The 114,840-nt window shown below is 63.2% G+C and carries 99 protein-coding genes and 1 riboswitch (1 of these 100 only partly in view); of the genes, 55 read left to right on the top strand and 44 right to left on the bottom strand.

Annotation, left to right across the window (positions count from 1 at the left end; all coding sequences use genetic code 11):
• Positions 1–6 carry the 3' portion of an RloB family protein gene (locus AC097O_RS15445; RefSeq protein ID WP_479593744.1) on the top strand. It extends 669 nt beyond the left edge of the window, so only the last 6 of its 675 coding nucleotides appear in the window; its start codon lies off the left edge, out of view; it ends in the stop codon at positions 4–6.
• Between the two features lie 227 nt (positions 7–233).
• Complete coding sequence (locus AC097O_RS15440; protein ID WP_479593741.1) at positions 234–2,141, top strand: alpha-amylase family glycosyl hydrolase; 1,908 nt, start codon at positions 234–236, stop codon at positions 2,139–2,141.
• A 3-nt stretch (positions 2,142–2,144) separates the two neighbouring features.
• Here the strand turns inward: AC097O_RS15440 and AC097O_RS15435 are convergent, their stop codons facing one another.
• Positions 2,145–3,140 (bottom strand): glycosyltransferase family A protein, encoded by a 996-nt coding sequence (locus tag AC097O_RS15435; RefSeq protein WP_479593737.1) that lies wholly within the window; start codon positions 3,138–3,140, stop codon positions 2,145–2,147.
• Between the two features lie 265 nt (positions 3,141–3,405).
• Between AC097O_RS15435 and AC097O_RS15430 the strand changes: the two genes are divergently transcribed.
• Both AC097O_RS15430 and AC097O_RS15425 read left to right on the top strand, forming a co-directional pair.
• On the top strand, positions 3,406–4,845 hold the full coding sequence (locus AC097O_RS15430; RefSeq protein ID WP_479593735.1) for a lipopolysaccharide biosynthesis protein: 1,440 nt from the start codon (positions 3,406–3,408) through the stop codon (positions 4,843–4,845).
• Positions 4,846–4,877: 32 nt separating this feature from the next.
• Positions 4,878–5,837 (top strand): glycosyltransferase family 10 domain-containing protein, encoded by a 960-nt coding sequence (locus tag AC097O_RS15425; protein WP_479593732.1) that lies wholly within the window; start codon positions 4,878–4,880, stop codon positions 5,835–5,837.
• Here AC097O_RS15425 and AC097O_RS15420 read toward each other — a convergent pair.
• Together AC097O_RS15420 and alr are read right to left on the bottom strand one after the other, a co-directional pair.
• Positions 5,834–6,991, bottom strand: coding sequence for an acyltransferase family protein (locus AC097O_RS15420; RefSeq protein WP_479593730.1), 1,158 nt, complete (start codon positions 6,989–6,991; stop codon positions 5,834–5,836). The two genes, AC097O_RS15425 and AC097O_RS15420, sit on opposite strands and share 4 nt — an antisense overlap.
• A 121-nt stretch (positions 6,992–7,112) precedes the next feature.
• Entirely contained in the window at positions 7,113–8,234 is a 1,122-nt protein-coding gene (gene alr / locus AC097O_RS15415) for an alanine racemase (RefSeq protein ID WP_479593729.1), read from the bottom strand.
• Between the two features lie 155 nt (positions 8,235–8,389).
• On the opposite strand from alr, the gene lplT reads away from it, so the two are divergent.
• From lplT to AC097O_RS15395, 4 genes are all read left to right on the top strand, one after another.
• Positions 8,390–9,670 (top strand): lysophospholipid transporter LplT, encoded by a 1,281-nt coding sequence (lplT, locus tag AC097O_RS15410; RefSeq protein WP_479593727.1) that lies wholly within the window; start codon positions 8,390–8,392, stop codon positions 9,668–9,670.
• A 4-nt stretch (positions 9,671–9,674) separates the two neighbouring features.
• The gene (locus AC097O_RS15405) at positions 9,675–10,547 is read left to right on the top strand and encodes a DMT family transporter (protein ID WP_479593725.1); all 873 of its coding nucleotides are present in this window, start codon (positions 9,675–9,677) and stop codon (positions 10,545–10,547) included.
• Between the two features lie 26 nt (positions 10,548–10,573).
• Complete coding sequence (locus tag AC097O_RS15400; RefSeq protein WP_479593723.1) at positions 10,574–11,062, top strand: glutathione peroxidase; 489 nt, start codon at positions 10,574–10,576, stop codon at positions 11,060–11,062.
• A 104-nt stretch (positions 11,063–11,166) separates the two neighbouring features.
• A complete protein-coding gene (locus AC097O_RS15395; RefSeq protein WP_479593721.1) occupies positions 11,167–12,090 on the top strand; it encodes a glutaminase in 924 nt (307 codons plus the stop codon).
• 115 nt (positions 12,091–12,205) lie between these two features.
• On the opposite strand, the gene AC097O_RS15390 is transcribed toward AC097O_RS15395, so the two are convergent.
• The gene (locus AC097O_RS15390) at positions 12,206–14,467 is read right to left on the bottom strand and encodes a PKD domain-containing protein (protein WP_479593720.1); all 2,262 of its coding nucleotides are present in this window, start codon (positions 14,465–14,467) and stop codon (positions 12,206–12,208) included.
• A 574-nt stretch (positions 14,468–15,041) separates the two neighbouring features.
• On the opposite strand from AC097O_RS15390, the gene AC097O_RS15385 reads away from it, so the two are divergent.
• The 5 genes from AC097O_RS15385 to AC097O_RS15365 all read left to right on the top strand — a co-directional run bounded on the left by AC097O_RS15385 (position 15,042) and on the right by AC097O_RS15365 (position 23,404).
• A complete protein-coding gene (locus AC097O_RS15385; RefSeq protein ID WP_479593869.1) occupies positions 15,042–16,337 on the top strand; it encodes an MFS transporter in 1,296 nt (431 codons plus the stop codon).
• Positions 16,338–16,351: 14 nt separating this feature from the next.
• Positions 16,352–17,581 (top strand): lytic murein transglycosylase, encoded by a 1,230-nt coding sequence (locus AC097O_RS15380; protein ID WP_479593718.1) that lies wholly within the window; start codon positions 16,352–16,354, stop codon positions 17,579–17,581.
• A gap of 99 nt (positions 17,582–17,680) precedes the next feature.
• Complete coding sequence (hsdR, locus tag AC097O_RS15375) at positions 17,681–20,140, top strand: EcoAI/FtnUII family type I restriction enzme subunit R (RefSeq protein WP_479593716.1); 2,460 nt, start codon at positions 17,681–17,683, stop codon at positions 20,138–20,140.
• Positions 20,141–20,207: 67 nt separating this feature from the next.
• A complete protein-coding gene (locus tag AC097O_RS15370) occupies positions 20,208–21,677 on the top strand; it encodes a type I restriction-modification system subunit M (protein WP_479593714.1) in 1,470 nt (489 codons plus the stop codon).
• Positions 21,678–21,685: 8 nt separating this feature from the next.
• Positions 21,686–23,404 (top strand): restriction endonuclease subunit S, encoded by a 1,719-nt coding sequence (locus AC097O_RS15365; RefSeq protein WP_479593712.1) that lies wholly within the window; start codon positions 21,686–21,688, stop codon positions 23,402–23,404.
• On the opposite strand, the gene AC097O_RS15360 is transcribed toward AC097O_RS15365, so the two are convergent.
• The 5 genes from AC097O_RS15360 to dnaA all read right to left on the bottom strand — a co-directional run bounded on the left by AC097O_RS15360 (position 23,384) and on the right by dnaA (position 30,351).
• On the bottom strand, positions 23,384–23,875 hold the full coding sequence (locus AC097O_RS15360) for a PIN domain-containing protein (RefSeq protein WP_479593710.1): 492 nt from the start codon (positions 23,873–23,875) through the stop codon (positions 23,384–23,386). The genes AC097O_RS15365 and AC097O_RS15360 overlap by 21 nt on opposite strands.
• Positions 23,872–24,930, bottom strand: coding sequence for a helix-turn-helix domain-containing protein (locus tag AC097O_RS15355; protein WP_479593708.1), 1,059 nt, complete (start codon positions 24,928–24,930; stop codon positions 23,872–23,874). Before AC097O_RS15355 ends, AC097O_RS15360 begins: the two co-directional genes overlap by 4 nt.
• 92 nt (positions 24,931–25,022) lie before the next feature.
• Positions 25,023–27,635 (bottom strand): DNA topoisomerase (ATP-hydrolyzing) subunit B, encoded by a 2,613-nt coding sequence (gene gyrB / locus AC097O_RS15350; RefSeq protein WP_479593705.1) that lies wholly within the window; start codon positions 27,633–27,635, stop codon positions 25,023–25,025.
• A 117-nt stretch (positions 27,636–27,752) separates the two neighbouring features.
• Positions 27,753–28,871: a DNA polymerase III subunit beta gene (gene dnaN, locus AC097O_RS15345; RefSeq protein ID WP_315208035.1), complete on the bottom strand. Its 1,119-nt coding sequence runs from the start codon at positions 28,869–28,871 to the stop codon at positions 27,753–27,755.
• Positions 28,872–28,953: 82 nt separating this feature from the next.
• Positions 28,954–30,351, bottom strand: coding sequence for a chromosomal replication initiator protein DnaA (gene dnaA / locus AC097O_RS15340; RefSeq protein ID WP_367848196.1), 1,398 nt, complete (start codon positions 30,349–30,351; stop codon positions 28,954–28,956).
• A gap of 384 nt (positions 30,352–30,735) precedes the next feature.
• On the opposite strand from dnaA, the gene rpmH reads away from it, so the two are divergent.
• The 7 genes from rpmH (at position 30,736) to AC097O_RS15305 (ending at position 35,825) form a co-directional block, all read left to right on the top strand.
• Positions 30,736–30,870 carry a 50S ribosomal protein L34 gene (gene rpmH / locus AC097O_RS15335; RefSeq protein ID WP_092757190.1) on the top strand — a complete coding sequence of 45 codons (135 nt, stop codon included), beginning with the start codon at positions 30,736–30,738 and terminating at the stop codon, positions 30,868–30,870.
• A 32-nt stretch (positions 30,871–30,902) separates the two neighbouring features.
• Positions 30,903–31,364 carry a ribonuclease P protein component gene (locus tag AC097O_RS15330; protein WP_479593701.1) on the top strand — a complete coding sequence of 154 codons (462 nt, stop codon included), beginning with the start codon at positions 30,903–30,905 and terminating at the stop codon, positions 31,362–31,364.
• The gene (gene yidD, locus AC097O_RS15325) at positions 31,361–31,633 is read left to right on the top strand and encodes a membrane protein insertion efficiency factor YidD (RefSeq protein WP_315243905.1); all 273 of its coding nucleotides are present in this window, start codon (positions 31,361–31,363) and stop codon (positions 31,631–31,633) included. The genes AC097O_RS15330 and yidD overlap by 4 nt, the downstream gene beginning before the upstream one ends.
• The gene (gene yidC / locus AC097O_RS15320) at positions 31,630–33,327 is read left to right on the top strand and encodes a membrane protein insertase YidC (RefSeq protein ID WP_479593698.1); all 1,698 of its coding nucleotides are present in this window, start codon (positions 31,630–31,632) and stop codon (positions 33,325–33,327) included. The genes yidD and yidC overlap by 4 nt, the downstream gene beginning before the upstream one ends.
• 73 nt (positions 33,328–33,400) lie before the next feature.
• On the top strand, positions 33,401–34,771 hold the full coding sequence (gene mnmE / locus AC097O_RS15315; protein ID WP_479593695.1) for a tRNA uridine-5-carboxymethylaminomethyl(34) synthesis GTPase MnmE: 1,371 nt from the start codon (positions 33,401–33,403) through the stop codon (positions 34,769–34,771).
• 18 nt (positions 34,772–34,789) lie between these two features.
• Positions 34,790–35,266: a cyclic nucleotide-binding domain-containing protein gene (locus tag AC097O_RS15310; protein WP_315189432.1), complete on the top strand. Its 477-nt coding sequence runs from the start codon at positions 34,790–34,792 to the stop codon at positions 35,264–35,266.
• Between the two features lie 28 nt (positions 35,267–35,294).
• Positions 35,295–35,825 (top strand): hypothetical protein, encoded by a 531-nt coding sequence (locus tag AC097O_RS15305; protein WP_479593693.1) that lies wholly within the window; start codon positions 35,295–35,297, stop codon positions 35,823–35,825.
• Here AC097O_RS15305 and AC097O_RS15300 read toward each other — a convergent pair.
• On the bottom strand, positions 35,802–36,356 hold the full coding sequence (locus AC097O_RS15300; protein ID WP_479593689.1) for an adenine phosphoribosyltransferase: 555 nt from the start codon (positions 36,354–36,356) through the stop codon (positions 35,802–35,804). The genes AC097O_RS15305 and AC097O_RS15300 overlap by 24 nt on opposite strands.
• Before the next feature lie 51 nt (positions 36,357–36,407).
• Complete coding sequence (locus AC097O_RS15295; RefSeq protein WP_479593686.1) at positions 36,408–38,393, bottom strand: monovalent cation:proton antiporter family protein; 1,986 nt, start codon at positions 38,391–38,393, stop codon at positions 36,408–36,410.
• 40 nt (positions 38,394–38,433) lie between these two features.
• Between AC097O_RS15295 and AC097O_RS15290 the strand changes: the two genes are divergently transcribed.
• From AC097O_RS15290 to AC097O_RS15275, 4 genes are read left to right on the top strand one after another with little or no spacing between them, the layout of a single operon-like run.
• Positions 38,434–39,420 carry a KpsF/GutQ family sugar-phosphate isomerase gene (locus tag AC097O_RS15290; protein ID WP_479593683.1) on the top strand — a complete coding sequence of 329 codons (987 nt, stop codon included), beginning with the start codon at positions 38,434–38,436 and terminating at the stop codon, positions 39,418–39,420.
• Positions 39,420–39,968: a KdsC family phosphatase gene (locus AC097O_RS15285; RefSeq protein WP_479593680.1), complete on the top strand. Its 549-nt coding sequence runs from the start codon at positions 39,420–39,422 to the stop codon at positions 39,966–39,968. Before AC097O_RS15290 ends, AC097O_RS15285 begins: the two co-directional genes overlap by 1 nt.
• The gene (lptC, locus tag AC097O_RS15280) at positions 39,965–40,582 is read left to right on the top strand and encodes an LPS export ABC transporter periplasmic protein LptC (protein WP_479593678.1); all 618 of its coding nucleotides are present in this window, start codon (positions 39,965–39,967) and stop codon (positions 40,580–40,582) included. Before AC097O_RS15285 ends, lptC begins: the two co-directional genes overlap by 4 nt.
• 9 nt (positions 40,583–40,591) lie before the next feature.
• Positions 40,592–41,380, top strand: coding sequence for an SDR family oxidoreductase (locus tag AC097O_RS15275; RefSeq protein WP_479593675.1), 789 nt, complete (start codon positions 40,592–40,594; stop codon positions 41,378–41,380).
• A gap of 68 nt (positions 41,381–41,448) precedes the next feature.
• Here AC097O_RS15275 and AC097O_RS15270 read toward each other — a convergent pair whose 3' ends face one another.
• From AC097O_RS15270 to AC097O_RS15230, 9 genes are all read right to left on the bottom strand, one after another.
• Positions 41,449–42,021: an RNA recognition motif domain-containing protein gene (locus AC097O_RS15270; RefSeq protein WP_479593672.1), complete on the bottom strand. Its 573-nt coding sequence runs from the start codon at positions 42,019–42,021 to the stop codon at positions 41,449–41,451.
• Between the two features lie 257 nt (positions 42,022–42,278).
• Entirely contained in the window at positions 42,279–42,644 is a 366-nt protein-coding gene (locus AC097O_RS15265) for an RNA-binding protein (RefSeq protein ID WP_315224823.1), read from the bottom strand.
• 187 nt (positions 42,645–42,831) lie between these two features.
• Positions 42,832–43,047 (bottom strand): anti-sigma factor family protein, encoded by a 216-nt coding sequence (locus AC097O_RS15260; RefSeq protein ID WP_479593669.1) that lies wholly within the window; start codon positions 43,045–43,047, stop codon positions 42,832–42,834.
• Positions 43,044–43,607 (bottom strand): sigma-70 family RNA polymerase sigma factor, encoded by a 564-nt coding sequence (locus tag AC097O_RS15255; RefSeq protein WP_479593667.1) that lies wholly within the window; start codon positions 43,605–43,607, stop codon positions 43,044–43,046. Before AC097O_RS15255 ends, AC097O_RS15260 begins: the two co-directional genes overlap by 4 nt.
• A gap of 10 nt (positions 43,608–43,617) precedes the next feature.
• Complete coding sequence (locus tag AC097O_RS15250) at positions 43,618–46,425, bottom strand: ATP-binding protein (RefSeq protein ID WP_479593665.1); 2,808 nt, start codon at positions 46,423–46,425, stop codon at positions 43,618–43,620.
• Between the two features lie 69 nt (positions 46,426–46,494).
• Positions 46,495–47,151 (bottom strand): hypothetical protein, encoded by a 657-nt coding sequence (locus tag AC097O_RS15245; protein ID WP_479593663.1) that lies wholly within the window; start codon positions 47,149–47,151, stop codon positions 46,495–46,497.
• Positions 47,152–47,154: 3 nt separating this feature from the next.
• A complete protein-coding gene (locus AC097O_RS15240; RefSeq protein ID WP_479593661.1) occupies positions 47,155–48,459 on the bottom strand; it encodes a hypothetical protein in 1,305 nt (434 codons plus the stop codon).
• A gap of 2 nt (positions 48,460–48,461) precedes the next feature.
• The gene (locus AC097O_RS15235; protein WP_479593659.1) at positions 48,462–49,163 is read right to left on the bottom strand and encodes a 16S rRNA (uracil(1498)-N(3))-methyltransferase; all 702 of its coding nucleotides are present in this window, start codon (positions 49,161–49,163) and stop codon (positions 48,462–48,464) included.
• Between the two features lie 65 nt (positions 49,164–49,228).
• On the bottom strand, positions 49,229–50,317 hold the full coding sequence (locus AC097O_RS15230; protein WP_479593657.1) for an aminoglycoside phosphotransferase family protein: 1,089 nt from the start codon (positions 50,315–50,317) through the stop codon (positions 49,229–49,231).
• A 77-nt stretch (positions 50,318–50,394) separates the two neighbouring features.
• Here AC097O_RS15230 and AC097O_RS15225 point away from each other — a divergent pair, with 77 nt between their 5' ends.
• Genes AC097O_RS15225 through rsmA form a run of 3 tightly spaced genes read left to right on the top strand, consistent with a single transcriptional unit; the run spans position 50,395 to position 54,997 of the window.
• Complete coding sequence (locus AC097O_RS15225) at positions 50,395–52,791, top strand: LPS-assembly protein LptD (RefSeq protein WP_479593655.1); 2,397 nt, start codon at positions 50,395–50,397, stop codon at positions 52,789–52,791.
• A 35-nt stretch (positions 52,792–52,826) separates the two neighbouring features.
• On the top strand, positions 52,827–54,209 hold the full coding sequence (locus AC097O_RS15220) for a peptidylprolyl isomerase (protein WP_479593653.1): 1,383 nt from the start codon (positions 52,827–52,829) through the stop codon (positions 54,207–54,209).
• Positions 54,206–54,997 (top strand): 16S rRNA (adenine(1518)-N(6)/adenine(1519)-N(6))-dimethyltransferase RsmA, encoded by a 792-nt coding sequence (gene rsmA, locus AC097O_RS15215; RefSeq protein ID WP_479593651.1) that lies wholly within the window; start codon positions 54,206–54,208, stop codon positions 54,995–54,997. The genes AC097O_RS15220 and rsmA overlap by 4 nt, the downstream gene beginning before the upstream one ends.
• A gap of 134 nt (positions 54,998–55,131) precedes the next feature.
• Here rsmA and AC097O_RS15210 read toward each other — a convergent pair whose 3' ends face one another.
• The 8 genes from AC097O_RS15210 to murU form a co-directional block, all read right to left on the bottom strand.
• Entirely contained in the window at positions 55,132–55,335 is a 204-nt protein-coding gene (locus tag AC097O_RS15210) for a hypothetical protein (RefSeq protein ID WP_315190412.1), read from the bottom strand.
• The gene (locus AC097O_RS15205; protein WP_479593649.1) at positions 55,314–55,709 is read right to left on the bottom strand and encodes a barstar family protein; all 396 of its coding nucleotides are present in this window, start codon (positions 55,707–55,709) and stop codon (positions 55,314–55,316) included. The genes AC097O_RS15210 and AC097O_RS15205 overlap by 22 nt, the downstream gene beginning before the upstream one ends.
• A 75-nt stretch (positions 55,710–55,784) precedes the next feature.
• On the bottom strand, positions 55,785–56,189 hold the full coding sequence (locus tag AC097O_RS15200) for a guanyl-specific ribonuclease (protein WP_479593647.1): 405 nt from the start codon (positions 56,187–56,189) through the stop codon (positions 55,785–55,787).
• 156 nt (positions 56,190–56,345) lie between these two features.
• Positions 56,346–58,679 carry an NADP-dependent malic enzyme gene (locus AC097O_RS15195; protein ID WP_479593645.1) on the bottom strand — a complete coding sequence of 778 codons (2,334 nt, stop codon included), beginning with the start codon at positions 58,677–58,679 and terminating at the stop codon, positions 56,346–56,348.
• 120 nt (positions 58,680–58,799) lie between these two features.
• Complete coding sequence (gene infA, locus AC097O_RS15190) at positions 58,800–59,051, bottom strand: translation initiation factor IF-1 (protein ID WP_092757223.1); 252 nt, start codon at positions 59,049–59,051, stop codon at positions 58,800–58,802.
• 43 nt (positions 59,052–59,094) lie between these two features.
• Positions 59,095–59,331 carry a hypothetical protein gene (locus AC097O_RS15185; protein WP_295952514.1) on the bottom strand — a complete coding sequence of 79 codons (237 nt, stop codon included), beginning with the start codon at positions 59,329–59,331 and terminating at the stop codon, positions 59,095–59,097.
• 301 nt (positions 59,332–59,632) lie between these two features.
• Entirely contained in the window at positions 59,633–61,018 is a 1,386-nt protein-coding gene (locus AC097O_RS15180) for an aminopeptidase P N-terminal domain-containing protein (RefSeq protein WP_479593642.1), read from the bottom strand.
• The gene (gene murU / locus AC097O_RS15175; RefSeq protein WP_479593639.1) at positions 61,015–61,725 is read right to left on the bottom strand and encodes an N-acetylmuramate alpha-1-phosphate uridylyltransferase MurU; all 711 of its coding nucleotides are present in this window, start codon (positions 61,723–61,725) and stop codon (positions 61,015–61,017) included. Before murU ends, AC097O_RS15180 begins: the two co-directional genes overlap by 4 nt.
• A gap of 185 nt (positions 61,726–61,910) precedes the next feature.
• On the opposite strand from murU, the gene AC097O_RS15170 reads away from it, so the two are divergent.
• The gene (locus AC097O_RS15170) at positions 61,911–63,233 is read left to right on the top strand and encodes a D-amino acid dehydrogenase (protein WP_479593868.1); all 1,323 of its coding nucleotides are present in this window, start codon (positions 61,911–61,913) and stop codon (positions 63,231–63,233) included.
• Between the two features lie 9 nt (positions 63,234–63,242).
• Positions 63,243–64,154 carry a LysR family transcriptional regulator ArgP gene (locus AC097O_RS15165; RefSeq protein ID WP_479593637.1) on the top strand — a complete coding sequence of 304 codons (912 nt, stop codon included), beginning with the start codon at positions 63,243–63,245 and terminating at the stop codon, positions 64,152–64,154.
• 6 nt (positions 64,155–64,160) lie between these two features.
• On the opposite strand, the gene AC097O_RS15160 is transcribed toward AC097O_RS15165, so the two are convergent.
• The 3 genes from AC097O_RS15160 to AC097O_RS15150 form a co-directional block, all read right to left on the bottom strand.
• Positions 64,161–64,853 carry a flagellar basal body L-ring protein FlgH gene (locus AC097O_RS15160; RefSeq protein ID WP_479593635.1) on the bottom strand — a complete coding sequence of 231 codons (693 nt, stop codon included), beginning with the start codon at positions 64,851–64,853 and terminating at the stop codon, positions 64,161–64,163.
• 14 nt (positions 64,854–64,867) lie between these two features.
• Positions 64,868–65,170, bottom strand: a complete 303-nt coding sequence (locus AC097O_RS15155; RefSeq protein ID WP_479593633.1) for a hypothetical protein — start codon at positions 65,168–65,170, stop codon at positions 64,868–64,870.
• Positions 65,171–65,412: 242 nt separating this feature from the next.
• A complete protein-coding gene (locus tag AC097O_RS15150; RefSeq protein WP_479593630.1) occupies positions 65,413–65,727 on the bottom strand; it encodes a hypothetical protein in 315 nt (104 codons plus the stop codon).
• A gap of 308 nt (positions 65,728–66,035) precedes the next feature.
• On the opposite strand from AC097O_RS15150, the gene AC097O_RS15145 reads away from it, so the two are divergent.
• On the top strand, positions 66,036–66,662 hold the full coding sequence (locus AC097O_RS15145) for a TetR/AcrR family transcriptional regulator (RefSeq protein ID WP_479593627.1): 627 nt from the start codon (positions 66,036–66,038) through the stop codon (positions 66,660–66,662).
• A 40-nt stretch (positions 66,663–66,702) separates the two neighbouring features.
• Here the strand turns inward: AC097O_RS15145 and AC097O_RS15140 are convergent, their stop codons facing one another.
• Positions 66,703–68,358 carry a glycoside hydrolase family 13 protein gene (locus tag AC097O_RS15140; protein WP_479593625.1) on the bottom strand — a complete coding sequence of 552 codons (1,656 nt, stop codon included), beginning with the start codon at positions 68,356–68,358 and terminating at the stop codon, positions 66,703–66,705.
• A 152-nt stretch (positions 68,359–68,510) separates the two neighbouring features.
• Positions 68,511–69,377: a metallophosphoesterase gene (locus tag AC097O_RS15135; RefSeq protein WP_479593623.1), complete on the bottom strand. Its 867-nt coding sequence runs from the start codon at positions 69,375–69,377 to the stop codon at positions 68,511–68,513.
• 140 nt (positions 69,378–69,517) lie between these two features.
• On the opposite strand from AC097O_RS15135, the gene AC097O_RS15130 reads away from it, so the two are divergent.
• The gene (locus AC097O_RS15130) at positions 69,518–69,700 is read left to right on the top strand and encodes a hypothetical protein (protein WP_479593621.1); all 183 of its coding nucleotides are present in this window, start codon (positions 69,518–69,520) and stop codon (positions 69,698–69,700) included.
• Here AC097O_RS15130 and AC097O_RS15125 read toward each other — a convergent pair.
• Positions 69,697–70,659, bottom strand: coding sequence for a LysR family transcriptional regulator (locus tag AC097O_RS15125; RefSeq protein WP_479593619.1), 963 nt, complete (start codon positions 70,657–70,659; stop codon positions 69,697–69,699). The genes AC097O_RS15130 and AC097O_RS15125 overlap by 4 nt on opposite strands.
• 407 nt (positions 70,660–71,066) lie before the next feature.
• Here AC097O_RS15125 and AC097O_RS15120 point away from each other — a divergent pair, with 407 nt between their 5' ends.
• Entirely contained in the window at positions 71,067–71,618 is a 552-nt protein-coding gene (locus AC097O_RS15120; RefSeq protein WP_479593617.1) for a hypothetical protein, read from the top strand.
• A 93-nt stretch (positions 71,619–71,711) separates the two neighbouring features.
• Here the strand turns inward: AC097O_RS15120 and AC097O_RS15115 are convergent, their stop codons facing one another.
• Both AC097O_RS15115 and AC097O_RS15110 read right to left on the bottom strand, forming a co-directional pair.
• Positions 71,712–73,574: a phosphoenolpyruvate carboxykinase (GTP) gene (locus AC097O_RS15115; RefSeq protein WP_479593615.1), complete on the bottom strand. Its 1,863-nt coding sequence runs from the start codon at positions 73,572–73,574 to the stop codon at positions 71,712–71,714.
• A 404-nt stretch (positions 73,575–73,978) separates the two neighbouring features.
• Complete coding sequence (locus AC097O_RS15110) at positions 73,979–74,128, bottom strand: hypothetical protein (RefSeq protein ID WP_479593613.1); 150 nt, start codon at positions 74,126–74,128, stop codon at positions 73,979–73,981.
• A gap of 179 nt (positions 74,129–74,307) precedes the next feature.
• Between AC097O_RS15110 and AC097O_RS15105 the strand changes: the two genes are divergently transcribed.
• Together AC097O_RS15105 and AC097O_RS15100 are read left to right on the top strand one after the other, a co-directional pair.
• On the top strand, positions 74,308–76,611 hold the full coding sequence (locus AC097O_RS15105) for an ATP-binding protein (RefSeq protein ID WP_479593610.1): 2,304 nt from the start codon (positions 74,308–74,310) through the stop codon (positions 76,609–76,611).
• Between the two features lie 9 nt (positions 76,612–76,620).
• The gene (locus tag AC097O_RS15100; protein ID WP_479593608.1) at positions 76,621–77,994 is read left to right on the top strand and encodes a putative bifunctional diguanylate cyclase/phosphodiesterase; all 1,374 of its coding nucleotides are present in this window, start codon (positions 76,621–76,623) and stop codon (positions 77,992–77,994) included.
• On the opposite strand, the gene recQ is transcribed toward AC097O_RS15100, so the two are convergent.
• Both recQ and AC097O_RS15090 read right to left on the bottom strand, forming a co-directional pair.
• Complete coding sequence (recQ, locus tag AC097O_RS15095) at positions 77,955–79,826, bottom strand: DNA helicase RecQ (protein ID WP_479593606.1); 1,872 nt, start codon at positions 79,824–79,826, stop codon at positions 77,955–77,957. The two genes, AC097O_RS15100 and recQ, sit on opposite strands and share 40 nt — an antisense overlap.
• Before the next feature lie 228 nt (positions 79,827–80,054).
• Positions 80,055–80,900 carry an SDR family NAD(P)-dependent oxidoreductase gene (locus AC097O_RS15090; RefSeq protein ID WP_479593604.1) on the bottom strand — a complete coding sequence of 282 codons (846 nt, stop codon included), beginning with the start codon at positions 80,898–80,900 and terminating at the stop codon, positions 80,055–80,057.
• A gap of 135 nt (positions 80,901–81,035) precedes the next feature.
• Here AC097O_RS15090 and AC097O_RS15085 point away from each other — a divergent pair, with 135 nt between their 5' ends.
• The 6 genes from AC097O_RS15085 (at position 81,036) to AC097O_RS15060 (ending at position 85,105) form a co-directional block, all read left to right on the top strand.
• Positions 81,036–81,899, top strand: coding sequence for an AraC family transcriptional regulator (locus AC097O_RS15085; RefSeq protein ID WP_479593602.1), 864 nt, complete (start codon positions 81,036–81,038; stop codon positions 81,897–81,899).
• A 72-nt stretch (positions 81,900–81,971) separates the two neighbouring features.
• Positions 81,972–82,271, top strand: a complete 300-nt coding sequence (locus tag AC097O_RS15080) for a BrnT family toxin (RefSeq protein WP_479593600.1) — start codon at positions 81,972–81,974, stop codon at positions 82,269–82,271.
• Positions 82,261–82,551 (top strand): BrnA antitoxin family protein, encoded by a 291-nt coding sequence (locus AC097O_RS15075; RefSeq protein WP_479593599.1) that lies wholly within the window; start codon positions 82,261–82,263, stop codon positions 82,549–82,551. The genes AC097O_RS15080 and AC097O_RS15075 overlap by 11 nt, the downstream gene beginning before the upstream one ends.
• Positions 82,552–82,623: 72 nt before the next feature.
• On the top strand, positions 82,624–83,667 hold the full coding sequence (locus AC097O_RS15070; protein ID WP_479593598.1) for a homocysteine S-methyltransferase family protein: 1,044 nt from the start codon (positions 82,624–82,626) through the stop codon (positions 83,665–83,667).
• Between the two features lies 1 nt (position 83,668).
• Positions 83,669–84,676 carry a Gfo/Idh/MocA family protein gene (locus tag AC097O_RS15065; protein ID WP_479593596.1) on the top strand — a complete coding sequence of 336 codons (1,008 nt, stop codon included), beginning with the start codon at positions 83,669–83,671 and terminating at the stop codon, positions 84,674–84,676.
• A 207-nt stretch (positions 84,677–84,883) separates the two neighbouring features.
• The gene (locus tag AC097O_RS15060; RefSeq protein WP_479593595.1) at positions 84,884–85,105 is read left to right on the top strand and encodes a BrnA antitoxin family protein; all 222 of its coding nucleotides are present in this window, start codon (positions 84,884–84,886) and stop codon (positions 85,103–85,105) included.
• Positions 85,106–85,127: 22 nt separating this feature from the next.
• On the opposite strand, the gene AC097O_RS15055 is transcribed toward AC097O_RS15060, so the two are convergent.
• Together AC097O_RS15055 and AC097O_RS15050 are read right to left on the bottom strand one after the other, a co-directional pair.
• Entirely contained in the window at positions 85,128–85,280 is a 153-nt protein-coding gene (locus AC097O_RS15055) for a hypothetical protein (protein ID WP_479593594.1), read from the bottom strand.
• 42 nt (positions 85,281–85,322) lie between these two features.
• Positions 85,323–86,255, bottom strand: a complete 933-nt coding sequence (locus tag AC097O_RS15050; protein ID WP_479593593.1) for a LysR family transcriptional regulator — start codon at positions 86,253–86,255, stop codon at positions 85,323–85,325.
• 88 nt (positions 86,256–86,343) lie between these two features.
• On the opposite strand from AC097O_RS15050, the gene AC097O_RS15045 reads away from it, so the two are divergent.
• The gene (locus AC097O_RS15045) at positions 86,344–86,775 is read left to right on the top strand and encodes a PACE efflux transporter (RefSeq protein WP_479593592.1); all 432 of its coding nucleotides are present in this window, start codon (positions 86,344–86,346) and stop codon (positions 86,773–86,775) included.
• 9 nt (positions 86,776–86,784) lie between these two features.
• Here the strand turns inward: AC097O_RS15045 and AC097O_RS15040 are convergent, their stop codons facing one another.
• Positions 86,785–87,393 (bottom strand): cyclic nucleotide-binding domain-containing protein, encoded by a 609-nt coding sequence (locus AC097O_RS15040; protein ID WP_479593591.1) that lies wholly within the window; start codon positions 87,391–87,393, stop codon positions 86,785–86,787.
• A gap of 165 nt (positions 87,394–87,558) precedes the next feature.
• Positions 87,559–87,630, top strand: a riboswitch (S-adenosyl-L-homocysteine riboswitch).
• A 25-nt stretch (positions 87,631–87,655) separates the two neighbouring features.
• Between AC097O_RS15040 and metH the strand changes: the two genes are divergently transcribed.
• From metH to AC097O_RS14980, 12 genes are all read left to right on the top strand, one after another.
• A complete protein-coding gene (gene metH / locus AC097O_RS15035) occupies positions 87,656–90,403 on the top strand; it encodes a methionine synthase (protein ID WP_479593590.1) in 2,748 nt (915 codons plus the stop codon).
• 125 nt (positions 90,404–90,528) lie between these two features.
• Positions 90,529–92,754, top strand: coding sequence for a putative bifunctional diguanylate cyclase/phosphodiesterase (locus AC097O_RS15030; RefSeq protein WP_479593588.1), 2,226 nt, complete (start codon positions 90,529–90,531; stop codon positions 92,752–92,754).
• Positions 92,751–93,854: an ABC transporter substrate-binding protein gene (locus AC097O_RS15025; RefSeq protein ID WP_479593587.1), complete on the top strand. Its 1,104-nt coding sequence runs from the start codon at positions 92,751–92,753 to the stop codon at positions 93,852–93,854. The genes AC097O_RS15030 and AC097O_RS15025 overlap by 4 nt, the downstream gene beginning before the upstream one ends.
• A complete protein-coding gene (locus tag AC097O_RS15020; RefSeq protein WP_479593586.1) occupies positions 93,851–96,160 on the top strand; it encodes an ATP-binding protein in 2,310 nt (769 codons plus the stop codon). The genes AC097O_RS15025 and AC097O_RS15020 overlap by 4 nt, the downstream gene beginning before the upstream one ends.
• Before the next feature lie 454 nt (positions 96,161–96,614).
• Positions 96,615–98,006: a glycosyltransferase family 2 protein gene (locus AC097O_RS15015; RefSeq protein ID WP_479593585.1), complete on the top strand. Its 1,392-nt coding sequence runs from the start codon at positions 96,615–96,617 to the stop codon at positions 98,004–98,006.
• On the top strand, positions 98,003–99,124 hold the full coding sequence (locus AC097O_RS15010) for a bactofilin family protein (protein ID WP_479593584.1): 1,122 nt from the start codon (positions 98,003–98,005) through the stop codon (positions 99,122–99,124). The genes AC097O_RS15015 and AC097O_RS15010 overlap by 4 nt, the downstream gene beginning before the upstream one ends.
• Before the next feature lie 5 nt (positions 99,125–99,129).
• Positions 99,130–101,037 (top strand): polysaccharide deacetylase family protein, encoded by a 1,908-nt coding sequence (locus tag AC097O_RS15005; protein ID WP_479593583.1) that lies wholly within the window; start codon positions 99,130–99,132, stop codon positions 101,035–101,037.
• Positions 101,034–102,209 (top strand): non-hydrolyzing UDP-N-acetylglucosamine 2-epimerase, encoded by a 1,176-nt coding sequence (gene wecB / locus AC097O_RS15000; protein WP_479593582.1) that lies wholly within the window; start codon positions 101,034–101,036, stop codon positions 102,207–102,209. Before AC097O_RS15005 ends, wecB begins: the two co-directional genes overlap by 4 nt.
• A complete protein-coding gene (locus AC097O_RS14995; RefSeq protein ID WP_479589191.1) occupies positions 102,200–102,991 on the top strand; it encodes a YaiO family outer membrane beta-barrel protein in 792 nt (263 codons plus the stop codon). The genes wecB and AC097O_RS14995 overlap by 10 nt, the downstream gene beginning before the upstream one ends.
• Before the next feature lie 9 nt (positions 102,992–103,000).
• Positions 103,001–103,816 carry a hypothetical protein gene (locus AC097O_RS14990; RefSeq protein WP_479593581.1) on the top strand — a complete coding sequence of 272 codons (816 nt, stop codon included), beginning with the start codon at positions 103,001–103,003 and terminating at the stop codon, positions 103,814–103,816.
• On the top strand, positions 103,803–105,044 hold the full coding sequence (locus tag AC097O_RS14985; RefSeq protein WP_479593580.1) for a hypothetical protein: 1,242 nt from the start codon (positions 103,803–103,805) through the stop codon (positions 105,042–105,044). The genes AC097O_RS14990 and AC097O_RS14985 overlap by 14 nt, the downstream gene beginning before the upstream one ends.
• Positions 105,045–105,092: 48 nt before the next feature.
• Positions 105,093–107,261 (top strand): polysaccharide deacetylase family protein, encoded by a 2,169-nt coding sequence (locus AC097O_RS14980; RefSeq protein WP_479593579.1) that lies wholly within the window; start codon positions 105,093–105,095, stop codon positions 107,259–107,261.
• Between the two features lie 107 nt (positions 107,262–107,368).
• Here the strand turns inward: AC097O_RS14980 and rtcR are convergent, their stop codons facing one another.
• Positions 107,369–108,952 carry an RNA repair transcriptional activator RtcR gene (gene rtcR / locus AC097O_RS14975; RefSeq protein ID WP_479593578.1) on the bottom strand — a complete coding sequence of 528 codons (1,584 nt, stop codon included), beginning with the start codon at positions 108,950–108,952 and terminating at the stop codon, positions 107,369–107,371.
• Between the two features lie 153 nt (positions 108,953–109,105).
• Here rtcR and AC097O_RS14970 point away from each other — a divergent pair, with 153 nt between their 5' ends.
• Entirely contained in the window at positions 109,106–110,323 is a 1,218-nt protein-coding gene (locus AC097O_RS14970) for an RtcB family protein (RefSeq protein WP_479593577.1), read from the top strand.
• 73 nt (positions 110,324–110,396) lie between these two features.
• Positions 110,397–111,437, top strand: coding sequence for an RNA 3'-terminal phosphate cyclase (gene rtcA, locus AC097O_RS14965; RefSeq protein WP_479593576.1), 1,041 nt, complete (start codon positions 110,397–110,399; stop codon positions 111,435–111,437).
• Here rtcA and AC097O_RS14960 read toward each other — a convergent pair.
• Both AC097O_RS14960 and AC097O_RS14955 read right to left on the bottom strand, forming a co-directional pair.
• Positions 111,411–112,958 carry a metallophosphoesterase gene (locus tag AC097O_RS14960; RefSeq protein ID WP_479593575.1) on the bottom strand — a complete coding sequence of 516 codons (1,548 nt, stop codon included), beginning with the start codon at positions 112,956–112,958 and terminating at the stop codon, positions 111,411–111,413. The genes rtcA and AC097O_RS14960 overlap by 27 nt on opposite strands.
• The coding region (locus tag AC097O_RS14955) for a hypothetical protein (RefSeq protein ID WP_479593574.1) at positions 112,955–114,840 on the bottom strand (1,886 nt) is incomplete at its 5' end. The genes AC097O_RS14960 and AC097O_RS14955, both read right to left, overlap by 4 nt.

Raw genomic sequence — 114,840 nt, 5'->3', positions numbered from 1 at the left:
GCCTGAACGGTAGGTGGCAGCAGACACAGAATTGCTATATTTACAGTAGCTTTCCACGCTTATGCAATAAGCGCCAGAGGCCGATTTGACTTGTAATTTAGGCCATGGCACTGGTGTTTTCCCTGTGCCGCAGGCAGGCCATTCCAGCTTCAAATCCCTCTGCTTCAAAGCGCTTTGAACGGCGGGTTCCCGTACACTCGCCGCTGCCCATTTACCCACCCACTGGCCGCACCATGCTTTCCGTCGCACACCAAACCCAACTCGCCCACCAGCACGTCGTCGTCGCCCTCAAAGCCCGCCCCGAGGCCAAGGCGGCGCGCAAGGCGTGGAACGCATTTGCAGCCAGGCTGGACACGCACTTCCCACAGTTGGTGAAAGAGCTGGCCCCGCTGTACGGCGCGCGGCCCGATTTTCTGGACTTTTTGGTGGACCTGCTGTCCAAGGCCTTTGATGCCTGGAACGCCCGCCCGGCGGATTTGCAGGCGCTGGACGTGCAGCGCGAGAAGAATCCGCGCTGGTTCCAGTCGCAAAAAATGCTGGGCGGCGTGTGCTACGTGGACCTGTACGCGGGCAACCTCAAGGGCTTGCAAAAGCAGATTCCCTACTTCAAGGAGCTGGGGCTGACCTATCTGCACCTGATGCCGCTGTTCAAGTGCCCCGACGGCAACAGCGACGGCGGCTACGCGGTCAGCAGCTACCGCGAGGTAAACCCAGCCCTGGGCAAGATGGAAGACCTGCAAAACCTGGCCGCCGCGCTGCGCGCCGAGGGCATCAGCCTGGTGCTGGACTTCATCTTCAACCACACCTCGGACGAGCACGCCTGGGCCACGGGTGCAGTGGCGGGCGACCCGCAGTACGCCGACTTCTACTACCTGTTCCCCGACCGCACGCTGCCCGACGCGTACGACAAAACCGTGCGCGAAATCTTCCCCGACCAGCACCCCGGCGCGTTCTCGCAGCTGCCCGATGGCCGCTGGGTCTGGACCACCTTCAACAGCTTCCAGTGGGACCTGAACTACAGCAACCCCGCCGTGTTTACCGCCATGGCGGGCGAGATGCTGGCGATTGCCAACCTGGGCACCGAGATCTTGCGCATGGACGCGGTGGCTTTTGTGTGGAAGCGCATGGGTACGGTGTGCGAGAACCTGCCCGAGGCGCACACGGTGATCCGCGCCTTCAGCGCGCTGGTGCGCATTGCCGCGCCCAGCATGCTGTTCAAGAGCGAGGCCATCGTGCACCCGGACGATGTGGTCAAGTACATCTCGCCCGAGGAGTGCCAGCTCTCGTACAACCCGCTGCAGATGGCTCTACTGTGGAACAGCCTGGCCACGCGCGAGGTGAACCTGTTGCAGCAGGCCCTGGAGCAGCGCCACAACCTCGACCCCGACACCAGCTGGGTGAACTACGTGCGCAGCCACGACGACATTGGCTGGACCTTTGCCGACGAAGATGCCATCCAGCTGGGCATCCACGGCTTTCCGCACCGGCAGTTTTTGAACCGCTTTTACGTGAACCGTTTCGAGGGCAGCTTTGCGCGCGGCGTGCCGTTCCAGGACAACCCCGCCACCGGCGACTGCCGCATCAGCGGCACCTGCGCGTCGCTGACGGGCATCGAGCAAGGCGACCCGCTGGCCCCCGCCCGCATCTTGCTGCTGCACAGCGTGGCCCTGAGCACCGGCGGCATGCCGCTGATCTACCTGGGTGACGAGGTGGGCACACCCAACGATGCCAGCTACCTGAACGACCCCGCCAAGGCCGGAGACAGCCGCTGGGTGCACCGCCCGGCCCGCGTGCCCGCCCTGTACAGCCAGCGGAACAAAAAGAACAGCGTGCCCGGCCAGATCTACCAGGGCCTGCGCCGCATGGTGGAGGTGCGTGCGTCGCTGGAAGAGTTTGCCGGGGGCCAGCTCACCGGTTTCCGCGCCGGGTCGGCCAGTGTGCTGGGCTATCTGCGCGGCACGCCGGGCACACATGTGCTGGCGCTGGCCAACTTCAGCGAGCAGCCGCAAACCTGCCCGGCGATTGTGTTCAGCGCCCAGCCCGAGAGCGCGGTGGACCTGCTGACCGGCGAGACGCGCGAGTTGCGCGCGGGGCTGACGCTGGCACCGTATGAGGTGCTGTGGCTGGACTGCCGGGCCTGACGATCAGGGTCCGCGCGATACCAGGCTGCGGGCGATGTGCTTGGGGTTGAGCGCCCCCAGCACCTTGGCTAGCCCAAACTGGGTATAGATGAAGGCCAGGCCCGACCGGTATTCCGACCAGCCCCGCTGGCAGCAAATATACAAATACTCTTTGGCGGAAGCGCGCACCTGGGCGTGGCAGGCGGCCCTGTCGCGGCCACCCAGGCCCAGGGTGGGGTTATTGAAGATCACCTTCAAGGCCCGCATCCCGTTCTCCATGTTGCGCTTGGAGTTTTTGCCTTGCGAGATGTTGTCGTCGTGCCAACGGTATTGGGTGATCGGGGTCGGGTCGTAGACAAACTCGCCCAAAAATACCATGCGCACCAAAAACTCGCGGTCTTCGGCGGTGCGCAGGTTTTCGTCAAACAGCATGGTCTTGCCGGATACCTTTTTCGCAAACATCAGGCTGGACGGTTTGATGAAATTGCCTTTGATCAGACGGGGGAAAATATCTGAATTGATCAGCAAACAAGAAGACCCATCGATTTTTTGGCCGTATTTTTTCGAGGGGTTGTCCCAGAAATCATCGTAGGCCTGCGGATTAATGGAGTCGCCCACCAGCAGGCGACCGGCACCGTAGGCCGCCACCGCCGAAGGGCGCAGCGCCACGGCGGCCAGCAACTGCTGCAAATGCACGGGCTCCCAGATGTCGTCGGCATCCAGCAAGGCAATCCATTGGCCCGTGGCCTGCAAAATACCGACATTGCGGGTGGCAGGAAGCCCTTTGTTGGCCTGCTTTTGCAAAAGCACAGTGAATGGCAAATCTTCCTTGTGCGTCCAGTCCTGCACCACCTGGTAGGTGGCATCCGACGAGCCATCGTCGATCACGATCACTTCCTGGGGAAACAGCGTTTGCCGGGCAATACTTTGCAAAGCATCGATGATGAAACCGGCAGCGTTGTATGCGGGTATCACGACAGAAACATCCGCCAATTGAACGGGCAACGAATTTTCAGACATATCTCTATTGTTCAAAGAATGGGTGACCATCTGTAACTGTAACCAGGCCCTGTAACGGAGCCATAACAAACCATTTCGCGCATGATAGCCATGTGCGCGCACCAGGAGCTACGGTGGTTGGCAGACACATTTTGGGCCCGGCATACGGCCCAGATGCCCATTTTTACCGTAATCCCGCCGTATTCCCGGTCGGTATGCAATCCAACTCGGCAGCGGCGGCGCGATACCCTAAACTCGTCGGCTGTCTCCTTTTCCGGTAGCCGCCTTGTCCATTCGCAAATCACTTATTTATTCATATTTGGACCGCTATGCCAGCCTGGTGGTCAGCATTGTGTCCTCCATGGTGATTGCCCGCGTGCTGACGCCAGAGGACATTGGCGTGTTCTCCGTCACCATGGTGCTGATTTCCTTCGTGGCCACGGTGCGCGACCTGGGCGCAGGGCAGTACCTGATCCAGGAAAAAGAGCTCACTACCGACCGCATCCGTGCCGTGTGGGCCGTGCAACTGGGGCTGGGGGTGATTTTGGCCTTGGTGGTGCTGGCCGCCAGCGTGCCGGTCGCCCGCTTCTACCAGGAGCCCCGCATGCTGCACATCATGCTGGTGGTGGCGGCCAACTACGTGATCAACCCTTTTGGCTCGCTCACCTACGCCTGGCAAATGCGCGAAATGCGCTTTGACACCCTGGCCATCGTGCGCTTTACCGCCACGCTGGTAGGCGCCGTGGTGGGGGTGGCCATGGCCTGGTGGGGCCACGGCCCGATCAGCCTGGCCTATGGTGCGCTGGGCTCCACGGTGGTCAACGCGGGCATGGCGATTTTCTTCCGGCCCAAAGATTTTCCGTGGCTGCCAGGTACCAAGGAAATCCGCCGCGTACTGGCGTTTGGTTCGCGCCTCACAGGATCCAGCATCTTGCAGACGGTGGCCGGTAGCGCCCCCGAACTGCTGCTGGGCAAGCTGCAAAGCATGACAGCGGTGGGCCTGTTTTCGCGCGCCACCGGGCTGGTGTCGATGTTCAACCGCATCGTGCTCGAAGGCATGAACGTGGTGGCGATTTCCTGGTTTGCCAAGCAGACCCGGCAAAACGAAAGCATCACGCCCGCCTTCCTCACCGCAAGCTCTTACGCCATGGCGCTGGGTTGGGCCTTTTGCCTGGGCCTGGTGTTCCTGGCCCACCCCACCATCCACATGATGTACGGTGACCAGTGGGGGGGTGCGGTGGACCTGACCCGCGTGATTGCGGTGTCACTGGCGGTTAGCCTGCCGGCGGCGCTGTGCCATCCCGCTCTGATGGCGCTGGGCTCGGTAGACCGCATGCTGCGCATCACTACGTACACCACTTTGCTCACCGTGGCGTTGGTCGCCATTGGCTCCTACTTCGGGCTGATGGTGATGGGCTGGTGTGTGGTGCTGGCGGCAGCCTTGCGCAGCTGGATCTGGCTGGTGGCCGCCCGCAAGGAGGTGGACTTCAGCTGGTCGGCCTTGCTGTCCTTGTCGCTGGGCAGCGCCGCAGTGGCCGGGGCTTCGGCCATCGGGCCGTTCTGTGCGTTTGTGGTGTACGGCCCCTATCCCACAGAAATATGGCAACCTCTGGCGATGGGCGTACCCACCGCCATGGCCGGGTTTCTGGTGGCGGTGATTGGACTCAAGCACCCCTTGCTGGACGAGATCAAGCCATTGTGGGCCAAGCTGCGCACCCGACAGTAGTGCCGTACCCCATCCCTTAGTTGAAAGCACACATGCTCATCCGAATTGACAAAGACTGGGAATTTCCCGATGTGAAGCAACAAAGCCCCGGCTCCAGTGGCCGGTGGGGCGGGCATGATTTCACGTTTGAACCGGTCAAGCAGTGCGACCTCTTCATTGCCTTGAATCCACCCAACAAAGACATCAAAGTCCAATGCCCACCGGGGAATAAATGGCTGTTTACGCTCGAATCCCCCATCGCGCAGTACCAGTGGCATATCGATTCATTTGAGTACTTCGACAAGGTTTTTACATTTTGGGACGACTCGGTTGCCCGCAATATCTTGCATGACCAAACCTCGTTGCCCTGGCACGTTGGCAAAAGCTACGACCAATTGACCGCACTGACCTGCGCGCAAAGCCTGCTGGCCAAAAAGGACGGGGTTTCCTGGATCACCAGCAATGCCAGCCACAAGGAAGGCCACAAGCTGCGGATGGGGTTCAAAGACTATTTGGTGGAGCAAAATTTCAGCTTCGATCTTTTCGGCAGAGGATTCACGCCGATCGACGATAAATTTGACGGCATACAGCCCTACAAATACAGCATCGCCATCGAGAACTTTTCGTGTGACGACTATTGGACCGAGAAAATCGCCGATTGCTTTTTGTCGTGGACCATCCCCATTTACTGGGGTGCCAAAAACATACTCTCGTACTTTCCAGAAAAGTCCATCCTCCTGATCGACCCGACCAATCCTGCGCAGGCCTTGAAAACCATCCGGGAGGCCATCGACAACGACTATTTCCACCGAAATCTGGACGCGCTGGCCGAGGCCCGGAACCTGGTACTTAACAAATACCAGCTCTTTCCCCATGTGGCAGACCTCATTCAAAAGCACGGGGTCCAGGAAGGGGCCGCCCGCAAGTCTTTTTACATTCCCAAGAACAAGGTGCATGGCGGCCCTACCGGGCCCGCTGCATTGGTCAGTAAGATCTTGAAAAGAATCTTCTAAGGCGTTTCAAGTTGGGGGTGGGTGCGGTTGGCCGAGAACTTCTTGGCCAGGCTGTACCTGCGGGCATCCAGTGGCTGGAAAACATAGATGTACAGCACCAGGGCCAACAGCACCGACAACACGCCCGCCACCGGCCCGACCGCGGCCGGGGGCCAGGCCAGCTTGGACTGCAGCGCCACGGCCACCGACACCACGACCAGGTGGCTGAGATAGACCGGGTACGACAGCTCGCCGATAAACCGGTCATGCTTGTAGTGGCCAAAAATACAGAACAAGGCCGGAATGGCCAGCGCCCAAAAGCCGTAAGACACCAGCACGGCATAGTGGTAGCCGATCGACGCACCCAGCCACTCCACGCCTTTGCTGGACGCTACCAAACCGCCCACCAGCACAACGCCGACCAGCAGGTACGACCCCACGCCTTGCAGCCGGAAGGCCCGGGCTTGCGGTGGCAACCGCTGGTACAGGCGCTGGCTCAGCATGCCCAGCACAAACAAGGCCAGTTCAAAGGGGAAGAACCGGTACTCCCAGGGGTCGTGCTTCCAGCCCAGCATTTCGTACGCATACACCCGCGCCAGCAAAGCGGCTATGGCGATGGCCACCAGGGTGCGGCTGCGCAAGCCGCTGAGCAAGGGCACCAACAGATAGAACGTGAGCTCGACGCTGACCGTCCAGGCCTGGGGAATCAGCAAATAGTGGTACAGCGGGTAGCCGCTGGTGCGAAAGTCGCCGGTCCATGCCAGCCCACGGCCGACATCGTCGGACAGGAACATCACCCAATCCTGAAAAAACAGCGTGATATTGGCCAACCCGGCCAAAACCACCCCCAGAACGCCATTGCGCTCAAAGGGAGCATCGAAATACGGGTGCACCGAAGTCCAGATCCATTGCCAGTGGAACACCACCGAGACCAGACTGAGCACCAGGGTCAGCGCCAGAATAATCCAGTAGGGGATGAAGATGCGGATAAAGCGGCTGGCATAGAACTCAGCAGGTGTCGCATAGTTGGCGCCGTACACCATCTGCATATAAAAGCCCGATATCAGATAAAAAATCTGTACCGCCTGGTGCCCATCGTGCACCGACCAAGGGAATATGGGGCCGCTGTGCACGCCCACCACGCACAGTGCCAGATACAGCCGCAAGATTCCCATATGGATTTTGAATTTTGGATTGAACGAACAGCAAAGCCCAGATTACAGGGCGAGTGCGCGACGCCCAAGACAGTTGGTTACATTTTAAGCAGTCTAATTTTCGCCCGGAAGTTCGAGGTGTTCAGTCCACCAGCACCGGCACCCGCTGCGCCAGCGCGCACATCAACTCATAGCCCACCGTACCCGCCATCTGCGCCACTTCGTCGATGGGCAGCACCACCCCATTCGCAGCCCGGCCCCACAGGGTGGCGACGCTGCCGGTGTGCGCCTGGGGCACGGGGGTCAGGTCGACGGCCAGCATGTCCATGCTGACGCGGCCCAGGGTACGGGTGCGCACGCCGTCGACCAGCACCGGGGTGCCGGTGGGGCAGATGCGCGGGTAGCCGTCGGCATAACCACAGGCCACTACGCCGATGCGCATCGGCTGGTCGGCCACAAAGCTGGAGCCATAACCTACGCTTGCGCCCGTCTGCAGGTCTTGGGTAGCTATTATTTTCGCAGCAAGCGTCATGGCCGGTTGCAAACCCCAGTCGGCGGCGCTGTGGGCCGGGAAGTCGGGCGCGCTGCCGTAGATGGCGATGCCGGGGCGCACCCAGTCGCCCGCCACCTGGGCGGCCAGCGCGGGCTGCTGCAGCGGGCCACCAGGGGTGTGGCGCAGGGTGGCGGCGCTGTTGGCTACGCTGCGCTCGCCGGGCAGGTCGGCCGTCACCGCGTTGAACACCGCCATAGCCTCGGCGATGCCGCGCGGGCCGTCGGCATCGCTGAAATGGGTGATCAGCGAGATTTCGTCCACCTGGGGCAGCAGGTTCAGCCGGGTCCAGGCGGAGCGGTAGCGCTCGGGCGCAAAGCCCAGGCGGTTCATGCCGGTGTTCATCTTCAGGAAGATGCGGTGCGGCACATTGGTCTTGTGGATGGCCAGCATGTCGATCTGCGCGTCGCAGTGCACCGTGTGCCACAGGTCCAGGCGCGAGCACAGCTCCAGGTCGCGCTGCTCGAACACGCCTTCCAACAGCAGCACCGGGCCGCGCCAGCCCAGGGCACGCACGCGCTCGGCCTCGTTCAGGTCCAGCAGGGCAAAGCCATCGGCCCCGCGCAGGCCCTCAAACGCCCGCTCGATGCCATGGCCGTAGGCATTGGCCTTGACCACCGCCCAGACCCGCGCATCGCCTGCGGCGGCGCGGGCACGGGCCAGGTTGTGGCGCAGGGCATCGGTATGGATGGTGGCTTGGATGGGACGGGGCATGGGTGGGGTCCATTCAGGTCGGAGGTGCAGGCTGGCGGAAGGAATCCGGGGGTATTGGGGATTTTGGCATTCCGCCACGTGATATAACCCGCACTTCTTGAGACATGGCTTAAATCAACCCGCATCAGCCCCACTGATGCCGTTACCCCTATTTAATGAAGCGCGGTTTCTTTACCCTCATGTCGGCCCAGTTCTTCTCGTCACTGGCCGACCAAGCGCTTTTTGTCGCGTCGGTGGCCATGATCCGGGGCAGCGGCGGTGCGCAATGGCAACAGGCGGCACTGGTGCCGATGTTTGCGTTGTTCTACGTGATTCTGGCGCCCTGGCTGGGGGCCCTGGCCGATGCCTACCCCAAGGGCCGGGTGATGCTGGTGAGCAACGCCATCAAGATGGTGGGCTGCGCCATGATGCTATTCGGCGCGCACCCGCTGGTGGCCACGGCCATCGTCGGCCTGGGTGCCGCGGCCTACTCCCCCGCCAAGTACGGCATCCTTACCGAGATGCTGCCGGCCTCGCAGTTGGTCAAGGCCAATGGCTGGATCGAGGGGCTGACGATTGCCTCCATCATCCTGGGCGTGCTGTTTGGCGGGCAACTGGTGGGGCCCATGGTGTCGGCCAAGCTGCTGGCGCTAGACTTTCCGCTCATCAACACCGGCGTGGACACCCCGCCCCAGGCGGCCATCACCGTGCTGATTGCGGTGTACGCCCTGGCCGCCTGGTTCAACACCCGCATTCCCGACACCGGCGTTGAGATGCGCCCCATGCCGCACAACTTCCTGGCCCTGCTGCCCGACTTCTGGCGCTGCAACTCCCGGCTGTGGAACGACAAGCTGGGCCAGATCACCCTGGCCACCACCACCCTGTTCTGGGGTGTCAGCGGCAACCTGAAATACATCGTGCTGGCCTGGAGCGCCGCCGCCCTGGGCTACAACATCACACAGTCCACCAGCCTGCTGGGTGTGGTGGCCATTGGCACCGCCGTGGGCGCAGTAGTGGCCTCGCTGCGCATGCGGCTGGATACGGCCACCAAGGTGATCCCCCTGGGCCTGGCCATGGGCCTGCTGGTGGTGCTGATGAACTTTATCGACAACGTCTGGCTGGCCGTGCCGTTCCTGGTGGTGCTGGGCGGGTTGGGCGGCTTCATGGTGGTGCCGATGAACGCCTTGCTGCAACACCGGGGCCACAACCTGATGGGCGCGGGCCGCTCGATTGCCGTGCAAAACTTCAATGAACAGCTCTGCATCCTGGCGCTGGGCGCTTTCTACACCGTGTCCACCGGCATGGGCCTGTCGTCGTTTGGGGCCATCACCGCCTTTGGCCTGGTGGTCGCCGGGTTCATGTGGCTGATCCAGCGCTGGCACGCCAGCAACTGCATCAAACACAAGGACGAAGTCGAGCACCTGCTGATGCTGGCCCGCACCGACAACACGCACTAGCCGCGTGCGGTCCTCGCCCCTGCTGCCATTTTTGGCGTTGCTGCTGAACGCCTTCATCTGGGGCGTGTCGTGGTGGCCGTTTCGGCAACTGCAGCAGGTAGGGCTGCATCCGCTGTGGGCCACCTCCCTGCTGTTTGCCGTCGCCCTGGCGGGCCTGCTGGCCCTGCGCCCCGGTGCGTGGAAGGGCCTGCGCCAGCCGGGGCTGTGGTGGCTGCTGGTCGCCACCGGCCTGACCAATGTGTGTTTCAACTGGGCCGTAGCCATTGGCGACGTGGTGCGGGTGGTACTGCTGTTCTACCTGATGCCCGGCTGGGCGGTATTGCTGGCCTGGGGTCTACTGGGCGAACGGCCCACCCGGGCGGCGCTGCTGCGGCTGGCGCTGGCCGTGGCGGGGGTGCTGGTGGTGCTGTGGCCTGCGGGCGGCGTGGTGGACTCGGCCCTGTCGGTGGCCGACCTGCTGGCGGTGCTGGGCGGGCTGGGCTTTGCGCTGACCAATGTGCTGCTCAAGCGCCTGCACGCCGTGCCCGGCACCGAGCGCATGGCCGCCATGTTTACCGGTGGCGTGCTGGTGGCCGGGCTGGCCGCCGCCCTGGGCACGCATTTTGGCGTGGTGCAGGCCCTGCCCCCGCTGTGGGAGCACAGCGGCGCGCTGCTGGTGGTGGCGGGCCTGGGCGTGGCGTTTTTCCTGGGCAACATGGGCTTGCAGTACGGTGCATCGCGCCTGCCCACCAGCACTACGTCGATCGTCATGCTGACCGAGGTGGTGTTTGCCAGCGTCTCGTCCATCGCCCTGGGTGCGGCCACGCTGTCGCTGCGTACCTTGATAGGGGCGGGCTTGATCTTGCTGGCCTCCATCCTGGCGGCGCGCAGCGACTAAAGGCCATTTCTGCTTAAATCGCAGGCATGACCACCTCCATTTTTGACTTCACCGCCACCGACATCCAAGGCCAGCCCGTGGCCTTGTCGCAGTACAAGGGCCAGGCCCTGCTGATCGTCAACACCGCCAGCGCCTGTGGCTTCACGCCGCAGTTTGCCGGGCTGGAAGAGCTGCACAAAAGCTACGCCACCAAAGGGCTGGTGGTGTTGGGCTTTCCGTGCAACCAGTTTGGCGCACAAGACAAAGGCAGCAACGGCGAGATCGCCAGCTTTTGCCAGCTCAACTACGGCGTGAGCTTCCCCATGATGGCCAAGATCGAAGTCAACGGAGCCGGTGCCGACCCGCTGTACCAGTGGCTGTGCGCCGAAGCCCCCGGCCTGCTGGGCACCAAGGCCATCAAGTGGAACTTCACCAAGTTCCTGGTCGGCAAAGACGGCCAGGTGCGCAAGCGCTACGCGCCCACCGATACACCCAAGAGCCTGGCCAAAGACATCGAAGCCGCTTTGGAAATTTAAGCCAAATTGGCCTCTAGCGCTTATTCCATGAGCGTGAGAAGCTCCTTATTTCATAGCAAGCAGAATACCGGACAATCCGGGCTCCTTTCTGTGCGGAGCTGCGTGTGAACTTCCAAGCCATCCTCGACGACATCCATGCCACCGTGCGGCCCCTGCTGGGCGCGCAGGGCCAGGTGGCCAGCTACATCCCGGCGCTGGCCCGGGTGTCGCCGCTGCAGTTCGGCATCGCCCTGCGCACCCGCGACGGGCTGGAGGCGGCCAGTGGCGACTTTGCCACGCCGTTTTCCATCCAGAGCATGTCCAAGCTGTTTTCGCTGACCATGGCCATGCAGCACCTGGGCGACGCGCTGTGGCAGCGCATTGGCCGCGAGCCCTCGGGCAACCCGTTCAACTCGCTGGTGCAGCTGGAAAACGAACAGGGCAAGCCGCGCAACCCCTTCATCAATGCCGGTGCCATCGCCGTGGCCGACCGCCTGCTGTCGCACGGCAACGCCGTGGGCTCGCTGCTGGCCATGCTGTCAGACCTGTGCAATGAACCCGTGCACCTCGACCCCGAAGTGGCCCGCTCCGAAGCCGACACCGGCTTTCGTAACCACGCGCTGGCCAACTTCATGAAAAGCTTCGGCAAGCTCGACAACCCCGTGGCCGCCGTGCTGGACCTGTACTTCCACCAGTGCGCCATCCGCATGAGCTGCCAGCAAGTGGCCCGCGCCGCCGGTTACCTGTGCCGCGACGGCCACCACCCCTACCGCCCCCACCACGACGGCGCGCCCGTCGTCACCGAAAGCCAGGCACGCCGCCTCAACGCCCTGATGCTGACCTGCGGCACCTACGACGCCGCAGGCGAATTCGCCTACCGCATCGGCCTACCCTGCAAAAGCGGCGTAGGCGGCGGCATCGTCGCCGTGGTCCCCGACCAGCTCACCCTGTGCGTCTGGTCCCCCGCGCTGGACGCCAGCGGCAATTCGTTGCTGGGGATGCATGCGCTGGAGCTGTTTGCGGGGCGGACGGGGTTGTCGATTTTTTAGGGGTGCAACGCACGAGATTGCCCGCCGCATAGAGCATCGCCGTGGGCACAGAAATAGCTATACAAAAAAACGCCGCGTGATTTCACGCGGCGTTTTTTTCTGAGGGTTACGGTAATTACTGCAAGCCGGTCATTTGAAACGCCGTGCCACGGCTGAGTATCGTCAAATTACCGTCCGCGCTGAACACTGCAGCGCCTATGGTGGTACGGTCGAACGTGATACCAGGGCCATTGGCATCTACCTTGGTCTTGAAGCGTTTAAACGCGGTGGTGCTGGTGGGTTCTCCTGCTGTGTCCAAGTGTTGAAGCACTACCGATTGGCCCGTGGAGTACATGACCCAGACATCACCTTGGGGGTCTACGGCAAGACTGCCTGAAGATGCGAGCGGAAATGTGCCACTGGCCGCGAAGAACAGGCTGGCCTGCCCGGCTGCGGTGATTTTGTAAACCTTGGGGGCGGCGGCGTTGGTCGTTGCAACGACATACACGTTGCCAGCACGGTCGGCCACGATGTCGCTGATCGTGCAAGCGGTAGGGCCACTAAGGCCGGTGCACGCCAAGGTGACAGGAATCGTTCTGACCTCGCCTGCTGGGGTGATCTGGCGGATGGCTTCTTCATCGGTTACCCAGAGGTTGTTAGCGCTGTCGAACGCCAAACTCCCAGGGTTGCGGAACAGGGCGCTGGTGCGTGGGCCGTCGCTGGTACCGTATGTCCCCGCGACACCTGCATAGGTGCTGACCGTGCCGTTGGGTGCTATCTGGCGAATCGTTTTCGTCCCCCCGTCTGCGACGAAGACATTGCCTTGACCGTCCACCGCGATGCCATTCAACCCGAAAAAGCGGGCGCTGCTGGCGCTGCCATTGGTGGAGCCGCCGTTGATGCAGTCCCCGGCAAACGTAGACGGTGCACTCCCCAATCGCAGTGCCTGGACGCAGGAATGGCTGGCCATCAGGATGGTGCCGTCAGAGAGTTTGGCCAGGCGTCCCGAACCGATATTTCCAAGACTTGAAGTATCCCCATCGTCCGGGGTGCCAGTGACCGTGGAGACACCTCTGTTGGGCGTGATCTTGCGAATTGTGTTGGTCTGGTCTGTGACCACTACGTCACCGGTGGGGGTGGCGGCAATGCCACGCAAGTACACAAAGACGGAGGTGCCGTTCAATGTGGGCGCGATCTGGCCAGGGTTGCCAAAACGATCCAGGGTCAAGATGTCATAGTCGCGTGTGAAAAATAGATTGCGGTTGGCATCCACTGCTACACCGCCCGTGGTGCAAGGCTCACTGACGGAGTAGGGAGCATCGGCACGCAGGGTAGTGGCCGTGCCATCGGGGGTGACTTTGCGCACACCACTGCAGCCCTCGGCCACATAGATGTTGTTGTCGCGGTCCACGGCGATGCCGTTGAGGTATTTGAATCTGGCCACGGTTGCGTTGCCATCTATCGACTGGATATCACCTGCCCGGCCCACCAAGGTAGAGACCTCTCCGTTGGCAATTTTCAGAATCGAGGTAGCGCTGTTAGCAAAAATAGTGCCGTTGCCGTCAATGGCGATGGCAACGCTTCCGGGCCCTCCGTTAGCGCTCGTATCGACAACGGTGGTGACTTGCCCTGCTGGTGTGATCTTCCGGATCAGATTGTTGTCCAACACGAAAACATTGCCGCTGGCATCTACTGCAACGCTGGTCAAACGGGCAAAGCGTGCATTGGCTCCCATGCCATCCACCCGTCCGCTAAGGGTGTTGGAGCCAGCCAAAGTGGAGGTTGTGCCGTCTGGCGCGACTTTGCGAACCGCGTAACTATTACCTTCAATGAGGTAGATGCTCCCATCGCTGGCTACTGCCACACTTCTGGGATTGGCAAACCTCGCTTCGGTCGTGCTGCCGTTGGCGTAGCTTGGCCCGCTAATGGCTCCTGCCAGATAGCGGATGCTGGCGTTAGCCACTTTCCAGGAAACGGCTTGGGAACCTGTGGCACCGCCCGTGTCGGTAGCAGTCAAGCTGACCTGGTAAGTGCCGCCCTGTGGAAATTGGTGCTCCGCACCGCTGTCGGGTGCCGTGCTGCCGTCGCCAAAGTCCCAGCGGTAGCTCTGGGGAGTCTTGGTAGTGTCTGCGATGGCTCCGTCGAATGTCACCAAAGCATTGGCAACCTGACTTTGTGGGACGGCGGTGCCGAAATCTCTGATGACCACACCCAGGGGCGCAGCGCTTGGGCCTGGTAACGGGGTAACCGGGTTGGCGCTACCGCCGCTGCCCGTTTCGCCACTGCTTTGACCTGCACTGCTTGATCCGCCTCCACCGCCGCCGCATCCAGCAAGCACTGCAGCGGCTGACAGCAGAACAAGGAATCTTTTTCTGTTGCAATTGAGTATGTTCTTCATAATTAAGTATATTTATGTATGCAAAAATTAATATTTTATCTATTGCACGCATAGCGTTTGTACTCAATGCATCCAGCACGACATCACCCGCCAAAATTCCTTAAGCCTTGAGAGCGATCCAAACAGGGCAGTGGTTGAGTCCACACCGTCGATGTGGCGGTAAAACATGTCTTGCACATCGCGTTATGGCGGCCTTGGCCTGCAGGCCTGCTGCGCCAAACGGGACCGGGTTGGGTTGAGTAGTGTCGGAACCAGTGGGCCGCGCACCACAGCACAAAGACAATGGCCTGGAAAACCCCATCTGCCGGGTTTGATTTGCGAGGGGAGTGCGGCCCAAGCCACGCCGGCCAGGTTCTATCGAACGCTCTATTTTTAAGAGCACTTCGTGCTTATTCCAGTGGCGCCAGCGATCGATATTGCATATGGATATGTGCGCTGCCTTAACCCCGCCGCAGCGCCCGCCCTCCAGAGCGGCTACATTTTTTGCATGCCCGATACGACCTCTGCACTACCGCACACTACCCCCACCGACACCCGCTTCCACACCCGCGAATGGCTGGCCCTGGCGGCCATCATGCTGGGCGTGTCGCTGGGCGCGCTGGACACGGCTATTGCCAACACCGCACTGCCCGCCATTGCCGCCGATCTGCAGGCCCCGGCGGCGGCATCGATCTGGATCATCAACGCCTACCAGCTCGCCGTGGTGGCCAGCATGCTGCCGTTTGCGGCGCTGGGCGATGCACTGGGCGCGCGACGCATCTACATCTGGGGGCTGGCGGGCTTTACGCTGGCATCGCTGCTGTGCAGCTTTGCCACCACCCTGCCCGAGCTGGCGGCGGCCCGGGCGCTGCAAGGCATCGGTGCGGGCGCGCTGATGAGCGTCAACATCGCGCTGATCCGCCAGCTCTACCCGGCCGAGCGCCTGGGCCGGGGTGTGGGGCTGAACGCGTTGGTGGTGGGCCTGGGTTTTACGCTGGGCCCGGCGGTGGCCTCGCTGGTGCTGTCGGTGGCCACCTGGCCCTGGCTGTTTGCCATCAACGTGCCGCTGGGCCTGGTGGCGCTGGCCTTTGCCGTGCCCACGCTGCCCCACAGTGCCCGGCGCGGCCACGGCTTTGACCGGGTGGCCGCCGTGCTCACGGCCACCACCTTTGCTGCGTTGATTCTGGCCCTGGGCAACGCCGCGCAACGCGAGCCCTGGCCCTGGATTGCCGCCCCGTTGGCCGTGACCGGGGTGGCGGGCGTGCTGCTGTTGCGCCGCCAGGCCGGTCACCCGGCACCCATGCTGCCGCTGGACCTGCTGGGCCGCCCGATGTTTGCGTTGTCTACCGTCACCGCCATGGCCGCCTTTGCGGCGCAGGGCCTGGCCTTTGTGTCGCTGCCGTTTTACTTCGAGCAGGTGCTGCACCTGGATCCCATCCGCACCGGCTTTTTGATGATGGCCTGGGCCATCGTGGTGGCCCTGGCCGCCCCCATCGCCGGGCGCATGTCCGACCACCATCCGCCCGGCCTGTTGGGCGGTGTGGGGCTGGCCTTGCTGTGCCTGGGCATGGTGTCGCTGGCCCTGCTGCCCGCCGAGCCGCACACGCTGGACATCGTGCTGCGCATGGCCCTGTGCGGCGCGGGCTTCGGCTTTTTCCAGTCGCCGAATTTGAAGGCCCTGATGTCCAGCGCCCCGCCCGAGCGCAGCGGCGGTGCCAGTGGCGTGATCGGCATGGCCCGCCTGATCGGCCAGACCACCGGTGCGGCCCTGGTCGCCCTGTGTTTTGGCCTGGCGGGCAGCCTGCAAGGCCCCACCTGGGCGCTGGGGCTGGGGGCCATGTTCGCAGGCCTGGCCTCCATGGCCAGCTTTGCACGGCTGTGGGCGCGGTGATGACAATACGCCTTATGCATTCCATCCGCTTACTCCCCCTGGCAATCGCGCTGGCCACCCTGGCGGGGTGCGCCACCGCACCCACCGCCGTCCCTGTGACTGCGCCCACCGCAAGCACCCCACCCGTGGCCGCCCCCAGCTTTGCCCGCTGGGTGGCCGACTTCCGGGCCACGGCGCGGGCCGCAGGCATCACCGAGGCCACCTTGCAAGCCGCCCTGGACCCGGCGCAAGAGCTGCCCCAGGTGGTGCAACTCGACCGCGCCCAGCCCGAGTTCACCCGCACCGTGTGGGACTACCTGGACACCGCCGTGTCGCCCCAGCGCATCGCACGCGGCCAAGACAAGCTGCTGCAGGTCCGCGCAGAAGCCGATGCCGCCGCCCGCTATGGCGTGCCCGCCACCATCCTGGCCGCCATCTGGGGCATGGAGAGCAACTACGGCAGCAACTACGGCAACACCCCCACCATCGACGCACTGGCCACGCTGGGCTTCGAAGGACGGCGCGCCGACTGGGCACGCGGCCAACTGCTGGCGGCGTTAAAGATTGTGCAAAACGGCGACATCGACCGCACCCACATGGTCGGCTCCTGGGCCGGTGCCATGGGCCAGACGCAGTTCTTGCCGTCCAACTTTCTGGCCTACGCGGTAGATGCCGACGGCGACGGCAAACGCGACATCTGGGGCAGCATGGCCGACGTGATGGCCTCCACCGCCCACTTCCTGGCCCGCTCGGGCTGGCAGGCCGACCAGCCCTGGGGCACCGAGGTGCAGCTCCCATCCGGCTTCGACGTGGCCCGCGCTGACACCACGGCGCGCCAGCCGTCGCAGCAATGGGCGGCCGAAGGCGTTCAGACCATGGACGGCACTCCGCTGCCCCTGCTGCCCGATGCCGAGCTGCTGCTCCCCGCCGGAGCCCGTGGCCCCGCCTTCCTGGTAGGCCCCAACTTCCGCGCCATCCTGCGCTACAACAACTCCACCAGCTATGCCCTCGCCGTCAGCCTGCTCTCGCAGCGCATCGGCAACGGCCCCGCCGTACAAGCCCCCTGGCCTCGCGACCTGCAGGCCTTGACCCGCAGCCAGTTGCAGGCGTTGCAGACTGCTTTGAACACGCGCGGTTTTGCGAGTGGTACGCCGGACGGGATGATGGGGCCCGCGACGCGGGAAGGGATTCGGCGCTTTCAGCGCAGTGTGGGCTTGCCTGCGGATGGGTATCCGGATGGAGGGTTGTTGGGGCGTTTGCAGTAGCCATAAAACCACCGGCTGCCCAATGGCAAAATCATGGCTCATTCATCCAAGGTGTGTTCAACAGGGTGACGGCAACGCACCCAGGAAACACCCACCGGCATGGATAAAAAAGCACTTTCCGAAAGCGACCTCTGCGACAAGTGCATCCGCCCCGCCATGGAGCACGCAGGCTGGCACCCCATAGACCAGATTTACCGCGAATTTCCCCTGCGCGCTGGCCGTGTGGTGGTGCGCGGCAAAACCGCCCAGCGCGACAAAAGCACGGTGCTGCGCGCCGACTACGCCCTGTTTTACAAGGCCAATATCCCCCTGGCCGTGGTGGAAGCCAAAGACAACCACCACGCCATGGGCGCGGGCATGGCCCAGGCCATCAACTACGCCACGCTGCTCGACGTGCCCTTCAGCTTCACCAGCAACGGCGATGGCTTTGTGTTCCGCGATGCCACCCTTGCCACCGGTGTACTGGAACAAACTTTGACCTTGGACGAATTCCCCTCGCCACAAGCGCTGTGGAGTCGCTACTGCGCCTGGAAAGGCTGGAGCGACGACGTTCGCCGCGTGGCCGAATGCGACTACGCCCCCAGCAAAGTCCCCCGCTACTACCAGCTCAACGCCATCAACCGCACTGTAGAGGCCATTGCCAATGGCCAAAACCGTGTGCTGCTCGTTATGGCCACCGGCACGGGCAAGACCTACACCGCGTTCCAGATCATCCACCGCCTATGGAAGTCGCCCTGGCGTGCCCACAAGCCCGGCGGCCAAAAGCGCATCCTGTTCTTGGCCGATCGCAACATCCTCATCGACCAGACCATGGTCAACGACTTCCGCCCCTTCAAGGGCGCGATGGCCAAACTCAGCCCCAATGCCAAAGGCGTGGAGCGGGTGGACGCACAAGGCCAGGTGACGGTGGAACAGGTGGAGCTGGCTGTCAATAAGACCACCAAGCGGGTGGACAAAAGCTACGAGATATATCTCTCGCTCTACCAGGCTGTCAGTGGCACCGAGGAAGAACAAAACATCTACAAGCAGTTCAGCCCCGACTTCTTCGACCTGATCGTGGTGGACGAATGCCACCGGGGCAGTGCGGACGAAGACTCCGCCTGGCGTGAAATCCTCACCTACTTCGCCAGCGCCACCCAGGTGGGCCTGACCGCCACGCCCAAGGAAACCAGAGACATCTCCAACAGCGACTACTTTGGCGCGCCGCTGTACACCTACAGCCTGCGCCAAGGCATTGAAGACGGCTACCTTGCCCCCTACAAGGTCATCCGGGTCGATCTGGACCGCGATGCCTTTGGCTGGCGGCCCACCGCAGGCATGGCGGACAAACACGGCCATGTGATCCCGGACCGCATCTACACCGGCACCGACATGAACCGCAAGCTGGTGCTAGAGCGCCGCGACGTTGCCGTGGCCGTCCGCATCACCGAATACCTCAAGGCCACCGACCGCTACGCCAAAACCATCGTGTTTTGCGACGACATCGACCACGCCGCCCGCATGCGCCAGGCCCTGAGCAACGCCAACGCCGATATTTGCGCCACCCAGCCCAAATACGTGGTGCAGATCACCGGCGACAACGTGGATGGCAAGCGCGAGCTCGACAACTTCATCGACCCCGAAAAGACCTACCCGGTGATCGCCACCACCTCCAAGCTCATGAGCACCGGGGTCGATGCGCAAACCTGCAAGCTCATCGTGCTGGACCAAAACATCCAGTCCATGACGCTGTTTAAGCAAATCATTGGCCGGGGCACCCGCCTGCGCGAAGACCTGGGCAAAACCTGGTTCACCATCCTCGACTTCAAGCGCGCCACCGAGCTCTTTGCGGATGCCACTTTTGACGGCGACCCGGTGCAGATTTACGAGCCCCGGCCAGAAGACCCCATCGATCCTCCCGAGCCTGAAGAGCCCACCGGCATACCACCGGATATGCCACCCGACGACACTACCTCGCCGCCCGTAGGCCCCCCGCCACCCCCGCCCCCGCCCGGCGAGCCCAAAAAATACGTCGTCGGCACCGTCACGGTCGCTGTGGCCCGCGAACGCGTGCAGTACCTCAACGCCCAGGGCCAGCTCATCACCGAGAGCCTGCGTGACTACACCCGCATCCACCTCACCAGGCAGTACGACTCGCTCGACAAGTTCTTGCAAGCCTGGAACAGCGCCGACCGCAAAGCCGCCCTGTTGCAAGCGCTGGAAGGCCAGGGCGTGCTGATCGAGGCGCTGGCCGAGGAGGTCGGCAAAGACCTGGACCCGTTCGACCTGCTGCTGCACGTGGCCTACAACCAGCCCACGCTGACCCGCCGTGAGCGCGCCAGCCGGGTAAAAAAGCGCAACGTGTTTACCCAGTACGGCCCGGTGGCCCGCAAAGTCATCGACGCGCTGCTCGACAAATATGCCGACGAAGGCATTGCCACCATCGAAGCCGACACGGTTTTTAACGTGCAGCCCTTCACCCAGATGGGTAGCGCCAGCGAACTGGTCAAAAGTTTTGGGGGCCGCCCCCAGTACCTGGGTGCCCTGCTCACCCTGGAGCGCGAGCTGTACGCTATTTAAAATATAGCTGCTCACGCTAGTGCCATAAGCACAGGCACCCGATTTCATCCATAAAAACAGAGTTTCCATGTCCAATTTATCCAGCGTCATCAAGTCCATCCAGGACGTGATGCGCCAAGACAGCGGTGTCGATGGCGATGCCCAGCGCATCTCCCAACTCACCTGGCTGCTGTTCCTCAAAGTATTCGACGCGCTGGAAGAAGAGCTGGAGCTCACCCGCGACCACTACACCAGCCCCATCCCCGAGCCCCTGCGCTGGCGCAACTGGGCCGCAGACGCGGAAGGCATCACCGGCGACACGCTGCTGGCCTTTGTAAACAACGAGCTGTTTGGCGCACTCAAAACCCTCAGCGGCGATGCCCAGCGCAACCCGCGCGGCTTTGTGGTGCGCGGCGTGTTTGAAGATGCCTACAACTACATGAAAAGCGGCCAACTGCTGCGCCAGGTCATCAACAAGCTCAACGCCATCCACTTCAACCGCCAAAGCGAACGCCACCAGTTCAACGACCTGTACGAAAAAATCCTCAAAGACCTGCAAAGCGCGGGCAACGCGGGCGAGTTCTACACCCCCCGCGCCGTCACCCAGTTCATGGTGGACATGGTCAACCCCCAGCTCGGCGAAAAAATCCTCGACCCCGCCACCGGCACCGGCGGCTTCCTCGTCTGCGCCATCGAGCACCTGCGCAAACAGGTGCACAACACCGCGCAAGAAAACATGCTGCAAAACAGCATCACCGGGGTCGAGAAAAAGCAGCTCCCCCACATGCTGTGCGTCACCAACCTCATGCTGCACGGCGTGGAAGTGCCCAGCCTCATCACCCACGGCAACACCCTGGCCCGCCCGCTGCGCGACTACACAGGGGCAGACCGGGTGGACGTAGTGCTTACCAACCCGCCCTTTGGCGGTGTGGAAGAGCCCGGCATCGAGCACGGCTACCCCGCCGACGTGCGCACCAAGGAAACCGCCGACCTGTTCCTCGTCCTCATCAAGCACATCCTCAAAGCGCATGGCCGTGCCGCCCTGGTGCTGCCCGACGGCACCCTGTTCGGCGAAGGCGTGAAGACCCGCATCAAAGAGCAACTGCTGGCCGAGTGCAACCTGCACACCATCGTGCGCCTGCCCAACGGCGTGTTTGCGCCCTATACCGGCATCAAGACCAACCTGCTGTTCTTCACCAAAGGCACGCCCACCCAGCACGTCTGGTACTACGAGCACCCCTACCCACCGGGCGTGAAGAACTACAACAAGACCAAGCCCATCCGTATCGAAGAGTTCGAGTTAGAGAAAGCCTGGTGGGGCACCGAGGCCGACGGTTTTGCCAGCCGCGTGGAAAACGAGCGCGCCTGGAAGGTCGGCATCGACCAGATCAAAGCCGCAGGCTACAACCTCGACCAAAAGAACCCCCACGCCGTGGATGCAGTAAGCCACGACCCCGCGCAACTGCTGGCCGATTACGCGCGGCTACAGAGCGAGGCGCAGGCTTTGCGCGATGCGCTGAAGGAAATATTGGCCAAATCACTGGCTAGCGCTGGTTGAATAAGCGTATGTTGCTATCAAATTTGGATTTATTAGCTACTGCGCCTGGCGGTGTGGCGCGGCTGCGTGGGTTGATCTTGACGCTGGCAGTGCAGGGCAAGCTGGTGCCGCAGGACCCCAAGGACGAGCCCGCGAGTGTGCTGCTGAAGAAGATTCGGGTGGAGAAGGATCAGCTGATTGCGGAGGGGAAGATCAAGCGGGATAAGGCGTTGGCGGGGATTGGCGACGATGAAAAGCCGTATGTACTGCCGGTCGGCTGGGAGTGGGTACGGCTCGGTGATTTGTGTTCGTATATTCAGCGAGGCAAAGGACCTGTCTATGCCGACCAGTCAGCGCATCGGGTAATTTCACAAAAGTGCGTGCGTTGGTACGGCCTTAATTTAGAGCCAGCGAGATTTGTCAATGCAGAGTCATTGACCAAGTACGAGGCAATCCGCTTTCTCCAAGCTGGGGACTTGCTCTGGAATTCCACTGGCACCGGCACCATTGGTCGTGCTTGTCTTGTGCCGACTGCGCAGGACAAAGCTGGATTGGTCGCAGATTCGCATGTGACAGTGGTGCGTCCAGTGCAACTCAATGGCTGGTTCCTGTGGCGTTGGATTCAAAGCCCTTATGTTCAAAACGAAATCGAAGGTTCTGCATCGGGGACAACTAATCAAATCGAGTTGAACACATCAACCGTAATCAATCATCTGGTTCCTGTACCTCCACTGGTCGAACAATCCCGCATCGTCACCCGCGTCGAAGAACTTATGCGCCTGTGTGATGCCCTCGAAGCCAAGGGCCGCCTCGAAGCCGCGCAGCACGCCCAACTCGTTAGGACCCTGCTGGGCAGGTTGCTGGACAGCCCCACGCCCACCATCCTGGCCGAGAACTGGCAACGCATCGCCACCCACTTCGACCTCCTGCTAGACCGCCCCCAAGCCGTGGATGGCCTGGAGCAAACCATCCTGCAACTCGCAGTGCGCGGCCTGCTGGTCCCCCAAGACCCTACCGACGAACCCGCCAGTGTCCTGTTGCAAAAAATCCGCCAGGAGAAAGACCGCCTGATCGCCGAGGGAAAGATCAAACGGGATAAGCCAATGCCGTCGATTGCGGAGGAGGAACAGCCGTTTGCGTTGCCTCGGGGGTGGGAATGGGCACGATTTCCTGATTTGTGCGCGATCGCAGGTGGGGCCACTCCCAGCAAGGCAGATCCGCAGAACTGGGAGGGCTCCATTCCGTGGGTTAGCCCTAAAGATATGAAAGTGCCATATCTCGGCGATGCGCAAGACCATGTGTCTGATGAAGCGGTTCGCGGAAGCCTTTCTCTGCTTCCTGCAGGTAGTTTGCTGATGGTCGTGAGGGGGATGATCCTCGCGCACTCCTTTCCAGTCGCAGAGACATTGGTCCCAGTTACGATCAATCAGGATATGAAGGCCATAACACCGTATGTGCCATCTTTGTTGTCCTTCTTATCATTGCTTTGCCGTGGCTTAAAACCAGAGATTCTCGGGTTAATTGATAGGTCTACACACGGAACGTGCAAGCTGGAATCGCCAAAGATATTTGGTATGTTGCTTCCCCTCCCACCCCTCGCCGAACAATCCCGCATCGTCACCCGCGTAGCGTCCCTGCGCCGCCTGTGCACCGACCTGCGCCAGCGCCTGTCCGCCAGCCAGTCCACCCAAGCCCATCTGGCCGAGGCGCTGGTCAGCAACGTAAGTTCAGGTCTGCCAGTCTCTTAGCCGGGCTTGGCACTCTGTGCTGGGCAGCCGTGCGCCACATTCCAGCATGCTCTTGAGCCCTACGGCGGCTGCTTGGGGTGTGGTCACTTGGTGGCTTACCAGCTGGTCTAGCAGCCATAGGGCACCAAAGACTTGCAAGCCGTCTTGTAGAGCCTGTTTGCGCAGGCGGCCATCCCCTGTGAGCAAGGGGCGGCCCGTGTCCTGCGCAAGCAGGTAGCACGACACATCGGCCAGCGAGCTGTTGTTGTGCGCGCCCATCAAGGCAAACAGGCGGGCGGTGGCAGCCTCGTTCAGGCCGTGCACCACCAGGCCGCGCTGGAGCAAGCTGTGGGGATCAAAGTCTTGCAGTTCAGCGAGTACAAAGTCGGTGCTGCACAACTGAAAAGGCAGGTCAAACAGCGCATCGAGCAAGCCCGCATTGCGGAAGTCGATCCAGATATTGGTGTCGCTGATATAGACCGGCTGGGTCATGCAGGTTCCGGTAGGCGGCTGAGGGTGGGGTCCAGTTCATCCACCCGGCACTGCATGAATTCTGCTGCACGCGAGGGGCTGAACAGGTCAGAAGCCAAACCGCGAAACACCAGGGATTCGAAGCGCCGTGGTTGCTCTGGGCGCAGTGGTTCTGGCTCTGCACTGCGCCAGCCGTTGCTGCTGAACTCAATAAATGCATGGCGGTATCCTGCATCGGTCAACAGGTGCAGGTCTTTCAGCCGTCGCAAGGCAACCTGCATAGACACCCCGTATCGGCGCTTGGCGTTGAGCAGCTCTGCGGCATACACCCGCCAACGCTTGTGTGCGCCAAAGTCCACCAAAACCCTGTCCGATGGGTACAGAAAAGCACCGGCAAACCGATGGCAAGCGCTTTCTCTGTCGGCCTCGGACATTGCGTCAGGAAACGCCATCACCCAGTGGCCGAGCTCGTGCGCGGCAGTAAAGCGCATGCGTTCGCCTGGGCGGTTGCGGTTGAGCGCGATGAGTACGTGCTGTTCGTCATCCGTTGCGGCACATGCGCCATCAAAGTCGTCCACGCCGTCGAGCAAAGCCACCTTGATGCCTTGTTCCTCCAGCAGTTCGGTGAGGTGCGCCACCGCATCGCTACCGATTTGCAGGCGGTCGCGCAAGCGTTGGGCAGCCAATTCGGCCTCGTCAATGCTGTGGATGGGCAAAGATCGCGGGGGAAGCTGTTGTACTTTGCCGTCCACCGCGTCGAAACAGCGCTCTAAGGCAACATACCGCTCTAGGTGTTCGCGCATTTGCTCGGCAACCTGTTGCTGGCGGAACTTGGGCATCTTGGCCAGTTTGCGGAACTCCAGCGGCGCAAGTTGAATGGCATCGGCCCGGAAGAAGTACTCGGGTTTAACGTCGAGTGCCTTGGATAGTTGCAGTATGCGGGTCGAGTTGGGCAGGCTTTCGCCCTTCTCGAATTTGTTCAAACCCTGCTTGGTGATGTCGCCGAGGCGCTGTGCGAGCCCGTCAAGACTAAGGCCCCGCAGCAGGCGTGCTCGGCGGATACGATCGTGGATCATCGTGGCCTCCTAGTTGACAAGACTTCGATAATATCAAAATTCGTCAACCAAGCATCACCTGGTTTTCCATAGCCCCGGGGGGACTGGGGAAATCAAACGTCAATATTCCCCGCCCGCAGCGCATTCGTTTCAATGAACTCGCGCCGTGGCTCCACCTCGTCGCCCATCAGCATGGTGAACACGCGGTCGGCTTCGATGGCGTCGTCGATCTGTACGCGCAGCAGGCGGCGGACGGTGGGGTCCATGGTGGTTTCCCAGAGCTGGGCGGGGTTCATTTCGCCCAGGCCTTTGTAGCGCTGGCGGCTGGTGGCGTGTTCGGCTTGGGCGATGAGCCAGGCCATGGCTTGGCGGAAGTCGGTGACTTTTTCTTCCTTTTGGCGCTCGCCTTCGCCGCGCATGACCTTGGCACCTTCGCTCAATAGGTCTTTGAAGGTGTTGGCGGCCTCGGCCAGGGCGGCGTAGTCGGAGCCGTGCACGAAGTCTTGGGTGAGCACGCTGCTCTTGATGTTGCCGTGGTGGCGGCGGCTGATGCGCAGGATGGGTTTGTCGGTGCGCACGTCGAACTCACCGGCTACCTCGGCATCGGGCAGGCGGGCTTGCAGGGCGGCGGCGGACGCTTCGGCATCGGGCACGGTGTCCAGGTTCAGCGCTACGCCATCGGCCACCGAGCGCAGGGCTTCGGCATCCATGAAGTTTTGCAGGCGGGCAATGACGGCCTGGGCCAGTTGGTGCTTGCGCGCCAGCTCGGCCAGGGTGTCGCCGCTGAGGGTGCTGCCATTGTCACCACCGGTGTAGACCGAGGCGTGGACCAGCGCGATGCGCAGCAGGAAGCCGTCCAGGGCGCTGGCATCTTTCAGGTACAGCTCTTCCTTGCCGGCCTTCACCTTGTACAGCGGCGGCTGGGCGATGTAGATGTGGCCGCGCTCCACCAGCTCGGGCATTTGGCGGTAGAAGAAGGTGAGCAGCAGGGTGCGGATGTGCGCACCGTCCACGTCGGCATCGGTCATGATGATGATGCGGTGGTAGCGCAGCTTGGCGACGTTAAAGTCGTCGTTGCCGGTGGTGCCACCGGCCTTGCCGATGCCGGTGCCCAGGGCGGTGATCAGCGTCAGGATTTCGTTGCTGGTGAGCAGCTTTTCGTAGCGGGCTTTTTCCACGTTCAGGATCTTGCCGCGCAGGGGCAGGATGGCCTGGAACTTACGGTCGCGGCCCTGCTTGGCAGAGCCACCGGCGGAGTCGCCCTCGACGATGTAGATCTCGCACATGGCGGGGTCTTTTTCCTGGCAGTCGGCCAGTTTGCCGGGCAGGCCCATGCCGTCAAGCACGCCTTTGCGGCGGGTCATGTCACGGGCCTTGCGGGCGGCTTCGCGGGCGCGGGCGGCTTCGATGATTTTGCCGACGATGATCTTGGCATCGGCCGGGCGCTCTTGCAGGTAGTCGTGCAGCAGGCGGCTGACGATGTCTTCCACCGGGCCGCGCACTTCGCTGGACACCAGCTTGTCTTTGGTCTGGCTGCTGAATTTGGGCTCGGGCACTTTCACGCTCAGCACGCAGGTCAGGCCTTCGCGCATGTCGTCGCCGGTGACTTCGACCTTGGCTTTTTTAGCGATTTCGCTGTCGTCGATGTACTTGTTGATGACCCGCGTCATGGCGGCGCGCAGGCCGGTGAGGTGGGTGCCGCCGTCGCGCTGGGGGATGTTGTTGGTGAAGCACAGCACCTGCTCGTTGTAGCCGCTGTTCCACTGCATCGCCACTTCCACGCCGATGTTGGTGTTCTGGTCGCTCTGGCGGTCGCCCATGGCGTGGAAGATGTTGGGGTTCAACACCGTCTTGCCCTTGTTGATGAAGTTCACAAAGCCCTTCACGCCGCCCGCGCCCGAGAAGTCGTCTTCCTTGCCGCTGCGCTCGTCCTTGAGGCGGATCTTCACGCCGTTGTTCAAGAAGCTGAGTTCGCGCAGGCGTTTGCTCAGGATTTCGTAGTGGAAGTCGGAGTTGGTCTGGAAGATTTCCAGGTCGGGCGCAAAGTGCACTTCGGTGCCGCGCTTCTCGGTGTCGCCAATGATGTGCATGGGCGAGACTTCCACGCCGCCCACGGTCTCCAGCAGGCGGTTTTGCACAAAGCCTTTGCTGAATTCCATCACGTGGATCTTGCCGTCGCGGCGGATGGTCAGGCGCAGCATTTTGCTGAGTGCGTTGACGCAGCTCACGCCCACGCCGTGCAGGCCGCCCGAGACCTTGTAGCTGTTCTGGTTGAACTTGCCGCCCGCGTGCAGCTCGGTCAGGGCGATTTCAGCGGCACTGCGTTTGGGCTCGTGCTTGTCGTCCATCTTGATGCCGGTGGGGATGCCGCGGCCGTTGTCCACCACGCTGATGGAGTTGTCGGAGTGGATGGTGACCAGGATGTCATCGCAGTGGCCGGCCAGCGATTCGTCGATGGAGTTGTCCACCACCTCGAACACCAGATGGTGCAGGCCGGTGCCGTCGCTTGTATCGCCGATGTACATGCCGGGACGCTTGCGCACGGCTTCCAGGCCTTCCAGGATCTGGATCGAACCTTCGCCGTAGGCTTCGGTGGCACCCGCCTGGTTGGTGTCGATGGTGGGCTGGAAGTTGGAGCTGTCGGCCGTGCTGTCACCCGTGTTCACCGCTTCCATGGATTCGGCATCGGTGGGGACGGGGGGGACGGGCGTGTGTTCTTCGGTCATGGCGGTCAAGGCTTACAAGGCAGGTGGGGGGACAAGACCCCCGAAGCTGAAAATTTAAATGAAATATGCCTCTGCCGCTTATGAATCAAGCGTGGGCAGCTATATTAGTTATAGCAATTAAATGCGCATCGGCATCACGACGTATTTGAAGTTTTCGTTCTCGGGAATGGTCAGCAGGGCCGAGCTGTTGCTGTCGCCCAGCGAGATGGTGACCATGTCCTGCTGCATATTGGCCAGCGCGTCGATCAGGTAGGTGACGTTGAAGCCGATCTCGATGCTGTCGCCGCCGTAGTCCACGTCCAGCTCGTCCACGGCTTCTTCTTGCTCGGCGTTGTTGGACGCGACGCGCAAGGACCCCGGTTCGACGTTCAGGCGCACGCCCTTGAACTTGTCGCTGGTCAGAATGGCGGTGCGCTGCAGGCTGGACAAGAAGGCCTGGCGGCCCAGGGTGATGTGGTTCTGGTGGTTCTTGGGAATCACGCGGTTGTAGTCGGGGAACTTGCCCTCGACCAGCTTGGTGACGAACTCCATGCCGCCGAAGCTGAACTTGGCCTGGTTGTTGGCAAACTGCATTTCCATCATGGGCTGGTTCTCGCCTTCGGCATCGCTGAGCAGGCGCTGCATTTCCAGTACGGTTTTACGCGGCAAGATCACCTCTTGCTTGGGCACTTCCACGTCCAGCGCAGCCGAGGCAAAGGCCAGGCGGTGGCCGTCGGTGGACACCAGGCTGAGCTGGTTGCCTTCGGCCACAAACAAGATGCCGTTCAGGTAGTAGCGGATGTCGTGCACCGCCATGGCAAACGACACCTGGCCCAGCAGGGCTTTCAGGGTTTTTTGCGGCACGCTGAACACGGGGCCAAAGTTGGCCGCTTCTTGCACCAGCGGAAAGTCTTCGGCGGGCAGGGTTTGCAACGTGAACTTGCTCTTGCCGCCCTTGAGGATGAGCTTGTTCTGGCTGGATTCGAGCGACACGGTCTGGTCGGCGGGCATGGTGCGCAGGATGTCGATCAGCTTGCGGGCACCCACGGTGGTGCTGAAGTCGCCCGCATCCCCGTCCAGCTCGGCGCTGGTGCGGATCTGGATTTCCAGGTCGCTGGTGGTCAGCTGCACCGTGCTGCCAGTTTTGCGCAACATCACATTGGCCAGAATCGGCAGGGTGTGCTTGCGCTCCACAATCCCGGCGACCGACTGCAGAACCGCGAGAACCTTGCTTTGTGTTGCCTTCAAAACGATCATGTCAACCCCATATTTTTTGAGAAACTAGCTTTTTGGAAAATACCGGCAGGCCCGATTTTCCCTGTTTTTATAACCTGCTTAACTAACCCTTCAAGGTTTGTTCCAGCACGTGCAATTGCTGGTTCAGCTCGGTGAGCTGCTGGCGTTCGCCGCCAATTTTGCGCACCGCGTGCAGCACCGTGGTGTGATCGCGGCCACCAAACAACTCGCCGATTTCGGGCAGGCTTTTTTGCGTCAGCTCTTTGGCCAGGTACATCGCAATCTGGCGCGGTCGGGCAATGCTGGCCGGGCGCTTCTTGCTGTACATGTCGGCGACCTTGATCTTGTAGTAGTCGGCCACCGTCTTCTGGATGTTTTCCACCGAAATCTGCCGATTCTGGATGGACAACAAGTCACGCAGGGCTTCGCGGGCCAGCTGGATCGACATTTCCTTCTGGTTGAAACGCGAATAGGCCAGGCACTTGCGCAGCGCGCCTTCGAGCTCGCGCACGTTGGAGCGCACGTTCTTGGCCACGAAAAACGCCACTTCTTCGGGCATTTCGGTGCCCTCGGCGCGCGATTTGTTGATCAGAATAGCGACGCGCATCTCCAGCTCGGGTGGCTCGATGGCCACCGTCAGCCCGGAGTCGAAGCGCGACACCAGCCGCTCGTGGATATCGGCCAGGCCCTTGGGGTAGGTGTCGCTGGTCATCACGATGTGCGATTTTTTGGTCAGCAGGGCTTCGAACGCGTTGAAGAACTCTTCTTGCGTGCGGTCTTTGTTGGCGAAGAACTGCACGTCGTCAATCAGCAACAGATCCAGCGAGTGGTAACGCTCTTTGAATTCGTCAAAAGTCTTGCGTTGGTAAGCCTTAACCACATCCGATACAAATTGTTCTGCATGGATGTAGAGAACTTTGGCATCGGGCCGGTCGGCCAGCAAACGGTTACCCACGGCGTGCATCAAGTGGGTCTTGCCCAGGCCGACACCGCCGTAGATAAACAGCGGGTTGTACAGCTGGCCGGGCGTGCCGGACACGTGCATCGCCGCGGCGCGTGCCATGCGGTTGGCCGTACCTTCGACCAGCGTATCAAAGGTCAGCGCGGTGTTCAGGCGGTTCTTGAATTGCGCCTGGGCCGGGTCTTCGGCGGCAGCGGTGGGCTCGGGAATCGCGCCCACGCCTTGGGGTGTTAATGCCGTAGCGTGCACACGCACCTGGGCTTCCCGCGGAGTAAGGACTAACTCAAGCGGAATGGTTTGGCCGTACAGTTTTTCCAGCAAGGCACTGATGCGGCCCACGTACTGCGCACGGATCCAGTCCAGCTTGAAGCGGTTAGCGACAAACAAAGTGACTTTGGAGAAGTCGTCGTTGACCTGTGCCACCAAGGGCTTGATCCAGGTGTTGAACTGCTGCTCGGGCAGTTCTTGGGCCAACTGTTCTGCGCAGGCTTGCCATAGGCTGTGGCCTGCGCCGGTGTTGGTGGGGGTTCCCTCTGTCATTGTGGGGGGTGTCTACTTCTGTGGATAAATGAGGGATCGGCGAACCGACCATTGTAGTTTGTCCCGCCCTTATCCACAATTTGCCAGATATGGCTTGCGCGCTGCCCACGCACGCCCCCTGCCGATATCTGTCTTGCCACGCGCCGAAAAATTTGCCATAATGCCGGGTTTCCCTGACTTAATTCATCTAGACAGTTTCCGGGCCTCGTGTGAATTTCCGCACGATTGAGGGCTTTGGGGTATCGAACAGATGGGTTGCCGGGCTTAGCGCCGCTGGTGCCAAGCTCCCAGCTTCAGGGTCCATCAAAAGGGCATTCAACCGCCCCCCATTTTTGGCAACGCACCCATAGGCGTTGCCAATCCGAACTCTTCTAGGATGTCATCATGAAACGCACTTACCAACCGTCGAAAATCAAGCGTGCCCGTACCCATGGTTTCATGGTCCGCATGAAAACCCGTGGCGGCCGTGCTGTCATCAACGCTCGCCGCGCCAAAGGCCGCAAGCGTCTGGCTGTCTAAGCTGGCGCACTGACTTCGGTCTGAAACCTGCCGTGCAGCGACTTAAAACGCGGGCGCAGTTTCAGGCCGTTTTAGCGGGTAAAACCGTGGCCCGGACACCGCATTTTGCGTTGCACCGTGCTGCTTTGGATGTGCATCCCGTGCCGCCCAAAACCACTGCTAAATCCACACCCTCTCCTACAGAGCCCGAGTCCACGCGACCGCAGGCTCTGTTTGGCGTTCAGGACGTGTGGGTGGGGGCCATGGCACCCAAGCGCTGGGCCAAGCGCGCGGTGACCCGCAACGCCATCAAACGCCAGATTTACCAGGTGGTCCAGGCTTTTGAGCCGCGCTTTCCGCAAGCGGCGCACGTGGTGCGCCTGCGTGCCGTGTTTGACCGCAAAGTGTTTGTCAGTGCCACGTCCGAGCCACTCAAGCTGGCGGTGCGTACCGAGCTGGAGCAGTTGTTTGGCATGGCCGCCACAAAGGCTACCCAAGCAGGGCCTGCGCCATGATGCAATCCTTGTTGATGGGTGTGGTGCGCGGCTATCGACTGCTGCTCAGCCCGTGGCTGGGTTCGGCCTGCCGTTTTGAGCCCACTTGCTCGGTGTATTCGCTGGCGGTGTTGGAGCGGCACGGCGCTGCAGCAGGTTCTTATTTGACGTTGCGGCGGCTGGCGCGCTGCCACCCCTGGTGCGAGGGCGGGCTCGATCTGCCTCCGCACGAGCGTCCCCGGCTTTTCTCTTACTTGCTTTCCTCCTCTTCACATAAGAAGTCTTCATGAACGATATTCGCCGAACCATCCTGTGGGTGATTTTTGGTTTTTCTATGGTGCTGTTGTGGGACAAATGGCAACTTTTCAACGGCCATAAAGCAACCTTCTTTCCCATGCCCGTCGAGCAGGCCGCTGCGGGTAAACCGGTCGCCGGGGCCTCGTCGGTGCCCGCACCGGTCGCCGCTCCCGCCGCCGGTGTGGCCCAGGTTCCGGTGGATCCAGCAGCACCAGCCGCTGTCAAGGAACAGGTCGTAGTGACTTCGGACCTGCTCAAACTGACGTTTGACACCGAGGGCGGCTCCCTGGTGCGCTCTGAATTGCTGGGCCAGGTGGATATGTTCGACAAGGCGAAGAACTTTGTCTTGCTGGACGACAGCAAAGAGCGCTATTACGCGGCCCAGACCGGCTTGATTGCAGGTGTCGGATCGGTTGGCGGCGCGGCCCTGCCCAGCCACAAGACCGTCATGACCCTGGTGCCCGGCGAGCGCACTCTGGCGGATGGCGCCAACGAACTGGTGGTCCGTTTTGAGTCCCCTGTGGTGAACGGCGTGAAGCTGGTCAAGATTTACACGCTGGCCCGTGGTGCCTATGTCATCAACGTAAAGCACGAAGTACAAAACGTCGGTACTACCGCTGTATCGCCCCAGCTGTACCTGCAACTGGTGCGCGACGGCAACAAGCCACCGGGCGAGTCCTCGTTCTACTCGACCTTCACCGGCCCTGCGGTCTACACCGATGCAATGAAGTACCAAAAGGTCGAGTTCAAAACGATCGAAGAGAACAAGGTCGATATCGAGAAGACGTCTACCTCTGGCTATGTGGCCATGGTGCAGCATTACTTTGCCAGCGCCTGGCTGCTGGGCGACGGCATCCAGCGTGATCTGTTCATGCGCAAGGTCGATACCAACCTGTACGCGGTCGGCATGATCACGCCGATGAACGACATTGCTCCCGGTACCAGCAAGTCACTGGATGCCCGTATGTTTGTGGGCCCGCAACTGGAAAAACTGCTGGAATCGCTGACCCCCGGCCTGGAACTGGTGAAGGACTATGGCTGGGTCAAGATCCTGGCCGAACCGCTGTACTGGCTGCTCGACCAGATCCACAGCGTGCTCAAGAACTGGGGCTGGTCGATTGTGGCCCTGGTCCTGCTGCTGAAAATTGCCTTCTACTGGCTTAACGCCAAGGCCTATTCCAGCATGGCCAAGATGAAGGCCATCAACCCCCGCATTACCGAAATGCGCGAGCGCCTGAAAGATAAGCCTGCCGAAATGCAGCAGGCCATGATGAAGATTTACCGCGAAGAAAAGATCAACCCGATGGGCGGTTGTTTCCCCATCATGGTCCAGATTCCGGTGTTCATGGCCTTGTACTGGGTGCTGCTGTCCAGCGTGGAAATGCGCAACGCCCCCTGGGCCATGTGGATCCACGACCTGTCGTCACCCGATCCCCTGTACATTTTGCCCGTCGTGATGGCCATGACCACCATGCTGCAAACGGCGCTGAACCCCGCACCACCCGATCCACTGCAAGCCAAGATGATGTGGTTCATGCCGCTGGCGTTCTCGGTGATGTTCTTCTTCTTCCCGGCTGGCCTGGTGCTGTACTGGATTACCAACAACATCTTGTCGATCGCCCAGCAGTGGCTCATCAACACCCGTATGGGCGTGCCACCACAGTTCAACTTGCCAAAGTTCAGTTAATACTGCCCTTGTGGTGCTCCAAAGCCGCTGAACCTTCGGGTTGGGCGGCTTTTTTTCTGGAAGGTTTCACACCATGCACAGCCGTACCAACGACCCCATCGCCGCCATCGCCACCGCCCCGGGCCGCGGAGCGGTCGGCATTGTCCGGGTCAGCGGCAAGCACATCGGCCCGGTCATCGAAGCCCTGTGTGGCCGCCCGCTGAAAGCCCGAGAGGCTACGTACCTGCCATTCCGCGACGCGGCCGGTGGCGCTATCGACCACGGCCTGGCCCTGCATTTCCCTGCCCCGCATTCCTACACCGGCGAAGACGTCCTTGAGCTGCAAGCCCACGGTGGGCCGGTGGTGTTGCAACTGCTGTTGGCGCGCTGCCTGGAGGCGGGTACGGCATTGGGCGTGCGCTTGGCCCAGCCGGGCGAATTTACCCAGCGCGCGTTTCTGAACGACAAAATCGACCTGGCGCAGGCAGAAGCCATTGCCGACCTGATCGATGCCAGCACCGAGGCGGCGGCCCGTAGCGCGGCCCGCTCACTGTCGGGCGAGTTCTCGCAGGAGATCCACGCCCTGCGCGACGGCCTGGTGCACTTGCGTATGCTGGTAGAAGCCACGTTGGACTTTCCTGAAGAAGAAATCGACTTTCTGCGCAAAGCAGACGCGCACGGACAGCTATCAAAACTGCAGCAAAAGCTATTAAACGTGATGCAGCGCACCCGCCAGGGCGCTTTGCTGCGCGAAGGCATCAAGGTGGTGATTGCGGGCCAGCCAAACGCGGGCAAGTCGTCGCTGTTGAACGCCCTGGCCGGGGCCGAGCTGGCCATCGTCACCCCCATCGCGGGCACCACGCGCGACAAGGTAGCCCAAACCATCCAGATCGAAGGCGTGCCCATCCACGTGATCGACACCGCCGGGCTGCGCCACAGCATGGATGCCATTGAGGCCATCGGCATCGAGCGTGCCTGGGCCGAAATCGAAGCCGCCGATGCCGTGCTGTTCCTGCACGACCTGACCCGCGCCGACCTGGTCGATTACCAGGCTGCCGATGCCGCCATCGCCACCGAACTGGCCCAGAAGCTGCCGCCCCGCGTGCCGGTGATCGACGTGTGGAACAAGCTGGACTCCCACCAAGCCGCCGCGGACACGCTGGCTCTCTCCGCCAAAACCGGTGCCGGGCTGGATGCCCTGCGCCGCAAGTTGCTGGAAGTGGCCGGTTGGCAAGCCTCGCCCGAAGGCGTTTTTATCGCCCGGGCCCGCCATGTGGAGGCCTTGCAGCGGGTCGAAGTACACGTGGATGCCGCAGTGGCGCATTTGGCCGCACAGGCGCAGTTGCTGGACCTGCTGGCCGAAGAGCTGCGTTTGGCCCAGAATGCCCTGAACGAGATCACCGGCGCGTTCACTGCGGACGATCTGCTGGGGGTGATTTTTTCCAGCTTTTGCATTGGGAAGTGAATGCCATAAACTGTGGCCATGGCTACTGTCCCACCCCAACTCCAAGGCCTGATGGATGCCTTGGTGCTCAACAAGGCCCAGGATGGCCTTAACCTGAATCTGCTGCCTGCCCAGTGGGAGGCGTTGGCGCAGTATCTGCAACCTTTGACCCTGGTGCAGGGCGATGTGTTGTTCAAGCAGGGTGCGATGGACCGCACGCTGTACTTTGTGGCGAGTGGAAGCCTGAGCGTGCATTTTGAGGATGCCGAGAGCCGTATCCGCCTGGCGATAGTGGGCGCAGGCAGCGTGGTGGGGGAGGGCAGCTTTTTCACGGCCATGCCGCGCAGTGCCACGGTGCAGGCGGGCAGCACCTGCGTTTTGTGGAGCCTGTCCCCCATGCGGTTCACCGAAATGACCCACCGCAAGCCCGAGCTGGCCCTGGCGGTGGCCATGGGTGCGGGTGCCGTGGTGGCCAAGCGTTTGATCCATAGCCGATACCGTGTCGCGGTGACATGAGTCGGCTGCTCCCAAGGAAGGCAACAAGATGTCTTTTTTAGACTGGTTTTCGCGCAAACCCCAGGTACCTGTCGCCCAGAGCCAGGGCACGGATGCCGCCAAGTTGCGCGATGCCCGGATTGACCGCCGGGAGCGGCTCTACGCCATTATGCGGACCTCTTTGGTGCAGGCCGGGGTGCAAACGAGCAGCTTTAAATTCAAGGTACTGGCCCTGGACGACCAGGGGCAGCAGTTTTTGGTGATGGTGGACGTGGCCAATCCCTGGGGCGGAGATGCCGGATGGCGCTCACGTATCGAGACACAGGTCGTTCAGGCCGCCCAAGCCCAGCATGGCCTGGTCATTACCGCGGTGTACTGGCGCAACAACGCCGAGCTGGTGGCCGCCCCCGCCAGCATGCCGGCCACGCTGTCGGGCCCGGAGGCTGGCCTGTCAGACCGGGTTACCCTGGCGGGCGGTGTGGGCCGCTACGAGCCCTTGCAAGACGACGAGGTGGCTGCGTTTCAGAAAGCTCTGGAAGCGGCCTCACGCCTGCCCTCAGTGACCGGCAAAATCCACTAGCGTAAACAGCGACAAACCGCTCTCGCGCAGCTTGTGTGAGCCGCCCAACTCGGGCAGATCCACGATCGCCGCACCCTCGACCACGGTGGCACCCAGTTTTTCAAGCAGTTTTTTACCGGCCATCATGGTGCCACCGGTGGCAATCAGGTCGTCGATCAGCAGCACCCGGTCGCCGGGCTTGACGGCATCGGTGTGCAGCTCCACCGTGGCACTGCCGTATTCCAGCTCGTAGGTTTCTTCCACCGTGGTGAACGGCAGCTTGCCTTTTTTGCGGATCGGCACAAAGCCGATGTTGAGCTCATAGGCCACCACGGCCCCCAAGATGAAACCGCGCGCATCCAGCCCGGCCACGACATCCGGGCGCAGCGCCGGGTCCATGTAACGGTGCACAAAGGCATCGATCATGACGCGAAACACGCGCGGGTTTTGCAGCAAGGGGGTGATGTCCCGAAATTGCACGCCCGGCGCGGGCCAGTCGGGCACCGTACGCATGTGGGCCTTGAGGTACGCGTTGACGCTGAAGCTTGTCATGGAAATATCACCAAAGGAGAGGGGCTGCTATTGTGCCCTGCGCCACCGGTTTCAGCCCTTCAAAAACTTCTCCTCGGCCAGCGCCAGGGTGGCCATTTCACCGGACAGAACCAGGGTGTCGCCATCTTCCAGCAGCAGGTTGTCGTCGGGCAGCGCGGTTTGGCCATTTTTGCGGCGCAGGCTGATCACCCGCACCCCCACGGCATGCAAGGCCAGCCGACCCAAAGGCTTGCCCAGGCACTTGGCGGCAATCGTCAAAGTGAGGGTGGTCAGGCGCTCGTGGTGTAGCTCGTCCACGCCGTTGTCGTCGGCCCCATGGAAGTAGCCGCGCAGCAGGTTGTAGCGCGCGTCGCGCTGGTCCTGCACCACCCGGATCACCCGCCGCATCGGCACGCCCACCAGCGCCAGCGCGTGGCTGGCCAGCATCAGCGAACCCTCAATCGCCTCAGGCACCACCTCGGTGGCACCCGCTTGGCGCAGCTTTTCCAGATCGTGGTCGTCCTGGGTGCGCACAATCACTGGCACCTGCGGAGCGTGGGCCCGGGTGTTGGCCAGCACTTTGAGCGCGCCCGCCACGTCCAGGTAGGTAATGACCACCGCGCTGGCCCGTGCCAGGCCTGCGGCCATCAGAGCCTGCAGCCGGGCCGCATCACCAAACACCACCGAATCCCCGGCGGCGGCGGCCTGGCGCACCCGATCGGGGTCCAGGTCCAGCGCCATGTACGGAATGCCTTCGCGCTCCAGCATGCGGGCCAGATTCTGCCCGCAGCGCCCGTAGCCGCAGATGATGACGTGCTTGTTGGCGTTGATGGATTTGCGGGCGATCTGCGTCATCTGCAGCGACTGTTGCAACCACTCGCTGCTGACCAGCTTCATCACGATCTTGTTGCTGTACATGATGATGAAGGGCGTGGCCAGCATCGACAGCACCATGCTGGCCAGAATCGGGTTCAGCAAAGACGGGGGCACCAGCCGGTTCTCTTGTGCCAGTGTCAGCAGCACAAAGCCGAATTCGCCTGCCTGCGCCAGATACAGTCCGGTGCGCAGCGACACCCCTGCCGTGCCCCCCAGCAGCCGGGCCAGCGCAGCCACCATCACCAGCTTGAACAGCACTGGCAAGCTCACCAGCAGCAGCACCAGCGGCCAGCTGTCCAGCACCAGGCGCCAGTCCAGCAGCATGCCAATCGTGATGAAAAACAGGCCCAGCAGCACATCGTGGAACGGGCGGATATCGGTTTCCACCTGGTGCTTGTATTCGGTTTCCGAGATCAGCATGCCGGCAATGAACGCCCCCAGCGCCAGGCTCAGGCCCGCCAGTTCGGTTAGCCAGGCCAGGCCCAGCGTGATCAGCAACAGGTTCAATACAAACAGCTCTTCGCTTTTGCGCCGCGCCACGATGGTCAGCCACCAGCGCATCACCCGCTGACCTCCCACCAGCAGCACCGTAATCAGTACCGTGGCCTTGAACGAGGCCAGCGCCAGCGCGGTAAACAACTCTTCTGGCGAAGAGCCCAGTGCGGGTATCAGCACCAGCAGCGGAACCACCGCCAAATCCTGGAAAAGCAGCACCCCCATGACACGCTTGCCATGCTCGGACTCCAGCTCCAGGCGCTCGGACATCAGTTTGACCACAATGGCCGTGCTGCTCATCGCCAAGGCCCCCGACAGCGCCAGCGCCGTCTGCCATTCCATGTGCCACCACTTGGGTGCTGCAACGGCCAAAGCCAGGGACGCAAACGTCGCCACCAACATCGTCACCGTCACCTGGAACAAACCCAGCCCGAACACATGCCGCCGCATGGCCCGCAGCTTGGGTAAGTTGAATTCCAGCCCGATCACAAACATCAGAAACACCACACCAAACTCCCCCAGGTGCTTGATGCCTTCCGAGTTCTGCGCCAATGCCAGCGCGTTGGGCCCAATCACCACGCCTACTACCAGATAGCCCAGCATGGGCGGCAGCTTGAGCGAGCGAAACGTGACCACCCCCAGCACGGCAGCCAGCAGGTACATCAGCGTCAATTCGAGTGCGGTCATGCACCGATGCTAACAAGGGCACGCCGATAGAATCGCTGCCATGACATCTGCCCCCCCTTTTGACGCTGCGCGGGCCCTGCGCCAGGCGTGCGAGACCTTTGATATCGAAGCCGCCGCCGTGGCCGGCCTGAAAAACCGCCTGACCGAGGCCTTCGCCCGCTCGGTGCAATTGGTGCTGAACGTACAAGGCCGCGTGGTGGTCATGGGCATGGGCAAAAGCGGCCATGTGGGCCGCAAGATTGCCGCCACCCTGGCCTCCACCGGCACCCCGGCCATGTTTGTGCACCCCGGCGAGGCCAGCCATGGCGACCTGGGCATGATCGAACCCCGCGACATCGTGCTGGCCATCTCCAACAGCGGCGAATCCTCCGAGATCACCATCCTGCTGCCGGTGCTCAAGCGCCAGGGCGTACCCCTGATTGCCATCACCGGTGGCCTGCAATCCACCCTGGCCCGCCACGCCACCGAGGTGCTGGACGGCGGGGTGGACAAAGAAGCCTGCCCGTTGAACCTGGCCCCCACCGCCAGTACCACCGCGCAACTGGCGCTGGGCGACGCGCTGGCCGTGGCCTTGCTGGACGCACGCGGCTTCCAGCCCGAAGACTTTGCCCGCTCCCACCCCGGTGGCGCGCTGGGCCGCAAACTGCTCACCCATGTCAGCGACGTGATGCGCTCGGGCGATGAGCTGCCCTGCGTCGGCCCCGACACCCTGCTGGCCGACATGATGCGCGAAATGAGCGCCAAGGGCGGCCTGACCGCCGTGGTGAACGCACAGCAGCAGGTGCTGGGCATCTTTACCGATGGCGACCTGCGCCGCCTGATTGAAAACGGCGTGGACCTGCGGGCCGCCCGCGCCCAGGAAGTCATGCACCTGCATCCGCGCAGCATCCAGCCCCAGGCCTTGGCGGTCGATGCGGCCGAGCTGATGGAGCGCCACCGCATCACCAGCGTGCTGGTGGTGGATGCCCACGGCGTGCTAGTGGGCGTGGTGCACATCGGCGACTTGATGCGGGCGAAAGTGATCTGATGTCCACACCAGCCCTGCATTTCCCCCCCGAGCTGCTGCTGCAAGCGCAGAACGTGCGCGTCGCCTTTTTTGATGTGGATGGCGTGCTGACCGACGGTGGGCTGTACTTTTCAGAGTCCGGCGAAACCCTCAAGCGCTTTAACACCCTGGACGGCCACGGCCTGAAGCTGCTGCAAAAAGCCGGTATCACCCCCGCCATCATCACCGGCCGCGACTCCGCGCCGCTGCGCCTGCGCTTGCAGGCCCTGGGCATCACCCACGCCGTTTTCGGCACCGAAGACAAACGCCCGGCGGCCGAAAAAATCCTGGCCGAGCTGGGGTTGGACTGGTCCCAGGCTGCGGGCATTGGCGACGACTGGCCCGATCTGCCGGTGATGCGCCGCTGCGCCCTGGCCTGCGCGCCCGCCAACGCCCAGGCCGAGGTGTTGGCGGCGGCCCATTTTGTGACCCAGCGCACCGGCGGCCACGGGGCCGCGCGCGAGTTCTGCGACCTGCTGCTGGTTGCCAGTGGCCGCTACGCCGCGCTGCTGCAAGCGTATCTGGCGTGATGGCGCTGCTGCAATCGGCGTGGAACCGCCTGTCGATCTACCTGCCGGTGCTGCTGATGGGCGTGCTGGCCCTGGGCAGCTACTGGCTGGTGCGCAACACACCGATATTTACCGCAGCCAGTGCCGCCGCCCCGCTGACGCACGAGGCCGACTACTTCATGCGCAACTTCTCGGTGAAGAACTTTGATGCCCAAGGCCACCTGAAAAGCGAGGTTTTTGGGAGCGAAGCCCGCCATTTCCCGGACACCGACACCGTCGAAATCGACCAGGTGCGCATCCGTTCGGTGAATCCGCAGGGTCTGGTCACCGTATCCACCGCCGACCGGGGCCTGAGCAACGCCGACGGCTCCGAAGTCCAGCTGTTTGGCAATGCCGTGGTGGTGCGCCAGGCGGTGGTCAATAAAGGCGTGGTGGTGCAGCCCAAGCTGGAGTTTCGCAGCGACTTTCTGCACGCCTACCTGGACACCGAGCGGGTGCGCTCGAACAAACCCGTCACCCTGGTCCGTGGCAGCGACACCTTTACCGCCGACTCCATGGACTACAACAACCTGGACCGCCTGATGCAGCTTAACGGGCGCGTCAAAGGCGTGTTGATTCCCCAGCCTGCCAAATAGGGAAAGCGCATGTCCCCACTGGTCTTCATTACGGGTGCGTCCAGCGGCATTGGCCAGGCCCTGGCCTTGCGGTACTTCCAGGCAGGCTACCGGCTGGCTTTGGTGGCCCGCCGTGCTTCCGTAGTCGAATCATGGGCTAGTGCCCATGGAATAAGCACAAACAGCTATCAAATATATAGTGCGGACGTGGCCGTGCCTGACAGCATCATTGCCGCAGGCAAGGCCTGCCTCGCCCGCCAGGGCGTGCCGGACGTGGTGGTTGCCAGCGCAGGCATCAGCATCGGCATGGACACCGCCATGGTGGAAGACATCGCCGTGATGGCGCAGACCTTTGCCACCAACACCGTGGGTACGGCGGCCACTTTCCACCCTTTCATCCAGCCCATGGTGCAGCGGGGCAGCGGAGCCTTGGTCGGCATCGGCAGCGTGGCCGGTATCCGAGGTTTGCCGGGCCATGGCGCGTATTGCGGCAGTAAAGCCGCCGTCATCAGCTACTGTGAAAGCCTGCGTGGCGAGTTGCGTGCCAGCGGCGTCCGGGTCGTGACCATTTGCCCCGGCTATATCGATACCCCGCTCACACAGAAGAACAGCTATGGCATGCCGTTTCTGATGCAACCTGAAGCCTTTGCCGAAAAAGCTTTCAAAGCGATTGCAGCCGGTGACAGCTACCGCGTGATTCCGTGGCAGATGGGTGTGGTGGCCAAGTTAATGCGCCTATTACCCAATGCCGTGTATGACAAGTTATTGGTGGGCCGTGCCCGTAAGCCCCGGCAGTCTACAGATGCCGGGGCACATTGAAACCATAGGTAAAAACAAAAAAGGCTCCGAGGAGCCTTTTTGAGTGGAATGAAATTCCGATCAACGCTTTAGTAACCGCCACGGCCACCGCCGCCGCCATTACCGCCGCCACCGCCACGGGGGCCGGAGCCGTAGGGGCTACGGAAACCACCGTCGCCGCCACCGCCACCACTGCGGCCACCGCCGCCGCCGCCGCCGTAACCGCCGCCGCCTTCGCCGCCGCCGCTACGTCCACCGCCGCCGCCACCATATCCGCCACCACCGCTACGGCCACCACCGCCGCCGTAACCGCCGCCACCGCCTTCACCACCACGGCCACCGCCGCCGCCATAACCGCCGCCGCCACCACCACCGCCATAACCACCACCGCCGCCGGTGCGGGGGGGGCGTGCTTCCATGGGGCGGGCTTCGTTGACCACGCAACTACGGCCACCCAGGGGCTGGCCATTCATGCCGTTGATAGCTGCCTGTGCTTCGGCATCGCTACCCATTTCGACAAAACCAAAGCCTTTGGAGCGACCGGTATCGCGCTCCATCATGACCTTGGCGCTGGTGACGCTACCGAACTGGCTGAAAGATTGTTCCAGATCGCTGTCGCGCACGGAGTAAGGCAGATTGCCGACGTACAGTTTGTTGCCCATCAAGGGACTCCTCAAAAACACATTAATAAAGCGATGGAATCCCGAAAACGCAATCTGAAAACTTAGGACGCGAAACCGATCGACACCGCAAACGTGTATGGAAAAGTAATCCACACTTTTATATTATGCGGCGACTTCGATGGAATTCAAATAAAAAATACGTGCTGTTTGGGTAACAAATAGCGGGCAACAAAAAAGGGCCACGAGGGCCCTTTTTTGGATTTGTGGCTGGGACGTGAGCCCCAAGCAAACAAATTTTAGTAGCTGTTGCGGCCACCGCCGTAACCGCCGCCACCATTGCCGCCGCCGCCGTAGCCGCCGCCGCCATTGCCACCACCGTAGCCGCCGCCGCCACCGGAGCGGGGAGGACGGGCTTCCATCGGACGTGCTTCGTTGACAACCAGGTTACGGCCGCCCATAGCTTGACCGTTCATGCCCTTGATGGCTGCTTGTGCTTCGGCATCGCTGCCCATTTCGACAAAGCCGAAACCTTTGGAGCGGCCGGTGTCACGTTCCATCATGACCTTGGCGCTGGAGATGGAGCCGAACTGGCTGAAAGCCTGTTGCATGTCTTCATCGCGGAAAGAATAAGGCAGGTTGCCTACGTAAAGTTTGTTGCCCATGAAAGGACTCCTCTAAAAAACGCAAAACGCGATGGAGTCCGATAACCGCAATCAACAAACCATTGAAGACTAAAGCAGACGCGAAACTGACCAATCACCGCAAACTCGTACTGCCACGGGGTGACAGAACTTCATGATTATGCCTGCATCTGGCCAACCCGCCACAAAAAGTTGTGATCTTGTTGCTTTACAGCCCACCCTCTTCACTATCTTTGGCATCGTAATTACGCCACTGCCGCATGGCGTTGCGCATGGTGAGCAGTTGGCGCTCGAACTTCGGGCAGACCTGGCAAGCCATCAAATGCAGGCGCAGCGCCACGGTGTCGGCCAGTCCGATGTGGCGGTCTTCGCGGGCCAGCAGCAGGGCCGCAGCTTGTTGGCAGGTACGCCTGAGCGGGATCACGTGGCCTCCTTTGTGTTGCCGAACCAGTTGAGTTCCAGGCATTCTCGCAACCGGAGCCGGGCGCGATGGAGCTGGACGTACAGGTTGGTCGGCGTCAGGCCCAATTCCTTACAAATGTCGTCGCTGGACAGCTCCAGCCACTCGCGCATCAAAAACACCCGGCCCAGCATGGCGGGCAGCTTTTCGGTGCAGGCTTCCATGATCTGGAAGAACTGGCGCGAGTTCAAGTCTTGCTCGGGGTTGCCCCAGTCGGCGGGGGCTTGGGCGAAATGCCCGTCGGCTTGGAACACCAGGCTGTCCAGGTCGTCGGCGGATGCGTCGTCGGTGTCCAGGCAGACCTCGCGGGCGTGGTGCCGAAACAGGTCCAGCACCTTGTGCTTGAGGATGCCCACCAGCCAGGTCTTGAGCTGCGAGCGGCTGCCAAACGACTGCGGTTTGCTCAGGGCGGCCAGCAGGGTTTCGGACACCGCGTCCTCGGCCCAGGCATCGTTGCGCAACTGCAGGCGCGCAAAGCGCAGCAGATACGTGCGGTGTCCGGCCAGTTCGTTTTGGAAGTCCATGCCGCGAGTATCACCCCCGCCGCTTGGCCACCGCAATCGGCGGGGCCCAGCGGGCGTTCTTGGGCTTTTTGCTGGTGATCAAGGTGATCTCGGCGGGCTCGAAGACTTCCAGGTTGTGGGTGATGGGCGTGGTGAGCACATACTGGGCCTGGGTAGAGCGCAGGAAGTGGCCCACCAGCTGGATGTTGCGCACGTCCAGGTGGGCGAAGGGTTCGTCGATGAAGACAAAGCCCCCCGAGGCGGTTTCGTCGTCTTTGAGCAGCGCCACCAGCAGGATCAGCGACTTGATGACCTGCTGGCCGCCGGATGCCTCGCCGTCGTTCAGGCCGATGCTGCCCTTGCCGTCAAAGTTGAAGTGCACCTTGAGCCCGGCCTGGGCCAGCACGGTGTCGTCGTTTTCCAGCACCGGCAGGTCGGCATTCACCGCCACCCCGGCCAGCTCGCCGAGCTCCTGGATGTTCTTGCGGTAGCGGCGCACGGTGCTGCGCAGCACCTCGATATAGCTTTCGCGGGCGTTGTGCACTGCTATACCGGCCTGGGCATTCTTGGCCTGGTGGTCGCCCAGGCTGTAGCCCTGCTCGCGCACCAGCACCTCCATGCGGCGAAAGCGCTCTTCCACCGTGGCATCTTTTTCCCAGGTGTCGAGCTGCAGTTCTTCATGCACCGACTGCAGGCGCAGCCGGGCCTGGGTGTCGTTCTGGTAGGTGCGCACCAGGGCCTGGATGACCTGGGGGGCGCGCCAGGCGGCGGGGATCTGGCGGCGGCGGTGGTTGGAGCTGTCGATGTGGGCCGTGTGCTGCTTGCGGGTGGCCAGCAACTCGGCGGCCTGGCGGTCGGCCTCCTGGTTTTTCTGGCGCAGGTGCTGTTCGAGCTGGCGGTACTGGGTGTCGGTCTGCTGGTGCCGGGTTTTGGCCTCCGCCGTGGCGGTGTCCAGGCTTTGCCAGTGCTGGCTGGCGGCAATGCGGGCCTGTTTGGCAGCGGGCAGGGCCTGCTTGGCAGCCGAGAACTCGTCATTGCGCTCGGCCAGCTCCTGGGCGGCGCTGTGGCCGGCCAGGGATTTTTGGCAGTCCTTGATCTGCAGCCGGATGTCGCGCAGCTCCTGGCCCAGCGGGCCCAGCGCCGCATCCAGGCTGCGCAGGTCGCGCTCCACCGCGTCGCGCCGGGCGATCAGGGCCGCCGCGCCGAACTGGTGGTCGCGCGGCTCGACCCACAGGGAGCGGGCACCGCGCCCGTCGAAGCTGTAGGCCTGCGGGGTGATCCAGCTGCCGCTGGTCTTGCGGCCTGCCGCGGGGCTGTCCACGCAGCGCAGGTTTTGCAGTTGCTGGATCAGCCAGCGCGGCACCTTGGCATCGAAGCGGATGTGGGCCAGCAACGTGTCGGCATCGCCTTTGGGGGCGGTGTCACCGGGGGCGGTGATGTAGTGGCGGTAGCGGTCGGCGCTGGCGAGGGTGTCGGCGGCATCCATGTCTTCGGTCTTGTCCAGCAGCACCATCCAGCGGGAGGCGCGCAGCACGCCTTCCACGGCGGCGCGCCAGTGTTCATCGCGCACTTCCACCACCTCGGCCAGGAAGCGGTGGCCGATTTTCTGCGCTTGCAGGCGCTGGCGCAGGCGGCGCGCATCGTCTGGAATGGGTGGAGTGTTTTGACCCTCTAGCGCCGATTGAATCTGCGCTGCCAGCTCTCTTTTTTGAAGTAAAGCGCTGTGTTTGCTTTGCAGGGTGGATTCAGCTGTGCGCAAAGTGTCCAGGTGCGCGGTCAGGGCCTCGGCATCGCTTTCCTTGTCCACCAGGGCCAGCAGCTCGGCTTCGCGCTTGGCCAGGGCTTCGAGCGGGCGCTCCAGGTCGCGGGTGCTGTCGCGCTGGACGGCGGCGGCATCGCGCTCTTGCAGCAGGCGGGTGGCGGCGGCATCGGTGGCGCTGCGGGCTTCCAGCAGCTCCAGCAGCTGGGCGTTTTGGCGGGCGCGCTCGGCCAGGGCCTGGCGGCTGTGCTGGCGCTGGCGGCGCTGGTCGCGGCTGCGCTCGGTGAGTTTTTGGCGCTGGCCGTGCCATTCCAGCACCGGCACCACCTCGGTGGCCAGGCGCTCCTGCTCCTGCACCTTGTGCTGCCAGGTCTGGTAGTTGCTGACGCGGTTTTGCAGTTCGGCGAGCTGGGCCTTGCTGTGGTCCAGCTCGTGGCTGGCCTGCTCCATTTCGCGGGCCAGTTGCTGCTGGTGTTCGCGGGCGGTGTCGTAGTGGCCCAGCACTTCCTGGTCGCCAAACACGTCGAACACCAGGCGCAGCAGCTCGCGCGGGCTGAATTCACACAGGCGGTCGGTCTGGCCCTGCTCCAGCGACAGCACCTTGGCGATGGCGGGGGACAAACCGGCGGCCGACAGCACCCGGCCCCAGGCCTCGATGCCCATCAGGCCCAGGTCTTTGTCGGGCATCTCGGTGAGCTGCTCGATGCTGACATCCCCCTCCAGCACAAGGTAACGGCGCTGCCAGTCGCCGCCGTTGCGCTCGATGCGGCAGGCCAGCGTGACTTGGTCGCTGTAGAGCAGGCGTTTGGCGAAGGGGCGGCTGCTGGTCTGGCGGGTTTGGGCCTGGTTGTCGACCACGGCGCGCAGCCAGGCGATATTGGCCCCGGCGTGGCGGGCGTAGGTTTTGAAGTCGCGCGGCTGCGAGCATTTCAGGCCCAGCAGGGTGCGCAGCGCGTCCAGCAGCGTGGTTTTGCCCGAGCCGTTGGGCCCGGCGATGGTGATGATGGACGCGTCCAGCGGCAGGCTGACGCGTTGGCAGTAGTCCCAGTGGACCAGCTCTAGGCTTTGCAGGTGGAACATGGGTTTGCTTCAAAAATAATAGCTGCTTGCGCTAGTGGAATAAGCGCTAGGGGCCTATTTTTCATAAATCTAAGCGGCATTTGCGGCCTCGGCCAATCGGGCCGCTTGCTCGCGCGCCAGCACGTCGGCCAGCGCCCCGTCGAGGATGCGCGGGGCCAGGATGTCGTAGTCCAGCAGCACGTCGAGCAGCGGGCCCTCGGCGATGTCGTCCTGGCGGCGCAGGATGAAGCCGTGGCGCTCCAGCAGCTTGAGGTTGCCGTCCAGCCGGGTCTTTTTGCCGAGCTGCGGGCCGTAGTCTTCCAGCAGGGCCTTGTACGACAGCACCGGGCTCACGTCGCGCACGGCGGGCAGGGGTTTGCTGCTGGCAAACATGTCGTTTTGCGCCTCGGCCACCGGGGCGCGGCTGGTCTGGCGCTCGCGCTTGGGCAGGATGATCAGCGCCCACAGCACCACCAGCAGGGCCACGCCGTCGCGCGGCAGCTCCAGGTTGTTGTTGGCGTTGACCCCGGCCTCGCCCATCACCTGGGCTTGGGCGGCAGGCAGCAGGGCCAGGCTGACGTGGTCGGCGTAGATGTTGTCCATCCAGCGCAGGCCAATCTCGGCCAGGCGCTGCGTGACCTGGGCAAACAGCTCGGCGTTGACCAGGGCGCGGCGCACGCGGGCGTGGGTGCGTGGCAGGCTGCGGCGGGCCAGCAGTTCGGCGACCAACAGGGCGGCTTCGTCCATGGCTTACTCGCTTTTTTCTTCGGTAGGGTGCAGGGTGCCTGCGCTGACACCGGCCAGCGTGGGGTGGTCCAGCGTGAGGAAGTCGGTGCTCCATTCGACGCGCCAGGGCTGGCGGGCCAGGTCGCCGGTGGCACCGGGCAGTTGGACGGCCTGGGCATCGCCCAGCAGCGGCAGGAGCTGGGCTTTGTAGGCTACGTGGGCGTATTCGGCATCCAGAGGCAGTTCGCCCAGCAGCGCATCGACGGCGCGGCGGGGGCTGGTATCCCAACTGGCCAGCAGGTCCGACAGATCGGCCAGCGCCTGGGGCAGGGCCACGGCGCTGAGCTCGCCCAGCGGCGCGGCCTGCGACAGCGGCAGCACATCGGGCAGGCCCAGCGTGGGGCGGTCGCGTTCAAATTCGGCTTCGGTCACATCGAGCAATTCATGGGGAGACAAGGCCACCATGCCCACCGGGTGGGCCAGCGCGTCGGCCAGCAGATGTTCGGGCGCGGCCAGGGTTTGCAGCCAGCGTTTCACGTCGGTGCTGGTGATGCCGGTGGTGCCCAGCGTGACGCGCTGGCGGTCTACCTGCTGCAAGGCGCGGTTGAACTGGCTGGCCATGGCCAGCAGGCGGCCCTGGGCCTGGCCGAGGGCGCGGGCGGCGCGCTCCAGGGTGACGTGGCCGTGGGCGTTGCCAATGAGGGTGGCGATGGCGCTGCTGGCCTTGTCGATCAGGCGGGCTGCCCGGTCGTAGCGGGTGCGGGCTTCGCGCAGGCGGAACTCCGAGCCGCTGGCGATGGCATCTTCAAACTCGGCGTGCAGGCGGCCCAGCTGCGCTTGCAGCATCTGCACCTGGGCGGCATCCAGGGTGCCGAGCTGGTCGGCCCCCACCACCTGGCTGAGCAGACTGGCCAGGTCGCCATCGCCATCGGCCCCCTGCGGCGCGGTGTTGAACACGCCCAGCACGCCCGCGAGCTGCTGCGCCAGCGGAGTCAGGCTGGTGCGGCGCTGGGTTTCGTCCCACAGCAGCAGGCCGGTGTCGCGAAAACGCTTGAACACCGTGTCCAGCGCTTCGGGGCGCACCGCGTGGAAGAGTTCGTTGATCTGGTCGCGGTTCAGGTTGGCTTCGCTCTGGCCCAGCAGGCCCATGAAGACAAACAGCCGCAGCCGCACCAGCCCGGCCGGGCCATGGAACAGGCCGCGCAGCCCGTCCACCAGGCCGCCGTGCTGGTCGATGCGCCAGGCCAGGGTGGATTCGCTGGCGAAATCGGGATCGCGGAAGTAATCCGACAGCGTGGTGTCGCTGTCGGGTGGGATCACATCTTCCATCGTCAGAACTGGAGTTGGGCCAGTGCGGCCAGCGGGGCGGTCTCAGACCGCAGCACGCGGTTGGCCAGGGTCACCGGGCGGTAGCCGCGGGCGATGGCTGCGTCTTCTTCGGCCGGGCTCAGGCCGCCCTCGGGGCCGCTGAGGAAGTGGATTGCGCCGGTGGCGGGCACGGCGTTCAGCATGGGCTGGCTGCCGGGGCGTAGCGACAGCAACAAACCCGCGTCGGCACTGGCCACCCAGTCGGCAAAGCTGCGCACCGAATGCACCTCGGGCACACGGTTACGGCCCGATTGCTCGCAGGCGGCTACGCCCACGGCATGCCAGTGGGCGCGTTTTTTGTCGGCCCGCTCGCCGTTCAGGCGCAGCACGCTGCGCTCGCACACCAGGGGCTGGATGCTGGCCACGCCCAGCTCGGCGGCTTTTTCCACCAGCCAGTCCATGCGGTCGTTGGCGGGCATGCCCAGCACCAGGTGCACGGCGCGCGCCGCTTCGCGCTCCACCGGGTCGTGTGCAGCCACCACCACGGCCACGTCGCTGCGGCCCATGCGCTCAATCGTGGCTTCAAACTCGCCGCCCTGGCCGTTGAACAGGGTGATGGTCTGGCCGGGCTGCATGCGCAGCACCTGCACATGGCGGGCGGGCCCGGCGGGCAGGTCCAGCGTGGCCCCGGTGGCCAAGGGGGAGGGGCAGTAAAAACGGGGCATACTATTATTTTTATAGCTGCTAGCGCCAATGGAATAAGCGCTAGAGCCTTATTTCTTATAAATTTTTACATGCGCCCGTAGGCAAAACCGGTGGCGGCCTGGGTGCCTTCGATCTTGTCGATCAGGCGCAGCAGCGGGGTCAGCTCGCGGTAGCGGCCTGCGGTGGCGCGGATGTAGCGGATGAAACGCGGCGTGTCGGCCAGGTACTTGGGTTTGCCGTCGCGCAGCGTGAGTCGGGCGAAGATACCGGCCACTTTCAGGTGGCGCTGCAGGCCCATCCACTCCACGCTGCGGTAGAACGCGCCAAAGTCGTCGCCCACCGGCAGCCCGGCCTTGCGGGCGCGCTCCCAGTAGCGGATGGTGATGTCCAGCACAAAGTCTTCTTCCCAGCTGTGGAACGCGTCGCGCAGCAGGCAGGCGATGTCGTAGGTGATGGGGCCGTAGAGGGCATCTTGGAAGTCCAGCACGCCCAGCTTCTCGGAGCCCACCATCAGGTTACGCGGCATGAAGTCGCGGTGCACGTAGACGCTGGGGGCCTCCAGGTTGTTGGCCACGATCTGGGCGAATACGCTGTCCAGCGTGGCGCGCTGGGTATCGTCCAGGGTGATGCCGCGGTGCTGGGCGATGTACCAGTCGGGGAACAGGGCCAGCTCGCGCTGCAGCGTGGGCGCGTCGTAGGCGGGCAGCACACCGGGCTGGGAGGCCAATTGCAGGGTGATCAGCGTGTCCACCGCCTGGTGGAACAGCGGCGTGGGGGCCGGGGGCGCATCGCTTTGCAGCAGCTCCAGCATGGTTTGCGTGCCCAGGTCGGTTAGCAGCATGAAGCCCTGGGGCTCGTCCCAGGCCAGCACTTGGGGCACGCGCAGCCCGGCCTGGGCCATCAGCGTGGCGATGCGGGCGAAGGCTTCGCAGTTCTCTTTATCCGGCGGGGCATCCATCACGATGCGGCTACCGGTGGCCGATTCCAGCCGGAAATAGCGGCGAAAACCGGCATCGGCCGCAGCCAGGCGCAGGCTGTCTACCTGCAGGCCGTGCGGCGCGGCCACCGCGTTCAGCCAGGTGTGGAAGGCCTGCGCGCGCAGGGCATCGGCCCAGACGATAGGGGCGCAGGGGGAAGAAGTTGCCGTCGACGGCGAGGGGGAGGTAGGGCTCATGGATAATCCATTCTACAAATCCGGCTTATCCAGATAAGCCCCTCGCCTGACCCTGTCCCCCTTTGGTGCCCCCTTTAATGCCTGAAACCCAGCGCAGTACCCGCCGCCGCCGCTTCACCCTCACGCCCGTGGCCTGGGTTGCTGTGGCCTTGCTGCCTTGTGTCTTGCACGCCGAAGAGGCCGAGGCACCCCTGGTGCTCAAGCCCAGCGCCCTGCTGCAAGAGCAGATTCCGCAGGCCATGCGCGAGCAGACGCCGAGCTTTTTCTCGGGCGACCACACCCTGGGCCGCCCGGATCTGGACACGGTGATCGACGGCCACGCCATGATGCGCAAGGGCGACATGGTGCTGCAGGCCGACCGGGTCGAGTACTACCAGCCCGACGATCTGGTCAAGGCGCGCGGCAATGTGCACATCAACCGCGCAGGCAACATCTACGAAGGCCCGGCGCTGGAGCTGAAAGTGGATGCGTTTGAGGGCTTCTTCAATGAGCCGCGCTACCAGTTTCTGAAAAACGGCGCTTTTGGCCAGGCCGACCGCGCCGACTTTGTGGACGACAGCCGCGTGGTGCTGCACAACGCCACCTATAGCACCTGCCGCCGCGAGTCCGGCCCCAACTGGCTGCCCGCCTGGATGCTGCGCGCCACCACTATCAGCATCGATACCGAAGAAGAAATCGGCCGGGCCGAGGGTGCGGTGCTGCGCTTCCAGGACGTGCCCATTCTGGCCTTCCCGGCGATGGACTTTCCGCTCACCGACAAGCGCAAATCCGGCTATTTGCCGCCCACCATCGGGCTGGACAACATCAACGGCGTGGAGCTGACGGTGCCCTATTACTGGAACATCGCACCCAACCGCGATGCCACCTTCTTCCCCACGCTGATGAGCAAGCGCGGGCTGGACCTGGGCGGCGAGTTCCGCTACCTGGAGCCCGACTACAAAGGCACGCTACGCACCCACTACATGCCCAGCGACTCGCTGCGCGACCGTTCGCGCTGGAGCTACGCGCTGCTGCACTCCGGCACCATCCAGACCGGTGTGGCGGGCCTGGGCGGGCTGGGGCTGAACCTGAATTTGAACCGCGTCAGCGACGACAACTACTGGAGCGACTTTGGCCGCGCCACCACCTCGCTGACCCAGCGCCTGCTGACCAGCGATGCCAGCCTGAGCTGGGCCCGGGGCAACTTCTCGGCCGGCGTGCGCACGCTGAAATGGCAGACCCTGCAAGACGTGACCGCACCCATCGTGCCGCCGTACGACCGCCTGCCCCAGATCACCGCGCGCTATGCCCGCTACGCGTTGCCCGGCGGCTTCGATGCCTCGGTGGACGGCGACTACACCCATTTTTCGGCCGACCGCCGCCTGACCAACCAGCCCAACGCCAAGCGCGGCTTTGCGCTGGGCCAGATCAGCCGTCCCTGGGTGGCGCCCGGCTGGTTCTTCACGCCCAAGGTGCAGCTGCATGCCACGCGCTACGACTTTGATGCGCCGCTGTCCAATGGCGCGATGACCGCCGACCGCACCGTGCCGACCTTCAGCCTGGACACCGGGCTGGTGTTCGAGCGCGATGCCAGCTTTTGGGGCAAGGCGCTGCGCCAGACCCTGGAGCCCCGCGCTTTCTACGTGAACACGCCCTACCGCGACCAAAGCCTGCTGCCCAACTACGATTCGGCGCTGAACGACTTCAACTTTGCCACCGTCTTCACCGAAAACGCCTTCGGTGGCAACGACCGCATTGCCGACAACAACCTGCTGACGCTGGGGCTGACCACGCGCTTTCTGGAGCCCGCCACCGGCGCCCAGCTGGCCCAGTTTGGCGTGGCCCAGCGCCTGCGCTTCAAAGACCAACGCGTCACGATGCCCGGCGGTACCCCCGCCACCGACCGCCTGAGCGACTTCTTGGTGGGCGCGCAGCTCAACTGGGATCCGCGCTGGACCTTTGACACCACGGTGCAGTACAACCCCGACACCCGCCGCTCCCAGCGCGCCAGCGTCGGCGGGCGCTGGAACCCCGGCAACTACCGCGTCATCAGCGCCGCCTACCGCTACCAGCGCGACTCCAGCGCCACGGCCAAGGATGGTAGCGAGCAGATCGACATCGGCTGGCAATGGCCGCTGAGCGCCCTGTGGGGCGACGGGGGCCAGAACCTGGGTGCCGGGCAGGGCCAGGGCGCAGGCCGCTGGTACAGCGTGGGCCGCCTGAACTACAGCATGTACGACCGCAAGTTGGTGGATGCCGTGGTGGGCTTTGAATATGATGCGGGGTGCTGGCTGGGCCGTATCGTGCTGGACCGCACGCAAACCGGCAACACCACCACCGCCAACCAGAAAATATCGTTCCAGCTGGAGTTTGTCGGCTTCACCCGCCTGGGTGTGGGTAACAACCCCCTGTCGGTCCTGAAAGAAAACATCCCTCGCTACCAGTACCTGCGCGAGCAGACCACCACCCCTAGCCGCTTTAGCCAGTACGACTAGCCTTCTACGTTCACCTCTTTCCCCCTATCTGTACCATGAGCAATCGCATTATTCGCAAGACGTTGCTGGGCTTGGCGGCAATGGCGGCCCTGACCACATTCTCCGCATCCGCCCAGGGCCTGCGCCCCTCAACCGGCGCGGGCACCGGGTTGGCGGGCAATGTCCCTGCCCGCGCGGATGCGCAACGCCAGGCAGACTTCATCGTGGCCGTGGTCAATTCCGAGCCGATCACCAACAACGAAGTGCGCGCCCGCGTCATCCGGACCTTGCAGCAGATGGCCCAGCAGGGCCGACCGGTCGGTGAAGCCGACCAGGCCGTGCTGGTGCGCCAGGTGCTGGACCGCCTGATCCTGGAAAAAGCCCAGTTGCAGTTGGCGGCCGAGACCGGTTTGAAGGTGGACGATGTCACCGTGGACGCTGCCGAGCTGAATGTGGCCCGGCAAAACCAGATGGACGTGCCCGAACTGCGCCGGCGCATGGTGCAAGACGGCATCGTGCCCACCCAGTTCCGCGAGGAACTGCGCAACCAGCTCATCCTGACCCGTCTGCGCGACCGCGAAATCGATGCCCGCCAGCGCATCAGCGATGCCGACGTAGACCAGTACCTGCGCGACCAGCAGGCCAACACCGACCCCAGCGCGCTGGAACTCAACCTGGCCATGCTGCTGGTCGCCGTGCCGGAAAACGCCTCCGCCGAGCAAGTCGCCACCTTGAAAGCCAAGGCCGACGGCCTGCGTGCCCAAGTTGCCGCCGGTGCCGACTTCGCCACCTTGGCCCGCACTGCATCGGACGCGCCCGACAAAAGCGGCGGCGGTGCCCTGGGCTTGCGCTCTGCCGACCGCTACCCCGAGCTGTTTGTCGAGGCCACCCGTAATCTGGACACGGGCGGTGTCAGCGCCGTGGTGCGTTCGGGTGCCGGTTTCCACATCCTGAAAGTGCTGGACAAACGCCAGGGCGGCCTGGTCACCACCGTGACCCAGCAGCACGCACGCCACATCCTGCTGCGCACCGGCCCGCGTCTCACCGAGGCCGCCGCGGTGGAGCGTTTGAACGACTTCAAGCGCCGCATCCAGAGCGGCCAGGCCGACTTTGCCCAGTTGGCCAAGGAAAGCTCCACCGACGGCAGCGCGGCCCAGGGCGGCGACCTGGGATGGTCCAGCCCCGGCCAGTTTGTGCCCGAATTTGAAGAAACCCTGGACAAGCTGGCTCCCGGCCAGATCGCCGACCCACTGGTGTCGCGCTTTGGTGTGCACCTCGTGCAGCTGCTGGAGCGCCGCGAGGCCGCCGTGACCCCGAAAGAGCAGCGCGAAATCGCCCGTGGCATCGTGCGCGAGAAAAAGCTGGACGAGGCCTATGGCCGCTGGCTGGAGCAGGTGCGTTCGCGCGCCTACGTCGAATTCCGCGAACCGCCCCAGTGAAGCACATTCCCCGCAAACGCTTCGGCCAGCACTTTCTGGCCGACCGCGGCATCATCGACAGCATCGTCGACGCCATCAACCCGTTGCCTGGCGACTACATGGTCGAAATCGGCCCGGGCCTGGCTGCATTGACGCAGCCGCTGGTCGAGCGCCTGGGCCATCTCACCGTGGTCGAACTGGACCGCGATCTGGCCGTGCGCCTGCGCCAGCATCCGCAACTCACCGTGGTCGAATCTGATGTGCTAAAAGTGGACTTTACGCAGTTCCCATCGGCACAACAAGCTACAGATTCAGGAGCAACGGCTGCGAAGAAGCTACGCGTCGTGGGCAACCTGCCCTACAACATCTCCACGCCTATCCTGTTCCATCTGCTGGACGCGGTGGCGGTGGTGCAAGACCAGCATTTCATGCTGCAAAAAGAAGTCATCGACCGGATGGTGGCCCGCCCGTCCACCGCTGCCTATGGCCGCCTCAGCGTCATGCTGCAGTGGCGCTACGCAATGGAAAACGTGCTGTTTGTGCCGCCCGAATCGTTTGATCCGCCCCCGCGCGTGGACAGCGCTGTGGTGCGCATGGTGCCCCACGACGAACCAGCGGCCGTACCGGTTGCATTGCTCAGCGAAATCGTCCAGGTGGCCTTCAGCCAGCGCCGCAAGATCATGCGCCACACTCTGGGCAAATGGCTCACCGAGAAAGCCTACGCAGGCGCATTCGACACCCAGCGCCGCGCCGAGGAAGTGCCGGTAGCTGAGTACGTGGCCCTGGCCCTGGCAGTCGCGGTCGCATAAAAAAAAGCCCGTCAGAGACGGGCCTTTTTTAGTTCCAGAACACCGTAGAACCGGCTCCGCCGGGCTACTGGTGTTGCCCCCCTGCAAGGGGGTTGGCGAAAAGCGCTTGCGCTGTAGCCTGGGGGTGTGCCCAGTTACGCCGCTGCGAGCCAGTAACCGGCGTTGAACGGGCTGCTCATGCGCAGCGCGAAAGGAGAAACGTCCACCAATTTATCGGTGGGCATTTTTTCGCCGGATTCGGTCAACTCTATGCCTGAGACGGCATCGCTGCCTGCCTCATTCGCCCGTTCTGCTTGGCTGGTGTGTGCAGAACGGGCTACAGAAAAGAATAGAAGCATCGGAACGGAATCTTCCGGTCCCCCCAGTAGTCAGCGGCTTCGCGGAAGATGTCCAGCAATTGCTCGCGGGCTTCCTTGTCAAACTTGGCATGCGCAGGTATTTGCTCCAGCACCACCACAAAACCAGGCTGTGGGCCCGATTTGTGCAATGGGTCTGTCATGCAGTCGTACAGCGCGTCAAAGTTCTTGCCGAAATGGGTCGGAAAGGTGAACTGCTGGGCGATCATGTCCAGCACATCCTGTTTGCTCTGGGCATTGGCCAGATTGGCATACAGGAAATGCTGGCCCAGGCCCACAGCCGCGTCTTGCAGGTCTTGCACGCGGAAGGCGCGTATCGACTGCACGATGTTGCTTCTTACGTTGCGAAGAGGCATATCCGTCTCCGCTTTCTTTTCATTCATCTTCATGTACCCCGGCTTCAAAATTCTGTGGAACCAGCATCCACACGGCTATTTGACGATTTGGCGAAAACTCGCGTAGTGGTCGCTGGTATAAAAACAAGCATCAGGTGCTCTAGGCGGACCACCGCACACAATGCGTTTGGCCCCTCGGTTGCCAGCACCTGCCGTTTTCACGGTGTATTCGCGGTAATACCCGCGTTGGTGTAATGGCAAAATTCGTTCACGGTTCCCAAACACCGTACCGTCCTTGTCAAAAGGAAATGGCCCACCTTGCTGGATCAGCTGGTAGGTCACACGGCCTTGAGGGGGAAGCTGGGCGAGCTGGATGGTTTCCAGACCGCCGACGGGATTGGGTGCCTTGGCATACCCCAATGTGGTGCATAGAACCGATCCAACCAACACCGCCACAGCGCAAATATGCTTGCGGGCTGTGTTTCTCATCGCTTGGACCATGGGGGAATGCACCTTTGGGGAACCTCGGGTTAACCCGGTAATTTCAAGGCGCTAGTGTGCCGTATGTGCCCCAAAAAAGCAAGGGGCTGCCCAAAATTTGGGCAGCCCCTGGGGCATTAATGCCCACTAAGTGAGCACTTGCTGGCGAATTCGGTGTTATCGCACCACGTTGGCATCGGCAACCGTCAAGGCTGTCATGTTTACAATTCTTCGCACGGTGGCGCTGGCTGTCAGAATGTGTACAGGTTTTGCAGCGCCCAACAGCACCGGGCCAATCGCAATATTGCCGCCAGCAGCCGTTTTCAGCAGGTTGTACGCAATGTTGGCGGCATCGATATTGGGGAAGACCAGCAGATTGGCATCGCCCACCAGCGGGCTATTGGGCATGGTGACCGCGCGGGCGGCTCCGTCCAGGGCCGTATCGCCGTGCATTTCGCCGTCCACTTCGAGCCAGGGCGCTTCGGTTTGCAGCAGTTCCAGTACGCGGCGCATTTTGACGGCGCTGGGCTGGTTGCTTTGGCCGTAGTTGCTGTGCGATAGCAACGCCGCCTTGGGTTTGAGGCCGAAGCGCATCATTTCTTCGGCCGCCATGACGGTGATTTCGGTCAATTCTTCGGCCGTGGGGTCGTAGTTGACGTGGGTATCGACCAGAAACACCTGCCGACCCGGCAGCAGCAGGCCGTTCATGCAGGCGTACACCGGGACATCTTGCGGGGTGCTGGCGCAGCCGCCTTCGCGCTTGCCGATGACCTGGTCGATGTAATGCAAATGGATGGCGGTGTGGCCCCAGGTGCCGCAGATCATGCCGTCTACTTCGCCTTTGTGCAGCAACATGCCGCCAATCAGCGTCAAACGGCGGCGCATTTCGATCTTGGCCATTTGCGCCGTGACACCCTTGCGCTCGGTCATGCGGTGGTAGGTCTGCCAGAAATCGCGGTAGCGGTGGTCTTGCTCGACGTTGACCACGTCATAGTCCAGCTCTTCGCGCAGGCGCAGGCCAAATTTCTGGATGCGCTCGGCGATGACGGCGGGGCGGCCAATCAGGGTGGGACGTGCCAGGCCTTCGTCCACCACGATCTGGGTGGCGCGCAGCACGCGTTCTTCTTCGCCTTCGGCGTAGCAAACGCGCTTTTTGACGGCGTTTTTGGCGGCATCGTAGATGGGCTTCATCGTCGTGCCGGAGGCATAGACGAAGTTTTGCAGGCGGGTGCGGTAGGCATCCATGTCGGTGATGGGGCGCAGGGCCACACCGCTGTCGGCGGCGGCCTGGGCCACGGCCGGGGCGATCTTCATCATCAGGCGCGGATCGAACGGCTTGGGGATGATGTATTCGGGGCCAAACGCCAGTTGCTCACCGGCGTAGGCGGCGGCGACCACTTCGCTCTGCTCGGCCTGGGCCAGCTCGGCGATCGCGTGGACGGCGGCGATTTCCATCTCCAGCGTGATGGTGGACGCACCCGCATCCAGCGCACCGCGGAAGATGTAGGGGAAGCACAAGACGTTGTTGACCTGGTTCGGGTAGTCGGTGCGGCCGGTGGCGATGATGGCATCGCTGCGCACGGACTTCACGTCTTCCGGCGAGATCTCGGGGTTTGGGTTGGCCAGCGCCAGGATCAGCGGGCTGGCGGCCATCTTGGCCACCATCTCTTTTTTCAGTACGCCGCCCGCCGACAGGCCCAGGAACACGTCCGCGCCTTCGATGATCTGGCCCAGGGTGCGGGCGGTGGTGTTTTGGGCGTAGACGATCTTGTCTTCGTCCATCAGCTCGGTACGGCCTTCATAGACCACACCGGCCAGGTCGGTGACATAGATGTTTTCGCGCGGAATGCCCAGCTTGACCAGCAGGCCCAGGCAGGCCAGGGCGGCTGCGCCCGCGCCGGAGGTGACCAGCTTGACGTTTTTCGGGTCTTTGCCGACGACCTTCAGGCCGTTCAAAATCGCCGCGCCCACACAGATCGCCGTACCGTGCTGGTCGTCGTGGAAAACCGGGATCTTCATGCGTTCGCGCAGCTTGCGCTCAACGTAGAAGCAGTCGGGGGCCTTGATGTCTTCGAGGTTGATGCCGCCGAAGGTGGGCTCCAGCGAGGCGATGATGTCTACCAGCTTGTCGAGGTCGTGCTTTTCGTCGATTTCCAGGTCGAACACGTCGATGCCTGCAAACTTCTTGAACAGCACGCCCTTGCCTTCCATCACCGGCTTGGAGGCCAGCGGGCCGATGTCGCCCAGGCCCAGCACGGCCGTGCCGTTGGTGATCACCGCGACCAGGTTGCCCCGGCTGGTGTATTTGAAGGCGTTGTTCGGGTCTTTGACGATTTCTTCGCACGGCGCGGCCACACCGGGCGAGTAAGCCAGGGCGAGGTCGTGCTGGTTGACCAGCTGTTTGGTCGCCGCAATGGCAACTTTGCCGGGCGTGGGGAACTCGTGGTATTCGAGGGCAGCTTGGCGCAGTTCGGCGCGTTTTTCGTCGGTGTTAGCCGTAGGGTTGCTCATCTGGCGTCTCCTGCCATGGCCGCCGACCGAAATGCGCCGGGCAGTCACTGTGTCAAAGGGACTGCGATTGTAGGGTCCGCCCGCGGGCTATTTTCGTAGGGGGTTTTGCTTACGCGCCAATTACGCGAAACGGGTGGACGTGGGTGCGCGGCCTGCGATGTGGCGGAAGGTGATGCGGCCTTTGGACAGGTCGTAGGGCGACAGTTCCAGCGACACATGGTCACCCGCCAGAATGCGGATGTGGTTCTTGCGCATCTTGCCTGCGGTGTAGGCGATCAGCACGTGGCCGTTTTCCAGCGTCACGCGAAAGCGCGAGTCGGGCAGCACTTCGGACACAAGGCCCTTCATTTCGATCAGTTCTTCTTTTGCCATTCGTAAATTCCTTGAGAGTAGACGGTATGAAAATAAATAACTTTTAGGCGTGTGCGGCGCTCGGGTTGGAGTGGCGCGCGCGCACCCACTGCAAACCTTGCTCAACCGCGTATTGTGTCGCGGTTGCGGCATCGTCGAACAGACCGATGAAACGCATCACGCGGTCATGCGAGCCATTTTGGATAGAAACCGAGGCACCAAAGCGGCCATCGGCACATTCACGGGTCAGCGGAGACAAGAGATATTTGCCAGCGGCAATGGAATTGTTGTTTTTGTTCATGATGGGAAACCAGGCTCCCTTACTTATGGGGGGGCCAAAATGCGTGTTGTCACACTGCGTTATTTTTATGACGCACTTCCGATGAAATTGCACAGGAGGCAGGTCGTGCGCAGCACCCGGTGTGGGGTATCTGCGGCCAAGTACTTTGAATCTCTGGCCCGCACAGCGTGACAAAGGTGCAGGCAAACTCGGGGTACTTGGGTAAGGCCAGTGGTGCGGTGTGTTGGGATACACCGCACAAGTTTCATGGCGAAACTGATCTAGCCAACCCTGCATTATAGCCCAGGCCGGTAAAAGCCGTTCAATCCCGCATCAGCGCTTCGATTTCATCCGGGTCGACCGGCACGCCCCGGCTGATCAGCTCGCAGCCGCTGGCGGTCACGATGGCATCGTCTTCGATGCGGATGCCGATGTTGTGGAAGGCCTCGGGCACGTCCGGGCCGGGGCGCAGGTAGATGCCGGGCTCGATGGTCAGCACCATGCCCGGCTGCAGGATGCGGCTGGGGCGGTTGGTGATGGTTTCGCCGCTCAGCGGGTCCTTGCGCTGGCTGTCGGCACCAACCTCCGCCTGCTCCACGTAGCTGCCGCAGTCGTGCACGTCCATGCCCAGCCAGTGGCCGGTGCGGTGCATGTAGTAGGCAAAGTAGGCGCGGCTGGCGATCACGTCGTCCACCGTGCCCACCTTGTTCTTGTCCAGCAGGCCCACGTCCAGCATGCCCTGCGCGAGTACCTTGACGGTGGCCTCGTGCGGGTCGGTGAAGCGCGCGCCGGGTTTCGTGGCGGCGATGGCGGCGACCTGGCTGGCCAGCACCAGCTCGTACAGGGTGCGCTGCGGGCCGCTGAACTTGCCGTTGGCCGGGAAGGTGCGGGTGATGTCGCTGGCATAGCCGTCGAGCTCGCAGCCCGCGTCGATTAGCACCAACTCACCATCGCGCACCGGGGCTTTGTCGGCGCGGTAGTGCAGCACGCAGGCATTGGCCCCGGCGGCCACGATGCTGCCGTAGGCCGGGTACTGCGAGCCGTGGCGGCGGAATTCGTGCAGCAGCTCGGCATCCAGGTGGTACTCGCACACCTCTTCGCCGTTGCGCAGCATGCGGGCGGAGAGCTGCATGGCGCGGATGTGGGCCCCGGCGCTGATCTGCGCGGCGCGGCGCATGGTGTCTTGCTCGGAGGCATCTTTGAACAGGCGCATTTCGTCCAGCACGCTGCACAGGTCGCGTTGGGTGTCGGGGCACAGCGCACCAAAACGCACGCGGGCGCGTACCTTGTTCAGCCAGCCATCGACCCGGCCCTCCAGCCCTTTGTGGGTGGCGAATGGGGTCCAGACAGCGCTGCGGTTTTCCAGCAGGCGGGGCAGTTGGGTGTCCAGGTCTGCTACGGAATACGCAGCATCTAGCGCAAGCGCAGCGGGCGCTGCGTCAGGGCCGAGCCTAAAACCGTCCCAGATCTCGCGCTCCAGGTCCTTGGGCGCGCAAAACAGCGTGGACTGGCCTTCGCCGGTCACCACCAGCCAGGCGTTGGGCTCGGTGAAGCCGGTCAGGTAGTAGAAGTAGCTGTCGGCGCGGAACAGAAAGTCGCTGTCGCGGTTGCGCTGCTGCTCGGGCGCGGTGGGCACGATGGCGATGCCGCCAGGGCCGATCTTCTGGGCGAGTTGGGCGCGGCGCTGGGCGTAGATGGAAGTGGTCATGGTGTATTGAGTTCGGCAAGTTGTTCGGGGGTGCCCACGTTGTGCCAGGGGCCGTCAAATCGGGATGCGGTGATGCGTTGCTGGCGGATGCCGTCAAACAGTAGCGGGCCCAACGCCGCCTTTTCGCCCAGGGGCACATGGCGGCACAGCTCGGCGCGCACCAGGGCCAGGCTGCTGTAGGTGAGGCGCTGGCCGTCCGGGCCGGGGCCGTCCAGCCCCAGGCCGTTGGCCGCAATGCCGAAGTCGCCCTGCGGGTGGTAGGGCGGATTCGGCACCATCCACAGGTGCGCCAGGGCATCGCTGCGGGCAAAGTCGGCGGCGGCGCTGGCATCGAAGGCAAAGGTGGGCGCGTAGATGTCGCCTGCTACCACCCAGAAAGCGTCGCCCAGCAGCGGCAGGGCTTTTTTGATGCCGCCTGCGGTTTCCAGCGCGCCGCCGTGGTCGCGGCCTTCCATCGAATAGGTGATCTGCAGGCCCCAGCGGGAGCCGTCGCCCAGGGCGGCGGGGATTTTTTCTTCCAGCCAGGCGGTGTTGATGACGATGTGGCGCACCCTGGCCGCGGCCAGGGCTTCCAGGTGCCAGACGATCAGCGGTTTGCCTTGGACCGGCAGCAGCGGCTTGGGCGTGTGGTCGGTCAGCGGGCGCATGCGCTCGCCGCGTCCGGCGGCGAGGATCAGTGCGTGGGAGATGGGGAAATCGACGGGCATGTGTTGGATTATCGGGCGGAGCCGTATCGGCATGATTCGCTATTAAATAAATAGCGTGTTGTGCCCATGGAATAGGCGCAAGAAGCCAATTCGGCTTGAAGTTTTTTGCTTTCACCGCACAACCCACCCTAATTCTGAATTAGATTTTCTAATAACCCATGGCTTAATAAATTAGGGCAACTTATATTGCGGACTGTTATGGCTTTGAAGTCAGGGAGTGGCGCATGAAAGTATTGATCTTGGGCAGCGGGGTGATTGGCACCTGCACGGCGTATTACCTGGCCAAGGCGGGCCACCAGGTGACGGTGATCGACCGCCAGAGCGGCCCCGCGCTGGAAACCAGCTTTGGCAATGCGGGCGAGGTGTCGCCGGGCTACTCATCACCCTGGGCCGGGCCGGGCGTGCCGCTCAAGGCCATCCAGTGGATGATGATGCACCACAGCCCGCTGGTGATCCGCCCGCTGCTCGACCCCGCCATGTGGCGCTGGGGCGCGCAGATGCTGCGCAACTGCACCGAGGCGCGCTACCAGACCAACAAGGGCCGCATGGTGCGGCTGGCCGAGTACAGCCGCGACTGCCTGGTGCAGCTGCGCGCCGACACCGGCATCGCATACGACGACCGCAGCCAGGGCACGCTGCAGCTGTTCCGCACCCAGAAGCAGCTCGACGGTACGGCCAAAGACATCGAGATTCTCAAGCAGTACAAAGTGCCGTTCCAGCTGCTGGACCGCGAGGCCTACCTGCAGTACGAGCCCGCATTGGCGCTGGTGAAAGAAAAATTTGTGGGCGCGCTGCGCCTGCCGGGCGATGAAACCGGCGACTGCTTCAAGTTCACCAACGCCCTGGCGAAAATGGCCGAGGCCCTGGGCGTGGAGTTTCGCTACGGCGTGCAGATCGACCGTATCGCGGCCAACGGCAAGCAAATCACCGGTGTGCACACCAGCGCGGGCCTGCTCACCGCCGAGTCCTACCTGGTCGCGCTGGGCAGCTATTCGCCCATCCTGCTCAAACCGCTGGGCTTTAACCTGCCGGTGTACCCGGTCAAGGGCTATTCGATCACCGTGCCCATCACCAACCCCGCCGGTGCGCCCGAATCCACCGTGATGGACGAAACCCACAAGGTGGCCGTTACCCGCCTGGGCGACCGCATCCGCGTGGGCGGCACGGCCGAGCTGGCAGGCTACAGCCTGGAGTTGCACGAGGAACGCCGCAACACCCTGAACCACGTGGTCACCGACCTGTTCCCCCAGGGCGGCGACACCTCCAAAGCCACTTTCTGGACCGGCCTGCGCCCCATGACCCCCGACGGCACGCCCGTGCTGGGCGGCACGCCCTACCCCAACCTGCACTTGTCTACCGGCCACGGCACCCTGGGCTGGACCATGGCTGCGGGCACGGGCCGGGTGATGGCTGACGTGCTGTCCAACCGCACGCCCGAGATCAGCATGGAAGGCCTGACTTTGGCCCGTTATGGCAACGGATTTAGCGGATTGAAGAACACCGGGTAAATTCCGGTTATGAGCACCTTTGATCCCGACGCCCTCGAATGCCTGGCCGCCATCGTAGAAGAGGGCGGTTTCGAGAGGGCCGCGCAGCGGCTCAACATCACCCAGTCGGCGGTGTCGCAGCGGCTGCGCTCGCTGGAGGCGCAGGCGGGCACGGTGCTGGTGGTGCGCAGCCGCCCGCTCAAGCCCACGGCGGCGGGGCATTTGCTGATCAAGCACACCAAGCAGCTGCGCCTGCTGCGCGCCGACCTGGAGCGCGACATGCAGGAGCTGGCCCCCAGCGCCATGGGCGGTGCACGCGACGAAGAACGGGTGTCGATTGCCATCAACGCCGACAGCATCGCCACCTGGGCCATGGGCGCGCTGCAGGCCGTGGTGGCCCAGGGCCTGCCGCTGGAAATCATTACCGACGACCAGGACTTCACCCAGGAATGGCTGCGCGAAGGCCAGGTGATGGGCTGCGTCACCACGCTGAAGCAGGCCCTGCGCGGCTGCAAGGTGGTGCCGCTGGGTGCCATGCGCTACGTGGCCGTGGCCCAGGCCGCCTATGCCCGCCAGCACCTGCCCCAGGGCCTGACGGCGCACAACTTTCGCAGCGTGCCGTTCGTGGCCTTCAACCGCAAGGACGACATGCAGCGCGAGTTCGTCAGCCAGGCCTTTGGGCTGAAGCGGGTGTCGCTGCGCCAGCTGTTTGTGCCCAGCTCCGAAGGCCAGGTGCGCGCCGTGCTGGCCGGGTGGGGGGTCAGCGTGGTGCCCGAGCTGCTGGCCCGCAGCCTGATCGACAGCGGTGCCCTGGTGCACCTGGCCCCCAGCCAGGCCCTGCACATCCAGCTGTTCTGGCACTGCTGGAACCTGCAGTCCGAGGTGCTGGACACCCTGAGCGCCGCCCTGACCCAGGCGGCCATGGCCGCGCTGAGCGAATAGCGCCGATCACCAAAAGCTCAGGCTCTTGGCCAGGATGCGCTGTATCCACGAGCGGGATGCCGTGTCGTTCACATCGCCCTTGCCCACCAGCTCCAGCCGCGCGTCCACCACGTCGCCCGAGGCCACTACATTGCCCGAGGTGATGTCGATCGGGTTCACCACGCCCGAGAAGCGCAGGGTGCTGATGCCGTTGTTGAAGGCAATGCTGCGCTCGCCCGCCACCACCAGGTAGCCGTTAGACAGCACGTTGATCACCGATGCCGCCAGGCGGCCCTGGAATTTGTTGCTGCTGTCGGTGCTGCCCTTGCCCTTGTAGGTGTCGCTGCCCGAGGCGCTGGCATCCACGTTCATGATGCCTTTCAAAATGCTGCCCAGCGAGTTGGACTCCGAGCCCGGCCCTTTGGAGGCCAGGGTGCTGGCGCGGCTAAGGTCGCTATTGGTCACGCTGCTGGCATTCATGCTCTCTGCGATATCTACCTTTAAAGCATCGCCGATCTTGCGTGGCTTGCGGCGGTCGGAAAACAGCGAGCCGGTGGTCATGTTCTGCCGGAAGATCGCGCCGGTGGCCACGGGCTCGATGTCGGTGGGCGGGGGCAGCGGGTTGGCGCGCACCGGTGGCGGGATGATGCTGTCGCTGGCGCAAGCCGCCAGCAAGGCCAGCAGCAGCAGGGGGAGGTAACGTAGCAGGGTGGAAGCCATAGGGACTTTCATATTCAGTTTTCAAAACCCGTGACGATGGCGGTCACCACCGGGGCGATCTTGCTGCGGGTCGACGACCACTTGCCCATGCCGTACACCGGGTCCAGCGCGTAGCTACTGCGCGACAACACCTGGCCGCTGGCGGTGCGCAGGGTCAGGGTGGCGGTGGTGAGGTAGGTTTTGTATTCGCTGGTGAAGGGCGGAATGGCCCATTCAATCCCCGCCACATAATGCAGCCACACATCGCAGGCATTCAAACCGGTGCCGGGCTCGAAAATACGGCTTTCGATCTGGTGCAGCCGCAATTCTGATTGCATGGCGGGCAGTAATTCACCGGCCTGCGAATCAGGGTTCAATGCAATACAGACTTTATTTAACGTCGGGTGGATATGGTAGACCGTATCGCGCGCCTTACTCGGCCCCACCGCAATCACGGTGCTGGCGGCAATACCCGAGGCTTTTACCAGCTCCAATACCGGCACCGGCGAAAATATGGAGCAAGCTGTTTGTAGGGTGCACAGCATGGTAATTGCCAGCGTTATTTTCAAATGGCGTATTTTCATACCAAGGCATTAATGGCCTGCACGGCGGCAGACACCCCGGTGGATGCGTAGCGGGCTGCTGCCGAGGCCGCCGTGCCCACACCGCTGGCGACGCTGTTGGCCAATGCCACGGTATGTGTGGCGGCTTCTTTGATCTCACTCTCCACCTCGTCCACCACCTGGCCCACGCCACTGGCCAATCCCATCACCGTGGCAGCCACCGGCCCAAACTCTTGGGCATTTTTCTCAAAGCTGCCCACCGTGGCTTTTTTGGTTGCTGCGGCGGCCTGCTGGGCTGCCAATGCGGCGGAGTGGGTATTGCTGATTTTCATAAAACGCCTTTCGGTATGGTGGATGGATTAATTCTGCCATGTAAGAAAATGTTTTATTTTGAATAAACCACCTGAATACCTGCCTGTTTACAATGCTTGACATTGCTAAACCGGGTGCTACACCGCAGATATATATCAACATATAAACTACCGGTTTTATCCATATTCGATAAATATATCGCGTACGATAAATAAGCCGGTGCAGGCGTGCGGTGCGTGGGGCATACCTGGCCTACATTTTGTGACTTACTGGTAACAAAATGGTCGGGTACTGTTTTTGTAAAACGATGGGGGCTAGAATCCGGGGCATGAAATCCGCCCTCCCCGCCAAAGCCCCCAAGGTCTCGTTCAAGCAGCAGATGCTGGCCGCGCGCGAGGAAGCCATCGTGCAGACCGTCAACCGCCTGCTGGCCGAAAAGGGCTTCGAGGCCATGACGGTGGACGAGGTGGCGCAGGGCGTGGGCATTGCCAAGGCCAGCCTGTACAAGCACTTTCCCAGCAAGGAAGACCTGGCTGCTGCCGCCATGGTGCGTGTGCTGCACCGCACCCAGGCCTACCTCGACACCCTGCCCGCCGAGGCCCCGCCGCTGGACAACCTCAAAGCCATGGTGCGCTGGGCGATGGAGGTGCAACTGGCAGGCGAAATGCCCTCGCTGCCCAGCCAGAACTCCACCCTGCGGGCCAACCTGATGGGCAACGGTGCCTATTTGGACGCACTGGTGGGCGTGAGCGACCAATTGGGTGGCTGGATCCAGGCCGCGCAAAAAGCCGGGCAGATCAACCCGCAGATCCCGGCGATTGCCGTGCTCTACACCCTGTTTGCCCGCGCCTGCGACCCGGTGCTGGGCTTCTTGCAGGCCAGCGGCCAGTACAGCGATGCCCAGGTGATCGACTGGGTGCTGGGCACCTGCTTTGAGGGCTTAAATGCCCGCTAGCGCTTATTCCATAAGCACGAGTAGCTATGAATAAAGTAGCTTAAAAGGTCTGCAACCAAACCGCCGTATCGGCAGGCACCCGGCCTTGCGCGTCTAGCGGGCCACTGCCCAGCAGCAGCTTGGAGCCCGCAGGCAGCGCCAGCGGCTCGGCCGACACATTCACCATGCAGACAAAGCCCGAGCCGCGGGTGAACACCAGCGCCCCCTCGGGGGACGGCAGCCACTGCAGGCCGTAGCCGCCCAGGCCGATGTCGCTGCGGCGCAGTTGCAGGGCCTTGCGGTACAGGTCCAGCGTGGAGCCCTCGACCTTGCTTTGCGCCGACACGCTCAAGGCCGCCCAGTTTGCGGGCTGGGGCAGCCAGGGCGGCACGCTGGTGGGCGGGCTGAAGCCGAAATGCGGCTGCGCACCCTCCCACGGAATCGGCACGCGGCAGCCGTCGCGGCCCCGGCTTTTGCGGCCTGTTTGTTCGAACATCGGGTCTTGCAGCACGGCATCGGGCAGATCTTCTACCTCGGGCAGGCCGAGCTCTTCACCCTGGTAAATATAGGCCCCGCCGGGCAGCGCAAGCATCAGCAGGGCGGCGGCGCGCGCGCGCTGCAGGCCCAGGGCAAAGTCGGCGGGCTGGGCCAGCAGGTCGTCCAGCCAGCGCAGCGGGGCCGCGGTTTGGGGCCGGGCGTAGCGCGACACCTCGCGGGCCACGTCGTGGTTGCTCAGCACCCAGGTCGGTGGCGCGCCGACTTCGGCATGGGCCGCCAGCGTGCCCACAATGCTGGCCCGCAGCTGCTCGGCGCGCCACGGGGCCACCAGGTAGTCGAAATTGAAGGCGGTGTGCAGTTCGTCGCTGCGCACATAGCGCGCCAGCCGGTCGCCGGGGTGCACCCAGGCCTCGGCCACAAAAATGCGCGGGTCGTCGTAGCTGTCGGCCACCTTGCGCCAGGCCTGGTAGATGGCGTGCACACCGGGCAGGTCCCAGTGCGGGTGGTTGGCGTCTTCGTGGGCGGGCAGGCTGCGCGGGCCTACGTCCGGCAGGCAGGGGGCTTTCACCAGGCCATGCGCCACGTCGATGCGGAAGCCGTCCACGCCGCGGTCGAACCAGAAGCGCAGTGTCTTTTCAAACTCGGCCAGCACTTCCGGGTTCTCCCAGTTGAAGTCGGGCTGCTCGGGGGCAAAGATGCGCAGATACCAGTCGCCGGGCTGGCCGTCGGGGCCGGTGGTGCGGGTCCAGGCCGGGCCGCCGAATTCGCTGATCCAGTCGTTGGGCGGGGTGTCGCCATTCACACCTTTGCCGGGGCGGAAGATGAAGCGGTCGCGCTCGGGCGAGCCGGGTGCGGCCTTCAGGGCCTGCTGGAACCACACATGCTGGTCGGAGCAGTGGTTGGGCACGATGTCCAGCAGCACCCGCAGCCCCAGCGCGTGGGCTTCCTGCAGCAGGGCCTCGGCCTCGGCCAGGGTGCCAAACAGCGGCTCGATGTCGCGGTAGTCGGCCACGTCGTAGCCCGCGTCTTTCATGGGCGAGGGGTACCAGGGGTTGATCCACACCGCGTCGATGCCCAGGTCCGCCAGGTAGGGCAGGCGCGCGCGCAGCCCCGCAATATCGCCAATCCCGTCGCCATTGCCATCGGCAAAGCTGCGCGGATAGACCTGGTAGACCACGGCGCTGCGCCACCAGGGATAGGGGGTACGGGGGGGTGACATGGGCGGGCTCCTGTTGTGCAAAAGTAAGCGATTGCTTCAAATTCTGCCACCTGCCCGTGGGTACAGGGCGGTTACAGCGCGCTGAATTTGATCCAGCGCAAACACCGGGGTTGGTCCTGATTTGATAGCTGCTTGTGCTTACAAAATAAGCGCTAGAGGCCGATTTTGCTTAAATTTCGGGTATCGGCCAGCGTAATGCACTGGCCCGCCAGAAACCCCAGCTGCTCGTTCTTGCGCGCATAGCCCAACGGGTTGGCCACTACCCGGCAGCCCTGGTGGGTGTAGTCGCTGGGGGCGTGCAGGTGGCCGTGCAGCCACAGCTGGGCGTGGGGCAGCAGCTCGTCCAGCGCGTTGCAGAAACCGGCGGTGCCGGGGGTACGGCCATAGCGCGGGTCGGCGCTGTGCAGGCTGGGTGCGAAGTGGGTGACCACCACGGTGTTGCCGCCAAACGGCACGGCCAGGGCGTTGCGTAGCCACTGCTGGCACACCAGGGCCTGTTCGCGGATACCGTCGGCCAACATGGGCTGGCCTTGGCGGGTGGCGCTGTTCTTCTTCAAGTAGTAGTTGGCGGCGCGAAAGGCCTTGTCGCGCGCCTTGAGTTGTTGGCCCAGGGTGGCAGCCGTGTCGTTGGCGGGTGGGCCGAGGGCATCAAAGTCGCTCCACAGCGTGGTGCCTATGAAGCGCGTGCCCTGCAGTTCTACCACCTCGCGCTCCAGCCAGATGAGGCCCAGGCGTTCGCAGGTGGCGCGCAGGCGGGCATCGGCTTCTTCGAAGTCTTGCCCGTCGTACTCGTGGTTGCCGGGCACAAACAGCACCGGCGTGGGCCAGCCCGCACCACCGGCGGAGGGCGGCAGGGGCGAGAAGCGGGCCAGGCCAAAGTCGGCATCGGTGAGTTGCGAACCGGCCTGGTAGGAGCCGATATCGCCCGCCAGCACCAGCACATCGGCACCGGGCGCGGGGGTGGGCACAAAGTGCGGATGCACTTCCAGATGCAGGTCAGACAGGAGTTGGATGCGCATGGTGAACTGTAAAACGCCCCATTTTGGGCAGGAATGCACGACTTTATGCAGCACGTGCATGGTTATGGGCTTGAATACCTAGGGAAAACCCTTAAGCTAACCCTATTGCAACTTTTCACCGTGCAAACGGTGGTGCCACCATGTTTTCTTTGTTGACCCAATATATCCTGTTCTACAAGGCCCAACCTGCCGCGCCCGTGGCTGAGAAGGCCAGCTTTGCCCAGGGTTTGATGGAATCTGCCGGTGCAAATGCCGGTCGCGATCCCCGCCATGCTGCCGAGCTGCGGTCTGCTGCTATGGCGGCTCTCAGCACCGTTCGCTAATTCCCTGGCGCATAGGCCTTCACGGCCACGCGCGCCACGGCCTGCCTGAGCCACAGGTGGGCCGGGCTGGATTCCATGCGGCGGTGCCACAGCGCATCGACATGCACCGCAGGCACCTCGAACGGCAGCGGGCGCTGCTCCAGCGCATGGGTGCTGCCGATGGTCTGGGCAAAGTGCTGCGGCAGGACGGTCAGCAGATCGGTCTGGGTGGCGATATGGCCCGCGGTAAAAAACTGGTTCACGGTCAAGGCCACCTGGCGTTTGCGCTGGATCAGGGCCAGCGCCTCGTCGATAAACCCAAATGAACGTCCTGAATAGCTGACCAGCAGGTGCCGCGCCGCACAAAACTGGTCCAGCGTCAGCGTGCCCTCGGCCAGCGGATGGCCGCGCCGCATCACGCATACATAGTGGCCGTCGTACAGGCGCAAGTGCGCATACGGTATGCCCTTGCCCACCTGGGCGCGGGCAGCCAGATCGGCCAGCACGGCGGGGAAAAAGCCCACCGCCAAATCCAAAGTTTCGTCTTCCAGCAGCTTGCGCGGGTCGCGCGAGGCCAGCGGCAGCACGTGCAGCGATACGCTGGGGGCTTCGGTTTCCAGCAGGTGCATCAGGCCCGGCAGCAGCTGGGCGGCGGTGGCATCGGCCATGGCCAGCACAAAGCTGTCGTCGGCCTCGGCCGGGGCAAAGGCGCTGGGGGCCAGCGAGCCCTGCAGCTGCCGTAGCGACTCGCGCACCGTGGGCCACAGCGCCAGCGCGCGCGGTGTGGGCTCCATGGTGGTCCCATTGCGACGCACCAGCTCGTCGCCCAGGCTGTCGCGCAGGCGGCGCAAGGCGTTGCTGACGGCGGGCTGGGTGAGCGACAGGTTGTGCGCGGCCCGGGTCAGGCTGCGTTCGGCCATGACTTCGTCAAACACGCGCAGCAGATTCAGGTCAAAAGTGCGGAAATTGGGTGGGTTCATGGCAGGGCGGGCAAGTGTTTTACCGAATTAAAACCAGAATGTTGCTAAAAAGAAACATAGGGCGTGCACTCTAAACCGGGTTAAGGGTGCCAATCTAGGGTAAACCCGATGTCTGAATTGATCAAATCGGTTTAGCTAATTTGCCAATTAGTTCCGCTATATTTTAAATAGCTGCTTGTGCTTATAGATAGGGCGATACGGCCTGATTCAGTGCTTTTTTCCAGGCAAAGAATAGCTTTTTGAAGGCTGCACGGTCGTGCTATTCCAAGGCCCTGCCCTACCCCATTCATCACGCTAGTGAATGCAGATCATCACAAAGATAAATTTAGAAAATACTAGTGCAAACCCTAAGATTCGTTTGCGTTCAAGGCGATCCAGCCCAAAACGCTTTGTGAAAGGAACACACCATGACCAGCTTTATCAACCCTAGCTTCCCCTCCGAGCACCCCGGCGTCGTCCGCGCTGAATCGGTCGCCGCAGCCGCACGGGGGCTGTACCAGAATTTTGACTCGTCCCGTAGCCTGGCAGCCGTGCTGTTGGCCGCCGTGGTATCCGCCCTGGTGGTCGCAGCCGACCAATTGGTCGACAGCTGGGCCGAAGGCCACCTGCTGATGGCCTGGGTCATCGTCTGGGCCGTCGGCTTTGCCGCCATGGCCTTGTTTGCAGGCAGCGCCCGCAACCTGGCTGGCCGCGTCGTCAAGGCACTCGATGCCTGGTCGCTGCGCGAAGCCCGTGCCCGTGCCGACAAGCGCCTGTGGGCCACGGCCCTGAGCGACCCGCGCATCATGGCCGATCTGCAAGTCGCCATGGGCCGTGCTGACCAGGCCGAGGTTGTAGCCACTGCCGTGGCTGAGCAGCCCCGCTCCAACCGCTGGGGCCGTGCGATTGCCCAGGCGTTTGACCAATTGGATGCCAAGGCCTACAACGCCGCCAGCTACCGCACCAACGCCTACCGTTAATCCATCCTCTGTTGCATCGGGCTCCAGGTGGGCCCATGCAAAAAGCCCCGGCTGTCTTGCGACAACCGGGGCTTTTTCTTTACGTGCGCTGGTTTATGCCGCCAGGCGCTTTTCGAGGGCGTTCTTGGTATCCACCAAAGCCTGGGGCAGGTGGTGGGCCAACTGGGTGAACAGTTCGGTGTGCAGCACCAGCTCTTGGCGCCAGGCGGCGCTGTCGATGTGGGTGACGGTGTCGAACTGCGCGCGCGTGAAGTCCAGCCCGGTCCAGTTCAGCTCGCCGTAGGTGGGGCTGATGCCGAAGATGTTTTCCTGGCCAGCCGCTTCGCCTTCCAGGCGGTCGATCATCCACTTCAGCACGCGCATGTTTTCGCCGTAGCCGGGCCAGACGAATTGGCCGTCTGCGCCCTTGCGGAACCAGTTGGTGCAGAAGATGGCGGGCGGGCGGGTGCCCGAATGGGCCATTTTCTCGCCCATGTTCAGCCAGTGCTGGAAGTAGTCGCTCATGTTGTAGCCCATGAAGGGCAGCATGGCGAACGGGTCGCGGCGCACCACGCCCATCTGGCCTGCCGCGGCGGCGGTGGTTTCAGAGCCCATGGTGGCGGCCATGTACACGCCTTCGGTCCAGTTGCGGGCTTCGGTGACCAGGGGCACGGTGGTGGAGCGGCGGCCACCGAAGATGAACGCGTCGATGGGCACACCAGCGGCATCGTCCCAGGCATCGTCCAGCGCCGGGTTGTTGGTGGCGGCCACGGTGAAGCGCGAGTTGGGGTGCGCGGCTTTGGCACCGGTGGCTTTGGCGATGGCCGGGGTCCAGTCGTTGCCCTGCCAGTCGATCAGGTGGTCGGGCAGCTTGCCGGTGTCTTTTTCCATGCCTTCCCACCACACGTCGCCGTCGTCGGTCAGGGCGACGTTGGTGAAGATCACGTCCTTGTCCAGGCTGGCCATGCAGTTGGGGTTGGTGTGGTAGTTGGTGCCGGGGGCCACGCCGAAGTAGCCGGCTTCGGGGTTGATGGCGTACAGGCGGCCATCGGCACCGGGCTTGATCCAGGCGATGTCATCACCAATGGTGGTGACCTTCCAGCCGTGGAAGCCTGCGGGCGGCACCAGCATGGAGAAATTGGTCTTGCCACAGGCGCTGGGGAAGGCGGCGGCCACGTGGTATTTTTTGCCTTGCGGGTTGGTCACACCCAGAATCAGCATGTGCTCGGCCAGCCAGCCCTCGTCGCGGCCCATGTTGGAGGCGATGCGCAGCGCAAAGCACTTCTTGCCCAGCAGCGCGTTACCGCCGTAGCCCGAGCCGTAGGACCAGATTTCGCGGGTCTTGGGGAAGTGCACGATGTACTTGGTCTTGTTGCACGGCCATTTCACGTCGGCCTGGCCCGCTGCCAGCGGCGCGCCCACGGTATGCACGCAGGGCACGAAGGCACCGTCCACGTCCAGCAGCTCGACCACGGCCCGGCCCATGCGGGTCATGGTGCGCATGTTGACGGCTACGTACGGGCTGTCGGACAGCTCAACGCCGATGTGGGCGATCGGCGAACCCAGCGGGCCCATGCTGAACGGCACCACGTACATGGTGCGCCCGCGCATGCAACCGGCGAACAGCGGGTTCAGGGTGGCGCGCATCTCGGCGGGCTCCATCCAGTTGTTGGTGGGGCCTGCGTCTTCTTTTTTGTCGGAACAGATATAGGTGCGGTCTTCCACGCGGGCCACATCGCTCGGGTCGCTGCAGGCCAGGAAAGAGTTGGGGCGCTTGGCCGGGTTGAGCTGCTTGAACGTGCCTGCCGCCACCAGTTGCTGGCACAGCTGGGCGTATTCGTCCTGGCTGCCATCACACCAGTAGATGGCATCGGGCTGGGTGAGTGCGGCCATGTCGGCCACCCAGGCCAGCAGCCGGGTGTTTTTGACATAGGCGGGCGCGGTGGTGGCCAGGCCATGCAAAGTGCGTGCGTTCATCGGGAAGCTCCTAAGTTGAAAAATCGTCTTTTCAAAAGAGGGCTTCGTGCGCGGGGCACTGCGAGCGGCCTTTTCAGAAAACGGCTTTGCAACCTCGGGAGGCTGGGATGCCGATTCTAGAGATGCGCAGACCGGTTACAGAGCGATTACATGCAAATGATATGCAAACGTTGCATGAGGTTATGCAAGCCACTCAATGCGAAAAATCAAGAAAAATAGCGTGCTACCGCCCATGGGCAGGGCGTAACCAGCTATTGAAAACATAGCTTGCGCGAAATGAAGACGGGGAATGGGGAGTTAAACCGGTTCTGCGTTGCACAAAACCTGGGCACCCGCCCTGGCAGGGGCGTGGTGCTATGGGATCAATAGCTGCCAGTCTATGCCAGACCAGCAGCAGCGGCCATTTAGGCCATGGAAACGGCGATAAAAGCCAGCAGGAAAATCAACACACCGCCGACGATGGGCAACACGATGGGTATCAGGGGCACGATGGCTTCCACGGCATCGGCCGGGGCATGTGCGGGGGTGCTGTGGTCGTCGGTGGGTTTGGACATGGGTTTCCTAAGATTTCGGTTCTCTCAGATTCTAAGCGGAGACCTGTACGGGCCTGGCACAGACAAGGGCTATGCGTGTTGCGGGAATATTAGGGGCCCAGGTCTTCCCATGCCCCACCCGCTGCGTTATGGTGCGGCAACGAACCCCGTTGCGAGGAGCCTGTCTTATGGTGAAGCGTATGGTTTTTGATCCTGCGAATCCGCAGCTGGTGCCGTCACCCGGCCTGAAAACCGCGCCCGTGCTGGACTTGATGTGCTCGCATTTTGTGCTCACCCTGGTGGCCCGCCAAGGCCCCAAGTTCAATGTGCGGCGCGACCTCAACAGCCTGCTGGCCATGGCCGGGCGGCACTTGGTGTGGCCCCAGCCGGTGCTGCTGCGTCTGCGCGAGTTCCTTACCCGGCGCTGCAAGGACAACGAATTCTGGCGCGGCCACGTCGCCTTGGGCACCACCGAATTTCTGGAACGCCACGGCGTGTGGCGCGGCCCCTACGAAGAGGGCACGCTGTTCTTCTACCTGGACGAATACGCCAAAGACCAGCCCAAGGATTTGCTCTCTGCCCTGGCCGTCACCGGCGAATGGCTGACCCACGCGCTCAAGAAGCAGTCCACCCTGGTGGAAAAGAACATCGACGCGCTGTCCGGCCTGCTGCAACTCAACAAGGCCGAACGCGCCCTGCTGCTGTACGGCACGTTGGCCCGCTACCAGCGCGACCTGCGCACCATCCTGGTCGAGGTCAAGGTCAACAACGCGCCCGAAGCCTATGCCGCGATTGCCGAAGTCGCCGGGGTCAGCCCGTCCGAGGTGGGCGAGGCCCTGCGCGCCGGGTCGCGCCTGGAGCGCATTGGCCTGGTAGAAAACCTGATCTCCGAGCACAACATCACCGACCTGGCCGACCTGATGAAGGTCAGCGAAAAGCTGCCCCCTGTGCTGATGCGCGAGTACCGCGACCAGAGCGAGCTGATGGCCGTGTTCACCCGCCCGGCCACCAAAAGCTCCCTGGCTTTGAACGACTTCACCTATGTGCTGGACGACGCGCAGGTGCTTGTCAGCCTGCTGCGCAACGCCGTGGCGCGCAAGGAGCCGGGCGTGAACGTGCTGCTCTACGGCCCGCCCGGCACCGGCAAGACCGAACTGGCCCGGGTGGTAGCCCAGGCCGCCGGGCTGGACCTGTTCGAGGTGGAATACGCCGACCGCGACGGCAACTCCCTCAGTGGCCGCGACCGCTACCGCTCGCTGCAAATCGCCCAGGTGTTCCTCAAGGGCAGCGTGCAGGCCGCGCTGCTGTTTGACGAGGTGGAAGACGTGTTTCCGCCCATCAGCACCGAGGCCGCCCAGCTCATGGCCCGGGCTGAGCAGGTGGCCGCGCCCGGCAGCGCGTCGGTGAGCGGCAAGGCCTGGGTGAACCAGATCCTGGAATCCAACAACGTGCCCACGCTGTGGGTGACCAACCGCATCGAGCAGATCGACCCGGCCTTCCGCCGCCGCTTTGCCTACCACCTGGAGCTGAAATCGCCCCCGCCCGGTGCCCGCGAAGGCCTGGTGCGCAAGACGCTGGAAGGTGTGGCCGTGAGCGATGCCTTTGTGGCCAAGCTCACCGAGCGCAAAGGCCTGACCCCGGCGCAGATCCGTACCGCGGTGCGCTTTGCCGGGCTGGTCACCCCGGCGCTGGACACCACGTTCGAAAACCTGATCGACCGCCAGCTGAAAAACGCCGACATGGCCCTGGGCAACAGCGCCAGCGACCACGCCCAGCGCCCCAGCGCCACCACCTACAGCCTGGACATGCTCAACGTGGAAAGCCGCTTTGAAATCCCCCGCATCGTGCAGGCCCTGAAGGCGCGCGGCCACGGTACGCTGTGCTTTTACGGCGCACCCGGCACCGGCAAAACCGCGCTGGCCGAGCACATCGCCAAGGCCCTGGACAAACCGCTGATCGTCAAGCAGGCCAGCGACCTGATGAGCAAGTACGTGGGCGAAACCGAGCAAAAAATGGCCGCCATGTTCCGCGAGGCCGAGGCCGAAAAAGCCGTGCTGCTGCTGGACGAGGCCGACAGCTTCCTGCAAGACCGGCGCGGTGCCCAGCGCACCTACGAGGTCACCGAAGTGAACGAAATGCTGCAGGGCATGGAGCGCTACCGGGGCATCTTTGTCTGCACCACCAACCTGCTGGACCGCATCGACCAGGCCGCGCTGCGCCGCTTCACCTTCAAGATCCAGTTCAAACCCCTGCTGCGCGCCCAGCGTGCAACCATGTTTGTGCAGGAAGCCCTAGGCGGCGATGCAGCCCTGCTGACCGACGCGCTGGCCACCCGTTTGGGCAAGCTGGAGCAGCTCTGCCCCGGCGACTTTGCGGCGGTCAAGCGCCAATCCGAGATTCTGGACGCGGCCCTGAGCGCCGACGAGTTCATGGAGCAGCTGGAAGCCGAGCACCGTATCAAACCCGAGGTGCGCGAAGCCCGGGGAATGGGTTTCATGCACTAGGCGACCCGCATGCCCACATTCGACTACAAGGTGTGGGTCCATCCGCCAGGCCCGGAAAGCAAGCATGGCCTGCGCATGCGGCGCGCCTTGCTGGTCTGGAGCGCGGTCATGGCCTTGGGCATGCTGTGCTGGGGCGTGTATTTCGGCCTGCGTGGCACCTGGTCGATTGCGGTGTGCAACGTTGTGCTGGCCGCCATCGCTGCCGTCAGTGCGGTGCTCACCGTGCGCGGCCACACCCGCAGCGCGACCTTGCTGATGGTGTGCAGCATGTACGTCGCGCTGTGCCTGTTGAGCCTGGTGCAAGACATTCCAAACGCCCAGGCACCCCGCTCTGCCCACCACTTCTTTCTGGTCATGGGCATGGGCACCTTTTTGATCTTCAAGGGCGAGCGTGCGTGGCTGCGGCATGGCATTTCCATGGCCTGCTTCGCAACGTTTTTTGTGTTTGCCAGCACCCAGTGGGGTTTCGACACGCCCTATGTGCTGCCCGATACGGTGCGCATCCCTGGCACCTGGTTCAACAACGCCCTGGCCCTGCTGGGGCTGTACGCCTTGCTGCACGTGATGCAGTCGGAAATGACCGCCTACAACGCCATGGCGTCCGACCTGCGCAAAGGCCTGCCCGGCAACCAGTTTGCGCTGTACTACCAGCCCCAGACGGACGAACAGGGCCGCATCGCGGGCGCAGAGGCGCTGGTGCGCTGGGTCCACCCGGTCAACGGCATGGTGTCACCGGCGGAGTTCATTCCCGTGGCCGAGCAAACCGGCTTGATTCTGCCGCTGGGCCACTGGGTGCTGGGCACCGCCTGTGCCCAGCTGGTGCGTTGGTCGCAAGACCCGGCCACTGCCGCGCTGACAATCGCCGTGAACGTCAGCGCCCAGCAGTTCAAGCAGCCCGACTACGTGCAGCAGGTGTTGTCGGTGCTGGCGCGCTCGGGGGCGGAGCCGTCGCGGCTCAAGCTGGAACTGACCGAGAGCATGCTGGTCAACGATGTGGAAGACATCATCGCCAAAATGACAGCCCTGCGCGCCCATGGCGTGCGCCTGTCGCTGGACGACTTTGGCACCGGCTACTCGTCGCTGAGCTACCTGAAAAAGCTGCCACTGGACCAGATCAAGATCGACAAGTCGTTTGTGCGCGATGTACTCACCTACCCCAACGATGCCGCCATTGCCCGCACCGTCATCACCTTGGCGCACAGCATGCACCTGCAGGTGATTGCCGAAGGCGTGGAAACCGAAGGCCAGCGCAAGTTTCTGGCCGAGATGGGCTGCATGGCGATCCAGGGCTACCTGCTGAGCCGGCCGGTGCCGATTGGCGAATTTGCGGCGTTTTTGGCAGCCTACGCCGCCACGCACACACCCAGCACCGCCTCGCCATAAGCCTCCAGCTTCTTCGCTCCAATGCCGCTCACGCCCTCCAGGTCGCCCAGGCTGCGCGGGTCGATGGCGGCTATCGCGGCCAGGGTCGCGTCGTGGAAGATCACGTAGGCGGGCAGGTTGTGCTCGCGGGCCACTTCGGCGCGCCAGGCTTTCAGGGCGGTGAAACGGGTTTGGGCGCTGTCGTCCAGCGCGGCCACCACGGCCGATTTGGCTGCCGATTTGGCCGTGGATTTTTCGCGCCGGGGTTTGCGCTCTGCCGGGCCGGAGACGGACGCGCGTAGCATCAGCGGCACCTCGCCCTTGAGCACGGCGCGCGAGCCCTCGGTCAGGCCCAGGGTGTTGTATTCGCCCTGCACGGCCACCGCGCCGATGGCGATCAGCTGGCGCAGCACGCCGCGCAATTGCAGCTCGCTGTAGTCCGTGCCCAGGCCAAAGGTGCTGAGCGTGCTGTGGTTGAACTGGTTCACCTTGTCGGTGGTCTTGCCCCGCAAAATGTCCATGATGTGGCCCGCGCCAAAGGTAATGCCGCTCATCTGCTGGATGCGGTAGATGGTGGACAGCAGCTTGCGTGCCGCCTCGGTGCCATCCCACACCTGCGGCGGCTCTAAACAGTTGTCGCAATTCCCGCAGGGGGCCGACTTTTCACCAAAGTAGGCCAGCAGCCGCACCCGGCGGCAGTCGGTGGCCTCGGCCAGGCCCAGCAGCGCGTCCAGCTTGCCGCGCATCACCTGCTTGAATTCTTCGCTGGCCGGGCTCTCGTCGATCATGCGGCGCTGGTTCACCACGTCCTGCAGGCCGTAGACCATCCAGGCCTCGGCGGGCAGGCCGTCGCGCCCGGCGCGGCCCGTCTCCTGGTAGTAGCCTTCGATGTTTTTCGGCATGTCCAGGTGGGCCACAAAGCGCACGTCGGGTTTGTCGATGCCCATGCCAAAGGCGATGGTGGCCACCATCACAATGCCTTCTTCGCGCAGAAAGCGGTCCTGGTGCGTCTGGCGCAGCTTGGTGTCCAGCCCGGCGTGGTACGGCAGGGCGTTGATGCCGTTCTCGCACAGCGTTTGCGCCACCTCTTCCACCCGTTTGCGCGACTGGCAGTACACCACCCCGGCATCCTGGAAGTCCGCCCCCGCATGCTCGCGCTGGATGAAGCGCAGCAGCTGCTGGGTGGCGTCCTTCTTCTCGACAATGGTGTAGCGGATGTTGGGCCGGTCAAAGCTGCTGACGAAGTGCTGCGCATCTTCCAGCTGCAGCCGCTCCACGATGTCGGCCCGGGTCAGCGCATCCGCCGTGGCGGTGAGCGCAATGCGCGGCACGCTGGCGTAGCGCTGGTGCAGCACCGTCAAGGCGCGGTATTCGGGGCGGAAGTCGTGACCCCACTGGCTCACGCAATGCACTTCGTCAATCGCAAACAGGCTGAGCTGGCCGCGCGCCAGCAGCTCGTCGAGCTGGTCCAGAAAGCGCGGCGTGTTGATGCGCTCGGGCGCGGCGTACAGCATGGTGATGTCGCCACGCATCAGGCGGCGCTCCACGTCCAGCGCCTCGGCAAAGCTCAGCGTGGAATTCAAGAACGCCGCCGACACCCCCGCCTCGTGCAACGCGCCCACCTGGTCGTGCATCAGCGCAATCAGCGGCGAAATCACAATGGTCACCCCCTGCCCCACCATCTGCCGCGCAATCGCCGGAATCTGGTAACACAGCGACTTGCCGCCGCCCGTAGGCATCAGCACCAGCGCATCGCCCCCGGCCACCACATGCTCCACGATGGCTTGTTGCGGCCCACGAAACTGCTCGTAGCCAAAGGTTTCACGCAGGATGGCAAGGGGAGTCGAGGACAATGCTTTTGCTCTGCAATTTATAGCTGCTTGCGCTTACGGAATGGGCGCTATGGGCTGATTTGAGGGGTAAACCAGTGGGAGCTGGTGGGAAGGGCGTATTGTGCCCGTCCGTGTTGCAGGGGCGACTGTGCGACCGTATTCCGCCCAGTCGTTTTTTGTAGAACGGTAATTGCTCTGCAATTGATAGCTGCTCACGCTCACCATATAAGCGCAGGCAGCCTATTTCCCTTAAAACTCCCCATCCGTCGCCACCGACACCCCCCGCCAGGCCTCCAGCTCCGCCCGCAGCGCGTCGATCTTCGTCCTAATGATCTCCACCGCATCACTCCCTGCTGCCAGGCGCAGCGGCGGCTTGGGGTGGGCGGCCAGTTGCAGCAGCACCGCAGCCAGCCGCGCCGGGTCGCCGGGCTGCTGGTGGTTGCGGGCACCAAAACCTTCGGCCACCTGGGCGGATTGCGCGGCGTAATCGGCAGAGGGGGCGGCCAGGGGCTGGCTGCCGGTGCGCATCGACTGGCCGTCCAGAAAGTCGGTGCGAAACGCGCCGGGCTGCACGATGGTGACAAAGATGCCGAAGGCGGCCACCTCCTGCGCCAGGGCCTCGGAGAAGCCCTCCACCGCGAACTTGCTGGCGCTGTACAGGGCGGTGCCGCTGCGGCCCCGCATGCCGGCGATGGACGAGAGGTTCAGCACCCGGCCTGCGCGCTGCTGGCGCATCACCGGCAGCACCGCGCGGGTCACGTGGAACATGCCGAACACATTGGTGTCGAACTGCACCTGCGCATCCGCCGCCGTGCTTTCTTCAAACAGGCCGAGCTGGCCGTAGCCCGCGTTGTTGACCAGTACGTCGATGCGGCCAAAGCGGGCCATGGCGGCCTGCACGGCGGCGTGGGCTTGGGATTCAACGCTTACGTCCAGGTCCAGCGCCAACAAACGCTTGTGGGTGGTGGCGATGCTGTGGCGGCTGCGGGCGGTGGCGACCACGTTGTGGCCTGCGGCCAAGGCGGCTTGCACGGTGTGCGCGCCGATGCCGCGTGCGGCACCGGTAATGAACCAGGTGGTGGGTTGGAAAGGCATGAGGGCTCCAGGGTTGAAAGAGCTTGACTATCCCCGCACGGGCCCCTGCAGCGGTAGCGTGATGCTGCCGGGCTCTTGCATAATCCTCGCATGTTGCCGTCCATGCCCGTTGAAACCAATAGATAAATTTGCGATGTGATTGCACGGCACTGGCAGGGCAACCAGGCCGCCACGGCCCTGCCGCGCGTGCGGCTGGTGCGGGCAGACGCGCCCACCTTGCCGGTGGCCGTGGTCTACCAGCCGGTTCTGTACATCGTGGCCCAGGGGGCCAAGCGGGTGCTGCTGGGGGAGTCGGTGGTGGAGTACCGCGCCGGGCAGTGCCTGCTGGTGTCGGTGGACTTGCCGGTGACCGGGGCGGTGGTGCAGGCCAGCCCGGAAGAGCCCTATCTGGCCTTCGCGCTCGCGCTGGACACGGCGGTGCTGGCCGACATGCTGCTGGCCTTGCCCCGCCAGCCCACCGGTGCCCCGTCGCCCGGCCTGGCCGTCAGCCCGGCCACGCCCGACCTGCTGGATGCCGCCCTGCGCCTGCTGCGGCTGCTGGACACCCCCGCCCACATCCCCATGCTGGCCCCGCTGATTGAAAGGGAAATCCTGTACCGCCTGCTCACCGGCGCGCAGGCCCCCATGCTGCGCCAGATCGCCCTGGCCCACAGCCACCTGGCGCACATTGGCCGCACCATAGCCTGGATCCGCCGCCATTTCGCCGAGCCGCTGCGCATTGCCACGGTGGCGCAGCAGGTGCACATGACGGCCTCTACCTTCCACCGCCATTTCAAGGCCGTTACCGCCATGAGCCCGCTGCAGTACCAAAAGCAGATCCGCCTGCAGGAAGCCCGCCGCCTGCTGCTAGCGGGCCAGGCCGACGCGGCCAGCATCGGCTTTGCCGTAGGCTACGAGAGCCCGTCCCAGTTCAGCCGCGAATACGCGCGCTTCTTCGGCCAGCCGCCGGTGCGGGATGCTGTGCGGCTGCGGGCGCTGGGGGCTTTGGTGGAGGTGTGATTTTGGCGGGCATTGTAATAATGCATCTACAAAAATAGCACAGATGCAATTAATGCATCTACAATTAATCGCATGGATACCCGACTTACTTGGGACGAAGCCAAGCGGCAAAGCAATCTGCGCAAACATGGGTTTGATTTTGCCGACGCAGGCGAGGTGTTGGAGTCGCGGTTTCGGCTGGACATCCCGCAGCAGGGTATCGGCGAATTACGCACGCTGTCGATCTCTTATGTGTTGGGTTTTCTGGCTGTGCTGTCGGTGGTACACACCGAACGTAGTGGCTCTGCACGCGTGATCAGTTTTCGACGTGCGAGCCGTATAGAACGTGAGGTTTACGATGCCTGGCTCGAAAACGAATGCGATGAGTCGTGAGGAAACCCTGGCCGCCGTGCGGGCCAGCCTTCCATCCCAAGATTTTGTGTGGGACGGCACGGACCCAGATGACCGCCCTGCCAGCGCCGAGGAGCTGCAAGCAGGCGTGGCCGCCTACCGCAAGAAGCGTGGTCGCCCCGCAGGCAGCGCCACCAAAGAGCAAGTGGCCATCCGTTTCGACCATGAGGTGCTGGAAGCCTTTCGCACCGCAGGCCCCGGCTGGCAAACCCGGATGAACGACGCGCTCAAAGACTGGCTGCGCACGCATTCTGCGGTGTAGCAATCCCCCAATGGACCCCCAAGTGCCCTTGGCGTGCCAAGCCTTGGCTGTGTTTCCTACAATCGACCCCTCATGAAAACGCCTACCTACACCCGCGCCCAGCAACTCCCCGCCATCCTGGCGCAACGCATCGCCATCCTGGATGGCGCGATGGGCACCATGATCCAGCGCTTCAAGCTGAACGAAGCGCAGTACCGGGGCGAGCGCTTCAAGGACTTCCACAAGGACGTGAAGGGCAACAACGAGCTGCTCAGCCTGACGCGCCCGGACGTGATCCGCGACATCCACGAGGGCTACCTGGCCGCCGGGGCCGACCTGATCGAGACCAACACCTTTGGCGCGACCACCGTGGCCCAGGCCGATTACGACATGGCCGACCTGGCCATCGAGATGAACTTTGAATCGGCCCGCATCGCCCGCGCCGCCTGCGACAAGTACAGCACGCCCGACAAGCCGCGCTTCGTGGCCGGAGCCCTCGGCCCCACGCCCAAAACCGCCAGCATCAGCCCCGACGTGAACGACCCCGGCGCGCGCAACGTGACCTTTGAAGAGCTGCGTGCCGCCTACTACGACCAGACCCAGGCGCTGGTCGAGGGCGGCAGCGACGTGATCCTGGTGGAAACGATTTTTGACACGCTCAACGCCAAGGCCGCGCTGTTTGCGGTGGACGAATACTTTGCCGACTCGGGCCAGCGCCTGCCGCTGATCATCAGCGGCACCGTCACCGATGCCTCGGGCCGCATCTTGAGCGGCCAGACTGTCACCGCCTTCTGGCACAGCGTGCGCCACGCCCAGCCGCTGGCCATCGGCCTGAACTGCGCCCTGGGCGCGGCGCTGATGCGCCCCTACATCCAGGAGCTGCACCGCGTGGCCCCGGACACCTTCATCAGCTGCTACCCCAATGCGGGCCTGCCTAACCCGATGAGCGACACCGGCTTCGACGAAACCCCGGATGTCACCTCGGCCCTGGTGCGCGAGTTCGCTGCCGAGGGGCTGGTCAACATCGTCGGCGGCTGCTGCGGCACCACGCCCGACCACATCGCCGCCATCCACGACGCGGTGACACCGCTGCCGGGCCGCGCGCTGCGTTCGTATTTCTACAAAGAGGCTGCCTGATATGCAAAAAGTACGCTGGGGTGTGTTGAGTACCGCCAAGATTGGCATGGAAAAGGTCACCCCGGCGTTGATGCGCAGCCAGTGGTGCGACGTGCAGGCGATTGCCTCGCGCGCCCTGCCTTCGGCCCGCGCCGCGGCGGACAAGTTGGGCATTCCCACCGCCTACGGCTCTTACGAAGAGCTGCTGGCCGACCCGCACATCGAGGCCATCTACAACCCCCTGCCCAACGACCTGCACGTGCCCATGACCCTGGCCGCAGCGCGCGCGGGCAAGCACGTGCTGTGCGAAAAGCCCATGGCCTTGAACGCCACCGAGGCGGCGCAACTGCGCGAAGTGGCGGGCAAAGTCCACATCATGGAAGCCTTCATGGTGCGCTTTCACCCGCAGTGGCTGCGCACCCGCGAACTGGTGCAAAGCGGTGCCTTGGGCGAGCGCTGCACGGTGCAGGCCTGGTTTTCGTACTTCAACCGCAACCCCGACAACATCCGCAACGATGCGGCCAAGGGCGGCGGCGCACTGTTCGACATCGGCTGCTACCCCATCGTGGCCGGGCGATTTTTGTTCGGTGCCGAGCCGCTGCGCGTGATGGCGCTGGCCGACATGGACCCCACATTCAACGTAGACCGCATGTTCAGCGCGCTGCTGGACTTTGGTGGTGGCCGCCAGCTCAACTTCACCGTCTCCACCCAGTCCACGCCCTACCAGCGCGTGCAGGTGGTGGGTACGCAGCAGCGGGTAGAGATCGAGATCCCGTTCAACGCGCCGCAGGGCGAGGCTACCCGCATCTTCATCGACAACGGCAAAGCCCTGAACGGCAGCAGCGCCACGGTGGAAACCTTCGCGCCCTGCGACCAGTACAGCCTGGAAGGCGATGCGTTCTCCCTCGCCATCCGCGGCGAAACACCGCTGCAGTACGGCGTGGAAGACGCGATCCAGAACATGCGCATCATCGACGCGCTGTTTGCCTCGCAGCGCAGTGGCACTTGGGAAAAGCTGGAAGTGCTCTAGTTGCTACTTAATGCATAGCTGCTTGCGCTAATGGAATAAGCGCTGCGGGTCTATTTGATGCCTGAAATTTACATGCCTGCTACCAACTTCCATCCAGTTAGAACGTGAGGTTTACGATGCCTGGCTCGAAAACGAATGCGATGAATCGTAAGGACTTGCTCGTGCCGTGCAGGCCACTTCGCCAGCCCAGGATTTTTGTGGGGTGGCGTGGACGCAGACGACCGTCCAGCTACCGCTGAAGAGCTGCAAGCTGGCGTGGCGGCCTACCCCAAAAAGCGGGGTCGCCCGGCAGGCAGCGCTACCAAAGAGCAAGTCGCCATCCGTTTCGACCATGATGTGCTGGAGGCCTTTCGTACTGCGGGCCCAGGCTGGCAAACCCGCATGAACGATGCGCTAAAGGATTGGCTGCGTACACACTCTGCGGTGTAGCTTGTGCAGCGGGGACAGGGGTTTAACCCAATCCCGCCTCTGCCAACGCCAGCACGTACAGCGCTGCGCGGGCGCGATGGGCATTCAGGTCCTGTGCTGTAAGCTGACGGAAGCGCTCTATTGCGGCAGTGGATACGCAGGCCCCGATGTCATTTGCCATGAACGAGTGTTTCATGTGCTACAAAATAGCTAGCTTCTTGCGCTCATTGAATAAGCGCTAGGAGCCCATTTCTTGTAAACTTTCCGTCAGCAGCTTGCGGGCCGCGCGCCCGGCGCTCACCAGGGCGATGAAGCGCCGTGCCGCCAGGCCCAGCGGCCTTTCTTTGGACCAGACCACGTCCACCCACAGCTCCAGCCGGTTGGTCAGGTTGTCGAACGGCATTTGCACCAGCGTGCCTGCGGCGATCTGGCTGCGCACAAAAGACTGCGGCAGCCAGCCCCAGCCGATACCGGCCTCGATCAGGCCCAGCGCGGCGATGTGGTTGTCGGTGCGCCAGCAGTGGCGGGCGTAGGCGAAGCGGGTGTCGATGGCGGCCAGGTCGCGGCTGGCCACCACGATCTGGCGGGTGTTGGTGAGCTGCTCTTCGCGCAGGCCCGCGCCCGGCTGCAGGGTCTGGGCCAGCAGGGCGGGGGCCATCACGGCGACCAGGATTTCGCTGCTCACCTCCTGGAAACCCTCGCGCCCGTCCAGGCTGGGCCGCTCGAACACCAGCGCCAGATTGGCCCGGCCCGCGTGCAGCATGGCCAGCGCGTCGGCCTGGGGCGCAGCCAGCACTTCCACTTCCAGCAGCGGGTGTTCCTGCGCCAGCGTGGCCAGCGGGCTGCGCCACTCTGCGGCCAGCAGCTCGGGGGCGATGGCCAGGGTCAGGCGGCTTTCCAGGCCCTGGGTCAGGGCCAGCGCCTGGGCCTGCAGCTGCTGCAACTGGGCGGCCAGCAGCCGCGCCTGCGGCTCCAGCGAGCGGGCCGCCGCCGTGGGTTGGGGCTCGCGGCCACGGCGGTCGAACAGCGGCAGGTTGAGCTCGGCCTCCAGGTGGGCGATGGCCATGCTCACCGCCGAGGGCACACGCCCCAGCGCCCGCGCGGCGGCCGAGAACGAGCCCCGGTCCAGCACGGCCAGAAACACCTGCACGTTTTCCGAGGTAAATGCCAAGATGCACCTATCAGTGAAGTTGAAACAAGCTGACTTTATGTATCAGAGTTTAAGACATACAGTCACCCCATTACCAAGGACCCGCGCCATGCAAGGAATGAAGAGAAAGTTTGTTTACGTCAGCCTGTACGAGGCCATTGCCATCGTGGCCGCCACGCTGGGGCTGGCCGGGATGTCGGGCCAGGGCATGCAGGATGCGGGCATGCTGGCGGTGGCCACGTCGGTGATCGCTGTGGTGTGGAACCTGGTGTTCAACACCTTGTTCGAGCGCTGGGAGGCGCGCCAGCCGGTGCGAGGCCGCAACTTTGCGCGCCGCGTGGCACATGCCGTGGGGTTTGAGGGCGGCCTGACGCTGATTTTTGTGCCGCTGATGGCCTGGTGGCTGGACGTGACCTGGCTGCACGCCTTGTGGATGGACTTCGGGCTGCTGCTGTTTTTTCTGGTCTACACCTTCGTCTTCAACTGGGCGTTTGACCGGGTGTTTGGTCTGCCTGCGTCGGCGCTGGCGGCGGCGGCCTGACGCGGGTGTTCAGGTCGGCATCAGGTGGTCGATTTCCTGCTGCATGGCCTGCACCAGCTGGCTGTAGCGCTTGACCTTTTCGGTGGTGTCGCGCAGCCGCTCGGCGATGCGCAGCGACACGGCCAGCAGCAGCTTGGCGGCGGTGCGCGGATCGTCCTGGCTGAGCTTTTCCAGGGCCGCGCGGGACAGCACGGCACCGGTGACGTCGGTGGTGGCGGTGCACGAGGCCAGCCGGGCCTGGCCGTCGATCAGGCCCATTTCGCCAATCAGGCTGCCGGGGCCGAGCACGCTGACCGTGACCGGGTTGCGGCGGCTCACCACGATGTTTTCTACCGTCACCTCGCCCTCCAGCAACAGCAGCATGTAGCCGGTTTCGCTGGTATTGCCTTCGTGGATGAAGGTGGTGTCCATGGCGATACGGCGCGGCGTCATGTAGCTCACCACCGTCAGCGCCTCGCTGGGGCTGAGCTGCATCAGCGCGGTGGGCGCAATCAGCAGCTCGGCGGCGCGGCTGGCCGAACCCGAGTGCTGCACCGAGCGCATGCGCTCATGGGGTTCGAGGAGCTCCGGTGTCCGCGACAACTGGGTTTTGATGCCGTCCATCAGGTTTTTGAACATGGTCTCGGGTCCGTGGTGAAGCCTGCTCCGCTTTTAGCACATCGCCTGGGCGGGCAGGGCTGGGGTTGGTATGTAGTTGCTATTAAATAAATAGCTTGTTGCGCTTATTGAATAAGCACGGAGGCCGGATTTCTTATAAATTTTGGGCCGCCCTTAAAATTGCAGCCTCCCAAGGAGCGTTGCAGCGGGTTTGTTCCCCGTCAGGCTTGGGTTGATTACCAACGACGCTCACCTGAACCATGTCCCTCCACAGGTGAGTTGTATGTCCGAATCTGTCGTAAGCCCCGTCCCCCCCATGTTGTTGTCCGGCCTGGAGCCCGTGCTCATCGGCCAAGGCACGCTGTTCGTCAACATCGGCGAGCGCACCAACGTCACCGGCTCCAAGGCCTTCGCCCGGATGATCTTGAACGGCGAGTTCGACCAGGCCTTGTCGGTGGCCCGCCAGCAGGTGGAAAACGGCGCGCAGGTGATCGACATCAACATGGACGAGGCCATGCTCGACAGCAAGGCCGCCATGGTGCGGTTTTTGAACCTGATTGCCAGTGAGCCCGACATCGCCCGCGTGCCCATCATGGTGGACAGCTCCAAGTGGGAAGTGATCGAGGCCGGGCTGCGCTGCATCCAGGGCAAACCCATCGTCAACTCCATCAGCATGAAAGAAGGCGTAGATGCCTTCAAGCACCATGCAAAGCTGGTGCGGCGCTACGGCGCGGCTGCCGTGGTGATGGCGTTTGACGAGAAGGGCCAGGCCGACACCTATGCGCGCAAGATCGAGATCTGCGAGCGCGCCTACCGCATCCTGGTCGACGAGGTCGGTTTTCCGCCCGAAGACATCATCTTCGACCCCAATATCTTCGCTGTGGCCACGGGCATCGAAGAGCACAACAACTACGCCGTGGACTTCATCGAGGCCACGCGCTGGATCAAGCAGAACCTACCGGGGGCCAAGGTCTCGGGCGGGGTGAGCAATGTGAGTTTCAGCTTCCGCGGCAACGACCCGGTGCGCGAGGCCATCCACACCGTGTTTCTGTACCACGCCATCCAGGCGGGCATGGACATGGGCATCGTCAACGCGGGCATGGTGGGGGTGTACGACGACCTGGAGCCGGTACTGCGCGAACGTGTGGAAGACGTAGTGCTGAACCGCCGCCCCGATGCGGGCGAGCGCCTGGTGGAGATTGCCGAAACCGCCAAGAGCGGTGCCAAGGACGAAAGCAAGCGCCTGGACTGGCGCGGCACTGCCGACCACTTTGTGACGGTAGAGCAGCGCCTGAGCCACGCCATGGTGCACGGCATCACCGACTTCATCGTGCCCGACACCGAAGAGGCCTACCAGGCCGTGCTGGCCAAGGGCGGCCGCCCGCTGCACGTGATCGAAGGCCCGCTGATGGCGGGCATGAACATCGTGGGCGACCTGTTTGGCCAGGGCAAGATGTTCCTGCCGCAGGTGGTGAAGTCGGCGCGGGTGATGAAGTCCGCCGTGGCGCATTTGATCCCCTACATCGAAGAAGAAAAGCGCCTGGACGAAGCCGCAGGCCGCGACGTGCGCACCAAGGGCAAGATCATCATCGCCACGGTAAAGGGCGACGTGCACGACATCGGCAAGAACATCGTCACCGTGGTTTTGCAGTGCAATAACTTCGAGGTCATCAACATGGGCGTGATGGTGCCCTGCCACGAAATTCTGGCCCGCGCCAAGGTGGAAGGGGCCGACATCGTGGGCCTGAGCGGCCTGATCACCCCCAGCCTGGAAGAAATGCAGTATGTGGCGGGCGAGATGCAAAAGGACGACCATTTCCGCATCAAGAAAATCCCGTTGATGATCGGCGGTGCCACCACCAGCCGCGTGCACACCGCCGTGAAGATTGCGCACCACTACGACGGCCCGGTGGTCTATGTGCCCGATGCCTCGCGCAGCGTGGGCGTGGCGCAAAGCCTGCTGGGTGACGGCGCGGGGGCTTTCATTGAAGAGCTGAATGCCGACTACGACAAGGTACGCCACCAGCACGCCAACAAGAAGCAAACCCCGCTGTGGCCGCTGGCCAAGTGCCGCGCCAACAAAACGCCGATGGACTGGGCTGGCTACACCCCCAAGGTGCCCAAATTCATCGGCCGCCGCGTCTTCAAGAATTTCGACCTGACCGAGCTGGCCAAGTACATCGACTGGGGACCGTTCTTCCAGACCTGGGACCTGGCCGGGCCCTACCCGGCCATCCTGACCGACGAAGTGGTCGGCATAGAAGCCACCCGGGTGCACAAGGATGCGCAGGCCATGCTGAAACGCGTGGTCGAGGGCCGCTGGCTCACCGCCAACGGCGTGATCGCCCTGTACCCGGCCAATACGGTGTTGGATGACGACATCGTCTTCTACACCGACGCATCGCGCAGCGAAGTCGCCATGACCTGGCACGGCCTGCGCCAGCAGACCGAGAAGCAGGCCATCGATGGGGTCATGCGCCCCAGCCGCTGCCTGGCCGACTTCGTGGCACCCAAGAGCAGCGGCGTGGCCGACTACGCAGGCATGTTCGCTGTGACCGCCGGGCTGGGTGCCGAAAAGAAGGAAGCGCAGTTCATGGCCGAGCTGGACGACTACTCCAGCATCATGTTCAAGGCCATTGCCGACCGCCTGGCCGAGGCCTTTGCCGAATGCCTGCACCACCGCGTGCGTACCGACCTGTGGGGCTACGCGCCGCAAGAGTCGCTGGGCATCGAAGAGATGATTGCCGAGAAATACACCGGCATCCGCCCCGCGCCCGGCTACCCGGCCTGCCCGGACCACAGCGCCAAGCAGGACATGTTTGCCTTGCTGCAATGCGCTGAGATCGGCATGGAACTCACCGAGAGCCTGGCCATGCTGCCGGCCGCCAGCGTGAGCGGCTTCTATCTGGGGCATCCGGACAGCGTGTACTTCAACGTCGGCAAGATTGGCGAAGACCAGCTGAAAGACCTGGCCCAGCGCCGTGGCGTGGCCGAGGCCGATCTGCAGCGCCTGCTGGCGCCGAATTTGTAAGAACACGTTTCTGTATAGGGTTTTCCCTATTGCCCGGGCTCATAGGGCTATGTGCTTGTTGTTTGCTACATTTTGTAAGAGACTGGGCTCCAACTTTTCAAGGTGCGCTTGCCGCCCTACAGCCCATGGATGACGAAGATCTGCTTGAGTTCATAGACGGTGCCCCGCCTGCGGCCACGGTGGCCCTGCGAGAGCCGTGGCGGATTCTGGTGGTGGACGACGATCCCGATGTGCACGAAAGCACGGCCTACGGCCTGCGCGGCCTGGAGATCGAAGGCCGGGGGCTGCACCTTTTGCACGCCCACTCGGCCGCCGATGCCCTGGCGCTGTTGCGCCAAGAGCCCGATGTGGCGGTGGTGCTGCTGGACGTGGTGATGGAAACCGACAACGCCGGACTGCTCACCGTGGGGGCGATCCGCAACGAGCTGGGGCTGGCCAATGTGCGCATCATTCTGCGCACCGGCCAGCCGGGCCAGGCCCCGGAGATCGAGACCATACGCCGTTATGACATCAACGACTACAAGGCCAAAAGCGAGCTCACCCGCACCAAGCTCTACACCACGCTGACCGCGGCCATCCGCTCTTTTGATCAGCTGCGCCGCATGGATGCCAGCCGCCGGGGGCTGGAGAAGATCGTGGCGGCCAGCAACCAGTTCATCGCCCAGCCGGGCCTGCAAAGCTTTGCCGAGGGGGTGATCACGCAGATCGCCGGGCTGGTGGGGGTGGAACCCGAAGGGGTGTTGTGCGCCTGCACGCCCCAGGCCGAAACCGGATCGCATTGCGTGGTGATCGCGGCCGCCGGGCGGCTGGCCCACCTGATGCAGTGCCGCATCACCGATATCGACGACCCGTATATCGTGGCCAGCCTCACCCAGTGCCTGGCCGAGCGCCGCAACCTGCTGGCCGAACGCAGCGTGACCCTGTTCTTTCCGGGCCGCGAGGGCGGCGACTTCGTGGCGTTTGTCTATGCTTCGGCCCCGCTGCGCGATGTAGACATGCATTTGCTGGAGGTGTTTTGCACCAATATCGCCCTGTGCGCCGCCAATGTGGAGCTGGTGACCCGGCTGCGCAACCATGCCTTTGTGGACCGCATGCTGGGCCTGCCCAACCGCACCGCCTTCCTCCAGCACCTGGACGACGCGGTAGCCGCGCGCGGCACAGCCGGGCACGCCATTGGCCTGATGGACGTGGACCAGTTTGCCGAGACTAACGACATGTTTGGCCATGCCTATGGCGACCAGCTGCTGGCCGCCATCGCCCTGCGGCTGGGCGCGGTGCTGGCCGGAGCCGGGTTTCTGGCGCGGGTGGCGGGCGATACCTTTGGCCTGTTTGGACTGGAGTCCAGCGTCAACCCTGAGCGGCTGCGTGGCGTGTTCGACCAGCCGTTCGAGATCGAGAACGTGCTGCGGCCGGTGTCGGTCTGCATGGGCTTTGTGCGCTGTGACGACACCAGCGGCAGCGGCCTGGAGCTGCTGAAAGACGCGTCCATCGCCTTGAAGCGCGCCAAGGAGCTGGGCCAGGGCCGCAGCGCGTATTACTCGGCCGAGGTGGGCACCATCACCCGCGAGCGCACCCGCATGCTGCACGGCCTGCAGCGCGCGTTTGACCACGAGCACCTGTTTGTGGTGTACCAGCCCCAGGTGAACCTGGCCGATGGCCGTCCCACCGGCGTGGAAGCCTTGCTGCGCTGGCGCACCGATGACGGCAAGTTTGTGCCACCCGACCGCTTCATCCCGGTGGCCGAGCAGTCGGGCCTGATCGTCACCATGGGGGCCTGGGTGCTGCGCTCGGCCCTGCACGCCATGGCCGCGTTGCGCCAACAAGGTAACGCGCTGGGCATCCGGGTGGCGGTCAACGTGTCGTCGGTGCAGTTTGCCCAGCCGCAGTTTCTGGACGTGGTGGACGAGGCCCTGCGGGACAGCGGCATGCCGCCCGAGAGCCTGGAGCTGGAGATCACCGAGTCGGTGGCGGTGATGGGCATGGAGCGCGTGGCGGCCTTGCTGCGCCAGATCAAGGCGCGCGGCATTGCGGTGGCCATCGACGACTTTGGCACCGGGTTTTCGTCCCTGTCCTACCTGGACCGCCTGCCTGCCGACCGCCTGAAGATCGACCGTGCCTTTGTGATGTCGCTGGACTCGGGCCGCCTGGGTGCGCGCATTGCCGAAATGATCGTGCCGCTGGGCCACCAGTTGGGCATGCAGGTGCTGGCCGAGGGCGTGGAAACTGAAGGCCAGGCGCATATCTTGCGCGGTCTGGGCTGTGACGAGGCGCAGGGCTACCTGTATGCCAAACCCATGACCATCGAAGACCTGGGGCCCTGGCTGGCGCAGCGCCTGGGGCCGCCGCCGTGAACTGGCGGCTCTGGCTGGCCGCCCTGCTATTGGTGGGGTGCCTGCCGGGATGCGGTCCGCCCAAAGCCATCCGTCTGGGTTTTATCGGCAGTTTGTCGGACCGGGGGTCGGATACGGGGGAAGATGGCCGCAACGGTATGATCCTGGCGGTGGAGCAGCGCAACCAGGCCGGTGGCATCCGGGGCCGCATGGTCGAGATGCAGGTGCAGGACGACGGCATGGAGCCGGTGAAGTCGCAGCAGGCCATCCAGGCCCTGGTGGCGGCGCGGGTCGAGGCCGTGGTCGGGCCTTTCAGCAGTGCGGTTGCCCAGGTGGCGGTGCCGCTGATCAACCAGGCCGGTATCGTCATGGTCAGCCCCACCGTGACCTCCACGGACTTTGTGGGGAAGGACGATTTTTTCATCCGCATCAACCGCACCACGCGGGACAACGCCAGCGAGTACGCCCAGTTGCTGTACCAGCGCGGCCAGCACCGCATGGCGCTGGCGTACGACACGCGCAACGCCAGCTACTCCCTGGCCTGGCTGGACGCGTTCAAGCAGGCGTATGGCGCGCTGGGCGGCCAGGTGGTGGCGGTGGTGGCATTCGAGTCCGATGCCCGCACGGGTTTTGGCAGTGTGGTGCGCCAGATGCTGGCCCAACCGGCACAGGGCCTGCTGTTCATCGGGAGTGCCATCGATGTTGCACGTCTGGCCCAGCAGGCCGACAAGCTGGCACCGCAGATGCCCAAGAGCGCGGCCGAAAGGGCCTCTACCGAATTGCTGTTGGAGCTGGGCGGCCGCTCGGTGGAGGGGCTGCTGATTGCGCAGCCCTTCAACCGGGATGACACTTCCGCGCGCTACCGCAGTTTCCACCGGGCTTTTGTGGCGCGGTTTGCGCGGGAGCCCAGCTTTAGCGCGGTACTGGCGTACGACGGCACGGACATGTTGTGTCAGGCCATGGCATCGCAGGCACCGGGCCAGTCTCTGAAGGACAGCATCCTCCAGCATGGGCCTTACCAGGGCCTGCAGCAAAGTATCCAGCTCGACCGCTTCGGCGACACCGCGCGCAAGGTGTTTTTTACCGAGGTGCGTGGCGGCAAGTTTGTGTTGCTGCCATGACCACGCTGCGTGTCTGGCGCTTGCGCAGCACCCTGGCGGCCCTGCTGGTGGTGACGATCCTGGCCACGTTTGCGATTGTGGGATCCAGCATCCTGCTGTTGCAGATTCCCAGAATCGAGGCCGACAACAAAGTCGAGGTGGAACGCGACATCCATGAAATCGCCGACCGGGTGGAGATCTTGCTGGGCTCGCTGGAAGCCCGCATGGAACTGCTCAGCGAAGCTGTGGAAACCCGGGATCTGCTGGAAGCCACCGCTTTGCTGGAGCGCGCCGCCTGGGAGGGCACGGCCATCCGTGCCATTTACCTGGCATCCAACGAGGGCACGGTGCTGGCCGCCGGGGTGGTCCCTGTGCTGCGCGAGCACCGTACCGACCTGCTCGGCAGTGACCTGTCGGCCAGCCCGCTGTTTCGGGCCGTGCTGGAGTCGCGCCAGATGGTCTGGGGGGACAAGTTCTTGTCGGCTTTGTCGGGGGCCGTGACGGTGGGCCTGGCCTACCCGGTAGGCCGTGACCGCGTGCTGTTGGCCGAAGTGCCGCTATCGTATTTGCTGGATACCTTCCAGCTTGCGGCGGGTCAGCGCGCGGCATCCATCTGGCTGGTGGACCGCAGCGGCGAAATCGTGGCCGACACCGATGGCGGGACGCATGTGGGCACGGTGAATGTGCTGAACTGGCCATTGGTGCAGGCTGCGCGGAACTTTCAAACCCTGCCCGAGGTGTTCCGTTTCGGGGGCCGCAGCTTCCACCCGGCGGTGGTGCATTCCGAAGCTCTGGACTGGTATTTTGTAGGCGGCATGCCTGCCGGGCTGGAGAACCAGGACATCCAGGGGCTGGTGGTGATGGTGGTGGCCGGGTTTGCAGGTGCCGTGCTGGTGGGTTTGGTGCTGGCCCCGTTTTGGGCCTCGTGGCTGACCCGGCCCTTGCGCCGCATCCTCGTCCGCGCTGGGCAGATTACCCAGGGCGCTGCCGACGGGCCCTGGCCACGCGGTGCCATCCTGGAGTTCAATGACCTGTCGGCAGACCTGGAGAAAATGGCCCGCACGCTGCGGGAGCGTGAACTGAAGTCGCAAGCCATCTTCAACGCCTCACCGGTACCCATGTCGGTGACCCATACCGAGTCGCCCTACCCGTTGCTGGACGTGAACGAGGCCTGGTGCCGGGGGTTCGGGCGCACGCGGGAGGCGGTATTGGGCCGCACCGCGAACGAGATTGGCCTGTGGCGGTCGCAGGAGGAGCGCAGCGCGATGTTGAACAGCCTGCAGCAGGGGCACACGGTGGTGGAGGCCTGGATGCTGCGGGGCGATGGCGAGGCGGTGCTGTTCCAGCTATACCGGCGGCAGGCGCAGGTGGGCACCTCTTTCCTGATGGTGTGGGCGGCGGTGGAGATGACCGACATCCAGCGCATCAGCAACGAGCTGCGCGAACTCAATACCGAACTCGAAGCCCGCGTGCAGCGCCGCACCCAGGCCCTGGCGGCTGCCAACGAAGATTTGTCGGGTGCGGTGGCCCATCTGCGCGCCACCCAGGCCGAGCTGGTGCGGGCCGAAAAAATGGCCGCTTTGGGCGGGCTGGTGGCTGGTGTGGCCCACGAGCTCAACACTCCGCTGGGCAACAGCCTGATGGCGGTCAGCGCGCTCACTGACGAGGTGCGCCAATTCCGCACCGCCATGCACACTGGCCTGCGCCGCAGCGCGCTGAACAGCCTGCTCGACAGTGTGGACCAGGCCACCGACATCGCCACCCGCAACCTGCACCGCGCAGCCGACCTGGTCACCAGCTTCAAACAGGTGGCGGTGGACCAGACCAGCTCGCAACGCCGCCATTTTGAGTTGCGCGAGGTCGTGGATGAAATGGTGGCCAGCCTGCGCCCGACCTTTGCCCGCACACCCTACAAGATCCAGGTCGATGTACCCACCGGTTTGCGGCTGGACAGTTACCCCGGTGCACTGGGCCAGGCGATTGGCAACCTGATCCACAACGCCGTGCTGCACGGCTTTGAGGGCCGCGACCATGGCACCGTGCGCCTTACCGGTGGGCGCGACGACCAAGGCGCAGTGGTGTTATGTGTGACCGACGACGGATGCGGCATTCCGCCCGATCTGCTGGACCGGATCTTCGATCCTTTCGTCACTACCAAAATGGGCCGGGGCGGCACCGGCTTGGGCCTGCACATTGCCTATAACGCTGTGACCAATGTGTTGGGCGGCGGACTGAGTGTATACAGTACACTGGGTTTTGGAGCTACTTTTGAAATGCGCTTGCCTGTGTTGGCACCGCGCACCAGCGGGCCCGCATCGCTGGATTGATTCGATTGAATAGGCTGTAAACGCCTGTTAATACTGCATATTTAGCTATTTAAAAAATAGCAAACATCCATGCAGAATTTATATTCACACAAATATTACAGTATTGTTGCATACACACTATATTGTATTTTTCTAAAGAAATTTGCATACACAATATTTTGCTTACAAAAGAATTGTCTACACTGAGCCATCAGACAGTAAACTTCATGTGAACTGTGTAAAAAAGATATTTGTTTTGGTTTTTGTGACTTTTTTCCTTGAGTTCATTTGTCTGACTCAAGAGTCGATGGTGTGCATTCCGCATGCCATGGCCATGTGCCTTGCTTTGCAAGGTTAGCCCGCACGTCCCGGCAGGGTTGCAGCGCTGTTTTAACTACTTCTCATTGTTTGTATGCCCCCTCTTTCCGTAACGTGCTCATGGCGCTATGCAATCGGTGGATTGGCATGGGGTGCGGTGCCTGCGGTCGCAGCGGAGACCGGCGCCGCTTTGGGCTATGCCCTGGCCAGCCCGTTGGGTGCCGTGTGGGCATGGGCCTTGGTGGGGATGATGGGTACGGTGATGCTGCTGCTGATGGTCTACACGCTGCGGCATTACCTGTTTTCTCTGAACCGGCTGTTTGGCAAGCAACGCCATCCGTATGCCAGCATCGTCAGCGCCGACTGGCCGCGGGTCACCATCTTTGTGGCCGCCCACAACGAAGAAGACGTGATCCAGGACTGTCTGGAAAACCTGATGCGGGTGGACTATCCGGCAGACCGCATGGTCATCATGCCGGTCAACGACCGCTCCAGCGACCGTACCCGCGAGATCATCGATACCGTGGTGGCGCGCTTTCCGGGCCGCATCACACCGTTCCACCGCGTCAGTGGCAAGCCCGGCAAGGCGGCAGCATTGAAAGATGCCACGGCGCTGATCGACACCGACTTCATCATCGTCTTCGATGCCGACTACATGCCCTCGCGTGGCCTGATCCGGCGTCTGATGGCCCCGTTCTTCGACCCCGAAGTGGGGGCGGTGATGGGCCGGGTGGTGCCGCACAACGTCGGTGCCAACCTGCTCACCCGGCTACTGGACCTGGAGCGCTCGGGTGGCTACCAGGTAGATCAGCAGGCCCGCATGAACCTGGGTCTGGTACCGCAGTACGGCGGCACCGTGGGCGGCATCCGCATCAGCGCGCTGGAGTCGGTGGGTGGCTGGCACGACGATGTTCTGGCCGAAGACACCGACCTCACCTACCGCCTGCTGCTGGGGGGCTGGCTCACGGTTTACCACAACCGGGCCGAATGCTACGAAGAAGTACCGCAGAACTGGGGTGTGCGCATGCGCCAGATCAAGCGCTGGTCCAAAGGCCACAACCAGGCTCTGGTACGCCACAGCGGGGCTTTGCTGCGCAACCCGGCGCTGAGCCTGACCGAGCGGGTAGACGGATTCCTGCTGTTGGGTGTCTACATGATGTCACCCATCCTGCTGTTCGGCTGGGTGCTCAGCTTGCTGATGTACTTCACCGTGTCGATGCAGGTGTTGGCCCCGGCGTTCTTGCTGATCGCCTTCATGGCGCACAGCGCGCTGGGCAACTTTGCGGCGTTCTTCGAAATCGCTACGGCGGTGCATCTGGACCGTTCGCGCCAGCGCATCTACCTGCTGGCGTTCACCTTCATGGGCTTCATCGTCAGCGCGGTGGCGATTGCCCAGTCGGTGCTGGAACAGCTGCTATGGGACCGTTTGCCCGGGCGCGGTTTCCATTGGGACAAGACCGTGCGGTACCGCCGTGCGGCTGCGCCAGTGGCCACCGCGTCGGTAGCAATGTCTGTGCATGCGCCGGTACCTGCAGAGGTACATCCATGATGCTGGCCCTGCTGGTCTTGCTCACGGCATCGGTCCTGGCGGTGCCGTTGCTGCCTGCGTTGCGCGAATGGCAGCGGCCCAGCGATGTGGTTCCGCTACAGATCGACGAGGCCGATGCCCTCGACCCGCCGTACCTGGCCCACAGTTTTGCGACCCTGCTGGCAGAAGCCGTCCGCACGGGTGCCAGCCATCTGGGGGGCTCGACCATCACCCATCTGGTGTTGGGCCCGGAGAGCGCCGACCTGCCTTTGCAGCCAGCGGAAATCCTCGCGGGGCGCAGTGACCGGCTGTGGCACATCGAAGGCGGTGTCCAGTTGCCTGAGAACATGCATTTCTATGCGGAAGTGGCGGCCTCCGGTTGGCTGCGGACCGCGACCGATGGTGTCTACCGCGCCCTGTGGGCGGGTACCACGGCCACGCTGCAGCCTGGTACGACCGTACTGCGTTGGGCGCACGGGCAAGAGGTGCACATTGGTGACGCATGCCAGGTTACTGGCCGGGTGACGGCCCAGCAGTCCATCACCGTCGCGCGGGGAGTGGACTTCATGTTGCTGCATGCGCCCCAAGTGCTGTTTGTCGGGTACGGCGGGTGGTTCGCCGGTTGCCCCCCGGATGATTCGGCCGTGTGCGTTGCCATGACCGACTGGCCTGCCGGTGTGGTCTGGGACGGCACAGTGCGCCGGGCTTTTGCCCGCCTGGCACTGCAAGTGGATGCCTGCCGGGCGTGGCGTGCCGACATCGTCTGTTTGGCAGACCTGGTGCTCGGTGCGTATTGCCAGGCCACAGGCAGCCTGAAGGCGCGCGGTGTCTTGCATGTGGGACCTGGCAGCCAGATCAGCGGCAATGTGGTGGCGGGGGGAGTCATCCACCTGGGCGCGGGTTGCGTGGTGCGTGGTTCGGTGGTGTCCGAGACCGCCATTGTCTTGGGCGCTGGCTGCACCATTGGCACGCCGAGCCAAGCGGCGACAGTGGCGGCACCGCAGATCCGGATTGCTGCCGGGACAAGGGTGTACGGTACGGTGTGGGCCGATGAGAGAGGCGCGACCGCCCTGTCCGACAACGGCGAAGCCGACAATCTCTTGTGGGCCGATACGTCCCTATCGGGGGTGGTGGTATGACCGCCATGGCGTTGTTTCGTCTGGCACGCGGTACCGTGGTTGCGGCCCTGCTGGTCTGGGCCGCGTTATGGGCCTGGCCGCATTGGGGGGGGGCACAGCCCGTGGCACTGACGCACCTGGCATTGTTGGTGCCTGACGATGTGACCAGCGACGACCCCACCGTGCAGGCTTGGCAGGATGCGGCGGTGGAAACCGGCTTCTCGATGTCCTTGGTGCGGGCCTCGGCGCTGCTGCGTCCGGGCGGCTACCCGTTGGATGCAGCCCTGGTGGTGCCTGATACCGTGCACCGCCATATGAACAGTGCCCTGGTGGCCCATCTGGAGGAGCGGGTGCGGGCCGGAGCGCAGCTCATGCTGGTACATGACGCAGGCGTCTCCGACATGGACGGCAACTACCATCCAGTGCAGTCGCGCCTGTCAACCTTGGCTGGTATCGGTTACGCGCTGTACGAGAAGCTGGGGCCGGGCATGCTCAGCGAGCAGGTCGCGTGGGTCGATGGTGTGGCTGTACCGTGGTTGCGCCTACCACCGGGCAAGCTGATGCGCGAAGGCGGCGAAAGCCCCCTGGTTAGCACCCAGCCCGCACCCAAGGCCGATGAAGAGCTGGCGGTGGTCAGCTACAACTATGGGCGCTTGCGCTACCCGGTGTTTGCCACCCAGGGCAGCTATGGTGGCCAGCGTCTGATGCACTTTGACGGCGGCGGCCTGCTGGCCGGTGTGCACAGCCTGGGCCAAGGCAAAGTGCTGTTCGTCAACCTGCCGCTGGGGTATTTGAAGCTGCGCACCGACGGCTTCTTCCTGCACAGTTTTTTGCGCTACTTTGCGCAAGACGTGGCGCAGTTGCCGCAACTCTCGACCATGCCCGAGGCCCAGGGCGCGCTCATCATGAACTGGCACATCGACTCGGCTAAAGCCGAACCGGCGATGGAAAAGCTGCAAGCCCTGGGGGTGTTCGAGCAGGGCCCGTATTCCGTGGACCTGACCGCCGGGCCTGATGTCGATGCCATGGGTGACGGCGCAGGCATGGACCTGGATAACAACCCCCGCATGCAGGCCTGGGTGCGCCGCTTTGTCGCGCGTGGCGACGAAGTGGGCAGCCATGGCGGCTGGATCCACAACGCCTTTGGTCTGGTGGTGGACAAGCAGCCCCCGGAGCGTTCCATTCCGCTGATCGAAAAAAATGTGGCCAGCGTGCAGGCGGCCAGTGGCCAGCGCGTGCGCGAGTACTCGGCCCCGGTGGGCAACCACCCGGCGTGGGTCACGCAGTGGCTGCACGACCATGGCATCTACGCCTATTACTCCACTGGCGATATCGGCATGGCCCCGACCCGCAGCTACCAGGATGAAAAACGTGGCCCGGCCGACACCTGGGCTTTCCCGGTGCTGAGCTATGGCACCTACGGCACCTTTGAAGATGCCCAGGCGGCACAGCAGCCCGAGCGCGATATTGCCGCCTGGCTCAAGGATGTGGCCGATTACTGCGCCCAGTACCGCACCGTGCGCCTGGTGTATTTCCATCCTCCCGGCATTGCCATGTTTCCGATGGCCTTCAAGGAATGGATGCAACACACCGCCGCCCTGCTGCGCAACAAAGCACTGCGCTGGATGACCATGGCGCAATACGCCGACTTTGCCAACCAACGGCTGCAGGTGCAATGGACCACAGCCCCGGATGCACAGGTGCCAGCGGCCCAGCAGCTCAACGCCAGCCATCCGCAATCGCTGGCACGCATGGCCTGGCTGCTGCCGATGCAGCGCTATGCCCAGCCGATCGTGCTCGAGGGCCGGGCCCAGATCGACCACGACGGCAGCTACTGGCGTGTGGTCGCCGGTGCTTCGTCCACCCTCAGCCTGCGCCTGCCCGCCCATGCCCCCCCGCCCCAGTCTGCTTCCGCCCAGGAAAGTCCACCATGAATACTCTCGCCCCCATACTCATCTCGGTCGGCACGCGCCCGGAAATCATCAAGATGGCCCCGGTGTACGCCGAGCTGCACCGCCGCGGCATGCCCGTGGCCTGGGTGCATACCGGCCAGCACCGAGAAATGGCCGACACGCTGTACGCGTTCTTTGGCATCCAGCCCCAGCACGAAGTCGTGCTGCAGCGGCGCAATGCCAGCCTGGCGCACCTGAACGCCTTGCTGCTGGAGGGTTTGTCCGAGGTCTACGAGCGGGTGCGGCCCCGCGCGGTGCTGGTGCACGGCGACACCACCAGCACCTTGGCCTCGGCCCAGGCGGCCTTCTACCTGGACGTCCCCATTGGCCACGTGGAAGCCGGCCTGCGTACCGGCAACTCCCGGGAACCCTTCCCGGAAGAAAAGAACCGCGAACTCACCGCCCGGTTGGCCCGCTGGCACTTCGCCCCCACGGCCGGTGCAGCGGCCAACCTGGACAAAGAAGGCGTACCCGACCATGCGGTGCACACCGTGGGCAATTCGGCGGTGGATGCGGCACTGGCCGGCACCGTTCGCCTGGAGCAGTTGCTGGCCGATGGCAGCCTGGTCTTGCCCCCTGAACTGCTAGCCCTGCAGCCGCACCTGGCGCGCTGCAAACTCATGACCGTCACCGCCCACCGCCGCGAAAACTGGGGTGCAGGCATCCATAACATCGCCCGGGCCGTAGGCCAGTTGCTCCTGCAGCACGCCGACCTGGCCGTGGTCTGGCCGGTGCACGGTAACCCGGCGGTGCGCGATGCGGTCCATGCCGAGCTGGGCGGTCTGGCCGAGCGCCTCGGGGGGCGGCTCACGCTGTGCCCGCCGTTGGACTACCCGGCCTTGCTGTGGTGCCTGCACCGCAGCGCGCTGGCCCTGACCGATTCGGGTGGCATCCAGGAAGAAGGTGCCGCACTGTCCTGCCCGGTCCTGGTGCTGCGTGATGCCACCGAGCGCCCCGAGCTGATTGCGGCGGGGGCCGGCATGATTGTGGGCACCGATACCGCCCGCATCGTGCGCACCGTAGACCATTTGCTGGGCGATGGCAGATTGCTCGAGTGCATGCGCCAGGCAGTCAACCCGTTTGGCGATGGCCGCACCGCTCCCCGTATTGCCGATGTCCTGGCCCGAGACCTGGAAAGCCCCCTATGCGTATGAACCTGGTACGCCAAGCCGCCACCGGCCTGGCCCTGGCCGTGGGCGCAGGTGCCAGCGCGTCGGAGCCCTCCCTGCCACCCACCACCTGGGACATGCAGGCCAGCCACAGCCAGCTCAGCGCGGGCCTGCCTGATGGCGAAGCCCTGGTGGTGCGTGCCACCCAGGCGCTGCCCGCTGGCAGCCATCTGCTGGCTGAGCTGGTACAGGAGCGCAAGTTCGGCGAGCGCGGTGGCACGCTGGCATTGGCCTACACCGGCTTCCTGGCACCCGATTGGTTTGCCACAGGCACGCTGGTGGCGGGCCAGGGCGGACCCAACTGGGCCAAATGGCGTGCCGACCTGCAGGTATCCACCAAATGGCTGGACCAGCGCCAACTGGTGACCTCGGGTGCGCTCTACCACGCGGTGTTCGATGGCAGCCGCAGCGACTCGGGGCTGCGCCTGTCGGCCACCTGGTACCTGCCTGCGTCTGCTGTGGTGGAGGCCGGAGCCACGTTCAACCTGAGCCAGCCCGGCAGCGTCCACTCGCACATGCCGTATGCCGCCGTCACCTGGGGGCGTGAGGGCCAGCAGTACCTCAGCCTGCGCGCCTCCAGCGGCACCGAGGCCTACCAGGCTTTGGGCGCAGCCGCGCAACTGGTCAACTTCCGCAGCCGCAGTGTGGCCGCTACCTGGCGGCAGTGGATCGGCCCCCAGTGGGGCATCACGGCCCAGGCCGAACACTACCGTAACCCGACCTACCAGCGCCAGACACTGGGCCTGGGGCTGTTTGCACAGTGGTAGGAGCGCGCCGTGTCCACCCCTTTCCATCTGCTCGAATCCGTCAAACGCCTGCGTTTGCGCGGCCACCTGGGCGGGGAGATTCCGCAGCACCGGGCCATCTCCCGCCTGCACCTGCCGCGGCACCGCCTGTGGCTAGGGTTGGCCTTGGCGGTGCTGTTGACGCTGCTGCTGGTGCTGCTGCGCCCGTGGGTGGCGCAGGCCTGGGCGCTGGAGATGGTGTGGTGGATGCAGGTGCTGGAGGTGCCCGGGCACTTTGACGCGCGAGGGCGGGGCGGTGACGGCCTGCTGGCGCTGGCCGTGCCCTTCATCGACCTGCAACTGGCGGCCCCCAATGGCTGGGCTCCGGTAGGGCATGGGCTGGTGGCCCTGAGCGTGTGGTGGGTTGCAGGCCGAATGCCGGATGCGGCCAAGCCGGTGGCCTATCTGCTGCGTTTTGCCGTGTTGGTCCACGGCGCATCGGTGCTCTTCTTCATCTTTTGGCCGGCCAGCTTTCCCCACTCGGTGGACCAGCATGTCGGCAGCGGTTTGCGCCAGGCCTGGCATCTGATGCTGCTGGCACCCTGGATCCACTTCGCCACCTATTACCTGTTTCCGTTTGCGTTCTGGCAGCGCGTCCTGTTGACCGTGCTGAGCTGGCTGTTTCTGGGTCTGCTGACCCCGCTGCAATATGCCTTGCATGTGGCCTTGGTCCAGCATGGGGGTTTGGTGGTGATGCCGCTGCTGCACCTGCTATTGGGTGTGATGCTGGACATCATCGGCTTTGTGGCCTTGTACGGCTGGGCCATGGGCTGGCGCCTGCAGCGAGGTGCCCATGCGCAGGAGTGACGTTGCCGCCGTGTTGGCGACCAGCATCGCCCTGTGGACGGGTGGCGCGGGTTCTGCCGCCGCGCAGGAGGCTGCCACAGTCCCGTACGCCTGCCTGCCGGGGGGGCTAGTGGATGCCGCGTTCCGGGATGCGGCCCTGCAGGCGCTGGACCGCCTGGTGGTGCGCGCCCCCGGCAAAAGTGCCGACGGTGCCATCAAGGTGCACCACTCGCCCGGCCATCTGGACCCCCAGGGCGCGGTGTGGCATTACGTGTCGGCCTACCAGGTCAACCTCGGCCTGCTGGGGGTGCTGCGGGTCGCCCCCCAGCGGGCGCCGATGGCTGCCCAGTGGCTGCGCTGGCAGGCGGCGCACACCACCCCCACCGGGCCGTCCGAAAGCGTGGTGTTTGACCACTGGGTGCGGGCCTCGGATCTGCTGGAATCCACCTGCCCTCCGGGCAAGGGTGCGCGCGCCTGCCCGCAGGTGGATGCGTATGACAGTACCGCCGCATCCCTGCTGCTCATGGCCCAGGCCTATGCGCAGGCCACGGTGGAGCGCGCGGTGTTGCGCGAGCTTCCCGTGCGCCGCGCCCTGGAAGAAGCCGCCGCCACCCTGGCGCGCCTGACCCAGCCGCATGGCCTGCCCTGGGCCAAGCCCGACCACCAGGTGGCCTATCTGATGGATGCGGTAGAGGTTGCGGCGGGCTGGCGTGCCTGGGCCCGGTTGCAGCGCGATGTGTATGGCATCCCCCAGGCCGCCAAGAACAGTCTGGCCCATGCGCAGCGTACCGATGCCGCCATCCAGAAGCATCTCTGGCATGCCCCCAGCCACACCTGGCGCGTCAGCCTGGATGCCGCCAAGCCCGACTTCCGCCAGTGGTACCCGGACACCGTGGCCCAGGCCTGGCCACTGTTGTGGATGGACGGCACCGCCTCAGCCACCGCCACCGAGGACAGTGTCCCTGCGGCGCGTGCGCAGCGTGTGTGGCAACAGGCTGCGGCCCGTTGGCAAGGTCGGGCCGGATGGTCCCAGCGCAATGTCGACCCGGAAGGATTCTGGTGGCCTGCGGTGGCGGTGGCTGCGCGCTGCGTGGGCGATGACGTGGCCGCTGCGGCCTGGGTGGCGCGTGCCCGCAGCGCCTGGATGCGGCCCGACACGCCATTTGCCTGGCCATTCCAGGTGGCCGACCTGCAGTGGCTGCTGTGGCTGGCCGACCCCGTATCCCCGCAGGGGGTTCCTGCCTTGTGAGTTTTTCTGTGTTCGTTTTGGTTTTTTTACTTCACCTTGGAGGTTTTTATGCAACTCTCTCTGCTTGCACGGCGGCATTTTGCCGCGGTGCTTTTCGCCCTGCTGGCCCTGGCGGTCACCGGCACAGGGGCCACTGGCAGCTATGGCGGATCCTCGCCTTCGCGCGACAACCTGACCCTGCTGGTTCCTGACAACGCGGTCCTCACGAGCTGGCAGGTCCAGGTGTGGACCGATGCCGCCGCGGAGGAAGGTATCCAGATCAAGACCATCACCGACTCGGCCTTCCTGGCCCTGGGCAGCACCGCGGCCAGCAAGATTGCGGGCCTGGTCATGCCCGACAGTGCGCACATCCAGGCCAGCGATGCCCTGGTGGCCGCCGTCAAGCAGTACGTGTCGGGCGGCGGCAAGCTGCTGCTGACCTACGACGCTGCGGTGTTGAACGACCTGGGTTTTTACGACCTGTCGGGCAAGTCCCGCTTCTCGGACCTGGTGGGGGTGGACTACGTGCAGTACGAAGCCCTGCGCGACCGTGTGGTGGGCTTCGGCCCGGTCGTCGGCAGCAAGGCCCGGCTGAACAACCTGTCGGTGCCGCCCGGCAAATTCGTGCCGTATACCGCTCCGTTGGAGTTACCGGTAGCCACCGCGACCACCCCGTTTGTGCCGACCAGCCGGTTGGACCCGGGTGGTGCGGACGTGATGCGCGCCATGGTGGAATCCCGCACGCGCAGCTTTTCGGCATTGGGCCGTATGGCCAACCCCTTGCGTTATGACCTGCGTGTGCACAGCGCCACCCCGGCTTTGCGTCTGCCCGGCTCCTTTCCCTACCGCTACTCGGACGATGTCAGCGCCACGGTGGATAGCACCGGCACCTACTGGCAGGAAAACCCCATCGGTTGGGTCTCTACCCAGTTGAGCGAGGCCGACAAGGCCTTGCAAACCATCAGCGGCTATGGCTATCCCGCCCTGGGCTACTACTCCTACGTGACCACCGGCACCTTCCCGGGCAATGTGTTCCTGTCGTCGCCGGAACACGGGCTGGTTGCGGGTGAGCGCTCTTACGGCAACGGCAAGGTCTTGTTTGTGAACATCCCGCTGGGCTATTTTGCGGCCATCGGTACCGACAGCATGCTGCTGCACGGCTTCCTGAACCACTTCGCCCGTGACCAGGTGGTGATGCCCCGCCTGTCGGTGCAGCCCAAAGGGGTGGGCGGCCTGATTTACAACTGGCACGTGGACGATGGCGATGACCTGATCCCCGACTACACCTACGTCATGGGCCAGTGGTTCATGCAGGGCAAAGGGCCGTTCTCGGTGCACTTCACGGCGGGTCCGGATGTGAACGTGATTGGCGACGGCCTGGGCATGAACCTGGCCAACAACCCCGCCGGACAGTCCGTGGTGCGGGCCGCGGGTGCGTACCGTGGCAGCGTCACCAACGAAGTCGCGGCCCATGGCGGCTGGAACCACAACATCTTTGGTATCAACGCCAACGAAACCAACGCCGACACCTACCTGCCCTGGGTGCAGGCCAACGTGGGGGTGCTGCAAAACATCATGGGCAAAAAGAGCCGCGAGTATTCGGCCCCCCAGGGCAACAACCCGCTGTGGTCCACCCAGTGGCTGGAAACCTACGGCATCGTCGGCATGTACACCGTCAGCAACACCGGCACCGCCGCCACGCGCGAATGGCGCAATGGTGCGCGGGTGACCAACAAACTGTGGGCCATGCCGATCGCCCCGCTGGGGACCTCTGCCACCTTTGAAGAGTTTGAAGAAAAAGGCATCACCGACGGTGCCTCGGCCCAGTGGCTGCTGGACCTGCAAAGCTTTGTGGTCAACAACCGCACCAACCGCCTGTTCTACAACCACCCCCCGGGTGCGCGTGACCATTTGGGCGTGGTGAAAACCTTTGTGAACCGCGCGGAAAACCTGAAGAACTGGGGCCGTTTCAACTGGTACACCATGGACCAGATCGCAGACTTTTCCCAGCGCCGCATCCAAACCACCTGGAGCAGTTCCAGCTACTACGGCTACAGCCGCTTCACCGCCAGCAACCCTGCTGGCCTGACCGACGTGACTTGGCTGCTGCCCCGCAGCCGCTACGGCTATCCCTACATCCTCAGCGGCTGGGCCACGGTGGATGTCTATGACGACACCAACTGGATCGTCACCGCACGTGGCGGCACCAACCTGTCGTTCAAGGCCTACGACCGTTAAAAATGGCTTGATCCCTGCCACCTGCACGTGGCAGGGATTTGAAGCCAAATTGGCCTCTACCGCTTATTCAATAAGCGTGACAAGCTATTGAAACTATAGCGTTTGGGTCAAACGACCACGCGCTCCCACACCAGCCCCCATTTCTGCAAATACTTGCGCAGCCGGTCGGCATCGTTGACCACGCTGCGCTGGGTGCGGGACTGGCCAAACAGGGTGCGTCCGGCCTCTGACAGACTCTTCGATTGGCGGCACACGCCCAGTACGGCTTCGAGCTGCAGGCGGTCGAACAGGTCCATACCTTCGGTGTTGAACGGCAGCTCCGGCATGGTTTTGGCGGCAGGCGCGGCCCGCTGCCACAGCCAGCGCAGCCGCTGCAATTCCGCCTCTACCAGCGCCAAACCAATACGCCCGCCCTCGGCCAGGGTGGCCAGCCGCGTCACGCTGGCCGACAGGTCGCGGAAGTTGCCGCTCCACTGCGCTTCGGCCGACTGGGCAAAGCGCAAATAGCGCGCCCGCGCCTCCACATTGAAGCGCACCACCCGCCCCGTGTCGGCGGTGCTGCGGGCCAGCAGGTGCTCGATGTTGGGCTCGATATCTTCCACCCGCTGGGCCAGCCCCGGCAGGGTGTAGGCCCACAGGTTGATGCGCGCAAACAGGTCGTCGCGAAAGCGCCCGGCGGCCACCTCCTGGCGCAGGTCGCGGTTGGTGCCCACGATGAGCTGGAAGTCGCTGGCCACCTCGCGGTCGCTGCCCAGCGGGTGGAAGCGCTTTTCCTCCACCGCCTTGAGCAGCATGGCCTGGCCCTCCAGCCCCAGCTCGCCAATCTCGTCCAGAAACAGCACCCCCTGGTGGGCCGTGCGCAGCAGCCCGGCGCGCTCGCTGGCCGCGCCGGTAAACGCGCCTTTGCTGTGGCCAAACAGGGTGCTGGCCGCCGTGTCGCCGCGCAGCGTGGCGCAGTTCACCTCCACAAACGGGCCCTGCACCAGGTGCCGCGCCTTTTTCAGCTCGAACATGCGCCGCGCCAGGTGCGACTTGCCCGCGCCAGTGGGCCCGGTGAGCAAAATCGGCGCTTTGGAGCGCACCGCCACCCGCTCGATCTCGTCAATCACCGCGTTGAAGTCCGCGTTGCGGGTGGCAATGCCGCTCTTCAAGAACGCCACCGCGTCCTGCGTCTCCTGCCCAAAGCGCTGCGCCAGCACGTCGTAGCGCGACAGGTCCAGGTCGATCAGCGTGTAGCTGCCCGGGTTGCCACGGCCCTGCCGCTTGGGCGGCGCAGTTTGCAGCAGCACCCCCGGCAGCACCCGCGCCTCCACCAGCAAAAACAGGCAGATCTGCGCCACGTGCGTGCCGGTGGTGATGTGCGCCCAGTACTGCTCTCGCTCAGGGTCGAACGGGTAAGCCCGCGCCCAGGCGTGCAGCCCGGCGTACACCGTGCCAAAGTCCCACGGGTCGGCCATGTCCATGGGCACCAGCTGCACCACGGTTTCGGGCGATACGCTGGCCACATCGGCCTGCACTTGCATAGCCAGCTTGGTGTGCTGCGGCGCATGCAGCAGCTCGATGCGGTCCACCTGCATGTCCTCGTGCTGCACCAGCGACACCGTGGGCCGCCATTTCTCCCACCGCCCCGCGCCCAGGCCGCTGTCGAGCTGCGAACCCAGGAATCCCACCACCACGTTCTTCTTAGTCATAGCTTAAATTCTTAATCACTAGTTTTTATTCTAGTTATTTTTGAGAATGTATGTCGGCGAAATGGGCTAAATCGTTATGAATCAAGGACTTGGGTTAAATTGCAGGCGCTGGCACAAGCTTTGCAAAACAGGGTGGCTTTTGGGAAGAAAAACATGAACTACAACCAGGAACAACCCGAGGGCGGTGTGCCCATCAAGATGTGGACCCAGGGCGTGCCGGTCGAAGAAGCCGCCATGCAGCAGTTGGTCAACGCTGCCCGCATGTCCATCGTGTACCCGCACATTGCGGTCATGCCCGACGTGCACCTGGGCATCGGCGCCACTATCGGCTCGGTCATCCCCACCCGCAAAGCCATCATCCCGGCGGCGGTGGGCGTGGACATCGGCTGCGGCATGATGGCCTGCAAAACCACGCTGGTGGCGGCAGACCTGCCCGACAACCTGGGACCGTTGCGCACGGCGATCGAGCGTGCCGTGCCGCACGGATCGGTGCCCAAACGCTCGGGCCGTGATACCGGCAGCTGGGAGAACCCGCCCGAGGCGGTAGACCTGGCCTGGGCCAGCCTGGCCGACGAGTTTGAAGCCCTGTGCGAACTGCACCCGCGCTTCAGGAACACCAACAACCGCAAGCACCTGGGTACGCTGGGTTCGGGCAACCACTTCATCGAGGTCTGCCTGGACGAGCAACAGGCCGTGTGGTTCATGCTGCACTCGGGTTCGCGCGGCGTGGGCAATGCCATCGGCACCCACTTCATCGAGCTGGCCAAGAAAGATGCCGAATTGCACCAGCGCAACCTGCCGGATGTGGACCTGGCCTACCTGGAAGAAGGTGCGCAGTACTTCGGCGACTACGTGCGCGGCGTGGGCTGGGCGCAAAAGTTCGCCCGCCTGAACCGCGAGGTGATGATGCACAACCTGATTGCCACCGTGAAGAAGCTCATCCCCAAGCCCTTCGACGCGCAGCTGGAGGCCGTCAACTGCCACCACAACTACGTGAGCCAGGAGCGCCACTTCGGTGAAGACGTGTTCGTCACCCGCAAGGGTGCCGTGAGCGCCAAGAAGGGCGAGCTGGGCATCATCCCCGGCAGCATGGGTGCGCGCAGCTTCATCGTGCGCGGCCTGGGCCACCCCGACAGCTTCCAAAGCTGCAGCCACGGCGCAGGCCGCGTGATGAGCCGCACCAAGGCGAAAAAGGTCTACACCGTAGCCGACCAGATCAAAGCGACCGAGGGCGTGGAATGCCGCAAGGACGCGAACGTGATCGACGAGATCCCGATGGCCTACAAGGACATAGCCGCGGTGATGGCCGCGCAGCGGGATCTGGTGGAGGTGGTGTATGTGCTGAAGCAGGTGCTGTGTGTGAAGGGCTAGCTTGCAAATTACTCCTATTTTCATGGCTGCTACCGCCCATTCCATAAGCGCGAGCGGCATATTTGGCTTAAAAATGATAGATATTGACGGCTCTACCGGCGAAGGCGGCGGGCAAATCCTGCGCAGCGCCTTGGCCCTGTCTATGTGCACCGGCCTGCCCGTGCGCATCCAGCACATCCGCGCCAAGCGGCCCAAGCCGGGGCTGATGCGCCAGCAACGTACCTGTGTGTTGGCAGCGGCGGCGGTGTGCGGCGCGCAGGTGCAGGGCGACGCACTCGGCTCGCAAACCCTGGTATTCACCCCTGGCGCGGTGCAGGCGGGCAACTACACGTTCAGCGTCGGCACGGCGGGCAGTTGCACGCTGGTGCTGCAAACCGTGCTGCCCGCCTTGATGCGCGCCCAGTCGGATAGCAACATCACGTTAAGCGGCGGCACACACAACGCCATGGCCCCGCCGTTTGACTTTATGGTGCGCAGCCTTGCACCCCTGCTGTGCCGCCTGGGCGTGGGGCTGGACCTGGGACTGCGCCGCCACGGCTTCTACCCGGCGGGCGGCGGTGAGATGTGGGCGAGCATCGGCCCGTCTGCCCTAAAGCCCTTCGACCTGCTGGAGCGCGGCCCGCTGGTGGGCAGCTTTGCCGAATGCCTGGCCCCCGCCCTGCCGCGCAGCGTGGCCACCCGCGAACTGGCGGTGCTGGGCCAGGCGCTGGGCTGGTCCGAGGCGCAACTGCGCACGCCCGTGCTGCGCCAAAACGAAGGCCCCGGCAATGCGCTGATGGCCACTTTGGAACATGCGCACGTCTGCGAGGTGCTGACCAGCTTTGGCGACAAATCCGTCAGCGCCGAGCAGGTGGCGCACCGGCTGGTGCAGCAGATGCGGGCTTACCAGGCCAGCGACGGTGCCCTGGGCGAGCACATGGCCGACCAGTGGATGCTGCCGCTGGCCTTGGCGGTAGCCGATAGCGGCGTGGCCGCCAGCTATACGTGCACCCACCTGACCGAGCATGCGCGCACCAACATCGGAGTGATTGAGGCGTTTTTGCCGGTGCGCTTTGAGGTGGAGAAGAGGGGCGCGGGCTGGAGGGTGTCAGTTCAGCGCCAGACAAGTACCTAGCGACGATGCATAGCTTCCGTTGGATTCTTTGGTCCATCGTAAGAGTTCTGCTTTAGGCTTGCCTTTGTACGGCGCAACCGCCACGAAGTTGTAGCAAGCTGGAAGATCTTCGGGCTGTAGATCCATGGCTGATTTACCAGCTTTATCGGGGCGAGCCAGTATCTTTTGGATTTGTGATGGAGATGCAATTCGCTGAAAGGCACCGGTATTGGCGCGAGTGACGGTGAATGAGCCGCCTTGCATCTCACCGAGCGGAATCGGTTTCGGCTCTATGGCACTGTGTGTGTGGGCAAAGACAATTAGTGAGGGGATGTCTTTGCCTTGAAGTGCAATTTTGGGAAGTTGAGCCTTTAGATAGTTAACTTCTAGCTGGCTCTTGCCGATGAAAACTCCTTTTACGATGGCCCCCAGGTTTTGGGATGCGGTAGGACAGAGTGCCGCACCTTGAATGTTCTTTTTGGCTGCGCAGATTAGATCAATTTCATTATTTGTTAGGTTGTTGGTATCAAGCGTTAATGTCCCGCTGCTCTGCGATTGGAGTGCGGCTTTCGATAGCGTAGGATTTTTTCCCAGTACGTCGATGAAAAAACTTACGGGCTTGCTAAGTACTTTTTCCCGGCTCCATTCCGTTGGTTTTTCGTCGCCCAGCAAATCGAAGGTTTGTTGCAGGGATTCCTGAAACAGCAAAAATCGGAAGAACTTCCCTACTGCCACGGCGGTCTGTCCAAAATTGGCTTGACCCAATGCGAACTGCACGCCGGTCCATTCGTCCGAGAGGTTGTCGATGATGGGAAAAATGTGTTCGTACTGGTTATAAAACTGCTGCACCATGTTTTCGCCCCATGGTTTTTGCAGATAGACCACCCCATCTTCTTCTACAAAAGGTGAGGGCCACTGCTTAAACAGATTCAGGTCGTCTACTTGGTGGCCGTGGTCGGCATAGACTTTTCCATCCGTTGACAACCAGTAGCCCGACTCCCTAACCGACACCGCCAGCCCATTAAATTGGTCTAGCAGATAGCCCCTTACCTTGGGAAAAAGCAGGGCTGCATCATGGTTGCCAGGAATGAAGTGCACTGCATGTTTTTTGCCGGTAACAAACTTGCGTATCGACACCACAAAGTCAGTATGTGCCTGTAATACCGCCATAAAACGCGCCAAAGCTTCAGTTTCGGTGCAGCCGAGGTTCAGGTCATTTTCATGGCAGTCGCATGTTTTACAGATTGGGCTGGACAGGTCACTGGAACAATCCATGCTGGGGGACTGCCATAACTCAAAAGTGTCGCCCACAAAAACCAAGTCTGCACCTTGCGGCTGGTTTGTGTCTAGCCAGTGCAAGTAAGCATCGAAATCGGTTTGCCATCGAAAGTCTTCGGTTTTTTTCCACTCGCCATCAACTTTGCCAGCTCCCACATGCAGGTCGCTGACAAAAGCCACGTACCGCTCACTGTCCGCCCAGGCCAGAGCCGAAAGCACCCACGTCAACCCAAAAAACACCAGTTGGATGAATAGTCTTTTCATGGGGCAGCCTGACTTTGAACTTCCGCAACAGGCGTGATAGAGGGAGCGCAGATACGCTGAAATGGGTTTCCGACCAACAGGTATTTAAGCGCGGAGCCTGAGTATGTGAACATTCCGCCTTGCTCCTTGGACCACAGGCAGCGGGTGGTTAAAGCATGTGCTTGGCCGATGGTGATATTTTCATTTTTGTACTTGGTCAAAACTGATTGCATACACGTTAGATACGCAGCGGCTAGATGGCCATTCACAGTCGAGGTGGTGGCTACAACCGCCGCGGCGCCCATGCTGAGCAACTTTCCAATCAACATTGCGGGGTTGATTTCACCTGACGCTGACTGGCATGCGGCCAGAATTGCGATAGAAGAACCTTTAAATTGGCGTTCGACATCACCCACATGCACGCCGTCTGCTGGGTCCTTCCCCAAATACAAGCTGCCTGTGCTGTGGTGGCCCAGGTAGGTAAACACATAGGGTTCATATGCAGTATTGGAGCCATCGTTTTTGGGCGACTTCGGAGCACCATGAAGCCAAGTTTTAAGGAGTTTGAGGTCTACGGGCTGCTTTTTGATATAGCTTGACCAGGCTTCATTCACTGAGGTTAGATTGCTCAGTGCGTCGGAAAGCGCCGCATTTCCGGTATTTTTGGTTATGTCTTCCGCAACCGCCATTTCCGGAATTGCCACATACCAATTGTTAGGGCAAGAGCGAGAAGGGCTGAGATCGATCTCTGCAACACGCAGAGCCACCGCAAAACGTTCACCTAGAAAAATCGGTTTATTGCCTTTGTCTTTGGCAATTCCCATTGCGCCCACAGGTAGCATGTTGGTCGTAAAACGGCGCAGTTTCCCTGAGCCCTTGACCTCAACCAGCAGGCTGGGTGGGAGATCATTTTTTTGATCAAGTGCCATTTCGACAATGATTTTGCGGGCCAGCGCGGCATTTTTTTGATTGGCATTATTCGCTGCTGGAGTCCGACTTGGCAAATATGGTTCAAATATCGCTCTGGCAAATCTGTATCCCAACTCGCTCAATTTCTCGCCACCAGAGCTGACTCCGACGGTATCGGTAAAGTTCTGGGTAGCAGTTTTCAGATCTTCCAACGTTTGCTCGCTCTCCCACTCGACTGTGGCTGTGCCGTCTTTCCTGTAGGTAAGTCGGACCTTCAGACTGCTATACGTTCCGCTCTGCGTGACCTCGCCGTCGAACGGTTCTAACGTCAACAACAAATCTGGAGCCGCGATGTCAGATTGCAGATAGCCTTGCGGGCTAGCGTCCACCCCAACGCTACTCGGCCATGCGGTATTGGTTGCCAAAGTGACGACCATGTATTGCACGGTAACTGCCGTGCTGGAGTCCACCATCGTGATTCCCACTTGGTGGGTTCCAGCTACCAATATTCGAAAATCGAAACCGAACTCCGCTACCAGTGCATGGGCTATTTGTTCGGCGGTGGGTACTGCCTCTAACTCCGAATGCGGAGTTGGTTGCAATGTTCGGAGTCGCTGCAAGTCAATGGCCAGGGAAAGCTTTCGCGCTTCTACCGGAATGCGCAGGCGTTGCTCGTCGGACGGTGTGATGTAAACGTTAAACAGGAGCTGCTTGCGCGTTTCCTCCGCCATTGCCTTCTGGACCGTTGATACGAATTCTTTAGATGGCTTGACTGTCGCCACATTGGGGATCCCGGCCAAATCGATCGTTGAGAGCCGAAATTTAAGGTGGTGCAGGGTATAGAGGTCTAGTTCCGCAATGTCAGGCTGGGGACGCTTGTGCTGGTCTAATTCCCCCGGACACCTCGATAGGTGGAATCCACCTGGACGAGAAATATGACCAAGAAGCAAAGACGAACATTCAACGCGGAGTTCAAGCTGCAAGTCGTGCAGAT

This window comes from Rhodoferax sp. LS1P39, from assembly GCF_056521425.1.
The sequence above is the reverse complement of the archived record's forward strand: the minus strand, read 5'-3'. Positions and strand labels throughout refer to the sequence as shown.

What these genes read in the sequence shown, in the direction of transcription:
- wecB (WP_479593582.1), top strand. Translation starts at nt 101,034, where the DNA reads ATGAATACTCTCGCCCCCATACTCATCTCGGTCGGCACGCGCCCGGAA.
- AC097O_RS15195 (WP_479593645.1), bottom strand. Translation starts at nt 58,679, where the DNA reads ATGAGCAACCCTACGGCTAACACCGACGAAAAACGCGCCGAACTGCGC.
- AC097O_RS14985 (WP_479593580.1), top strand. Translation starts at nt 103,803, where the DNA reads ATGCGCAGGAGTGACGTTGCCGCCGTGTTGGCGACCAGCATCGCCCTG.
- AC097O_RS14980 (WP_479593579.1), top strand. Translation starts at nt 105,093, where the DNA reads ATGCAACTCTCTCTGCTTGCACGGCGGCATTTTGCCGCGGTGCTTTTC.
- AC097O_RS15255 (WP_479593667.1), bottom strand. Translation starts at nt 43,607, where the DNA reads ATGGACTTCCAAAACGAACTGGCCGGACACCGCACGTATCTGCTGCGC.
- AC097O_RS15270 (WP_479593672.1), bottom strand. Translation starts at nt 42,021, where the DNA reads ATGGGCAACAAACTGTACGTCGGCAATCTGCCTTACTCCGTGCGCGAC.
- hsdR (WP_479593716.1), top strand. Translation starts at nt 17,681, where the DNA reads ATGGATAAAAAAGCACTTTCCGAAAGCGACCTCTGCGACAAGTGCATC.
- AC097O_RS15165 (WP_479593637.1), top strand. Translation starts at nt 63,243, where the DNA reads ATGAGCACCTTTGATCCCGACGCCCTCGAATGCCTGGCCGCCATCGTA.
- AC097O_RS15005 (WP_479593583.1), top strand. Translation starts at nt 99,130, where the DNA reads ATGGCGTTGTTTCGTCTGGCACGCGGTACCGTGGTTGCGGCCCTGCTG.
- AC097O_RS15265 (WP_315224823.1), bottom strand. Translation starts at nt 42,644, where the DNA reads ATGGGCAACAAACTTTACGTAGGCAACCTGCCTTATTCTTTCCGCGAT.
- AC097O_RS15100 (WP_479593608.1), top strand. Translation starts at nt 76,621, where the DNA reads ATGCCCACATTCGACTACAAGGTGTGGGTCCATCCGCCAGGCCCGGAA.
- alr (WP_479593729.1), bottom strand. Translation starts at nt 8,234, where the DNA reads ATGCCCCGTCCCATCCAAGCCACCATCCATACCGATGCCCTGCGCCAC.
- AC097O_RS15020 (WP_479593586.1), top strand. Translation starts at nt 93,851, where the DNA reads ATGACCACGCTGCGTGTCTGGCGCTTGCGCAGCACCCTGGCGGCCCTG.
- mnmE (WP_479593695.1), top strand. Translation starts at nt 33,401, where the DNA reads ATGCACAGCCGTACCAACGACCCCATCGCCGCCATCGCCACCGCCCCG.
- AC097O_RS15435 (WP_479593737.1), bottom strand. Translation starts at nt 3,140, where the DNA reads ATGTCTGAAAATTCGTTGCCCGTTCAATTGGCGGATGTTTCTGTCGTG.
- AC097O_RS15235 (WP_479593659.1), bottom strand. Translation starts at nt 49,163, where the DNA reads ATGCCCCGTTTTTACTGCCCCTCCCCCTTGGCCACCGGGGCCACGCTG.
- rtcA (WP_479593576.1), top strand. Translation starts at nt 110,397, where the DNA reads ATGATAGATATTGACGGCTCTACCGGCGAAGGCGGCGGGCAAATCCTG.
- AC097O_RS15355 (WP_479593708.1), bottom strand. Translation starts at nt 24,930, where the DNA reads ATGATCCACGATCGTATCCGCCGAGCACGCCTGCTGCGGGGCCTTAGT.
- AC097O_RS15220 (WP_479593653.1), top strand. Translation starts at nt 52,827, where the DNA reads ATGAGCAATCGCATTATTCGCAAGACGTTGCTGGGCTTGGCGGCAATG.
- AC097O_RS15225 (WP_479593655.1), top strand. Translation starts at nt 50,395, where the DNA reads ATGCCTGAAACCCAGCGCAGTACCCGCCGCCGCCGCTTCACCCTCACG.
- AC097O_RS15230 (WP_479593657.1), bottom strand. Translation starts at nt 50,317, where the DNA reads ATGAGCCCTACCTCCCCCTCGCCGTCGACGGCAACTTCTTCCCCCTGC.
- AC097O_RS15185 (WP_295952514.1), bottom strand. Translation starts at nt 59,331, where the DNA reads ATGAACAAAAACAACAATTCCATTGCCGCTGGCAAATATCTCTTGTCT.
- AC097O_RS15130 (WP_479593621.1), top strand. Translation starts at nt 69,518, where the DNA reads ATGTTTTCTTTGTTGACCCAATATATCCTGTTCTACAAGGCCCAACCT.
- yidC (WP_479593698.1), top strand. Translation starts at nt 31,630, where the DNA reads ATGAACGATATTCGCCGAACCATCCTGTGGGTGATTTTTGGTTTTTCT.
- metH (WP_479593590.1), top strand. Translation starts at nt 87,656, where the DNA reads ATGTCCGAATCTGTCGTAAGCCCCGTCCCCCCCATGTTGTTGTCCGGC.
- AC097O_RS15135 (WP_479593623.1), bottom strand. Translation starts at nt 69,377, where the DNA reads ATGCGCATCCAACTCCTGTCTGACCTGCATCTGGAAGTGCATCCGCAC.
- AC097O_RS15150 (WP_479593630.1), bottom strand. Translation starts at nt 65,727, where the DNA reads ATGAAAATCAGCAATACCCACTCCGCCGCATTGGCAGCCCAGCAGGCC.
- AC097O_RS14960 (WP_479593575.1), bottom strand. Translation starts at nt 112,958, where the DNA reads ATGAAAAGACTATTCATCCAACTGGTGTTTTTTGGGTTGACGTGGGTG.
- AC097O_RS15365 (WP_479593712.1), top strand. Translation starts at nt 21,686, where the DNA reads ATGTTGCTATCAAATTTGGATTTATTAGCTACTGCGCCTGGCGGTGTG.
- AC097O_RS15070 (WP_479593598.1), top strand. Translation starts at nt 82,624, where the DNA reads ATGAAAACGCCTACCTACACCCGCGCCCAGCAACTCCCCGCCATCCTG.
- AC097O_RS15075 (WP_479593599.1), top strand. Translation starts at nt 82,261, where the DNA reads ATGAGTCGTGAGGAAACCCTGGCCGCCGTGCGGGCCAGCCTTCCATCC.
- murU (WP_479593639.1), bottom strand. Translation starts at nt 61,725, where the DNA reads ATGCCCGTCGATTTCCCCATCTCCCACGCACTGATCCTCGCCGCCGGA.
- AC097O_RS15385 (WP_479593869.1), top strand. Translation starts at nt 15,042, where the DNA reads ATGCTGGGCGTGTCGCTGGGCGCGCTGGACACGGCTATTGCCAACACC.
- AC097O_RS15065 (WP_479593596.1), top strand. Translation starts at nt 83,669, where the DNA reads ATGCAAAAAGTACGCTGGGGTGTGTTGAGTACCGCCAAGATTGGCATG.
- AC097O_RS15200 (WP_479593647.1), bottom strand. Translation starts at nt 56,189, where the DNA reads ATGGTCCAAGCGATGAGAAACACAGCCCGCAAGCATATTTGCGCTGTG.
- AC097O_RS15160 (WP_479593635.1), bottom strand. Translation starts at nt 64,853, where the DNA reads ATGGCTTCCACCCTGCTACGTTACCTCCCCCTGCTGCTGCTGGCCTTG.
- AC097O_RS15240 (WP_479593661.1), bottom strand. Translation starts at nt 48,459, where the DNA reads ATGGAAGATGTGATCCCACCCGACAGCGACACCACGCTGTCGGATTAC.
- lplT (WP_479593727.1), top strand. Translation starts at nt 8,390, where the DNA reads ATGAAGCGCGGTTTCTTTACCCTCATGTCGGCCCAGTTCTTCTCGTCA.
- infA (WP_092757223.1), bottom strand. Translation starts at nt 59,051, where the DNA reads ATGGCAAAAGAAGAACTGATCGAAATGAAGGGCCTTGTGTCCGAAGTG.
- AC097O_RS15180 (WP_479593642.1), bottom strand. Translation starts at nt 61,018, where the DNA reads ATGACCACTTCCATCTACGCCCAGCGCCGCGCCCAACTCGCCCAGAAG.
- AC097O_RS14995 (WP_479589191.1), top strand. Translation starts at nt 102,200, where the DNA reads ATGCGTATGAACCTGGTACGCCAAGCCGCCACCGGCCTGGCCCTGGCC.
- rpmH (WP_092757190.1), top strand. Translation starts at nt 30,736, where the DNA reads ATGAAACGCACTTACCAACCGTCGAAAATCAAGCGTGCCCGTACCCAT.
- AC097O_RS15045 (WP_479593592.1), top strand. Translation starts at nt 86,344, where the DNA reads ATGCAAGGAATGAAGAGAAAGTTTGTTTACGTCAGCCTGTACGAGGCC.
- yidD (WP_315243905.1), top strand. Translation starts at nt 31,361, where the DNA reads ATGATGCAATCCTTGTTGATGGGTGTGGTGCGCGGCTATCGACTGCTG.
- AC097O_RS15285 (WP_479593680.1), top strand. Translation starts at nt 39,420, where the DNA reads ATGTCCACACCAGCCCTGCATTTCCCCCCCGAGCTGCTGCTGCAAGCG.
- AC097O_RS15275 (WP_479593675.1), top strand. Translation starts at nt 40,592, where the DNA reads ATGTCCCCACTGGTCTTCATTACGGGTGCGTCCAGCGGCATTGGCCAG.
- AC097O_RS15300 (WP_479593689.1), bottom strand. Translation starts at nt 36,356, where the DNA reads ATGACAAGCTTCAGCGTCAACGCGTACCTCAAGGCCCACATGCGTACG.
- AC097O_RS15145 (WP_479593627.1), top strand. Translation starts at nt 66,036, where the DNA reads ATGAAATCCGCCCTCCCCGCCAAAGCCCCCAAGGTCTCGTTCAAGCAG.
- AC097O_RS15440 (WP_479593741.1), top strand. Translation starts at nt 234, where the DNA reads ATGCTTTCCGTCGCACACCAAACCCAACTCGCCCACCAGCACGTCGTC.
- dnaN (WP_315208035.1), bottom strand. Translation starts at nt 28,871, where the DNA reads ATGATCGTTTTGAAGGCAACACAAAGCAAGGTTCTCGCGGTTCTGCAG.
- AC097O_RS15295 (WP_479593686.1), bottom strand. Translation starts at nt 38,393, where the DNA reads ATGACCGCACTCGAATTGACGCTGATGTACCTGCTGGCTGCCGTGCTG.
- AC097O_RS15120 (WP_479593617.1), top strand. Translation starts at nt 71,067, where the DNA reads ATGACCAGCTTTATCAACCCTAGCTTCCCCTCCGAGCACCCCGGCGTC.
- AC097O_RS15090 (WP_479593604.1), bottom strand. Translation starts at nt 80,900, where the DNA reads ATGCCTTTCCAACCCACCACCTGGTTCATTACCGGTGCCGCACGCGGC.
- AC097O_RS15210 (WP_315190412.1), bottom strand. Translation starts at nt 55,335, where the DNA reads ATGCTTCTATTCTTTTCTGTAGCCCGTTCTGCACACACCAGCCAAGCA.
- AC097O_RS15105 (WP_479593610.1), top strand. Translation starts at nt 74,308, where the DNA reads ATGGTTTTTGATCCTGCGAATCCGCAGCTGGTGCCGTCACCCGGCCTG.
- AC097O_RS14970 (WP_479593577.1), top strand. Translation starts at nt 109,106, where the DNA reads ATGAACTACAACCAGGAACAACCCGAGGGCGGTGTGCCCATCAAGATG.
- AC097O_RS15040 (WP_479593591.1), bottom strand. Translation starts at nt 87,393, where the DNA reads ATGTTCAAAAACCTGATGGACGGCATCAAAACCCAGTTGTCGCGGACA.
- AC097O_RS15155 (WP_479593633.1), bottom strand. Translation starts at nt 65,170, where the DNA reads ATGCAATCAGAATTGCGGCTGCACCAGATCGAAAGCCGTATTTTCGAG.
- AC097O_RS15205 (WP_479593649.1), bottom strand. Translation starts at nt 55,709, where the DNA reads ATGCCTCTTCGCAACGTAAGAAGCAACATCGTGCAGTCGATACGCGCC.
- AC097O_RS15250 (WP_479593665.1), bottom strand. Translation starts at nt 46,425, where the DNA reads ATGTTCCACCTGCAAAGCCTAGAGCTGGTCCACTGGGACTACTGCCAA.
- AC097O_RS15245 (WP_479593663.1), bottom strand. Translation starts at nt 47,151, where the DNA reads ATGGACGAAGCCGCCCTGTTGGTCGCCGAACTGCTGGCCCGCCGCAGC.
- AC097O_RS15360 (WP_479593710.1), bottom strand. Translation starts at nt 23,875, where the DNA reads ATGACCCAGCCGGTCTATATCAGCGACACCAATATCTGGATCGACTTC.
- AC097O_RS15310 (WP_315189432.1), top strand. Translation starts at nt 34,790, where the DNA reads ATGGCTACTGTCCCACCCCAACTCCAAGGCCTGATGGATGCCTTGGTG.
- AC097O_RS15140 (WP_479593625.1), bottom strand. Translation starts at nt 68,358, where the DNA reads ATGTCACCCCCCCGTACCCCCTATCCCTGGTGGCGCAGCGCCGTGGTC.
- AC097O_RS15400 (WP_479593723.1), top strand. Translation starts at nt 10,574, where the DNA reads ATGACCACCTCCATTTTTGACTTCACCGCCACCGACATCCAAGGCCAG.
- AC097O_RS15370 (WP_479593714.1), top strand. Translation starts at nt 20,208, where the DNA reads ATGTCCAATTTATCCAGCGTCATCAAGTCCATCCAGGACGTGATGCGC.
- AC097O_RS15390 (WP_479593720.1), bottom strand. Translation starts at nt 14,467, where the DNA reads ATGAAGAACATACTCAATTGCAACAGAAAAAGATTCCTTGTTCTGCTG.
- AC097O_RS15030 (WP_479593588.1), top strand. Translation starts at nt 90,529, where the DNA reads ATGGATGACGAAGATCTGCTTGAGTTCATAGACGGTGCCCCGCCTGCG.
- rtcR (WP_479593578.1), bottom strand. Translation starts at nt 108,952, where the DNA reads ATGACTAAGAAGAACGTGGTGGTGGGATTCCTGGGTTCGCAGCTCGAC.
- AC097O_RS15080 (WP_479593600.1), top strand. Translation starts at nt 81,972, where the DNA reads ATGGATACCCGACTTACTTGGGACGAAGCCAAGCGGCAAAGCAATCTG.
- gyrB (WP_479593705.1), bottom strand. Translation starts at nt 27,635, where the DNA reads ATGACCGAAGAACACACGCCCGTCCCCCCCGTCCCCACCGATGCCGAA.
- AC097O_RS15425 (WP_479593732.1), top strand. Translation starts at nt 4,878, where the DNA reads ATGCTCATCCGAATTGACAAAGACTGGGAATTTCCCGATGTGAAGCAA.
- dnaA (WP_367848196.1), bottom strand. Translation starts at nt 30,351, where the DNA reads ATGACAGAGGGAACCCCCACCAACACCGGCGCAGGCCACAGCCTATGG.
- AC097O_RS15055 (WP_479593594.1), bottom strand. Translation starts at nt 85,280, where the DNA reads ATGAAACACTCGTTCATGGCAAATGACATCGGGGCCTGCGTATCCACT.
- AC097O_RS15380 (WP_479593718.1), top strand. Translation starts at nt 16,352, where the DNA reads ATGCATTCCATCCGCTTACTCCCCCTGGCAATCGCGCTGGCCACCCTG.
- AC097O_RS15115 (WP_479593615.1), bottom strand. Translation starts at nt 73,574, where the DNA reads ATGAACGCACGCACTTTGCATGGCCTGGCCACCACCGCGCCCGCCTAT.
- AC097O_RS15125 (WP_479593619.1), bottom strand. Translation starts at nt 70,659, where the DNA reads ATGAACCCACCCAATTTCCGCACTTTTGACCTGAATCTGCTGCGCGTG.
- AC097O_RS15420 (WP_479593730.1), bottom strand. Translation starts at nt 6,991, where the DNA reads ATGGGAATCTTGCGGCTGTATCTGGCACTGTGCGTGGTGGGCGTGCAC.
- AC097O_RS15290 (WP_479593683.1), top strand. Translation starts at nt 38,434, where the DNA reads ATGACATCTGCCCCCCCTTTTGACGCTGCGCGGGCCCTGCGCCAGGCG.
- AC097O_RS15305 (WP_479593693.1), top strand. Translation starts at nt 35,295, where the DNA reads ATGTCTTTTTTAGACTGGTTTTCGCGCAAACCCCAGGTACCTGTCGCC.
- AC097O_RS15010 (WP_479593584.1), top strand. Translation starts at nt 98,003, where the DNA reads ATGATGCTGGCCCTGCTGGTCTTGCTCACGGCATCGGTCCTGGCGGTG.
- AC097O_RS15110 (WP_479593613.1), bottom strand. Translation starts at nt 74,128, where the DNA reads ATGTCCAAACCCACCGACGACCACAGCACCCCCGCACATGCCCCGGCC.